We start from the raw sequence: 115,343 nt of genomic DNA, 5'->3' as shown, positions 1-115,343 counted from the left end.
CAGGCTCGCCCCGTCTCCCTTCGCGCCGGCCTGCCCGTGGTCCGTCTGGTGCCGGGCCGGATCCCGCCCTCATTGACCACGAACGCGGTCCGCCGACCGATTACGCTCTACTCCTCGACCGACGGACGCGTGCCCGACTACAACGAGGGCGTCGAATACCGGGGAGTTCCCGGCCTCGATCGCTTGGTCGTCAATCCGCACACGGGGAGCCGGATCCTGGTGTCCGGCAGCAAGGTCCACGTCGTGAACACCGACACCGAGGCAGGCGCCCGCGACGCCCTGCGCGTCGTCAAACAGCTCGTGACCACGGAGTTTGAAGCGGCTGGTGTGGTTACGATCCACGCGTCCGCCTTCGCTGTTGCGGACGGGGCCGTCGCCGTGGCGGGACCTCCTGGCGCCGGGAAAACCTCGACCGTACTCGCCGCCGTTGCGACGGGCGCGCGCATGATCGGCAATGACAAGGTGTATGCGTCGACGGACGCGCACGGCACGCGTATCCGCGGCTGGACCGACCCCATCAGGGTGATCGAGTCCCTGGACGCCCCTAAGAGAACCATCACGCTTGCTGCGTACTTCACCGAGGACCTCGGCCGTCTGGCCGTGGACCCACTGCCGTTGCGCACGGTCGTCGTCGCCGACGTCGGCACAGGGGCAGTGCCCGTCCAGTGCGAAGAACTGGACCCAGCCGTCGGACTGCTGAGCCTGCGCCGCGAGGTCCTGCCGCCCAGGGTCCGCTGGCTGGGGATCGAGCCGCCCGCCGCACAGCGGCTCCCTCTCCCGTCCGCTGACCGCTTCCTGCGCCTCACCTACGGCTACCGTGACGCGGCCCGCGCGATGAAACTGCTCCTGCACCGCATCGACGCGTGATGGAGGGCCGAAGTCACGCGTCCGTGTACCCGCTCTCCTGACCCAGAGGTCCTGCTGCAATGAGCCAACTGCTATTCATCTGAGCGAGTTTGCCTCACAATGGGCGACTCGGGCACCGCCGGTTTGTCCGGTCGCAGCGTCCGTGGCACACCAGAGAGGACCGAACGTGTCGGCAACAGCTCGTCGGGTCATCGCGTGGTCGGTCGGAGCGGTGTGCCTTGCCGTGGTCGTCTGGCTCGTGGTGGCGGCCTCCCTTGATCTAAGGACGGGAGACAGTACAGCAAGTGTTGTTGCGGCCGTTGTGGCGGTGATCGGACTCGCTCTCTCGGTGGTCACCCTCCTCAGGACTCCCGGTGGCACCACCCCAGCTACCCGCAGGTCCGTCCGGGTGCGGGGCCGGGGCGCCGTCGGGGCGGGCGGCGACGTGCGCGACAACGCCTTCGGTCCCGGGGCCAAGGTGACAGGCGCACCCACACCCGCGTCCGTCCGTCCGTCTGGTGCGGCGAGTCCCGACGTCGACGTGCGGGGCCGGGGCTCCGTTGGAGCGGGCGGGGACGTGGCCGGCAACGCCCTGGGCGAGGACAGCGAGAGGTGAGGCTGTGGCGCCGACGCAGGGGCAGGGAGCAACGTCCGGAGGGACCGGCGGCGGAATACGCTCCGAATCCCCCAAACGACCTACCTGCCGCGCCTCAGGCTCTTGAAGCCGAGTCAGTTGAGGACGCTTCGGCGAATCGGTCTGCCGTACGCGTGGGCAGAAGCGCGGTGGGAGCCGGCGGCTCTGTCCTGGGCAACGCCATCGGAGAGGGGAGCAGCGCCACTCTGATTGAGCAGTTGGTGGTCGGCCTGCCCATCGGCCCGCAGCGCCGACGCCGCGGACAGCTCGCGCCCCCGCCGCTTGGAGATACGGCGAAGCGCCCGCAGATCAGCGCCTCGGTGACTAAGGCGTTGCTGAGCCGCGAGCACGAGGGCCGGGCGCCTGTCGTCTTCCTGGAGGGCTACGGCGGGATCGGCAAAACCACCCTGGCCCTCCAGATCTGCGAACTCCCAGACATCGCAGAACAGTTCCCCGGCGGAGTGATCTGGACTGTGGTTGGCCAGTCCCGGACTGGCCCGGACCTGGCCAGCCATCTCGCGGATATCTGCGAGCACTTGTCCGGACACCGGCCCACCACCATCGACCCGCTCCTCGTCGGCGCTCTGCTGGGTGAGATCCTGGACGAGGGCGAGCCTGTCCTGCTGGTGGTGGACGACGTCTGGACGCAGGAGCAGGTGGACGCCTTCCTCGTGGGGGGCACCCGTTCCGCCCGACTGTTCACCGCCCGGAACATGGGTCTCGCGCCCGCTGTCGCCGAGACGGTCGAGGTCGGGCGAATGACCGAGGACGAGGCACGCGTCACCACGTCCGCCGGGCTCCCGGCACTCGACGCGGCCGTCTTGGACAGTCTGCTGCGCTTCGCCAAGGGCTGGCCCGTCCTGCTCGGCCTAATCAACGCCTCGCTGCGCGCCCGCGTCAGGGCCGGCGGTCCACCCGCCGAAGTAGCGGCCTGGGTCGCCCAACTCGTGGCGTCCGGCGGACCGGAGGCCCTCGACGCCACCATGCCGCCCCATATGCGGGCCACCGTCGGGGCGACGGTCAACGCCAGTCTCGACCTGCTCTCCGCCGACGAACGCGAACGCTACTTCGACCTGGCCGTCTTCGACGAGGACGCGGAAGTCCCCGAACGCGTCCTCGCCCTTTTGTGGAGCGTCACCGGAGGACTGGAGCACGGCGAGAGCCGCAGGATGATCTCCCTGCTGTCCTCCCTGCGCTTGGTGTCGGAGCGGTGGTGCGACGGTGAACCCGCGTTCAGCGTTCACGACGTCCTTCGGTCCTATCTGCGCCACCAGACTCCCGAGCATGACCTGGTGAGTCGCAACCAGGCCCTCGTGCAGGCCCTGCGCACACTGCTGCCCGAGGGGCGCGGCGACCACTGGTGGCTACTGCCGCCCCGCGAGACGTTCGTGCTCCAGCATCTGCCGTACCACCTTCAGGCCGCCCTAGCGCATACCGAACTCGCCGCTCTGGCCTGTGACCCGCGGTGGATCGCCGCCCAGATCCTGCACCTGGGTTCGGCCGTGCCCGCCGTCGCCACGCTGTCCGGCATCGACACCACCCGCGCCGCCGCACTCAGGGAAATACTGGACCGCGACGTGGAGATCCTCGTCCCCGAGGTCACGCCGTCGGCCGTCGCCGCGACCCTCGCGAGCCGGCTGGCGGCAAGCCCCGAATTGCGCGACGTAGCCGCACGCTATCTTGACGACCTGCCACGGCCCCTGCTGCGCCCGCACTGGCCGCTGCCCGACACCGACGCCGCTTCCGCCGACGGGCATACAGGCCCCATCGGAGACTGCGCGGTGTCGCCAGGAGGCGACGCCATCGCCACCGCCTCCGACGACCGTCTCGTCATCCTCTGGGATTCGGCCACTCTTCGTGTCCGACACGTCCTGCGGGGCCACAGCGAGCGCGTGCGCGCCTGTGCGTTCAGCCCAGACGGCTCTCTGCTGCTGTCCGCGTCGACTGACGGAACCGTCCGCGTCTGGAGGGTCTCCGACGGGCGTCCGGTCCACGTGTTTGGGGAGCGCGCTGCCCGCGCCCTCGGCTGCGCTTGGTCCTGGGACGGCCAATGGGTGGCCGCCGCCGCGGGAGACGGGACGGTGACCGTGTGGGACGTCGTAACGGGCGAGACGTACCAGCAGATGCTCAGCCCCAGCGGCAACGAGTGGGACTGCACCTTCACGCCGGACGGAACGGGACTGCTCTCGGTAGGGGAGGACGGCGTCCTACGGGCGTGGGACGTCTCCAGCGCCGAAATGCGCTGGAGCAGGGCCATGCACACCGGAAGGATCCGCTGCTGCGCCTTCTCGCCGTCCGGAAGCCTGATCGCCACGGCCGGAAGCGACACAACCGTTCGGCTGTCGCGTGCCGACGGAGAGCCCATGCACGTCCTGCGCGGGCACACGGAGCGGGTCCGCTTCTGCGGGTTTTCGCCCGACGGAGCCGTGCTGGCCACCGCTTCGGAGGACCGAACTATCCGCCTGTGGGACACCACGAGCGGACAATTGCTCCGCGTGCTGCGCGGCCACACCGATTGGGTGGGAGCGGCGGTCTTCCTCACCGACGGTAAGCGTCTCGTCAGCTGCGGAGGAGACACGACCGTGCGCGTCTGGGACCTGGCCGCTGACGCGCCCCCGCAGATCGTCCGTCCCGGACGCCGTGCCGCGGGATGTTGCGCCTTTTCCCCGGACGGACGGCAGATCCTCGCCGGTCACAGCGACGGCCTGGTCCGGCTCCTCGACGTGACGACCGCAGAAGTCCGGTTCGAGGCCGAGGGCCACGATGGCAGGGTCCTGGACTGTGCAGTGACCCCCAACGGCGACGTCGTCACTGCGGGAGGCGACGGCGAACTGGCCCTGTGGGACGTGAACACTGGCGAACCACGGCTCCGCTTCATCCGTCACTCCGGGCGGATCTGGGGCTGTGAGGTCTCCGTGGACGGTGCCCGCATGGCCTCAGCCGGCGAGGATGGCGTGGTCAGGATCCACGACCTGCGCAGCGGAGAGGTCCTCAACGAGCTGGAACATCGGACAGGGCATGCGCTCGGCTGTGCCTTCTCACCCGACGACAGTCTCATAGCCTCCGTCGGCGACGACGGCAAGCTTAGGCTGTGGGATGGCCGCACAGGACAGCTGACGGCGACGCTCAAGACTGGGCGGGAAATCTCGCTGTGGAGCTGCCGCTTCTCACCGAACGGTTCCCATCTCGCCTCGGTGGGATCCCCAGCGACCGCGCTCGCTCTGTGGTCGACCACCGACCGCACGGTCGACACCTACATCCCCATAGGCGGAGACCGGATTACCAGCTGCGCCTTCTCCCCGTCAGGTCGGCAGATTGCGACATGCGGCGACGAAGGCTACCTGGGGGTGTGGGACGTGGCCACGGGCGCGCCCCTCACCGGCATCCGAGTCGCCTTTCCGCTGAACCGGTGTGCGTGGTCCGCGACGGCCTCGGGTTCCGTTCTCGCTGCTGCCGGGAACGGAGGACTGTACGTGTTCGCCTATGAGGAAGAGTGACGTCCCCCTGGCTCGCTCTCTCCCTCAGCCACCGGCCGTCTCGCCGTGCCGCAGGAACCCGTGCCGTGAGTACGACGCCGTCTGAACCAGTTCGGTCGTCAACCGGCCCGGAGTGTGGTTCTCGATAGCGGCGAGGAATTCAACGGAACTCCCGAACAGCCGCGGCCCGATGTCGGGATGACCGAGCAGGGAGACACCAGGCGCCAGGTCGTACATCCTTCCGTTGAACGTCAGCACGTCACCAGATCGGGTGACGTCCAGCGGGCGGGACGACGTCATGCCCCAGCCGTGCGGGACGATCAGGCGGTCCTCGCCGGTGAGCAGAGAAACGGCGTTGCGTCCTCCGGAAGCCGCCTCGAACAGCGCAATCGGCTGCCCCACCGTGCTGAACACGGGTACCTCCTCCCCCGGTTCGCACAGATAGCAGCCGATCGCGGCCGAGGCGGGTGTGGGCATGTAGTAGTGGTGCTTGTGGAGGTCGCCGGTCACGCCGACGCGGCTGTTCAGCAGCAGGTTAGCCAGGAACCGGTGCCGTACGACGTTGAAGCGCAGGAGCATCTGGGCCATGTCCGAGAAGAGCTCCGCCTTGTCGCCCGTTAGGAGCCGCACGGGCCGTTCGCCCTCGAAGACGCGCACCGCGTCCGCGAACCAGTTCCCGGGTGTAGGGCACAACCCGTTGAACTGGTCCTTAAACTCCTTTTCGTTACTGTGCAGCACGAGGGCGTACCGCCCGTCGTCCGCCCTGCGGCATGTCACGATGAAGTGGTTCCCGCGGTCCAGGTTCCACTCGTAGCTGCTGTCCTCGACGATCCGACGCTGTAGGGCTGCGACGGACTCCTTTGTGAAGATCTCCGAGGGATCGCCGTCCAGCCAGAAGATCGACGACGTGTCGATGTTCATCGTCGTGTCCACCGGGACTGCCGGGACCCGGCAGTCCCACTCCACCAAACATCCGGTGGCGAACCCGCCAGCCAGGCGCAGAGCGTCGTACGGGACCCCCAGGTCGGCGGCGGGGCTCACCTGACAGTCGGCCCGAGGGTCCAGTGTGCGCAGGGCCCGGCGCAGAAGTGACTCGGTCTGTCTGAGGTGGGGTAAGAGGAACCTCTGTGCTTGGTCGCCCTCGACGATTGCTTTCAGTACCGAGAACACCTACGCTCCTCTGCCCGGAGATGCGCGCGACGCGCGCGATACGGCTGGCTCACGATACGGAGCTTTGTGACGCACGCTTGCACGATACGGCCCGTTCGCGACACCACGCCGATGTACACCCCACCGATACGGCTGCGAACCGGAAACGGCGCGGATGAGAAGACAGCGACCGTGCCCGGCACCGGGCCGGGACCCCGGTGGAAGTGGCTACGACCGTGCGGCTGCGGCCTCCACCTCGCGCAGGACCTCTTCGGACAGCGACAGCCCTGCGGCTCCCGACCACTGGTCCACCTGGTCGGGACGGCGTGCGCCCACGATGGCCCCGCTCACTCCCGGACGGCTCAGTACCCAGGCGAGGGCGAGCTCGGGGACGCTGCGCCCAGTCCGGGCTGCAATCTCCCGCAGCCTGCCCACCACGGCCAGTTTCCAGGTCAGTTCGGGCTCAGCAAACTTGGCGGACTTCTTACGCCAGTCGCCGGCGGGCAGAGCCTCGACGCGGGTCCGGTCGAAGGCTCCGGTCAACAGCCCTGAGGCCAGCGGCGAGTACGCAATCACGCCGGTGCCGTGCTCCGCGCACCGGTCGAGGAGCGGCAGCGACTTCTGGTCCAGCAGACTCAGCGAGGGCTGCACTGAGTCCACGTGCCGTACACCCTCGCAGAGTTCAAGCTGCTCCTGGTTCACGTTTGACAGGCCGATCCACCGGACCTTGCCCTCGTCCACAAGTTCGGCCAACGTGCCCCAGGAGTCCTCAAGGGCCGTGCCCGTCCGATTGTCCGGCCGGTGAATCTGGTACAGATCGATCCGGTCCAACCCCAGACGCTTCAGACTGGCCTCGCATTCCTGCCGAATGCTGTCCGGTCGCAGGTCGGACACGACCTTGCCGGGATTCTCGGGCTCCCAGACCCGGCCGCATTTGGTGAACACCAACGGCCTTTCTGCTGGTCTAAGCTGCCGCAGGGCCGTCCCCACAACCTCTTCCGAGTGGCCGCATCCGTAGGCGGGAGCGGTGTCCAGCCAGCTGAGCCCTCGGCTCACCGCATGCAGGACGGTCCGGACCGACTCGGCGTCGTCGACCGGCCCCCAGCCGTACTCGTACGGACCGCCGATGGCCCATGTACCGAGTCCCAGCCAGGTGATCTCGGGACCCTCACGTCCCAGTCGCGCGGTGTCGATCCGACCCGGGCCGGCTTGCGGTCGCGCCTTGTCTGGATTCACGGTGATGCATCCTACTTGAGGCGCAACTGACTGTCGACGCACGAGCATTGAGGTGAAGGGGGACGCTCTCGGTGCCTCGGCCGGACTTCCTCAGAGCTGTTCAGACAGCGCACGACGGGTTGCGGACAACGAACAGTCTTAAAGGCCCTCGTAAGCTTTCCGGCTCGTCCGCGCTGGCCGATGTCCACGTGGAGAAGGCACTCGACAGGGCCCGTGCCGAGCGCTGGGCCGAAATCCGCTGACGTGCAAGAGCACCTCTTCTCATACGCCGATGGCGGCCCACAGAGTGGGCCGCCATCGGCGTATGGGCGGTCAGTTCTCGCTGTGCTCGGCGAGGTACTCCATTGTGTCCTGCGCGGTGACGATCTTGACCAGGCGTTCGTACTCCGTGCGGTCCTCGTCGGTCATGATGGCGACGGCGTCGCTGACCACGGAGCCCTTGGGAAGCCTTGCGAAGTACTTCATGAGCAACTCGACGAAGGCGTCCTTCATCGCGTCGAGTTCACGCTCCCATTCGTCCTCAAGCCGCATCTGGGCCTTCGCGGCGGCTATCTCTGCCGGTGTCATGGTGGAGAGCAGCTGGTGCTCGGCGGTGGTGAATGGATGTCCGTCGAGGTGGTAGCAGCGCGACGGGTCCTCGTGACGGGCGAGGTCCAAGTCGGTGATGAGGAGGACGACTTCGGGGCGAACAGAGGAGGAGGGCATGGGCGGTTCCTTGTGTGGTGTCGCGAGTTCGGCTTGTGCTGGTGAGTGCTTCGAGGGCGGATCGGCAGGCGGTGCTCGGGGCATGGAGTGCATTGCCTTGGTCGAAGGAGCGGGTTGAGGAGGGCGGAAAGGCTTCGTGCCAGGGCTGTTGGGTGGAGGCCGGCGGTGGGAGTGCGACGCGCTCGGCCGCTGCTTGATGGGTGCTCGGGGTCACCGTGGCCGGTGCGGGCGGGATGACGGCGGCGCGGATGTCGGGGGTGTCGCGGCGGTGGCTCGCGCCGTGGACGGGACGTGGGCGATGCGGGGGCTGCGGGCTTGTGCGGCCCGTGCTTGGCGGCCGGGCACGTGCCGGTTGCCGAGGCGTTGGATGCGCCAGGTGAGGGTCCTGGCTGGGGACGTGGCGTCGTCCAGCGAGCGCCGCCCTGCTGCGTGGTGGAGGAGTTCGGCCGGGTCGTGCCCGGCTGCCTCGGCGGCGGCGAGGGCGGCGGCCAGGGACTCCCAGGCGGGTTCGGCGAGGATCTGCTTGGCGTAGGCCGGAACCGCGTCGCGGACGTGCTGGACGTACCGGCGGACGGCGCCGGCCGGAGGCTTGTGGGCGGCTATGGTCGCCAGGGGCGCGGGGGCTGTCTGGTCGTAGGCGGCCCGGAGGTGGAGCAGGGCTTGGCGGGCGGCGGCGACCTGCCGGTCGTGGTGCCGCTGCGCGTTGTGGCGCTGGACGGCGGTGACGACGAGGATGGCGGCGTCCAGGAGCATCGCCAGGCCGCTGCCGTCGGCGGGGTGGTGGCGCATCGCCTTGATTGCGCCGCGCAGTGCGCGGGCGTGCTGGTGGTCGACGCGGGCTCGGGTGTGGGCGGCGTGCTCGAAGGCGACGGCGGCCCGGTGGAGTTCGGCCTTCAGGTGGGCGGGGGCGTAGAGGGGCAGGGCGTAGAGGGTTTCGCCGAGGGCGACCAGGTGGGCCTGCGCGACGTCGTCGGGGCTGTGGTCGATGTGGTGGCGGATGTGTTCGGTGGCCATGGCGGCCTGGTGCCACGGGTTGGGGCGGCGCCCGGCCGGTGAGGGTTCGATGGGGGGATCTTCGGCGGCGGCGAGGCGCTGCTGTATCTGGGGGAGGGAGAGGTCGGTGGCGAGGCTGGAGCCGGAGTAGAAGACGGGCTCGCCGTTGTCGTTGGTCTCGCCGGGCAGGGCGACCTTGTAGCCCTGCAGGTCGCCGGAGGGCAGAGTGCGGGTTTCGACCTGGAGGCCGGCGTCGGCGAGCAGGTTGAAGAACTCCTGAAGGTCTTCGGCGCGGGCGAGCGCCGTGCGGACGACGTGGCGAAGTTCCGCCCGTGTGTCCTTGCTGCGGCCGGTGCGCTTGGCCTTCTCCTGCTCGGCGCGGGTGGGGCGTTTGGCGGCCGGAGTGCGGTCGGCGGCCTGGCGTCCGCGGGGGACGCGGGTGAGGCCGAAGTCTTCCTCGAGCCTGGTGAGTTCGGTCATGGCGCGGTGGTAGTCGTTCCAGTTGCGGGGCGGTCGCAGGTCCCCGCGCATCTTGGTGGCGACGATGTGGATGTGGTCGTCCGCGTGGCGCACCGCGATCCAGCGGCAGCCGTCCGGGTCGCCGGTGGGGGCGATGCCGGTCGCGTGCACGATGCGGCGCGCGATGTGTTCCCATTCGGCGTCGGTGAGGATGCGGTCCTCGGGCGCCGCACGCAGCGAGCAGTGCCACACGTGCCCCGCAGGGGCCTGGTCGCCGGCCTGCTTGACGCGCAGGTCGAGAGCCTTGACGAGCTGGTCCATCCGCTCCTCGTGGCCGGGGCTGCCTTCGGGGCCGGGGTCGGGTACGAAGCCGTCCCAGGAGGCGACGATGTGCTGATCGCTGTGCACGGTGGCTTTGCCCCGCCCGAAGAGGTACCTCAGTACGCCGCGGGTGTTGCTGCCCGGTTTGACGATGTTCGCGATCACGCCCGGCCCGCCTTCTGCCCGGCGGCCCGGAAAGCGGCCTCGTCCACGGCCTTCACCGCGTCGCGGGCAGTGGCCAGGAGGCGTTCGGCCCGGTCCAGGACGGCGGCGTCCACAGGGTGTGGATCACCGCCGGAGTTGAGACGGCGCGCTATCTGGTTGGCGTTGGTGCCGATCCGGGCGATCTCGGTGCGCAGGGCGGCGAACTCGTCGATGGCGTCGTCGTAGACGGTGCGCTGGTCGGGCAGGTGCGTCTCGCCGTTGACGAAGGCCATGACGACCGCGCCGACCAGGTGGGCGCCGGCGATGCCCATCGCCTTGGCCCTGGCCACGATCGCGGCCTTCTCGGCGTCGCTGTAACGGGCATCGACACGGGCCTCGCGACGGCCGTCGTCACAGCGTTCGCGGCGGCGCAGGACACGATAGAGCGCGGCTTCGTCGGCAGCGCGTACGACAGGCGTCTGCTGCTCGGCAGCGATGTCTTCGCCCGCCCCCGACTCCTGCTTCGGCGCGCCCTCGCGCCGGAGCTGCTCCTCCGCGACCCCCGGCGCGGAGGAGTCCGCGTTGGACCGGCCGATGGACGGTCCAACGCCCTTGCTTGCTGCGCTGTTCAGGCCGATGGTCATCTCCTGCTGGGGGGTGGCGAGCTCGCGGTGCGGATCGTGCATGGAACGGTTCTCCGAGGGGTGCTGGTGTCGGGTGCTTCGCTTCGCGCGGCCTTGCGTCCCCGTGCTTGTCTGCGCGGGAGCTCGGGGGAGCCGGAAAGGTGGGGCGAAGGTGCGTTTTGCGGGGTCAGGCGGAGCCGACGGGGGCAGTGTCGAGTTCCCTCTGCCGCTGGGAGACGGCTTCGTCGAGCCCGTCGAGCCCGTCGAGAGGCTCGGCCTCGAAGCCGTCGTACGCGGTGGGCTCGGCCTGGCCGGTGCGCTCGGCCTGCAACTGGTCGCGCAGAGCGCGGGCGCGTTTCTGGCCGATCCGTAGCGCGCTGCGCAGACGCTCGGCGGTGAGCCGGTCGTCGCTCCACTCGGCGGTCAGGAGTCGGGCCTCGTCGAGGATTTCGGCGTCGGTGCGGGTGCGGTCGACGGTCGACTTGGCGGTGGCGCGGACCCGACCGGTCGCCCGACGCGGGGCGGCTCCGGTCGGCTCTACGGTGGCGGCCGGCCGGGGCGGTCGGGTGGAGGGGGCCGACTCGTCGGCCTCGGTCGGCCTCGTCACGGGCGCCTCGGCGACCTTCACGGGGGTCGACTCGGTCGGCTTCTCGGGGGCCGATTCGGCCTGGTCAGACCTCGACCGTGTGGCCTGCTCGTCGGCTTGCCGACTCTGCGACTGGACAGAGGCTGCTTCGGCCGAGTCAGCCGACTCGGGGGTGTGGTGCAGCACCTTCGCCACGAGGTCCGACCCGAAGTAGATCGACCCGACCGGGAGCGAGGTCGCCAGCAGCACAAGGGCCCAGTTCGCAGGGTCCCAGTCGGCCAGTCGGCCCCACTGGACCGACTCGGTGTGCAGGGCCGGGATGAGGCCGTGCACGTAGTTCAGCAGGAGGCTGGCGATCGTGTAGGTCGCCAGGACCCGCAGCGCGAACTTCCGGTCGGTACCGGTCAGCACGAGCGTGGCGACCAGTGCGAGGGCCATCAGCCCGTCGATGACGATCGGGTAGAGCAGGGCGGCGGTGGGGTCGGCGCCGATGGCGCGGGCCACGTCGGACAGCGCGTTCCACGAGACCCGGAAGGCCATGAGGACGACGGCCACCAGGCCGGCGACGAGGGTGATGCGTCCGTTGCGGTTCACGCGGCGACCTCCAGCGGGTGCGAGTGCTCGGCGGCCGGGGCGAGCGGGAGCAGGGTGATGCCGGGGCGGCTGCCGCGTATGGCTGCCGGGGTGCTCGGGGCAGGGGGGTGCAAGGGCGTGGGCTCCGGGGTGGGGAGTGAGGCTGCGGGGGTGGGGGTGAGCGGCGTTCACGGAGGGGGCGTTCACGCGGGCCCCCTTCTAAAGGGGGGCCCGCGCGTGATCGCCTGGGCGCGTGTACGGCGTGGACGCTCGCGTGATCGCTCTACCTGCGGTTTCGCGGCGAGCGTGCACGCTGTGAACGGTTCACGGCGGGGTGTTCGCGTGAGGGCCGCGTGTACGGTCGCGTGATCGCTCCGCGCTGGCCGGCAGGGGGCTCAGCCGACGGCGGTGAGGTGGCGGGAGGAGGCGTAGTAGCGGGTCTGCTGCCCGCCTCCGGCTCCTCCGGCGACGCCGTCGGCCCTGGTGGCCAGGCCGCTGTCGACCAGGCGGGACAAGTGGCGCCGTGCCTTTTCGACGTCGGCGCGTTCGGGTTCGCCTCCACCGATGAGGACGGTCGCCAGGTCGCGGGCGGTCATGCCGCCTGGAGCGTTGCGCAGCAGGACGGCGGGGTCCTTGGTCGGGTCGACCGTGGTGGTGCCGCGCTTGTGGTCGTGGGTGACGTCCAGCGGGCCGACCTCACCGGTGGGGGTCTTGAGGTGGTGCAGGGTGACCGCCGGGTCGCCCGCCCGGCCGGTGACGAAGAGGACGCTGCCCGCGCCGGCGGTGATCCAGGTGGAGCCGTAGACCTGGTCCAGGCTGGGGCGCTGGCCGCGCGGGGCGTCGGCGGTGGCCTTGCGCTGGTGGTGCAGCTCCAGGATCTCCACACCGCCTCGCAGGGCGCGCATGCGGGCGTTGTGGAAGGCGACCGCGAGGCTGTCGTCGACCATCGTGCTCACCGCGTCCTTGAGGCTGTCGATCACGATGGTGTCGGCCTGGTGGGCGGCGGCGAGGTCCGCGAGGAGGTCAGGCTCCTTGTCGAGGGTGGCGGGCAGTGGCCCCTCCCAGACTACGAGCCGCTCACGCAGGATCGCCTCGTCGGTGTCGAAGACGCGGCGGGCCATGGCCTTGGCGATCTGCTTGGGCCGGTCCATGGCCAGATAGAGCACCCGCCTGCTGGGGGCGACCGGCATCTCCAGGACCGTCTCCGACAGGCCGAGGCGGGCGAAGATCACCTGGTGTGCCAGAGTGGTCTTGCCGACACCGGGTGCGCCCACGATCATCAGGCTCTCGCCCGGCGCCCAGACGGTCTTGTCCCGGGTGCCCCACAGGGGCTCGGCGTCCGCGCCGGTCTCCTTGACGAAGGACCACCCGTCAACGGCGAAGCGATTCAGCCGGCCCTGGCCCGAGGCGAGTGCCCGCTCGCGCTCGGCCCGCATCTCCGCTTCGACCTCGCTGCGGATCGCCTCGGGGTCGGCGCCCGGCTCCTGGGCGCGCTGGACGGTGTGGATCGCGGAGGCGAGCAGGCGGCGGAGGTTGGCCTTCTCGCGGATGATCTCCGCGTGGTGCTCCGCGCCACCGGTGCCGTAGTGCACGTCGGCGAGTTGATGCAGGTAGGAACGGCCACCGACGCGCTGCAGGTCCCCCTGCTGCTGGAGCAGCTCGGTCAGGACGATCGGGTCGGTCGGCCTGTCCTCGCGGTGCTGGCCAAGCAGAGCACGCCAGATGGTCTCGTGCGCGGGCCGGTAGAAGGCATCCTCTCCCACGATGGGCCGGACCACGTCGATGACGTCGGATTTGTGCATGCAGGCGCCGAGCACCGCGCGCTCGGCGTCCACGTTGTACGGAGGCTCCGCCGCGTCCAGCGTCGGCTCTGGGCCTTCCCAGAAGCGGGATGGCGTATTCGGTTGGGGATCGGCCATACTGGGCATCAGCTCCTCTGCTCGCGGGTCATATGGGACGGCAATCCCGGACTCCGCGGGTTGATCGCTAGGGATGGCGGTTGAGAGGTTTGCGCTTGGGCCCCCGGCATCGCCGGGGGCTTCATTCATGTGACGTGTGGTCGCGCGGGACTCCTCGGGTTGGCGTGGTGGGGACCACCAGCATGCCACATGAATTGCAGATTGCAGAAGTGTTCTGCATCTCGCAGAAGGCGTGCTACTGTTATGGGGTCACTGCGATCGGCAGAAGACTGCTACGAACGGAAGGAGGTGGGCATGGCCGATGAAGGCCCCCAGCAGGGCGTCCTGCTCAGCGGCGAGAGCAACGTCGCGGTGCGCATCAAGCTGGAGCGCGAGGCGCGCGGCTGGAGCACCAACGCCCTGTCCGACCGCCTGAACGAGGCCGGCTTCGAGATGAACCCGTCCGCCGTCTGGCGCATCGAGAACGGGAAACGCCGCATCAACCTCGACGAGGCCATCGGCTTCGCCGAGATCTTCGGCATCGACCTACGCAACCTCGTCGGCCCCCCGCAGCTCGCCGCCCAGACCCGCGCCATGGAACTCATCGACGCCGTCGTAGATGCGTTCCGCGAGACCCAGCGCGCCAACGCCGCCTACACCAAGGCGCGCGACGCCCTCGACGCCTACCTCGCCGAGCACCCGGACATCCGCGAGGAGGCAGACGTAATGGTCTCCAACGCCATGGCCGAGGCGTCCACCAAGCACCTGCTGGAGACATACGGACCGCAGCCTGGCGAGCATCGCGATGCCGATGCCGCAGACGAGTCGTAGCCGCCGGCTCTCACTCCCGCACTGGAACCGCAAACCCCCAGTACGGGCATCTCACCCTCATCCCTAGCGATCGACCGGCAGGCCGGTGTTGCCGCACCACACGTCTGTCAGAAGAGGACTCACCCCTTGCACCAACCCGCAATACCCCCCGCCTCCGCAGCGACTCCGCACACCGAGGCAGCCTTCCCGCGCCTCTACCTCCCCGAGGAAGTCGCCGCCGTCCTCGGCTGCTCCGCCTGGTGGGTGAAGGATCGCGCCCGCCGACGGCTCATCCCGTTCACCCGCGTCGGCCGCGCCTACCGCTTCTCGGATGATCACCTCGCCGAGATCATCCGCATGCACGAAGAGCGCCCGGCCCGGAATCCGCAGCGCCCCAGCGGCATGACTGCGTCTGCTCCGCAGCCTCCGGTGCGTCGGCAGAGCGAGGGGCCTGCCCCCGCACGCAGCCTCAAGGCCCGGCCACCGCGCCGCATGCTCAAGTCCCAGTACGGCACCGCCGCTTAGTACACCCCACACGACAGAAGGGAGGGAACTCAGTGGGGTACGCAGAGAAGCGCGCCAGCTACTGGCGTGGGCGGTACAAGATCGAGGATGGCAAGTACGGCACGGTCTCCGATCCCACGGGTGCCGTGGTCAAGTTCGCCACCAAGCGCGAAGCTAAGCAAGCCGCAGACGCCGAAGAGGTCAACGTCCGGCGCGGCCAGTGGCGCGACCCGGGCCTCGGCCAGGAGACCTTCGGCGAGTACGCAAGCCGCTGGTACGAGGCCCAGGACCTGGCCGCCTCGACCATGCAGAACTACAAGCGCCACATCGAGGAGCACCTGCTCCCCGACTTCGAGGACAAGGCGCTCGCCGGCATCCTGCGCACGGACGTCGCCGCCTGGGAGAAGAAGGAGAAGGCCGTGTACGCGGCCTCCAGCGTCAAGACCTGGCGCTCGACCCTCCACCTGATCTTCGAGGACGCGATCGACGAGGGTCTGATCACCTCCAACCCGGCCGCCAGGCGGCGAGGGCGTGGCAAGCGCGCCGGCCGCTCGCGGGACCGCGGTCCGGAGAAGGTCGTCACCGACGCCCTCGGCATCCTCCTGACCGCCGAGCGAGCGGCCCTGCTGTCTGGCCGCGACGACGAGTTCGTCGCCGTGGTCCTCAAGGGCTACACCGGAAAGCGCTGGGGCGAAATCGTCGGCCTGGAAACGGAGTTCGTTCGGCCCGGCGTGTTCCGTGTCGAGTGGCAGCTGTACGAGTTGGACACCGGTGAGCTGGTGCGCTGTCCGCCGAAGGACGACAGCTACCGCAACATCGACTCGATGGGCTGGCTGTCGTCCCTGGTCTTCGACCACATCGCCCGTACGAAGCCGACGCCGTGTCCCTGTCACGGGAGGACGTACGTCTTCCGGGGCCAGGGGGCAGCGCGTACCGGTGGGCACCAGGGCGCGAAGCTGGTCGACGTCGCGCGGCTGGCGGGCGTCTCCACGGGGACGGCCTCCAACGTCCTCAACCGACCCGACCGGGTCGCCGAGGCCACCCGAGTGCGGGTCGAGAAGGCCATCGCCGACCTCGGATTCGTACGGGGCGGCACAGTGTCGGAGCACGCGGCCCACTGGCGCAGGAACGGCTTCGCCACCTGGCTGTTCACCCCGGCGGCCTCCGGCTGGTACCCGAAGAAGGCACCGCAGGAGGCCCGCCCCGTGCCCATCCTCGGCGAGCGGTGGCCCGGCGTCCCCGCACGAGGGCGGGGCGCCACCGATCGCGCCGATGCCTGCTGGCTCCCGATAGCCAAGGGCCTCACACCCCACGGCCTCCGTCACACCCACCGGACGATGATGGAGGACCTGGGCGCCGAGAAGGTGCTCATGGACGAGCGCATGGGTCACCTCGACGGTTCGGTCTCCGCGCGCTACGCCCACGTCACACCCGGCATGCGAGAACGCCTCAAGCTCGGCCTGACCCAGCAGTGGGAGGCAGCACTCGACGCCCGTTTGGCCCTGTGCCCAAGATCCCCTGTGCGTGTGCTCAACGACCTCCTTCGCACGCGCGCGGCCGCCTTCCGGTAGCCCCACGGTGCCCCACGACACTGTTGTGGGGCACCGTCGTATTCCCCATTCTTAGCGCACTGCGATGTGCTGAAGCGTTTGACCGGTCGAAGCGATAAGGACCGCCTATCGTCGGTCGCGTGAGTGACTTCAGCCCTGGTGCCCCGCTGTGCAAGCTGCTCTTCGGTCGTGCGACGAGCTGTGCATACCCCGATTGCCCAGAGCCCTTGGTCGAGGAGCATCGAGGACTGCTGAGCATCAACGTGGAGGTGGCTCACATCCGCGCGGAGAAGGCTGGAGGGCCGCGGTTCGATATGAACTTTACCGAGGTCAACAGTGAGCCGAACTTGGTGCTTCTGTGTCACAAGCATCACAATTGGGTGGACCGCCACCCGGACGCCTACCCCACCGAAGAACTGCTGACCTGGAAGGAATGTCAGGCTACCCATAGCCGTGGTGGCGGCCTGAGCGCAGACCAACTCGATCAGGTCGTAAAGGCGTTCACGACGCCGCAGGCTGAGGCGGAAGCGGTCGGCATTATCAGCGCCGGAGGCGAGAACATCGTATCCAAGATCGAACACCTCCCGGAGTTGAAGCTGCTGAACGCCGACACTGAAGCGCGCTACCTCGGCGTGCGCATCATCAACGTGGGAGCGATCGGATTCGGGGTCGATGCCGTCGGCTATGAGATCGATATCCACGGGCCAGCCCCGCTGGTCTATGGATTTCCCGCCGAGCACATCCGCCACCGGCCGCCGAGGCGACTGGAGCCGCAGGCGAACACGGTCTGGCTCATCGACCCTGATGTGCTTTGTAACGGAATCCGACTCGTGATGCAGACGGTGAGGGTATACGTCCCTGTGCGGTTCCGTGCGTTCTGCCACCTCGGATCCGGAGGTCGCGTGCTCGGGCCGTGGGTGTCCGCGCTACACCTCCCCATCTGGAAGGACCACATCTCTCAAGAGTGGCTGGACGGCTTCGCGGAGCGAGCGGAGCAGACGCGCGCGAAACTTCGGCCAAAACAGTGATTTCGCAGATCTGTTCCAACCAGAGCTGACCCTCACCACCCGGGACCCCGGTACCGGCAGCAGCAGCCCGGTGAGGGCGGAGTGGCCGAGGCGGTTGGTGTCGAGCAGCAGTTCGATCTTCGGAATCTTGGGTCTGATCCACTTAGCAGATCAGACCCCTGACCTGGCACTTTATTGTCGGGAACGCACGACGTCTTGGTCCGACGAGCGCGAGCGCGGGAACGCCCGCGAGCCGGGGGCGTTGGCTGGTGCGTCGGCGGCAGCAGCCGCCGAGCCAGCGGCGCCCGTTGGCGTACGACCTGTTAGTTCTCCGCACTGCGCTGACTTGCCCCCGGCATTCGGATGTGGCGCCACACATGCGCGTAGCTGCGATGCACCGCGCGCATCCAGGAAGGAACAGAGTTCCAGTCGGCGGCCACCTCGCGCTCGCCCCAAGCCACCTGCATGATCCGGCGATCACCGGCGAAGTCCTCGACAAGATCGCGGCGCAGGAAGAGCAGGTGGCCGCGCCAGGGCTTGTCCGCGCGGAAAACTGCTGAGGCGCGCTGGCCATCCAGGCCCACGAGGTCGACCGTACCGGGCAGTTGGCGCAGACCGAACCTGGCAGCGAACTCGAACGACGGCACGTCGTAGCTCCCGCCGAGACCGATCTCCGAAGTGCTGTCGGGGGCGAACTCCACGGCGACCTGGTCGAGCCCGATGCCGTCGTCCTGCCAGTCGCGGCGCAGCGCGCGGTGCGGGAAGGCGCCTGAGGCATCGTCGTCGAGGGTCAGCTCGAACCGGGGGCTCCACGGCATTTCAGCGGCGAGCACATCGCGGACCATCGGCAGCGGAGGGAAGAAGTGGTTTCCCAGATATTGGCGCTCGCTGGCGAGCTGTTGGGCGGGTTCCGCGTCCTCCGGCTCCAACAGGAGGGTGCGGAAGAATCCGAACACGGTCCGCCCGTCGTGGCCGTGCTTCAGATACCCCTCGACCAGAAGCCAGCCGCCCTTCACGCCGTGGACCTCCTCGGGTGACCACAGCTGGTCCGGGACGGCCACCGTCCCCGAGGTGAGCCACGTCTGGTCGTCGGTCGGTTCCACGGGCGCCCACAGCGGAAGGGGCATGGGCGCCACGGGGGGCCGGTCGGGAAAGGTCGGGTCGATGTCGGGCATCAAGCGTTCTGCGTCGCCGAATGGGGCTGGTGCGCGGCCGACGTCCACGAGGCGGCCGACCATTTCGTGGTAGGCGATCCAGCCGTACTTCTTGCCGTACCGCTCCACCCTCCTTTTGGAGCTGTAAGGCCGCTCGGCGTTCGCGGCAATGGACTGGTCAACGCTGCCGAATTCTTTCTCGCGCCAGCCCAGTTCCCAGACGCGGGCCATGACCTCGGCGCGGGCCCTGCGGTAGTCGGGGTGGGTGAAGTCGTAGTTGTCCCTGCCGTTGATGGCGGCCCCGATGATGTAGTTTTCGAAGTCCATGCCGAAGGTGCGGGCGCACTCCTCGGCGTTGGGGTCGTCGTCCTCCATCACCTCGGCGGGCGCCACGGCAGCGAACCTTGGCGCGAAGGCGTCGACACCCTCCGGGACGGCGGCAGGGTGGAGGGCGCCGGCGAATTCAAAGGTGGCCCGTACGTGGCCGCGCAGTTGCTCGTGTGAGGTGGGTGTGGTTCCGCCGTCGAGGAAGTGGTCGCGCAGTTGCACCAGCCAGTCCCGCAGCGCGCCTTCGAGCGGTCCGCCGGGATCGGGCATCTGGTGGGCGCTGAGGGCGCCGAACGCTGCGGCGACGACCCGTTCGATGACGTAGGGGTCATCGATATCGAGCATCCGGGCGGCGAGGTCGAACAGCCGCTTGGGTTCGGGCCGGCCGTAGCGCTGCATGGCTTTCGTCGCCAGGTCCCGCATGCTCGTGTCCGAGGAAGTCAGCAGCCAGGCGATGGCCAGCGCGTCCAGGTCGTCGCTCTCAGCGCGATCGCTGGTGCCGGACCACCTGTCGATCGCTCGTTCCAGGTCTGCCGTCAGCCGGTCTGGAGCCTGGCCTCGAGCCCATTCGGTCCAGCGCAGGTCACGTTCGGGAAGGGGCAGCTGGCGCAGGACGCGGTCGAGGAATACGGCATTCAGGCGGTGCGGCGCCGACCTGCGGATCTCCCACAGACGGCCGAACGCTGGTCGGCCCTTCCTTCTGCTGGGATGCGCGGTAACGAGCGCGGTTGCGAGCGCGTCGACGGTCTCGTCGTCGAGGAAGTCCGACTCGGTGGTGAGTTCCTGGGCGAGCACCAACGAACGGTGTTCATCGGGGGCGACGCGCCACAGGTGGTGCCGGGTGAAGCGGCGTGGCAGCAGTGAGATGAGACCGATGAGGATGTCCTCGGCGAGGGGGTGCGCTTGGTCGCCCAGGAAGGACTGCCAGAGAGTCGCCTCCGCGAGCTGCTCGTTGACGTCCGCGGGGGGAATGCGCACCAGAATCGCGTCGGCGATCAAGTATCCAGCGAGGCGATCAAAAACGAAGCCGCACTCCGTGTCGTCGGAACCTCTGATCTCTTCGCGGAAGATCACTCCCTCCTCTGCGAGGCGCCGGAACAGGCTTTCGTCCCAGTTCGTCTGGTCAGCGTCGAGGATTCTTCGTGCTTCGTCGAACGGAAGCCGACGGACGCTGTGCGTCCACAGGTGTCTCGCCAGAGCCGTGAGGCGGCGCCGGATCTGGTCCGCCGGCACCGGGATGCGGGCCGGATCCTGGCCCAGCCGCTCGACCACGCCCTTGCGGTACAGCTCGAAGACGCCGATGAGGGACTGAGGCAGCGCTTCCACGCCCACCGGCACTCGGCGAGCGTGGTTCGCGGCCTCGCAGTACATGCGGACGAACAGCGGGTTGTGGAACTCTCCCATCGGCAGCCAGGCGTCGGCCGGATTGATCAGGTAATGACGGAAATACACGCGGAGGATGTCGTCGACTTCCGCGCGCTGCCACTCCAGCTCCAGGAGCACTGTGTCCTGCGGGAGGGCCTGGTCGGCGAGCGCCTCGCGGAGGGTGACGATCACCGCCACGTGAGGGTAGGTGCCCAGGGCCGGTGCCAATCCGGCGAGCAGTGTTCTCCACTGCGAGGGCCGCTCTGCCTCGTTCAGGCCGTCGATGATCAAAGGAATCCGGCAGCCGGCGCGGCTACCAGCTGAGTTGAGCGCTTCCAGGAGGTCCTCGAAGTAGTCGACCTTCAGTCCGGGGATCCGTCGCGCGAGGTCGTCGAGCGTCCCGCGGGCAGGCAGGTTCCCGCCCTGGATGAAGACTCCTGCCGTGGGCTGGTCGTTCGGTGAGGTCATCTGTGCGGCGAGGTGCGTCTTGCCCTGTCCCGCGGCGGCGATGACGGCGAGTAGGGGGGCTTCGATGTCCGCCCGTGTGTCGTGCAACCACTGGACGATGTCGCGGATCTCCGCACCGAGACCGGTGACCAGCAGCGCCTCGGGCAGACCACGCTTCCTCAGTCCGAGTACGAGGCGTTGCAGTGTTCGGGGAGAGGTTGCGGGCAGCCGCTGTTCGGCGAGGCGATCTCGGACCTCCCAGGGCCGGAGGCTCCTCCCTGCGTCAAGGACCTCCCGCAGGTCGTCGACGAACCGCTCCAGGTCGTCGGTAATCTTTACGGCGTCTTGGCGGAAGGTGTTTTCGAGGCCGTCGAGGGCTGCGCGCAGTGCCTGGATCCGGGCTGCGATGTCGTCGGTGCGCTGCTGCAGCCACTCGAACGACGCCGGGCGCAGCAAGGCCCGGTCGATGCGATGCTCCACGTGGTGGGAGGTGTGCAGCCGTGGCGTCCACCGTGCCTCGACGGGTGCAACAGATCGCTTGTGGGCTTGTGCCAGTACGTTTGCGGTGAGGGCAAGTTCACCGAAGAAGGTGGAGCGGAGCTCGTCGTGTCCCGCGAGCTGGTCGTCGTAGTTCTCGGTGGACCAGAGTTTGACGCTGACCCCCTGCTGACCGAGTCCGTTGATCCATTCCTCGTCCCCCTTGGCGGGTCGCTCTGGAAGGCAGAGCACAAAGTCGGTCAGCCCTACGACGTGCTCGATCGCCTTGGAGAGCGAGTCCTCGATCTGCTTGCGCTGGCCTGCGCTGAGCTCATTCTTGCTGTTGAGGATGAACCACTTGCACGACCAACCCCAGACGCGGCCGGGGTCGCCGAGAGCACCGGCGTGATCGACGTGCAGGTAGAATTCGACGCCGGGCTGGTTGCGGCGCTCCCGCATCGTGCCCAGCGCGCCGTAGCGGCGGGAGACGATGGCCCGTGTGAGCGCTTCGAAGTTCCGGTCGGCGGCGCCGGGCAGACGTTCCAGATCAGTCAGATCCACTGTCGCTCCGAGTGCTTGCATCCGACCGAGTGATCGTGTCCTCGTCCCATTCGTGACGGGAGAAGATCTCGACTTTCGCGCCGTAGTGGAGAAGTGCCTTCAGGAATCCCTGGACGTCGGACTCGTCGGTCCAGATCCGGACCATCTCTCCGGTGCGGGTGACGGTGTGGTCAAGGGCGAAGACGTCGACGTCGTACCTCCCCATGTCGTACAACTTCATTTTGGCGAGTGCTTCGCCGAGTTCGCGAGGCATGCGCTCGCCAGGGCTCTGCCAGTCGTCATCGGACCACGCGTCCTCGGCAAGAGCCTTCAGAGCCTCCATGCGCTCCTCCGCTGCCTTGGCACCGGTGACCGTCTGAAATCGGCCGATCAAGACCAGGTCCATCGAGTGCTCCGAGCCGTAGCCGTTCCAGATCCTCATCGTGCCTCCCTCAACGCCTGCACGGCTTTCATGATGGAGCCCCCGACTGACAATCCTGTGGGCGCATAGGCGTGAGGGCGCAGGACGCCTGTCGCGTCGACATGCATGTGCGCGTCGAGGGGGCGCTCGCCTGGGACGGCCTCCACCGTGGGCAGCGTGGCTTCGAGGCCGGTACGGGAAATCGCGAGCCGAACCCCGTTCCTGGCGGCCGCGGCCCACTCGACGAGGCGCTGAGCGTCGGCGTCGCTGATACCGGGAGTTGCCGCGGTTGGCTGCTCCGGAAGAAGCAGGAGTTCGGACGCGCCGACCTCGTCGGCGAACTCTGCGAGGTCATCCAGTTCGCCGACCGTGTCGGCATTGATGACAGCGTTGATGCCGAACGGGGCGAGAGAGCCGAGCAACCCGGCCGCCTGGACCACGGCCGCGAACGGCTGGCCGCGGAGCCGCTCGTAGGTGGCTGCTACCCCGTCGACTGACAGGCGGACGAAGTGCACGGCCCCGCGCAGGGATTCGACGAGTTCGGGTGTGAGCCGGTGCCCATGAGTCGTGAAGGTGACCGCCATAGACGTGGACTGGGCTATGTCCGAACACAACTGGGCGAACCTTCGGTACGCGGTCGGTTCCCCTCCTCCGAAGCCAACCCCGAGGCACCCGGCAGCATCGAGTTCGACCGCCCACGCGACTACACGCTCCCTGTCGAGCGCGGCGGCGTGCTTGGGCGCATAGCAGTAGGCACAGCGGAGTTCGCAGGCGTTGGTCAGCGCGATGGACAGGTACCGCGGAGCACGGGAGAACTGCTCAACGGGAACAGGCACCTCGTCGAGGAGCACGTTCATCCCCGAGTCACGGTCGAACAGGTGAACACCGGCTGCGGACAGGCGAATCTTGCACGTCACCGACAGCATGATGCCACCGCTGCCAGTGATGCCGGGAGGGAGCGTGCAAGGTCGTCGGTGCAGTGCCCGCAGTGGGGCGTCGGGAGCGTTGTAACTGAGCGCGGCACTATGAGGGCGCCACGGCGACGACCAGCATCAAGGTGGAGCGGCTGTAGGAATGACGGCTGGGGTCCCCGATGCGGTTGGCCCCGGGGACCATGCCCTGCGTACTCACCCTTACAGGTCGAACAAACTCTCCTGGAAGTTCTCGACGACATCCCGTCGCGGGTAGAACAGGCCCAGCAGCAGAAAAGTCTTGGGGCGGGCCGCGACGTTTCCGACGAAGCAGTGCACGGCCTTCTCCGGAGAGATCATTCGGTCGAACCAGCGCTCGCGGAGCTTCTCCTCCACGTCGTCCTTCCCATACTGGCGAAGGAACTTGCGGTACGACTCGCCCGCCTCCCAGTCCCTCAGCCCCATGTCGTGACCACCGCACTCCCGATCCGCGCATCGGAAGCTGTACCGGAACTCAAGTGGCACCCACTCCAGTTGGCGAAGGTCCTGCGCGAGTAGATCCAACTGATCAGCCAGGGCCGCCTTTGAAGCTGGCCAGGGCTCAGCAGGAGCGAAGCGGAAGCCGGTGAACTCTTCTGGGCGGAAGACACCAAGCGACGTCCCTCGCCGTTCCTGGTCCCGCTTTATGGAGCACAAGGACGGCGCCACGAGGGGCTGAACATGCGAGAAGCGTTCGCGCCAGCCGTCCGCTGTCCCAAGGCGCTCGATGACCTTGAGGGTCTGCAGGTTGGGGCGCAAGCTCTCGGAACGGCGGTCCCCAGGGTGTCGCTGCACGTCGACCTCGACGATCGAGTACTTGGCGAACTGGCTTTCTTCGTTCAGCAACCGGAACGGAACCGGAAAGAGCCGCACATGCTGGGGCGTTCCCTGGTCGAGCCGTATACCGGCCACGCAGCTCGTCTCGTGGTACTTCGCGGACAGTTCCGGATAGGTCTTGACCGTGATCATGATCCGTGCGCGCTCTCGACTCCCCGATCCCATGGTTGCCCCCTCCATAGATCTCCCGATCTGATGATTGGAGGAGAGGCATGCGATGCGGGCAAGAGCGCGTGCAGGAGCGAGGGGTGAAGTCAGGCCAGGGGAATTACCGGCACGGCGGCTCGATTGCGAACCGTCTCCAGGACGACCTGCCGGTGGCAGCGGCTCTCGTCCTTCTCGAAGCACAACACCGCCACCCGCGACTGCTGGGCATGCTCCGCGAGGCGGTCAAGGTCGGCCTGTGCCTCCTGGGACCGCAGCAGGCCACGGAAGCGCGCGCGTCCCACCTCGACCCGGCCGTCCCAGAAGGGCTCCCGGTTGTCCTTCGGATTGCCCAGGCCACGCAGGTGCGTGTACTTGATACCGGCCTCCGCCAGGGCATCTCCGAGGCGGGTCTTGCTGAAGCCCTTCTTGCGACTGATCGGCGTGAGCCGTACATCCGCCACGACACCGATGTGGCTGTCGACGAGCGCGGCGACGAACGAGTCGATGTCCCGCCCTTCGTATCCGGCGGACCAGAGGCCGGGCGTGACGGCCGGGACCTGGGTCGCCTGGAACAGATCATCGAGAGAGACCGCAAGAGCCTCAGCCACCGAGGCAACGGTCAGGAAACCTGGCTGGATCGCTCCCTCGCTCTCCAGGCGGCCCAGCGTTCCGACGGCGATGCCTGCCTCTTTCGCCAGCCGTTCCCGCGTCCACCCACGGTCTTCCCTTAACGCACGTACCCGCTGGGCGAGCGCACGGGCCCGGTCGTGAGAAGGAGCTGAGAGATGACCAGCCATATGCGGTGTTCCTAACGACCGTTGGGGCGGCCCGCACGGGTGTTCCTGATCAGCTACGAGCCCGGATTCGCGAATGCGCAGGTCATCGGGCGCGTGAGCGCCGCTGTTCCTGCGGCACCGGAGACTGCTCCCGGGAGAAGCCGACCAAGATCTTCTCCCAGATTTCTCCCAAGCGATCTCCAGGAACCAATCAGGGACCCGACCCGCACTGCGGATCAGGCCCCTGACCTGGTACTTCACTGTCGGGGTGGCGGGATTTGAACCCACGACCTCTTCGTCCCGAACGAAGCGCGCTGCCAAGCTGCGCTACACCCCGATTGTCGCTGCTTGTCGCGGCGACGTCGTTTACTTTAGCCCACCGGTGGCCCGAGACGAAATCCGGTTTTCGGGGTGGCGGTCAGGGCGGTCGGGGCGCCCTCGGCGGGGGCGCACCGGGTCGGGGCGGAGGTGGTCGACCACGACGATCAGGAGGGCGGCGGCGCAGAAGGCGAGGCCCAGGAGGAGGGCGTTGCCGAGGACGCCCCTGTAGCCGTGGCGGTCGACGTCCAGGAACGGGTAGAGGTACGGGGCCGGCCAGTCGGTGGTCACCAGGGCCGCACGGCCGAGCGTGGACGCCAGATAGGCCAGCGGGTAGAGCAGCCAGGCCGCCGCGTGGATCAGCCGGGGTGGGGACGGGCGCGTCAGCAACAGCCAGTCCGCCACCACCGCGAGGGGGATCACCGTGTGGAAGGCGACGTCCGTCACGGCGAGCCAGCCTGTGGGCGTGACCAGGGTGCCCGTCGGCGACATGGTCATCGAGAAGGCCGCCGGGCCTTTCGTCAGGAGCAGGTGATACACCGACGCCGTGATCACGGCGTAGAGAACCGTGCCGCCCGTCACCGCGGACGGCAGGGGGCGGCGGGCCGAGACCGCGCGGCGGGCCGAGACCGCGAAGACCAGAGCCACCAGGACCGCGCTCTGGACCGCGAAATGGCTGAACGCCCGTAGCGGGCTGCCCAGCACCATCTCGGTCACCACGGCCGCTGCCGCCGCCAGCGCGACCAGGGCGCGGTAAGTCCCCGCCAGTGGGCGTCGTGCCGGTGCCACCACCGCCGTCGCGGGCACGACGGATGTCACCGGGGCGGGGATGCCCGAGATCGCGGGCAGATCGGGGATGTCCCTGGGTATCGGAGCGGTCATGCGCTCACGCTAAGCCGACCGGACGGAAGGGACTATTTAGGGTGATCCGTACGGGTGGGTGTACAGGGGCGGGGGCCCGTCCACGCCGGGCGCGGCCGACATGCCTCGCCGCGAGGCACGGTCCCAACCCGAGCACTGCCGGCCCCAGCCGCCAGGCATTGTCGAAGGTCCTCGCCACGGCCCAGTCCAGCCAGGCCCCGTCGAGCGGGCCCTGCCTCGATCCAGGCCCAGGCCCTGACCCGCCAGTCCTACGCCTCCTCCCGTCCCACCAGCGTCAGCAGGGAAGCCTCCGGCGGGCACGCGAATCGCACCGGGGTGAAGCGGTTCGTGCCGCAGCCGGCGGAGACGTGCATGTAGGCGGTGCGGCCGTCGGCCGTGTGCGTGGAGAGGCCCTTGACGCGGTCCGTGTCGAGATCGCAGTTGGTGACGAGGGCGCCGTAGAAGGGGACGCAGAGCTGTCCGCCATGGGTGTGGCCGGCGAGGATGAGGGGGTATCCGTCGGCGGTGAAGGCGTCGAGGCTGCGGAGGTAGGGGGCGTGGACGACGCCCAGGGAGAGGTCGGCGAAGTCCGACGGACCGCCGGCCACCCGCGCGTACCGGTCCCGCTTGATGTGCGGGTCGTCCAGTCCGGTCAGCTCGACCGCCATGCCCTCGATCTTCAGAGTGCCGCGGGTGTTGGTGAGGTTGAGCCAGCCGGCCCCGTCGAAGCCGTCCCGCAGGTCCTCCCACGGGTTGTGGATGGCGCCCACCACCGGCTTGTTGCCGTTCAGACCGTGCCGGCCCTGGACCTTCTCCAGGAGGTAACGCGCGGGGTTGCGCAGCTTGGGGCCGTAGTAATCGTTGGAGCCGAAGACGTACGCGCCGGGGAACTCCATCAGCGGGCCCAGCGCGTCCAGCACTTCGGGGACGCCCTCGGGGTCGGAGAGGTTGTCCCCGGTGTTGATCACGAAGTCGGGACGCAGCCCGGCCAGGGAGCGCAGCCAGCGCTGCTTCTTGCGCTGCCCGCTCACCATGTGGATGTCGGACACCTGGAGTATGCGCAGCGGTCGCATGCCCGGTGGCAGCACCGGCACCGTCACCCGCCGCAGCCGGAAGGAGCGGGCCTCGAAACCCGCCGCGTACACCACACCGGCGGCACCGACCGCCGCGATCCCCAGAGGTACTCCGTATCGCGCTCGCATGTGTCCATCGTGTCAGACCCCGCCGAGCCCGAGCGCCCGCCTGTGGACAACCCCCCCCGCTCACCACCGCCGATCGTCACCGGTCGTCAACTCGCCCTGTGGACAACCGACTCCGGCTCCCGCAACCGATTCGCGCACACCAGCGAAATCAAGGCGCGCTCCGCACGCCACACCTGCGACAATCGACGCCATGACCACGCTCAAGTCGAAGCTGCAGGAAGACCTCAACGCCGCCATCAAGGAGCGCGACGAGCTCCGCTCCTCGACGCTCCGGCTGACGCTCACCGCGATCACGAAGGAAGAGGTCGCGGGCAAGGAGAAGCGTGAGCTCTCCGACGACGAGGTGCTCAAGGTGATCACCAAGGAGGCGAAGAAGCGCCGTGAGGCCGCGGAGGCGTTCGCCCAGGGCGGTCGTACCGAGTCGGCCGAGCGGGAGAAGGCGGAGGGCGAGCTCCTCGCCGAGTACCTGCCCAAGCAGCTCTCCGACGAGGAGCTGCGGCAGATCGTCGTGCAGGCCGTCGAGGAGGTGCGGGCCGCCGGTGCCGAGGGGCCGCGCGCGATGGGCCAGGTCATGAAGATCGTCAACCCGAAGGTGGCCGGGCTCGCCGAGGGCGGCCGAGTCGCCGCCATCGTCAAGCAGCAGCTCGCAGGCGGCTGACAGCCCCCGGCTCCGGCAGGCTCCCTGGGCCCCGGTCGGCTCCGACTCCGGCCAGCCACGCTTCTCGGCTCCTGGTCGGCTTCCGACTCCGGCGCGGTCTTCTGGCTCCCGGTCGGCTCCGGCCCCCGGTCAGCCAGGCTTTCCGGCTCCCCGGTCGGCTGCCGGCTCCGGCCAGCCAGGGATCCCCGGCTCCCGGTCGGCTTCCGACTCCGCCCCGCCCTTCCGGCGCCCGCCAAGCTCACCGGCTCCGGCAGCCGTCCGATGCCCGCCCAACGCCACGCGACCCCCGGCTCCCTCCCGGCCCTCCCACTAAGCGGCGGTGGGGGCGCCCCCTCTCCAGGGGCGCCCCCACCGCCGTACCTCTATCTCCCGGCCCGGCTCCACCGGCCGGCCGTCACCGGTCCACGAAGGTCAGCGAACCGCCTCCCGGACCCCGGCCGTGCTCCGGTCCGTCCGGCCGTTCGTCCGTCCGTTCGTCACCCGAACCCGCCGCCGCCGTTGCCGTTCCCGTTGTTCCCGCCGTTCGTCTGGCCCTCGAACCAGTTCTCCGGGATGGTGAAGTCCGGGGTCGGGAAGCTGGTGCCGCCGTCGTTGCCGCCGATGAAGCCGCCGCCGTCGTCACCGTTTCCGTTGTCGTCGCGGTTCCCGTTTCCGTTCCCGTTTCCGTTGTCGTCGTCCCCACGGTCGCGGTCCGGCCGCTCGTCGGGGATGTAGACGCGGTTGAAGTCGGGGCTCGGCTCGCCCGCCAGCGCGCCGGACATCATGTCGCGCCAGATCGGACCGGGAACCCGGCCGCCGAAGACCTTGTCGTGCCATTCGCCGCCGATGGTGATGTTCACCATGCGGCGCTTGTGCGCGGGGTCACCGACCCAGACCGCACCGGCCATGTTCGGGGTGTAGCCCACGAACCAGGCCGCGTAACGGAAGTCCGTCGTACCGGTCTTACCGGCGCTGGGGCGGCTGGGGCCGAGGCCGGCCTCCCGGCCCGTACCGTCCTCGACCACGCCCTCCAGCAGGGTGCTGATCGTGTCGGCGGTCTTCTCCGACATGGCGCGCGAACACGTCGACTTCGGGACCTCCAGCGACTTCGACTTCTCGCCGACCCGCTGGGTGATGGACTCGATGGCGACCGGCGTGCAGTACATGCCGCGGGCGGCGAAGGTGGCGTACCCGTTCGCCATGGTCAGCGGGGACATCTCCTGCGTGCCGAGCGCGATCGACGGAGCCTGGTCCATCTTGCGGCCGTCGGCCCGCTCGACGCCCATCTTCTTGGCCATCTTCGTCACCGGGCAGATGCCGATGTCCGCGATCATCTGCACGAAGTAGGTGTTGACCGACAGTGCGGTCGCCTTCTCCATCGAGTACGGGCCGACCTCGCTCGCGCTCTCGTTCTCGAGCTTCGCGGCGCTGGTGCCGGTGCCGTTGCGCCAGGTGCCGCCGCCGCAGGTGGAGATCGGACTCGGGTACGCCATCCGGTACGGCGCGGGGTAGATCTTCCCCGGGGACATTCCGTCCTCTATGGCCGCCGCGGCGACGATCGGCTTGAACGTCGAACCGGGCTGGTAGCCCGCTCCGCCACCCATCGACTCGTCGACCGAGAGGTTGATCGACGTCTCGTTCTTCTTGGTGTCCAGGCCGTACGGCCTGGACTGGCCCATGGCGAGGATCTTGCCCGTGCCCGGCTCCACGATGGTGGCGGCGGTAGCCACCTCGTCCTTCTGCCGGACGTGGGCCTTGACGGAGGCCTGGACCGACTTCTGGGCCTTCGGGTCCATCGTCGTCCGGATCGTCAGACCGCCCTGGTTCCAGATCTTGACCCGCTCTTCCTTCGTCTTGCCGAAGATCGGGTCGTTCAGGAAGATCTTGCGGACGTAGTCGCAGAAGAAGCCCGCGCCCTTGACGGCGGTGATGCAGCCGTTCTTCGGCTTGCTGATGTCGAGGCCGAGCGGCTTCGCCTTGGCCTTGTCCGCGTCCGCCTGGGAGATGTCGCCGACATCGGCCATGCGCTGCAGCACTGTGTTGCGCCGCTTGGTGGCCTCCTGCGGGTCGTTCACCGGGTCGTACCGGCTGGGCGACTGCACGATGCCGGCGAGGAGTGCGGCCTCCTCGACGTCCAGGTCCTTGGCGGACTTGGAGAAGTACCGTTGGGCAGCGGCCTCGACGCCGTAGGCCTGCTGGCCGAAGAACGTGATGTTCAGGTAGTTCTCGAGGATCTTCTTCTTGCTCAGTTCCTCCTCGACCTGGATCGCCTTCTTCAGCTCGTTGATCTTTCGGCCGAGGGTCTGCTGGGTCGCCTGGGCGACCAGCGTCGGGTCGTCACCGGCCTCCTCCACCGCCACGTTCTTCACCAGCTGCTGAGTCAGCGTGGACGCGCCCTGGGTGACACCGCCGTCCTGCGCGTTCCGGTTGAGCGCGCGCAGGACGCCCTTGAGGTCGATCGCGCCGTGCTGATAGAACCGGGCGTCCTCGATCGCGATGATCGCCTGCTGCATGTACGGCGAGATCTCCTTGAGATCGACCACCGTACGGTCGCGGCTGTACACCGTGGCGATCGAGTCGCCCTTGCTGTCGAGGATCGTGGTGCGCTGGCTCAGCGGCGGCTGCTTGAGGTTGGCGGGGAGTTCGTCGAACCCCTCGACGGAACCCTTGGCCGCGAGCCCCAGGGCGCCGACGGCGGGCAGGGCGATGCCCGCCATGACGGCGCCGGCGAGCACGCTGACACCTAGGAACTTGGCGGCCTGCTGTGTGGGGGACAGACCACCACCCGAGCGCTTGTTTGGCATGAGGGCAGCCTAATCCGTACCGATGACCGTTCCGAAGGAGCAGGTGGGTCCGGAGGGGTACGGGTGCCGGATCGTGACATCCGGGGTCCGGGCCCGCGGCCTGGGGCCCGGGACGCGGTGGGCGTCGGGGCGTGAAGGAAACATGAACGGCTGTCTACGTTCTCATTTTGCCGGACACGTGCGCAGGCCTTGGCCTAAGCTGCTCTCAACTGTCACAGCCGTAGGCCCTTGTATCAAGTACGTCCAGCGAGCCCGAATCGTTCTGACGTTCTTCCGATTTTTTTCCGGTGCCGTGTCCGAATCCACCTCGTGTGTCATTCGGTGTCCGTTGTGACGCATGTCAACTGTCCCGTTCTGGCGGGATAGTCACGTATGTCCTCAGGTCACTCCCGCGGGTGATCTGCCGCTTACGCATAGTCCGTTCGGGCCATTCAAGATTGGGCCCGAAGGGGGTGTTGCGCTGTGCCCACCTTCCGTAACGTCCTCAACTGGCGGCGGTGAATATGCCGCTGCCGCCGTGGGGGAGCCTCGATTCGGGAGAGGACGGCGCCGGTATGGGCTGGGTAACCGACTGGAGTGCGCAGGCTGCCTGCCGCACTACCGATCCGGATGAACTGTTCGTTCAAGGAGCAGCGCAGAACAGGGCCAAGGCGGTGTGCACCGGATGCCCGGTGCGGACGGAGTGCCTGGCGGACGCGTTGGACAACCGCGTCGAGTTCGGCGTGTGGGGAGGAATGACGGAGCGAGAGCGCCGCGCACTGCTGCGTAGGCGACCGACCGTCACGTCGTGGCGCAGGCTGCTGGAGACCGCGCGCACGGAGTACGAGCGTGGCGCGGGCATTCTGCCGCTCGACGATGACGAGATGTACGAGAACTACGCGGCGGTGAGCTGAGGACGAGGCCCCTTCCGGGCCACGTCGGTCGAGGGCGCCCTTGAGGTGTCGGCGCGTCGGGCAGGTGTGCCGGCTCTCGGGTGCCCCGAGACGTGGATCGGCCTTGGGGCCGCGGACGGCTCCTCGGCCTTCCGTCACGTCAGTTCAGCAGGTCGGCCGGTCGGTTGCTGGTGGGCCAGCCGGTCGGTTGTCGATGGGGCGGCCGGTCAGTTGTCGGTGGTGGGCAGCTCCGGTCTTATGGCCGCGAGCCGGTCCCCGATGTCCCGCAGCCCCGCCAGGTCGTGGACATCACCGGGCAGCGCGGCCACCTCGGCCACGGCCACCTCGGGATGCAGCGCGGTGAAGCGGTCACGCGTGCGCTGCTCGCGCGTGAGCAGACGCATCCGCTCGGCGTGCAGCCTGAGCAGGCCCGCCGTGAGTTGTTCCACCGTCAGGTCCGGGGCGGGGGAGCCGTCCTGCGGACCGGTCGTTGCGGAAGATTCTGAACTGGCTGAACTGGCTGAACTGTCGTACGTGTCGGGAGAGTTACGAACTGCTTTCCCGTCCATCTGATCCACAATGCGGGGCTCGTCAAGATTTTCCGCGGCGGCGAGCGCGCGCTCGGCGGACAGCTGAGCCGCGCCGCTGCCATGGACGCGGTTGAGCACCAGACCGGCCAACGGCATGTCCTCGGCCGCCAGCCGCTCCACGAAGTACGCCGCCTCACGCAGCGCGTCCCGCTCCGGCGCCGCCACCACCAGGAAGGCCGTGCCCGGTGCCTGGAGCAGCTTGTACGTGGCGTCCGCGCGGGTACGGAAGCCGCCGAACATGGAGTCCATCGCGGCCACGAACGTCTGGACGTCCTTGAGCAGTTGACCGCCGAGTAGCTTGCCCAGGACGCCTGTCATCATCGACATGCCGACGTTCAGGAACTTCATCCCCGCCCGCCCGCCGACCTTCGCGGGCGCCAGCAGCACCCGGATCAGCTTGCCGTCGAGGAACGAACCCAGCCGCTTCGGCGCGTCCAGGAAGTCCAGCGCCGAGCGGGACGGCGGGGTGTCGACGACGATCAGGTCCCACTCGTCCCGGGCCCGCAACTGGCCCAGCTTCTCCATCGCCATGTACTCCTGCGTGCCCGCGAAGCCCGCCGAGAGCGACTGGTAGAAGGGGTTGTTCAGGATCGCGGAGGCCCGCTCGGGGTCCGCGTGCGCCTCGACGATCTCGTCGAACGTGCGCTTCATGTCGAGCATCATGGCGTGCAGTTCGCCGTCCCCGTCGATGCCCTTCACCCGGCGCGGGGTGTTGTCCAGCGAGTCGATGCCCATGGACTGGGCGAGCCGCCGGGCGGGGTCGATGGTCAGCACGACCACCTTGCGGCCGCGCTCGGCGGCCCGCAGCCCGAGAGCCGCCGCCGTGGTCGTCTTGCCCACACCGCCGGCGCCGCAGCAGACCACGATGCGGGTCCCTGGGTCGTCCAGCAGGGGATCGACGGCCAGGGGCCGGGTCGGGCTGATCACGCGATGCCCGTCCGGCACCTGGGACGGGGCGTGGGCGGGGGCATTTTCGTTGTCCTGGTCGTGCGCCGCGTCGCGCTCGGCGGCCGGGTCCGGAGTCATGAGATCCCTTGCTGACGCAGTTCCGTGGCGAGTTCGTACAGGCCCGCGAGGTCCATTCCTTCGGCGAGCAGCGGCAGTTCGTGCAGCGGCAGGCCCAGTTCGCCGAGGGCACCCCGCTGCTCGTGCTCCAGGGTGTACCGCTCGGCGTACTCCTCGGCCTGCGCGAGCAGCGGCTCCACCAGCCGCTCGGCGTTGCCGCCGCGCCGTGCGCCGCCCAGGCCCGCCGTGGACAGGGACTTGGCGACGGCCGTACGCGGCACCGCGCGCGCGAACTCCAGCTCGCCCGCGTCCAGCACCTCGGGCCGCACCATGTTGACGATGATCCGCCCCACCGGCAGCCTCGCGGCCCGCAGCTCGGCGATGCCGTCCGCCGTCTCCTGGACGGGCATCTCCTCCAGCAGCGTCACCAGGTGCACGGCCGTCTCGGGGGACTTCAGGACCCGCATGACGGCCTGGGCCTGATTGTGTATCGGGCCGATCTTCGCGAGGCCCGCCACCTCGTCGTTGACGTTCAGGAAGCGGGTGATGCGCCCGGTGGGCGGCGCGTCCATCACCACGTAGTCGTACGTGAACCGCCCGCTCTTCTCCTTGCGCCGCACCGCCTCGCAGGCCTTGCCCGTCAGGAGGACGTCCCGGAGGCCTGGCGCGATCGTGGTCGCGAAGTCGATGGCGCCGAGCTTCTTCAGGGCCCGGCCCGCCCCGCCGAGCTTGTAGAACATCTGGAGGTAGTCCAACAGGGCCAGTTCGGGGTCGATGGCCAGTGCGTACACCTCCCCGCCCCCGGGAGCCACCGCGATCTTCCGCTCCTCGTACGGCAGTGCCTCCGCCTCGAAGAGCTGTGCGATGCCCTGTCTGCCCTCGACCTCGACCAGAAGGGTGCGCTTCCCCTCGGTCGCGAGGGCGAGCGCGAGTGCGGCGGCGACCGTGGTCTTTCCGGTCCCGCCCTTGCCGCTGACGACCTGGAGCCTGCTCACGTATTCGAGCCTAACCAGTCCGCGCGCGGCATACGCGGGAGGCTGTGGACAACTTGCGCCTCTCCCGTCCGGCGGCCCCCGCGCGCCCCGTGCCCGGACGGCGGCGGAACCCGTGCCGGGCGGCGGCCGGGCAGCGGATAAAGTCGGCCACATGACCAAGTGGGAATACGCAACCGTGCCGCTGCTCGTCCATGCCACGAAGCAGATTCTGGACACCTGGGGCGAGGACGGCTGGGAGCTCGTCCAGGTCGTGCCCGGGCCGAACAACCCCGAGCAGCTGGTGGCCTACCTGAAGCGGCCCAAGCCGTGAGCGCCGTCGAAGCGAAGCTCGCGGAACTCGGGCTGAGGCTGCCCGAGGTCGTCCCGCCGCTCGCCGCGTACCAGCCGGCCGTGCGCAGCGGGGTGTACGTCTACACCGCCGGGCAGCTGCCCATGGTGGAGGGCAAGCTGCCCGTCACCGGCAAGGTGGGCGCCGAGGTCACCCCCGAGGAGGCCAAGGAGCTCGCCCGTACCTGCGCGCTGAACGCCCTGGCCGCCGTCAAGTCCGTGGCGGGCGACCTGGACCGGGTCGCGCGTGTGGTGAAGGTCGTCGGCTTCGTGGCCTCGGCCTCCGACTTCACGGGCCAGCCCGCCGTACTGAACGGCGCGAGCGAACTCCTGGGCGCCGTCTTCGGCGACAAGGGTGTCCACGCGCGCAGCGCGGTCGGTGTGGCGGTCCTGCCGCTGGACGCGCCGGTCGAGGTGGAGCTCCAGGTGGAGCTGGCCGAGGCCTAGAGCCCGCCGGGTTCGCGGAGGCTCACTCGAACATCAGCCCGTGACGAGTTAGCCTCCGCCCATGGCAAACGGGCAGTGGTATCCCGCCGAGTGGCCGGACCGCATCCGCGCACTCGCGGCCGGCACGCTGACACCGGTGACCCCCCGGCGGGCCGCCACCGTCATGCTGCTCAAGGACACGGCCGACACCCCGGTCGTGCACATGCTGCGCAGACGCGCCTCCATGGCCTTCGCCGGAGGCGCGTACGCGTATCCGGGCGGCGGGGTGGACCCACGCGACGACGACCACCAGATCCGCTGGGCGGGCCCCACGCGTGCGTGGTGGGCGTCCCGCCTCGGCGTCGACGAGACCGACGCCCAGGCGATCGTCTGCGCGGCCGTCCGGGAGACGTACGAGGAGGCCGGCGTCCTGCTCGCCGGGCCGAGCCCCGACACCGTGATCGACGACACCACGGGCGACGACTGGGAGGCGGACCGCGCCGCGGTGGCCGCCCGGGAGCTGTCCTTCGCCGAGTTCCTGGAGCGCCGGGGACTGGTCCTGCGCTCCGATCTCCTCGGCGCCTGGGCGCGCTGGATCACCCCGGAGTTCGAGGTCCGGCGCTACGACACCTGGTTCTTCGTGGCCGCCCTTCCGCAGGGGCAGCGCACCCGCAACGCCTCCACGGAGGCCGACCGCACGGTGTGGATCCGGCCCCGGGACGCGGCGGACGGCTACGACAAGGGCGAGCTCTTGATGATGCCGCCGACCATCGCGACCCTGCGCCGGCTCGCGGAGTACGACTCGGCCGCCGCCGCGCTCGCCGCCGCCCCCGCCCGCGACCTGACACCCGTCCTCGCCCGGGCCCGCCTGGAGAACGACGACGTGATCCTCTCCTGGCCGGGCCACGACGAGTTCACCAAGCGAGTTCCGGCCGCCGGAGACCCGACATGACGGCGACGACAGCCGTTCGGGGAGGGCCGGCAGCCCTTCCAGGCGGGACGGCGGCGCTGGCGGGGCGGGTGGCAGCCCTTGGTCGGGCGGCAGCGTTGCCTGGTCGGGCGGCAGCGTTGCCGGGGCGGGTGGCAGCCTGTCCGCGTCGGGCGGCAGTGCGCGCCGGGCGAGTCGCAGCACGCCCGGGGCAGTCGAGCGGTCGGTCCGAGTCCGTGGCCGCGTGCCTCGTACCGCCGTATGTGGGTCGGGGCGCCGTCCGGGCCCGCTCGCGGCACCGTCGTACTTCTCCCCTCCCGCTGGAAGGCACCTCCGTATGACCGACGCAGCAGCCCTTCCCGGACAGCCCAGGGGCGGTGTCCTGTCCGGCCCCGCCACCGCCCGGGCCGTCAACGTGCTCGCGCCGAACGCCTCCGTGATGACGCTGGACGGCACCAACAGCTGGGTCGTCTCCGAACCGGACTCCGACCTCGCCGTCGTGATCGACCCCGGTCCCCTGGACGACGCTCATCTGCGCAACGTCGTCGCCACGGCGGAGAAGGCCGGCCGTCGTGTCGCGCTGACCCTGCTCACGCACGGGCACCCCGACCACGCGGAGGGCGCCGCCCGCTTCGCCGAGCTGACCGGCACGAACGTACGGGCCCTGGACCCGGCGTTGCGGCTCGGCGACGAAGGACTGGGCGCGGGCGACGTCGTCTCGGTCGGCGGCCTGGAGCTCCGGGTCGTCCCCACCCCCGGCCACACCGCCGACTCGCTCTGCTTCCACATCCCGGCGGACCGGGCCGTCCTGACCGGTGACACCGTCCTGGGCCGCGGCACGACGGTCGTGGCCCACCCCGACGGCCGTCTCGGCGACTATCTCGACTCGCTGCGCCGCCTCAGGTCCCTCACGGTCGACGACGGCGTCCACACCGTCCTCCCCGGTCACGGTCCCGTCCTGGAGGACGCCCAGGGTGCCGTCGAGTTCTATCTGGCCCACCGCGCCCACCGGCTGGCCCAGGTGGAGACGGCCGTCGAGAACGGCTACCGCACTCCCGGCGACGTCGTCGCCCACGTCTACGCGGACGTCGACCGCTCCCTGTGGCCCGCCGCGGAACTTTCGGTACGGGCACAGCTGGAGTACCTGACCGAACACGGCCTGATCTGACCGCTTCGACTCGGTCTGAGGTCGAGCCTGACCGTCTTTGCGCCTGAGTGTCCGTCTCCGGGCTTCCCGGACTCCCGGGGTGGCCACCCGACCTCAAGTCCCTCTCGGGCCCCAGAGGCCCCTTCCAAGCGCGTCCAGGGCGCCACGGAACGATGGGGCCCGCCCCGTGAGCGAGACGAACCCCATCGAAAGACGAACCCGATCGAACGAAAGACGAACCTGATCGAAAGTCGAGCCCCGCGTCAGCGAGAGCGCTTGGCCAGTCGCTCCACGTCCAGCAGGATCACCGCGCGAGCCTCCAGGCGCAGCCATCCGCGCTGCGCGAAGTCCGCCAGCGCCTTGTTCACGGTCTCGCGGGACGCGCCCACGAGCTGCGCCAGCTCCTCCTGCGTGAGGTCGTGCACCACATGGATGCCTTCCTCCGACTGCACGCCGAACCGGCGGGAGAGGTCCAGCAGCGCGCGAGCGACCCGCCCGGGCACGTCCGAGAACACCAGGTCGGACATCTGGTCGTTGGTCTTGCGCAGTCGCCGGGCGACCGCGCGCAGCAGCGCCGCCGCCACCTCGGGCCGCGCGTTCAGCCAGGGCTGGAGGTCGCCGTGGCCGAGGCCCAGCAGCTTGACCTCGGTCAGCGCGGTGGCCGTCGCCGTCCGCGGACCCGGGTCGAACAGCGACAGCTCGCCGATCAGCTCACCGGGGCCGAGCACGGCCAGCATGTTCTCGCGGCCGTCGGGCGAGGCGCGGTGCAGCTTCACCTTGCCCTCGGTGACCACGTAGAGGCGGTCTCCCGGGTCACCCTCGTGGAAGAGAGCGTCACCGCGCGCGAGGGTCACCTCACTCATGGAGGCGCGGAGCTCCGCGGCCTGCTCGTCATCGAGCGCCGCGAAGAGCGGGGCGCGCCGCAGAACGTCGTCCACGAGTTCTCTCCTTGTCGACCTGCTCAGGGGATCTTGCTCCCCGTATTACCAGGGGACCGTGTTCCCCATCTTGCCGGACGGTCCAAACAGTGTGATCTGTCACAAGGATGCCGCACACATGTCCCGGGGTAAGCGTCAGGGGTCCAATTGGGGGCCGATCTTCTGGGCCCGGGGCGGATGTCGGTGCCGGGCTTTAGGCTGGCCGGGTGTCCAAATCGCCGGTGAGAGCGCAGGCCGAGGGGGCTGGACACGTGGTTGTACGGCGCGATTCCGCTGTGGGCGAACAGGGCCCCACGGGAGCGAACAAAACGGCAAAGGCGACGAAGGTGTCCGATCCATCAGCGGCGGAGAACTCCGCCCGAGAGACCACGGCCCCGGCGAGAGCAGCCTCGGCGAGCAAACCCGCCCCGGCGGGCCAACCGGCCCCGGTGAGCAAGCCGGCCCCGGTGAAGAGGGCCACCGCCCGGAAGGCGGCGGCGGTGAAGAAGGCCGCCCCAGCGCAGGGAGCCGTCGCGGCGCAGGGAGCGGCCCCGGCTCGGAGAAAGGCCTCGGCGGCCAAGCCCGAGTCCCGGACCGCCCTCGTCCGCCGTGCCCGCCGCATCAACCGCGAACTCGCCGAGGTGTACCCGTACGCGCACCCCGAGCTGGACTTCGAGAACTCCTTCCAGCTGATCGTGGCGACGGTCCTGTCCGCCCAGACGACCGACCTGCGGGTCAACCAGACGACACCGGCACTGTTCGCGAAGTACCCCACCCCCGAGGACCTGGCCGCGGCCGACCCGCAGGAGGTCGAGGAGATCCTGCGGCCCTGCGGGTTCTTCCGGGCCAAGACGAAGTCGGTGATGGGGCTGTCCAAGGCCCTGGTGGAGAACCACGGCGGTGAGGTCCCCGGCCGTCTCGAAGACCTGGTCAAGCTGCCGGGCGTCGGCCGCAAGACCGCCTTCGTCGTGCTGGGCAACGCGTTCGGCCGCCCCGGCATCACCGTCGACACCCACTTCCAACGGCTCGTACGGCGCTGGCGCTGGACCGACGCGACCGACCCGGACAAGATCGAGGCGGCCATCGGCGCGCTCTTCCCGAAGAGCGAGTGGACGATGCTGTCGCACCACGTGATCTTCCACGGCCGCCGCATCTGCCACGCCCGCAAACCGGCCTGCGGCGCCTGCCCCATCGCTCCGCTCTGCCCGGCGTTCGGTGAGGGGGAGACCGACCCCGAGAAGGCCAGGAAGCTCCTGAAGTACGAGAAGGGCGGCTTCCCCGGTCAGCGCCTCAAGCCCCCGCAGTCCTACCTGGAGGCGGGCGGCATCCCGGCCCCGCCACTCGGAGCCGCCGGATGACGGCCCACATCGAGCGCCCGGCCATGCCCGCCGGTGGCATCATCGGCGCCCACACCACCGGACCCGCCCCCTCGGGCACGCGCGCCGGCGCCCGCACCCCCTGCACCATGCGCGCCGTCCCGCGCCCCCACTCCGGACCGCGCCCTCCCCGCCCCGCCTTCCGCCACCCACAAGTGGGAAATGCGGCCCAAGTGGAACGATCAGCGGTCCTCCGGGCGTTGGGACCGGAAGAACGACGGGGGTGGCTATGACACGCGCGAGCCGGACGGACGGCGGCACGGACACCGACAACGGGCACCAGACGGGGCGGCTCCCCGCGTGGGCCGGGCCCGTCGCCCTGGACAAGGCGGGCCTGCCCTCCTGGCTGGACCCGGTGGTGCGCGCCGCCGAGACGGTCGAGCCGCTGCAGCTCAGCCGCTTCCTCCCGCCGGCGAACGGCTCGGGGCGGCAGTCGGCGGTCCTGATCCTGTTCGGCGACGGCCCGGACGGACCCGAGCTGCTGCTCATGGAGCGCGCCGGTTCGCTCAGATCGCACGCGGGCCAGCCGTCCTTCCCGGGCGGTGCCCTCGACCCCGAGGACGGCGACCCGGGGACCGACGGCCCGCTGCGGGCCGCCCTGCGGGAGGCCGAGGAGGAAACCGGTCTCGACCCCGCCGGCGTCCAGCTCTTCGGTGCGCTGCCCAAGCTCTACATCCCGGTCAGCGGCTTCGTGGTGACCCCCGTCCTGGGCTGGTGGCGCCGCCCCACCCCGGTCCGGGTCGTCGATCCGAACGAGACGGCCCGCGTTTTCACCGTTCCCGTGGCGGATCTCACGGATCCCGCCAACAGAGCCACCGCCGTACACCCCCGTGGCTACGCAGGCCCGGCATTTCTGGTCGAATCAGCCCTGGTGTGGGGTTTCACGGCCGGAGTGATCGACCGTCTGCTGCACTACTCGGGCTGGGAGCGCCCCTGGGACCGCGAGAAGCAGGTCCCGCTCGACTGGCGCTCATGACAGGGTGTCTGCCGTGCTGCGTCTTCTGGGGCCTGTCGCGTCCCCCTGTCGCCGCGCGGCGGACCGGTCCCCCTGGTCGGCCTGTAGTGATCGCGTAGTGACGAGGCGAGGCTTGAAGCGGTGAACGTGCTGGACATCCTGTTGCTGGTCGCCGCCGTCTGGTTCGCGATCGTGGGCTATCGACAGGGCTTCGTCGTCGGCATCCTGTCGGTGATCGGCTTCCTCGGCGGCGGTCTCGCCGCGGTGTACGCCCTGCCCTTCATCTGGGACTGGATGACCGACAACTCCGAGGTCAGCACGGCCGCCGCGGTCGTCGCGGTGGTCATCGTGATCGTCTGCGCCTCCGTCGGCCAGGCCCTGACCACCCACCTCGGCAACAAGCTGCGCCGCTACATCACCTGGTCCCCGGCCCGCGCCCTGGACGCCACCGGCGGCGCCCTCGTCAACGTCGTCGCGATGCTCCTGGTCGCCTGGCTGATCGGTTCCGCACTCGCCGGGACGACCCTGCCCACGCTCGGCAAGGAGGTCCGCAACTCCAAGGTGCTCCAGGGCGTGGCCGGTGCCCTGCCCAACCAGGCGGACACCTGGTTCGCGGACTTCTCCTCCGTCCTCACACAGAACGGCTTCCCGCAGGTCTTCAGCCCGTTCTCGAACGAGCCGATCACCGAGGTCCAGCCCCCCGACCCCGCCCTCGCGAGCAGCCCGGCCGCCCAGCGCGCCAAGCGATCCATCGTCAAGGTCATGGGCACCGCCCAGAGTTGCGGCAAGGTCCTGGAGGGCACCGGCTTCGTCTTCGGCGAGCGCCGGGTGATGACCAACGCGCACGTGGTCGGCGGAGTCGACGAACCCACCGTCCAGATCGGCGGCGAGGGCCGCAAGTACGACGCCAAGGTCGTCCTCTACGACTGGGAGCGCGACATCGCCGTCCTGGACGTGCCCGGCCTCAAGGCGCCCGCGCTGCAGTTCACCACCAAGGACGCCGTCAGCAGCGACGACGCGATCGTCGCGGGCTTCCCGGAGAACGGCGCGTACGACATCCGCCCCGCGCGCGTGCGCGGTCGCATCACGGCCAACGGCGCCGACATCTACAAGCGCGGCACCGTCCACCGTGACGTCTACTCGCTCTACGCGACCGTCCGCCAGGGCAACTCCGGCGGTCCGCTGCTCACGACCGACGGCAAGGTCTACGGCGTGGTCTTCGCGAAGTCCCTCGACGACTCGGAGACGGGCTACGCCCTCACCGCGGACGAGGTGGAGGAGGACATCGCCAAGGGCCGTACGGCCAACCAGCAGGTGGACAGCGACAGCTGCGCGCTCTGAGGCCGGGCGGGGCCGGTGGTGGTGTGAGGTCCTGTGCGGGTCGCCCCGGTCGGGGATCGCCCGTACAGGTCAGGGACGGGGATGGCGCAGGCGGGCCGAGACCCAGCGGGCCCGGCGGCGCAGGATGCGCGGAATGCCCAGTCGGGGATCGGTGCCCTGCAGTTGCGGGCCGCCCCTCTGGTGCGAGCTCAGGCCCGAGGCCGAGCGGCGGTTGCGTGCTGCGTCACTGTAGTCGTGCGTCCAGCCCATACCCCGACGTGTGCCCCCGCCCCAAGGTCGATAACCGCCCCCACGCCCCCCAATTGGCCTATGCGCCGGGCAAGTGGCTGTTCGTGGAACAGATGTTCACGTTCGGGTGTTCACGTTCGGATAACGGGCGACCTGGCCGACTCACCGGTCGGGCTCGGGATCCTTCAGCCAGTTGATGAGCTCGGTCGAGAACGCCACCGGGTCCTCCTCGTGCGGGAAGTGTCCCAGACCGTCGAACAGCCGCCAACGGTAGGGCGCTTCGACGTACTCCCCGGAGCCGGCCGCACTGCGCGTGCGCATCACCGGGTCGAGCGAACCGTGCAGATGGAGGGTGGGCACCCGGACCGGCCGCTTCATCCGGCGGTTGAACTGGATGCCGTCGGGGCGGGCCATGGACCGCACCATCCACCGGTACGGCTCGATCGAGCAGTGCGCGGTCGACGGGATGCACATCGCCCGCTGGTACGCCTCCACGGCCTCGTCGTCGGGCAGCCGCGGCCCCGACCAGTCCCGGATCAGCCGGCCGACCAGGGCGCCGTCGTCGGCGGTGAGCTGCCGCTCGGGGATCCATGGCCGCTGGAAGCCCCAGATGTAGGAGCCCGCGGAGGTCTGCTTGACGTCGGAGAGCATGGCCGAGCGCCAGCGCCGCGGGTGCGGCATCGAGGAGACCGCGAGCCGCCGCACGAGCTTGGGGCGCATCACGGCCGCCGTCCACGCCAGATAGCCGCCCAGGTCGTGGCCGACCAGCGCGGCGTCGGGCTCGCCGAGGGACCGGACGACGCCGGTGATGTCGAGGGCGAGGTTCGCCGGGTCGTAACCCCGGGGGGTGCGGTCGCTGCCGCCGACTCCGCGCAGGTCCATGGCCACGGCCCGGAACCCGGCCTCGGCGAGGGAGACCATCTGGTGCCGCCAGGTCCACCAGAACTGCGGGAAGCCGTGCAGCAGCAGCACCAGCGGTCCGTCGCCCACCTCGGCGATGTGGAAGCGCGCGCCGTTGGCGGCCACGTCCCGGTGGATCAGCTCCTTGGCGCCGGGCACGTCGAGCCGTACGGGAGACGCGGGCTGATTCCAGGGGGCGGCCGGGGCGGTCGCGGGGTCGGTCATGACGACGAGCGTGCCACAGCCTCGACGGCGCCGTCGGCCGGGGCGGTCCGGCGGGGGTGCGGCTTGGCGTTCTGCAGCACGCCTGCCGTCTCCTTCATGGACGCGGCGACCTTCTGCGGGCCCTGGCTCTTCTTGGCCTTCTTGGAGAAGACGACACCGACGAGCCCCAGCACGATCGCGACCACCACGTTCGCCAGGAACGACAGCAGGAAGCAGAGCGCGAGGTTCCAGTCGGTCCAGGTGTGGATGCCGTACGCCAGGGCGAAGCTCAGCATCGGCAGGGAGAAGATCAGTACCGCGCCGGCCGCGGTGAACGCCCCGCCTCCGATCGCGCCTCGCTTGACGTCCTGCCTGAGCTGGGCCTTGGCCAGCGCGATCTCGTCGTGCACCAGCGCGGACATCTCGGCCGTCGCCGAGGCGACCAGCTGGCCGACGCTGCGTTCGGCTCCGACCGGGCTGCCGTCGGGTGCGCTCATCGGGGTCTCCCTCATATGCGTTTGTACGGTCCTGTCAGATCATGCCGGACCGTCGTCGCCGACGCCTGCCCCGCCCGCCACTTCGGCAAGCCTGCGATGTTCCGCGGCCTTGCGTTCGTAGATCTCCGCCATGCGCAGGTGGTACGCAGGGTCGTCCTGTTCGTAGATGTCGGGGATGCCGTCGAGGTCGTCGTCGCGCTCCTCGGCGGCCCACAGTGCCTGGTACTTGGCGTTCCGCAGCTTCAGCAGGACGGTCGCCAGGACCGCCGCGACGAGCGAACCGCTGAGGACGGCGGCCTTGACGCCGTCGGTGAGCACCTGGTCGCCCTCGAAGGCCAGTTCACCGATGAGCAGCGACACGGTGAAGCCGATCCCGGCGAGGGAGGAGACGGCGAAGACGTCCGGCCAGGCCAGGTCGTCGGAGAGCGAGGCCCGGGTGAAGCGGGCGGTCAGCCAGGTCCCGCCGAAGATCCCGACCGCCTTGCCGACCACCAGCCCGAGCACGACCCCGAGCGTCTCCGGCTGCGTGAACACCTTCGCCAGTGCGTCGCCCGACACCGCGACACCCGCGCTGAACAGGGCGAACAGCGGTACCGCCAGACCGGCTGACAGGGGGCGCACCAGATGCTCGATGTGCTCGCCGGGGGAGCGTTCCTCCCCGTCACGCCGGCTGCAGCGCAGCATCAGCCCCATCGCGACCCCGGCGATCGTGGCGTGCACGCCGCTGTTGTACATCAGCGCCCAGACGACGAGCGCGAGCGGAACGTACACGTACCACCCGCGTACGCCCTTCCTCAGCAGCAGCCAGAAGACGGCGAGCGCGGCGACGGCGCCGGCGAGCGCGGCGAAGTTCAGGTCGTCCGTGAAGAACACCGCGATGATCAGGATCGCGAACAGGTCGTCGACGACGGCAAGGGTGAGCAGGAAGGCCCGCAGTGCGTTCGGCAGGGAGGTGCCGATGACGGCGAGCACGGCCAGCGCGAAGGCGATGTCGGTGGCCGTGGGCACCGCCCAGCCGGCCAGCGAGCCGCCGCCGGTGAGGTTGGTGAGCGTGTAGACGAGCGCGGGTACGGCCATGCCGCACAGCGCGGCGATCACGGGCAGCGCGGCGGTCCTCGGGTCCTTGAGGTCACCGGCGACCAGTTCGCGTTTGAGTTCGATGCCGGCGACGAAGAAGAAGATCGCGAGGAGCCCGTCGGCCGCCCAGTGCGCCACGGACAGGTCGAGGCCGAGAGCCTCGGGGCCGAAGTGGAACTGGCTGACGCTCTCGTAGCTGTCGCGCAGCGCGGGGATGTTGACCCAGACCAGCGCGGTGACGGCGGCCAGGAGCAGCAGCACACCGCCGACGGTCTCCGTGCGCAGCGCGTCCGCCACGAAGGTCCGTTCCGGCAGGGAGAGCCGGTCGAGGACCTTGCGGGTGGGGGTGGTACGGGGCGCGGCCACGGTGGGACCTCCGGTCGGTGGGCAGCACGGATCGCTCGCCGACCAGACTTCCCGGCACACCTGTTCTTTAGCTTAGCTAAGGGGCACCCGGCGCGCTTGCGGCCGGGTGCCCCTTGAGGCCGTATGTGACGCGTCAGTCCTCGCTGGGCGCCGCCGGCAGCTTGGCCTGGATGAGGTCCATGACCGTGGAGTCGGTCAGCGTCGTGACGTCGCCGAGCTGGCGGTTCTCCGCCACGTCACGCAGCAGTCGCCGCATGATCTTCCCGGAGCGGGTCTTCGGCAGCTCCTGCACCGGCAGGATCCGCTTCGGCTTGGCGATCGGGCCGAGGGTGGCGCCGACGTGGTTGCGCAGGTCGGCGACGAGGCTCTCGTCCTCGGCGTTCGCCGTGCCGCGCAGGATCACGAACGCCACGATCGCCTGGCCGGTGGTCTCGTCGGCCGCGCCGACCACGGCGGCCTCGGCCACGGACGGGTGCGAGACGAGCGCGGACTCCACCTCGGTCGTCGAGATGTTGTGGCCGGACACGAGCATCACGTCGTCGACGCGGCCGAGGAGCCAGATGTCCCCGTCGTCGTCCTTCTTCGCCCCGTCACCGGCGAAGTACTTGCCCTCGAACCGGGACCAGTACGTGTCGAGGAACCGCTGGTCGTCGCCCCAGATGGTGCGCAGCATGGACGGCCACGGCTCGGTGAGGACGAGATAGCCGCCGCCGCCGTCGGGCACCTCGTTCGCCTCGTCGTCGACGACCGTCGCGGAGATGCCCGGCAGCGGCGTCTGCGCGGATCCCGGCTTGGTCGACGTCACTCCCGGCAGCGGCGAGATCATCATCGCGCCGGTCTCGGTCTGCCACCAGGTGTCCACGATCGGCGTCGCGTCGGCCCCGATGTGCTTGCGGTACCAGATCCACGCCTCGGGGTTGATGGGCTCGCCGACGGAGCCGAGGACGCGCAGCGAGGACAGGTCGAACTTCGCGGGGATGTCGTCGCCCCACTTCATGAACGTACGGATGGCCGTGGGCGCCGTGTAGAGGATCGTCACCCCGTACTTCTGCACGATCTCCCAGAACCGCCCCTGGTGCGGGGTGTCCGGCGTGCCCTCGTACATGACCTGCGTCGCGCCGTTCGCCAGGGGCCCGTAGACGATGTACGAGTGGCCGGTGACCCAGCCGACGTCGGCCGTGCACCAGTACACGTCCGTCTCCGGCTTGAGGTCGAAGACTGCGTGGTGGGTGTACGACGTCTGCGTGAGGTAGCCGCCGGAGGTGTGCAGGATGCCCTTGGGCTTACCCGTCGTGCCGGACGTGTACAGGATGAACAGCGGGTGCTCGGCGCCGAACGGCTGCGGCGTGTGCTCGCTGCTCTGCCGGTCGACGATCTCGTGCCACCACACGTCACGGGAGTCGTTCCACGCGACGTCCTGGCCGGTGCGGCGGACGACGAGGACGTGCTCGACATTGCCGGCCCGGTCGGCAGCGTCGTCCACGGCGGGCTTCAGCGCGGACGGCTTGCCGCGCCGGTAGCCGCCGTCGGCGGTGATGACCACCTTCGCGTCGGCGTCCTGGATACGGGTCGCGAGAGCGTCCGCCGAGAAGCCGCCGAAGACCACGGAGTGCGCGGCGCCGATCCGGGCGCAGGCGAGCATCGCCACGGCCGTCTCCGGGATCATCGGCATATAGACCGCGACCCGGTCGCCCGCCTGGACGCCCAGCTCCAGCAGGGCGTTGGCGGCCCGGCTCACCTCGTCCTTGAGCTCGGCGTAGGTGAGGGCCCGGCTGTCACCCGGTTCGCCCTCGAAGTGGATGGCGACCCGGTCGCCGTTGCCGGCCTCGACATGCCGGTCGACGCAGTTGTACGCGACGTTGAGCTCGCCGTCCTCGAACCACTTGGCGAACGGCGGGTTCGACCAGTTCAGCGTCTGGGTCGGCTCCTTGGCCCAGGTCAGCCGCCGGGCCTGAGCCGCCCAGAAGCCGAGCCTGTCAGCCTTGGCCCGTTCGTACGCCTCGGCCGTGACGTTGGCGTTCTCGGCCAGGTCAGCGGGCGGCGCGAAGCGTCGCTCCTCCTTCAAGAGGTTGGCCAGGCTTTCGTTGCTCACGACATCTCCCTTGCGGTGCTTTGCCGGGGGGCGACCGTTGTGTCCCAGGCCACAGCTCATCAGACCCGGACCCCCGATGACAAGGGCCTTCGTCGGATTGGTTTAGACCTGTGGGCGGGTGGCCCTGCGGCCAGGACGCCACCCGTTCCCACGGACCCCGACGGACATCGGTTCACGCGCGAGTGTCGTACAGGACCGTCCCGTTGGGCTCGGCCGGGTCTGCCGCGCCGGTGACCTGATCGAAGACTCCGCTCTCCGGCGCCGCTTCCGTGAGCAGGTAGGCCTGTGCCTCACCCACGTGGAAGTACATGCCGTGCAGTTCGAGCGCCTCCTCACGCAGGGCGCGGGCGACGGAGTCGTGGGCTCTCAGGTGCTCCAACTGTTGGATGATGTTGGTCAGGCACAGCTGCTCGATGGCGTCGGCGGGTTCGCGGCCCGCGAGCCGGGCCCAGGGGCGGTTCTTGTCGGTCGCGCGCTCCAGGCTGGGCCGGCCGTGCCGCAGCCAGCGCTTGAGCGGGGTCTGGGCGCCGTGCGGATCGGTCTTGAGCAGGGCCTGCATCGCGCCGCAGCCGGAGTGCCCGCAGACCGTGATGGACCGTACCTTCAGCACGTCCACCGCGTACTCGATGGCCGCCGCCACCGAGTCGTCGCCGCTCTCCTCGCCGGGCAGCGGCACGAGGTTGCCGACATTGCGGACGACGAAGAGGTCGCCGGGGCCGCTGGAGGTGATCATCGACGTGACGAGCCGGGAATCCGCACAGGTCAGGAAGAGCTGCGAGGGCTGCTGACCCTCACGCGCCAGCCGGGCCAGCTCCCCGCGGACCAGGGGGGCGGTGTTGCGCTGGAACGCGCTGATGCCGCGCGCCAGTTGATGGCCGTTCGGGCCTTCGGCCGTCTCCTCCCGCGGTGTGCCCTCGGTCGGGGTGGCCGGGGCCTCGCACTGGTGGTTGCGCCAGGGCGTCCAGGGTCGGCAGCGGCAGCCCGCCGTGGTGCTCGCGGGCTCGGCGATCCGGGTGCCGGCGCGGCCGGTGATCTCCACGGAGCCGCCCCGCGCGTGGTGCGCGTGCTGCCAGTCCTGCAGCGACTCGTATGCCGCGTGGTCCATGAACGATCCGTCCAGTTCCACCACGGTGGCGGCGCCCGCGGGGACCTGGTGCAGGGCGCGGCTGAGTCGGGGCACCGCGAGGAACGTCAACTGACCGCGCACATGGACGTGATGGACGCCGTCCCGCCGGTCGTGGGTGATGCGGGTGCGCGTGAGGCGGTGCAGGGCGACGCCGACGGCCACGGCGATACCGAGCGCGACGCCCTCCAGGACACCGAAGACGACGACGCCGAGGGTGGTGACGGCGTAGACCAGCACCTCGCGGTGGCGGGTGACCGTGCGGATGTGGTGCAGGGACACCATCTGGACCCCGACGGCCATCACCAGCGCGGCGAGTGAGGCGAGGGGGATCAGCTCCAGGACGGGCACCAGGAGCAGGGTGGCCGCCATCACCCAGACGCCGTGCAGCATCGTGGAGTTCCGGCTGGTGGCGCCGGCCCGCACATTGGCCGTGCTGCGGACGGCGACGCCGGCGATCGGCAGGCCGCCGAGGACGCCGGAGACGACGTTGGCCGCGCCCTGGCCGCGCAGTTCGCGGTCGAGGTCGGAGCGCCGTACGTCGGTCCGGCCGGCCGCCAGTTTGTCCATCGCGACGGCGCCGAGCAGGGACTGCACGCTGCACACGAGTGTGGTGGTGAGGACGGCCGCGACGAGGCCGAGCACCGGTCCGTCGGGCACGCCGGCCAGGGCGTGGCTGCGCCAGGACGGCAGGTCGACCTTGGGCAGGCTCAGCGTGGCGAGCGCGGCGGCGGCCGTGGCGCCGGCGACGGCGACCAGGGCCGCCGGGATCGTGCGCAGTTGCCGCCCGACTGAGCCGGGGAGCCGGGGCCAGGCGAGCAGCAGGACGAGGGTGAGGACGCTCACGGAGACCGCGGCTGGGTGCAGGTGTGCCAACTGGGCGGGCAGGGCCCCGAGGTTGGCGCTGACGGAGCTCTGCGGGGTGCCGCCGAGCACGATGTGGAGCTGGGCGACCGCGATGGTGACGCCGATGCCGGCGAGCATGCCGTGCACGATCGCGGGGCTGACGGCGAGCGCCGAGCGGGCCACGCGCAGGTGGGCCAGGCCCAGTTGGGCGATGCCCGCGAGGACGGTGATGGCGCAGGTGGTGCGCCAGCCGTACTGGTGGATGAGGTCGGCGGTGACCACCGTGAGACCGGCCGCGGGGCCGCTGACCTGGAGGGGGGATCCGCCGAGGCGTCCGGCCACGAGTCCGCCGACTGCGGCCGCCACGAGGCCGGCCTGGAGCGGTGCGCCCGTGGCGAGGGCGATGCCCAGGGACAGGGGGAGGGCGATCAGGAAGACCGCGATGGAGGCGGACAGATCGGCGGCCGAGACGTGGAACCGACGACGCGGGCCCTCCGGCGGGCTGTGCGGTCGGTGGTCACGCTCCGTCCGGTTCGAGTCTGGGTCGGTGGTGGGGGTGGGAACGCAGGCGGACATGTTCTCCCGTCTCCTCCGGGGCTGCGCGGTCGCGTCGGTTCGCGGCCGTGGGACACGGCGTACAGCGGCGGGATTTCTCAACACTCAGTAAACGAATCGTAATGCAGAGTAAAGGATGCGCAAGAACATAAGCCGCAAATGGGTCATTAGATCACTCATGGGTGTGAATGAAGCATTTCATCGGCTTGTCGTATTAATCGCGATCGGAACTCTGTGTGACCTTGGCCGCTCTGCCCCAGAGCGAAGGAAGGTGGGCGGGACATGGCCGTCACCCAGAGGATCGCCGCCGGAGTCACGCTCGCCGCGACCGTCGCCGCGGCGCTCGCCGGATGCGGGATCGGTGAGCCGACGTCGACCGCCGGTTCCCCCGGTGCGAAGAGAACGGAGCAGGAGGGCCGGCCGGGCGGGCCCACGAAGGGGGGTGCCCCGGCGCCGCCCAAGACCGCGGTCCGGCTGATCGGCGACGGCTCCACCGCGTACACCGGTGCGCAGCCGCACCTGCCCAGGCCGCAGCGGTTGAAGCCCGGTCAGCGGCCCCCGCAGTTCGTCGTCTTCTCCTGGGACGGCGCGGGGGAGGACAGCCAACGGCTCTTCTCGCACTTCCGCAAGGTCGCCCGGGCCAACGACGCGACCATGACGTACTTCCTGAGCGGCGTGTACATGCTGCCGGAGGAGAAGCGGGACCTGTACCGGCCGCCCCAGCACTCACCGGGCCGCTCCGACATCGGGTTCAACGACGTCCGCGGGATCAAGGACACCGTGAACCAGCTGCGCGGCGCGTGGCTGGAGGGCAACGAGATCGGAACCCACTTCAACGGCCACTTCTGCGGTCCCGACGGCGGGGTCGGCGAGTGGTCGGTCGAGGAGTGGAAGAGCGAGGTCGCCCAGGCCAAGTCGTTCGTGAAGGCATGGAAGACCAACACCGGCACGGATCGGGCCGAACCCCTGCCCTTCGACTACGACAAGGAACTGATCGGCGCCCGCACGCCCTGCCTCGAAGGGCAGACCAACTTCATGCGGGCCGCCCGGGAACTGGGCTTCCGTTACGACACCAGCGGCGTCCGGAACCAGGTCTGGCCCGAGAAGAAGGACGGGCTGTGGGACCTGTCGCTGCAACTCGTCCCCGTCCCGGGGCGGAACTTCGAGACCCTGACCATGGACTACAACTTCTACGTCAACCAGTCCGGCGCCCGGGCGGGTGCACCCGGCCGGCGGGAGGAGTGGGGCGACCAGTTCCGGGACGGGCTGCTCGCGGGCTTCGAGCGCGCCTATCGCAGCAACCGCGCGCCCCTGATCATCGGCAACCACTTCGAGTCCTGGAACGGCGGCGTCTACATGCGCGCGGTCGAGGAGACCGTCGAGGCGGTCTGCGGCAAGCCCGAGGTGCGCTGTGTCTCCTTCCGGCAACTCGCCGACTGGCTCGACGCCCAGGACCCGAAGGTCTTGGACAGGCTGCGCGGCCTGGGCGTCGGTCAGTCCCCGAAGGGCGGCTGGACGTCCTTCCTCTCCGCAGGAGCGGCACCGGCCCCGAAGGGGGTTCCGGGAGCACCCGCGGCCAAGCCGTAGCGGGCGTTCACACGGCGGCGGCGACTTGTTCGCCGAGCACGAACCCGGGGTCGATCTGCGCGGTCAGATCGGCCCCGGTCCTCTCGTTGCCCCAACTGGTGGCGTTCTTCAGGTGGAAGTGCTCCATCTGACGGGTGTAGCGCTCCCAGTCACGCTGCTCGTACGTGACGTCGGCCGCTTCGTGCAGGGTGCGCAGGGAGTGGCGGTTGGCCTCCTCCAGATGCTCGAAGCGAGGCGGGCGGCCCTTCTCCAGGGCGCGCACCCAGTCCGAGTGGCCGAAGGCGACCAGCAGGTCGTCCCCTACCTCGGCGCGGAGGAAGTCGAGGTCGTCCTGGCCGTGCACCTTGTTCCCGACGACCTTCAGGGCGACGCCGTAGTCGGCGGCATACTCCTTGTACTGGCGATAGACGGAGACCCCCCTCCGCGTCGGTTCGGCGACGAGGAACGTCATGTCGAAACGGGTGAACATGCCGGACGCGAAGGAGTCCGAACCGGCTGTCATGTCGACCACCACGTACTCGTCGCGGCCGTCCACCAGGTGGTTCAGGAACAGCTCCACCGCTCCCGTCTTGGAGTGGTAGCAGGCGACCCCCAGGTCGGCGTCGGTGAAGGGGCCGGTGACCATCAAGCGGACGGCCCCGCCGTCGAGTTCCACCGGACGGGCGCAGGCGTCGTAGATCGCGTTGGGCTCGCAGATCCGCACCAGGCGCGAGCCGTCGCCCGGCGGGGTCGTCTTGATCATCGTCTCGGCGGAGGTGATCCGCGGGTTGGAGCCCCGCAGATGGTTCTTGATCAGCGCCAGCCGCTCGCCCATCGCGGGCAGTTCGGCGGCCTCCGACTCGTCGAGGCCGAGGGCGGCGCCGAGGTGCTGGTTGATGTCCGCGTCGACGGCTACGACGGGGACCCCCGAGACGGCGAGGTGGCGGATGAACAGGGAGGACAGCGTGGTCTTGCCACTCCCGCCCTTCCCGACGAAAGCAATTTTCATGTTCACCAACGGTAGTGCGGTGGCTGCCCAGGGTGTTCGCGCGGTCGGGAAGACCACTCCTTCGAGGGGTCGGCGGCCGGTGCGCGTAGGGTCGTACTCATGAGTACGACAGGTGCGGCCGCCGATCCGCTCGCGGCCCTGGGAGAGCTTCCCGGTGTGGCCGAATCCGTGGAGTCCGTGCGCAAGTCCGTGGACCGGGTCTACGGCCACCGCGTCATGCGCCGTCGCAGCAACGCGGTCACCTCCGAGGCCGCCCTGCGGGGCGCGCGTGGCTCGGCGGCGCTGTCCGGCGCCGACTGGGCCCTCGAAGAGGTGCGTCGCCGTACGGATTTCAGCGGCCAGGACGGTGACGACGAGGCCCGCGCCGTGGGTGCCGCGCTGCGGCTCACCGCCGAGGCGGGGCAGCTGCTGTCGATCTGGCGGCAGTCGCCCCTGCGGGTGCTGGCCCGGCTGCACCTGGTCGCGGCCGGGAGCGACGACGCGCGCGTGGGGCGCCCACGACAGGACGGCGAGCCCGTCGAGGAGCCCCTGGTCGAGCTGCCCCTGCCGGGACCGGCGGAGGTCGCGGGCCGGCTCGACGGGCTCTCCGAGCTGATCATCCAGGGCAGTTCGGCCCCGGCGCTGGTGACGGCCGCCGTCGTCCACGGCGAACTGCTCGCCCTGCGGCCCTTCGGCTTCCACAACGGCCTCGTCGCGCGTGCGGCCGAGCGGATCGTGCTGATCGGCAGCGGCCTCGACCCCAAGTCGGTCTGCCCGGCGGAGGTCGGCCACGCGGAACTGGGCCGCGCCGCCTATCTGGCCGCCCTCGACGGCTACGCCTCCGGCACCCCGGAGGGCATGGCCGCCTGGATCGCCCACTGCGGCAGGGCGATCGAGTTGGGTGCCAGGGAGTCGACAGCCGTGTGCGAGGCGCTGCAACGCGGGGCGGCGTAGAAAGTCGCGAACAGGCGACTGAGAACCCCCGGAAAAGGGTTGCGGCGGTACGAGAATTCGTACCGCCGCTGGCATGTCCACCTGGTTACCAAGCGTCCTCGATATGTGCCCATCAGGCCGGGAACTCAGCCCGTGACCTGGTGCGGCTGGCCCGTAATCGACGGGTCGACGTCGCGTGGGTGCCTGGTGTTCATGCTCGGTCCGTGGGGCCAAAATGAGTTGTTAAAGGTGATCCTCTCGGACGTCCTTTGGTCTCGCGGGCCTTGAATCCTTTCTACTCCAGGACCCGGGCAAGCGGAACCCCTCGCTGCGCTTCTTTACTTTCAGGTTCAAAGAGGGTGAATCCGCTGCCGTGGGCGCGGAGAGCGGATCAGGCGGTTGCCACGCGGCGTCGGCTCGCGTACCAGACCAGCCCGGCGGTGGCCGCCGCGGCGCCTATGGCGGCCGCCGCGAGAAGGGCGGGCCGCGGCCGTACGGCCAGGCGCTGCTTGAGCCGCACCGGGCGGTGGAAGTCGAGGATGGGCCACCCGCGCGCGAGGGCCTCCTTGCGCAGCGTCCGGTCCGGGTTCACCGCGTGCGGGTGGCCCACGGACTCCAGCATCGGCAGGTCCGTCGCCGAGTCGCTGTAGGCGTAGCAGTGCGCGAGGTCATACTCCTCGGACACGGCCAGCTCCCGGATCGCCTCCGCCTTCGTCGGGCCGTAGGCGTAGTACTCCACCTCGCCGGTGAAGCAGCCGTCGTCGCCGACGACCATACGGGTCGCCACCACCCGGTCCGCGCCGAGGAGCTCGCCGATCGGCTCGACGACCTCGGCGCCCGAAGTGGAGACGATGACGACGTCCCGCCCCGCGACGTGGTGCTCCTCGATGAGGGAGGCGGCCTCGTCGTAGATGATCGGGTCGATCAGGTCGTGCAGGGTCTCGGCGACGATGTCCTTCACCTGTTGGACGTTCCAGCCCCGGCACAGCGCGGACAGATACTTCCGCATCCGTTCCATCTGGTCGTGGTCGGCGCCGCCCGCGAGGAACACGAACTGGGTGTACGCCGTTCGCAGGGCGGCCCTGCGGTTGATCAGGCCGCCTTGGTAGAACGACTTGCTGAACGTGAGCGTGCTCGACTTCGCAATGACCGTCTTGTCCAGGTCAAAGAAGGCCGCTGTGCGGGGCAAGGAGTGGTTTTCCACGGGGCCGAGCATATGCGCCCGCCATTCGGGCTAGTGTGGGGCGCGTGGGTTTGCCTGAGAGGCCTCTCGGGTACACCATGGAAGTCACGGATCGTTCGCGACCGTGCTAACGCGGTCCGGCTCCTCCCCCCCGAGTCGGCCGTGGAGACGACCCCCACTCTCCCCCCCGGTGGGGGTCGTCGCATGTCCGGACGCGTTTCCTCTCTTCTTCCCGGCCCGCGAGGCACTCTGAAGCCCTCGTGGGCTTTCCTCTGCCCCCGACACAGGATCCGTCACTGTCCGTAGTCGTCAGGCTGCGCTGTGGAAGTCGCACACGAGTCGCCTGTTCGGGTGACGGTGATATTCACAAGGGCCGAGTTGTCCACAGTTTTCGATCAAGATCCACATGATTTCCGAGGCCGTCGCACCGTGATTCCAGCGCGTCCCGACGGCGGCGAGTTCGAGGCCGGTTCCGTTTCGCGGATGCGTAGGGCCGGATTCCGTCGACCGCCTCCGCGGCGGCCGATCTCCGGTGCTTCACACAGGAGTTGAACACGTCGTCCGGAACGCCGGGCGACCGCGTTCACGCAGCGAAGGGGGCTGGAGATCGTGGCGGGAGCCATCACCGACGACCGACCGTCCGCCGCCGAGGGGCGGCAGGGCAGGCCGTTGATCGTCACCGAGGACGTGGAACTGCTGGACGACCTGCTGCGCCTGTGCGCGGCCGCGGGAGCCCGGCCGGAGGTCCACCACGGAGTGCCGGAAGGCCGGGGCCGATGGGAGACGGCGCCGCTGGTGCTCGTCGGGAACGACGCGGCACGGCGGCTGCGCGGGGCCGCACGCAGACGAGGAGTGGTGCTTGTCGGCAAGGACCAGGACGACTCCGGGGTCTGGCAGCGGGCCGTGGAGATCGGCGCCGACCACGTGCTCATGCTGCCCGACGGCGAGCAGTGGCTCGTCGACCGCATCGCCGACGTGGCGGAAGGCGTCGGCAGGCCGGCGCTCACCGTCGGCGTCGTCGGAGGCCGGGGCGGCGCCGGGGCGTCCACGCTGGCCTGCGCCCTCGCCGTCACCTCCGCGCGCCAGGGCACCCGCACGCTCCTCGTGGACGCCGATCCGCTCGGCGGGGGCCTGGACGTGCTCCTCGGCGGCGAGAGCGCCGACGGACTGCGCTGGCCGGCCTTCGCCGCCTCGCGCGGACGGGTCGGCGGCGGCGCGCTGGAGGAGTCGCTGCCCGAAGTGCACGCCCTGCGCGTCCTCAGCTGGGACCGGGGCGACGCCGTGGCCATTCCGCCCCAGGCCGTGCGCGCGGTGCTCGCCGCGGGCCGACGGCGCGGCGGTGCGGTCGTCGTCGACCTGCCGCGCCGCATCGACGAAGGTGTCGCCGAAACGCTCGCCCAACTGGACATGGGGCTCCTGGTCGTCCCCGCCGAACTGCGCGCCGTCGCCGCCGCCTCCCGGGTCGCCTCCGCCTTCGGCATGGTCCTGCGCGACCTGCGCGTCGCGGTCCGCGGCCCGTACGCCCCCGGCCTCGACGACCACGAGGTTGCCCGCCTCCTTCGGCTGCCCCTCGCGGGCGAAGTGCCCACCGAGGCCGGGCTGTCCGACGGTGGCAGTCCCCCGGGTGCGCCACGCGGACCGCTCGCGCGCTTCTGCGAGGGCTTCTGGGAGCGCGCGGCGGCCCGAGGTGAGGCGGCGTGAACAGGACGCCGGGCAGCGCGAAGCCATGGGGAGCAGCACGGCGCGGGCGACGCGCGATCGGGGGCGAGGCCGTATGAGCGGGATGCCCGACGACGGTCTGCTGGACGGCGTACGGCAGTGGCTCGTCGAGAGCGGGGCCGAGCCGACGCCCGCGCGCGTGGCGCAGGCGCTGCGCGATCGGGGGCGGGTGCTCGGGGACGCCGAGGTGCTCGGGGCGGCCGAGCGGCTGCGGTCGGAGCTGGTGGGGAGCGGGCCGCTGGAGCCGCTGCTCGCCGATCCCTCGGTCACCGACGTGCTGGTGTCGGCCCCGGACCGGGTCTGGGTGGACCGGGGCGGCGGTCTGGAGCTCACCGGGATCTCCTTCCCGGACGCGGCGGCCGTACGACGCCTCGCGCAGCGCCTGGCGGCCGTCGCCGGACGCCGGCTGGACGACGCCCGACCGTGGGTGGACGCCCGGCTCCCGGACGGCACCCGGCTGCACGCGGTGCTCCCGCCGGTGGCCGTCGGTTCCACCTGTCTGTCCCTGCGGGTCGTCCGGCCGCGCGCCTTCACCCTCGCCGAACTGGTGGCGGCGGGCACAGTGCCGCCCGGCGGCGACCGCGTCCTGCGGGCGCTGATCCGCTCCCGGTTGTCGTACGTCATCAGCGGCGGGACGGGGACCGGGAAGACCACCTTGCTGAGCGCGCTGCTCGGGCTGGTTGACCCCGGCGAGCGGATCGTACTGGCCGAGGACTCGGCGGAGCTGCGGCCCGACCACCCTCATGTGGTGCGGCTGGAGGGGAGACCGGCGAACCAGGAGGGCGTGGGCCTCGTCGAGCTGCGGGACCTGGTGCGACAGGCGCTGCGCATGCGCCCGGACCGGCTGGTGGTCGGCGAGGTGCGGGGGCCGGAGGTGGTGGCCCTGCTGGCCGCCCTGAACACGGGCCACGAGGGCGGCAGCGGAACGCTCCACGCCAATGCCGCGGGGCAGGTGCCGGCCCGTCTGGAGGCCCTCGGCACGGCCGCGGGGTTGGACCGGGCCGCACTGCACAGCCAGCTGGCGGCCGCGTTGTCGGTGGTCCTGCATCTCGTACGGGACCGGGACGGCCGACGGCGGATCGACGAGGTGCACGTGCTGGAGCGGGACGGTTCGGGGCTGGTGGTGACCGTGCCGGCCCTCCGCTGGGGCGAGGCGGCGTTCGTGCACGAGCGGGGCTGGGAGCGGCTGCGGGGTCTGCTTCGGGGCGGGGCGCACGGCCGGGGGGACGAGATCTCCGGCGGGGTGCGAGGCCCGGACGGCGGGCGGGTGGACGAGACCTACGGCCGGGCTGGCGGCCTTCAGGAAGGGAGTGGGCAGCGGTGACAGGGGTCGGGGAGATCTCGGGGGTGGTGGCCGTGATGTGTGCCGGGGCCGCGGCCTGGATGTCGGACGAGGGGCGGGGCGCGGGGGTGCGGCGGGCGCGGTCGTTGTTGCCGGGTGGCGCGGTGGTGGGGCCGCCGCGATGGAAACGGGTCGTCGGCCGGGTGCGGGCGCTGGGGGCCGAGTGGTGGGCGCCGGTGGCCGGGTTGGTGATCGCGGTGCTCGGGGCGTCGGTGCTGCCGGTCGTCGCGGGAGCGGCCGGGGTTCCGTTGCTGAGGCTGGTGCGGCGGGCGGAGGAGGAACGCAGGGTCCGGGAGCGGCGGTGCGACGCCGTGGTCGCGCTGTGCGCGTCGCTCGCGGGGGAGGTGCGGGCCGGGCGACAGCCGGGCGAGGCGTTGACGCTGGCCGCGCGGGACTCCGCCGGACTGGGCGAGTCCCATGCCGTGGTGCTGGCGGTGGCCCGCTTCGGCGGGGACGTGCCGGGTGCCCTGGTGGACGCGGCGCGGCAGCCCGGTGCCGAGGGGTTGTCGGGGCTCGCCGCGTGCTGGCGGGTGGCCGTCGACCGGGGCGCGGGCCTGGCCGCCGGGCTCGACCGGCTGGAGGGCGCTCTGCGCGCCGAGCGTGACCAGCGGGCGGACCTGCGTGCCCAGTTGGCCGGCGCGCGCTCGACGGCTGTGATGCTGGCCGGGCTCCCGGTGCTGGGCCTGCTGCTGGGGACCGCGCTCGGCGCCAATCCCCTGCACGTGGTGCTGCACAGCACGGCGGGGATGGGCTGTCTGCTCGTCGGGGCCGTGCTGGAGGGCGCGGGCCTGTGGTGGGCGCTGCGGATCGTGCGGGGAGCTGAGACGGCGTGAGCGGGGAGCTTGTCCACAGGCTGGGGGTGACCGTCGCCGTGATCGTGGGGCTGTGGTGGCTGGTCCGGGCGCTCGACTCCGCGCGACACCGGCGAAGGCTGCGCGCCCGGCTGACCACGGTGCTCGCTCTGGTGGCCGAGCCGCCCCGGCGGAACCTCTGGACGCAGGGGGCCGTACGGCGATGGCTGCCGGTCGTCGGCGCGGTCTGCGCCGGGTGGGTGCTCGTCGGCGGACTCGTCGGCCTGCTACTGGGGCTGGCTGCCGGGGCCGGGGCCTGGCAGTGGCTGAGGAGGGCGCGGCGCGCGGGCGGCGAACCGGGCGAGGAGCACGACCTCGCCGCGGCGGCACGTCAACTGCCTCTCGCGGCCGACCTGCTGGCCGCCTGCATCACGGCCGGGGCGAGCCCGGTGGCGGCCGCGCAGGCCGTGGGCGAGGCCCTCGGCGGACCGGTGGGCGAACGGCTGGCCAGAGGGGCGGCGGAAGCGCGGCTCGGCGGAGAACCGGCCGAAGCGTGGCGCTCGTTGGCGGCGCTGCCCGGCGCCGGAGCCCTGGCGCGGCTGCTGGAGCGCGCCGACGAGTCAGGGGTACCGGCGGCCTCACCGGTCGCCCGCCTGGCCGCCGAGGCCCGCGCCGAACGGGGCCGCTCGGCGACGGAGCGGGCCCGCCGGGCCGCCGTGATGGTCACCGCACCGGTGGGGCTGTGCTTCCTGCCCGCCTTCATCGCGGTGGGTGTCCTGCCGGTGGTCATCGGGTTGGCGGACGGGCTGTTGGGAGGAGGTGGGCCGTGACGGGGCGGACGCCGGCGGGTGTTGCGCGGGGGCCGCCAGGGCGGACCGGAAGCGGGCGACGACGAACCGCGGTGATCAGCGGACGGACGAGACAGACGAGTGGTCAACGGAACAGAGCCTCACGGGGGTTGAGATGCGCAAGGCAGTACAGGCAGTACAGGCGATGCGGGCTGTGGTAGCAGTGCGGGAAACGGTGCGGGTACGGGTGTTGCCGGCCGTGCTGTGCCGGGTGCGCGCGGCGCGGAGGGACGCGGGGATGGTGACCTCCGAGTACGCGGTGGGGATCATCGCGGCCGTGGCCTTCGCCGCGGTGCTGTACAAGGTGGTGACCAGCGGACAGGTCCAGGCGGAGCTGCAGCAGATCGTCGGGCGGGCCCTCAATGGCGGGGCGTGAGCCGCGTCGGCTTCGCGCGGCACTGGGCGCCGACGGCGGGTTCGTGACGGCGGAGGCGGCCATGGCCCTGCCCGTGATGCTGCTGTTCGCGACTGCGCTCGTGTGGGCCCTGCTAGCCGCCTGCGCACAGATCCAGGTCGTGGACGCCGCCCGGGCCGGGGCGCGGGCGGCGGCCCGGCAGGACCCGCCGGGGGCGGTCGAGGCGGCGGCGCGGAAGACGGCGCCGGACGGGGCGGAGGTGCGCGTGGGCCGCGAGGGTGATCTCGTACGCGTCGTGGTCTCGGCCCGCGCGCCGGGGCCGGACGGACTGGGCCTCGACCTCAGCCACGCGGCCGTGGCTCTCGCGGAGGAGACGGTGGGGGAGGCGGGCGGGTGAGCGCGTTGTCGTGGTTCGGCCGGCGGTTCGGGGGCGTCCGTCCGGTCTCGGAGCGGCGGGCTCGCTCGGACAGAGGGTCCGCGACCGTCTGGGCGGTGGGGGCGATCGCGGTGCTGTGCGCGGTGTTCGGTGGCGTACTCGCCTTCGGCCAGGCCGTGCTGATCCGGCATCAGGCGGAGGGGGCGGCCGACCTCGCGGCCCTCGCGGCGGCAGACCACTGGACCAAGGGCGCCGAGGGGGCCTGCGCGACCGCGGAACGGGTGACGGAGGCCCAGGGCAGCCGACTGGTGCGCTGTGAGCTCCAGGGAGAGATCTCGGACGTCACGGCCGCCTCGGCGATGGGCCCACTCACCGCCGAGTCCAGGGCACGTGCGGGGCCACCGAACGCACTGGACGGTCCCGCGGGTGCGCCCCTCGAGGGGCGCGTGGAGCCGCGCGACCCGCCACACACGACCGGCAGCCGCCGGATCCCGGACACCCCCGAGCTCTGAGGCGCTCAGCACCCCGGGCTTCCTGGATAGGCACCCCCGAGCACTAAGGCACCCGGCCCTCCGGCGGAGACCCCGGCGCGGTGCGCAGCAGCTCGGTCAGGAGGCGTACGGCGCCCCGTTTGTGCAGCGGCTCGTTGCCGTTGCCGCACTTGGGGGACTGGATGCAGGAAGGGCAGCCGGCGTCGCACTCGCAGGAGGCGATGGCCTGGCGGGTGGCGGTGAGCCAGGCACGGGCCGTGTGGAAGGCGCGCTCGGCGAACCCGGCGCCGCCGGGGTGGCCGTCGTAGACGAAGACCGTCGGGAGCAGGGTGTCCGGGTGGAGCGGGACCGAGACACCGCCGATGTCCCAGCGGTCGCAGGTCGCGAAGAGGGGAAGCATGCCGATCGAGGCGTGCTCGGCGGCGTGCAGGGCGCCGCCGAGGATCTCGGGGTTGATCCGGGCCGCGTCGAGCTGGTCCTCGGTGACGGTCCACCAGACGGCGCGGGTGCGCAGCGTACGAGGAGGGAGGTCGAGTCTGGATTCGCCGAGCACCTCGCCGGTGATGAGGCGGCGGCGGAGGAACGAGACGACCTGGTTGGTGACTTCGACGGAGCCGTAGCACAAGCGGCCGTCGCCCCAGGGGACTTCGGTGTCGGTCTCCAGGACGGAAATGGCGGTGGTGTCGCGGGCGACCGTCGAATAGGGCGGGTCGGCTTGTTGGACGAGAGCGACGGAGTCCTCCAGGTCCAGTTCGCGGACCAGGTAGGTGCGGCCCTGGTGCAGATGGACCGCGCCCTCGTGGACGGTGGTGTGGGCGGCGCCCGCGTCGACCGTGCCGAGGAGCCGGCCGGTGCCGGTCTCGACGACCTGGACGGGGCGACCGCCCTGGCCCCGGATGTCGGCCAGGTCGGCGGCGCGTTCGCGGCGGGTCCAGTGCCAGGCCTTGGCCCGGCGGCGGAGCAGTTTCGCCGCCTCCAGCTGCGGCAGGAGGTCCTCGCAGGCGGGGCCGAACAGGACGAGGTCCTCGTCGGTGAGGGGCAGCTCCGCGGCCGCGGCGCAGAGGTGGGGGGCGAGGACGTACGGGTTGTCGGGGTCGAGGACGGTCGATTCCACCGGTCGGTCGAACAGGGCCTCGGGGTGGTGGACCAGGAAGGTGTCCAGCGGGTCGTCGCGGGCGATCAGGACGGCGAGGGCGCCCTGGCCGGAGCGTCCGGCGCGCCCGGCCTGCTGCCACAGGGAGGCGCGGGTGCCGGGGTAGCCGGCGATGAGGACGGCGTCGAGGCCGGAGATGTCGACGCCGAGTTCGAGGGCGGTGGTGGCGGCGAGGCCGAGGAGCTCGCCGGAGTGGAGGGCGCGTTCGAGGGCGCGGCGTTCCTCGGGGAGGTAGCCGCCGCGGTAAGCGGCGACGCGGCGGGAAAGGGAGCGGTCCACCTCGGCGAGGCGTTCCTGGGCGATCACGGAGATCAGCTCCGCGCCGCGCCGGGAGCGGACGAAGGCGACCGAGCGGACGCCCTGGACGGTGAGGTCGGTGAGCAGGTCGGCGGTCTCGGCGGTGGCCGTGCGGCGTACCGGCGCGCCCTTCTCGCCGTGCAGCTCGGTGAGCGGGGGTTCCCAGAGGGCGAACACCAGTTCGCCTCGGGGTGAGGCGTCGTCCGCGACCTCGGTGACCGGGACTCCGGTGAGGCGGTGGGCGGCGACCGAGGGCTCGGCGGCGGTGGCGGAGGCGAGGAGGAAGACGGGCTCGGCGCCGTAGCGGGCGCACAGGCGGCGCAGGCGCCGGAGCACCTGGGCGACATGGGAGCCGAAGACGCCCCGGTAGGTGTGGCACTCGTCGATGACGACGTACTTCAGGGCGCGCAGGAAGGAGGACCAGCGGGGGTGGGAGGGGAGGATGCCCCGGTGCAGCATGTCGGGGTTGGTGAGGACGTAGTTGGCGTACTGGCGGACCCACTCGCGTTCCTCGACGGGGGTGTCGCCGTCGTACACGGCGGGGCGTACGGCGTTTCCGAGAGGTTGTGAAAGTTCCTTCACGGCTCGGCACTGATCCGCCGCGAGGGCCTTGGTGGGGGCCAGGTAGAGCGTGGTCGCGCCACGGCCGTTGGGGGCCTCGGAGCCGTCCAGGAGGCGGGAGAGGACCGGGACGAGGTACGCCAGCGACTTGCCGGAGGCGGTGCCGGTGGCGACCACGACCGATTCGCCGTCCAGCGCGTGCTCGGCGACGCGTGCCTGGTGGGCCCAGGGATGTTCGATTCCGGCGGTCTGTACGGCGGCGACCACTTCCGGCCGGATCCGGTCGGGCCAGACGGCATGGCGACCCGCACGTGGGGGCACATGCTCCGTATGAGTGATGCGCGAAGCCCGGCTCGGCCCCGAGGCGAGCCGGTCCAGGACGGTGCCCGGCGAGGGGCTGGAGGCGGTGTCCGTCGGGGTTCGATCGGATCGGTGATTCTTGGCCATCGGCATCGAGTGTGTCACCGGCGTGACGGACAATGGAGCCAAGGCGTCGTGCACGCCTGCCGGTAAGTGATTGAATGCCATCGCGGCTGGCGAACCGTCCCGGGGGCTTTCAAGCCGAGGTGTCCCGAGGGGCGAACGCTCGATAGCAAGGTGCTGGAGGATCCGTGGACCTGTCCCTGTCGACCCGTACCGTCGGCGATCGTACGGTCGTCGAGGTCGGTGGCGAAATCGACGTTTATACCGCGCCCAAGCTGCGTGAGCAGCTGGTCGAGCTGGTCAACGACGGGAGTTTTCACCTCGTCGTCGACATGGAGGGCGTCGACTTCCTCGACTCCACCGGGCTCGGCGTACTGGTGGGCGGCCTGAAGCGAGTACGGGCCCATGAGGGCTCGCTGCGCCTGGTGTGCAACCAGGAGCGCATTTTGAAGATCTTCCGCATCACCGGTCTGACCAAGGTGTTCCCCATCCACACCTCGGTCGACGAAGCGGTGGCGGCCACTGACTGATCACGTCCGTCCGGGCCCCGTGCCCGGACGGCCACAGACAAGTGAGGAGGACCGGGCCCGTGCGGTCCGGCCTTCCGACAGCACGCCCGTAGTTCCGAGGGGGATGCATGGCCACCGTTGAACTCCGCTTCAGCGCGCTGCCCGAGCACGTCAGGACCGCCCGACTGGTGGCGGCAGCGGTGGCGCGCAGGGCCGGAGTGGACGAGGCCGTCCTCGACGAGGTCAGGCTGGCCGTCGGCGAGGCGTGCACCCGTGCCGTCGGACTGCATCAGAGCAGCGGTATCTCGGCGCCGGTGCGGGTGTTGCTGATCGAGGAGGAGAAGCAGTTCTCCATCGAGGTGGGCGACGAGGCGCCGCACGCCGTCCCCGGTGACCGGTCATCGGGTGCCGGGGAGGCGGACGCCGAAGTCGAGGAGGACGACATGGGGCTCGCGGTCATCAGCGGCCTCGTCGACGACGTGGAGGTGTCCGCCGGCGAGAACGGCGGCCTGATCCGCATGACCTGGCCGACGACGCCGTCGGTCGCGGTCGTGCTCTGACCGTGCATCCTCCCAGTTTCAAGTAGTACCGCGAGGGCCCTGCTGAGCAGGGCCCTTCGTGTTTTTCCGGCAATTTGTTCCGATCATTGTTCATCGGAACACCGGAATTCGTGAAGGGATTCACGATCATTCGCGTGATAATTGATCAAGTGTCAATGCCTTTGAGGCGTTACTTCTTTCGAGTAGCGTGGTCGGGTCCGGATCATTTGCTGAAGAGCATGTGAAGGCCAATTCTGTTTCCCGCGCACTGTTTTGATCAGGTTCACCTCCCTAGAATCCGTCCACATCTTGAGCTCAGCCCAAGCGTCAAGGAGGACGAATGGCGGGGCTTTCTACCCCTCAAAGGTTTGACCACACCGCGAACTTCGCAGCCGCGGTGCTCACCGACGACAACCGGATCATCGTCATGGTGATCGGTGTCGTGGCCCTGGCAGCACTCGTCGTCGCCGGGGTCCTGGTGCGCCAGGTGCTCGCGGCGGGTGAGGGCACCGACAGCATGAAGAAGATCGCGACGGCCATCCAGGAAGGCGCGAACGCCTATCTGGCACGGCAGTTGCGCACGCTCGGCGTATTCGCCGTCGTCGTGTTCTTCCTGCTCATGCTGCTGCCCGCGGACGACTGGAATCAGCGCGCCGGGCGATCGGTGTTCTTCTTGATCGGCGCGGCGTTCTCGGCGGCCACCGGCTATATCGGTATGTGGCTCGCCGTGCGCAGCAATGTGCGCGTCGCCGCGGCGGCCCGGGAAGCTACACCGGCGGAAGGCGAGCCGGAAAAGGATCTCACCGCCGTCTCGCACAAGGCGATGAAGATCGCATTTCGCACCGGCGGCGTCGTCGGCATGTTCACGGTGGGGCTCGGCCTCCTCGGCGCGTCCTGCGTGGTCCTCGTCTACGCGGCCGACGCGCCCAAGGTGCTGGAGGGCTTCGGCCTCGGGGCCGCGCTCATCGCCATGTTCATGAGGGTCGGCGGCGGCATCTTCACCAAGGCCGCCGACGTCGGCGCCGACCTGGTCGGCAAGGTCGAGCAGGGCATTCCGGAGGACGACCCGCGCAATGCCGCGACCATCGCCGACAACGTGGGCGACAACGTCGGCGACTGCGCGGGCATGGCGGCCGACCTCTTCGAGTCGTACGCCGTGACGCTCGTCGCCGCGCTGATCCTCGGCAAGGCCGCGTTCGGCGACTCAGGGCTCGCGTTCCCGCTGATCGTGCCCGCGATCGGCGTACTCACCGCGATGATCGGCATCTTCGCGGTGGCACCCCGTCGCACCGACCGCAGCGGGATGTCCGCCATCAACCGCGGGTTCTTCATCTCCGCGGTGATCTCGCTGGTGCTCGTCGCCATCGCCGTCTACGCCTATCTGCCCTCGTCGTACGCCGACCTCGACGGGGTCACGGACACGGCGATCCAGGGCCATGCCGGCGATCCGCGGGTCCTCGCGGTCGTCGCGGTGGCCATCGGCATCGTGCTGGCCGCGCTGATCCAGCAACTGACCGGCTACTTCACCGAGACCACCCGGCGTCCCGTACGGGACATCGGCAAGAGCTCGCTGACCGGCGCGGCCACCGTCGTCCTCGCCGGTATCTCCATCGGTCTCGAATCGGCCGTCTACACCGCCCTGTTGATCGGCCTCGGTGTGTACGGGGCGTTCCTGCTCGGCGGCACGTCGATCATGCTCGCGCTGTTCGCGGTGGCGCTGGCCGGCACCGGTCTGCTCACCACGGTCGGCGTCATCGTCGCCATGGACACGTTCGGGCCGGTCTCCGACAACGCGCAGGGCATCGCCGAGATGTCCGGCGACGTCGAGGGCGCGGGCGCGCAGGTGCTCACCGACCTGGACGCCGTCGGCAACACCACCAAGGCCATCACCAAGGGCATCGCCATCGCCACGGCCGTCCTCGCGGCCGCCGCGCTCTTCGGCTCGTACCGCGACGCGATCCTCACGGCCGCGAACGACGTCGGCGAGAAGGTCTCCGGCGAAGGCGCGCCCATGAACCTGATGATGGACATCTCGCAGCCCAACAACCTGGTCGGGCTCGTCGCGGGCGCCGCGGTCGTCTTCCTCTTCTCGGGGCTGGCGATCAACGCGGTCGCGCGGTCGGCCGGTTCGGTGGTCTACGAGGTGCGGCGGCAGTTCCGCGAGCACCCCGGCATCATGGACTACAGCGAGAAGCCCGAGTACGGCCGGGTCGTCGACATCTGCACCAAGGACGCCCTGCGAGAGCTGGCCACGCCCGGTCTGCTCGCGGTCATGGCGCCCATCGCGATCGGGTTCACGCTCGGGGTCGGCGCGCTCGGCGCGTATCTCGCCGGCGCGATCGGGACCGGGACGCTGATGGCGGTGTTCCTCGCCAACTCCGGTGGCGCGTGGGACAACGCCAAGAAGCTCGTCGAGGACGGCCATCACGGCGGCAAGGGCAGCGAGGCCCATGCCGCGACCGTCATCGGCGACACGGTCGGCGACCCGTTCAAGGACACGGCGGGGCCGGCCATCAACCCGCTGCTGAAGGTGATGAACCTCGTCGCGCTGCTCATCGCGCCCGCGGTCGTCCAGTTCAGCTACGGCGAGGACAAGAGCGTCGCGCTGCGGGTCGCCATCGCGGTGGCCTCCATCGCCGTCATCGTCGGCGCGGTGTACGTGTCCAAGCGGCGCGGGATCGCGGTGGGTGACGAAGGCAACCCCGAGCGGGTGGCCAAGTCGGCTGATCCAGCGGTGGTTTCGTAGACGGTTTTACGACCGGCTCTGCCAGGGGCCAGCTCAAGGGGCGGGCGGACGGCGCGTGTTGACGCGTCGACCGTCCGCCCCTTGGCCGTGCCGGGGGTGCCCGTGAGCCTTCTCTCTCTTGGTGCAAACGGTTACAAAAGGGTGCAGCAGGGGTGCTCGGCACACAGGTGGCTCCCATTCGGCGTGTATGTTCCGGGGCCGAGAGCCATGGAAGGGACCAATCCGGTGAACAAGAAGCTCGCGGCCGCACTGTCCGGCGGTGCGGTACTGGTACTGGCGCTGTCCGGCTGCAGCGGCGACGACGAGACGAACGACAAGCTGAACTCCTGGGCCAAGGAGGTCTGCGACTCGGTGCAGCCGCAGATCAAGAAGATCGCGGCGGCCAACGCCTCGATCCAGAAGGAGACCTCGGACGACAGCGCGCCGGCGGACGTGCAGAAGGCCGACTCCCAAGGCTTCCAGGACATCTCCGACGCCTACAAGGCGATGGCGACGGCCATTCAGCAGGCCGGGGCGCCGGACGTCGAGGAGGGCGAGAAGAAGCAGAAGGCCGCGGTGGCCGAGCTGAACCAGCTGTCCACGGCGTACGGGGAGCTGAAGAAGAAGTCGGACGCCCTGAACATCAAGGACCAGGCGAAGTTCGCGGACGGGCTCGAAGGAGTCGCGACGGAGCTGGAGAAGCTGAGCAAGACGGGGAGCGACGCGCTGAAGGAGCTGGAGAAGGGGGAGGTCGGGCAGGCGATGGCCGAACAGCAGAGCTGCAAGTCCGCGGGCACGTCCGGGGCGGCGTCGGTGCCGGCTGTGCCGTCTGAGGGCTGACGGTCGCTCTCGGCGGTCGGTGCGGGTATGCCGGGCCGGGGTTGATCGGGCGTCCCTGGTTGCAGGTCGGCGGGTGGGGTGAGCGGGGTTTGACCGGGTGCCCGGCGGTTTGGTTGGGCGGGGGTGAGTTCCGCGGCTCGGCGGTGACGAGGTGCCGCCTGCGCCCACCCTCCCCCACTCTCGGCTTCGCTCGAGCGGGAGGTGCCCCCATCGCTCCAGCGGCACGATTGCCCGCAGCCATGACGTGGCGTCGGGGTGTCGCCCCAGGGGACGATTGCCTGCAGCTCTGACGTGGCGTCGGGGTGTCGCCCCCGCGGCGCGACTGTCCGTAGGTATGACACGGTCGGGGGCCGAGGCCGGGACAGCGACGAAAGTCGCAGTCGGGACGGCGTGGGGGCCACAGGAGAGAACGCGGGGTGTGTGCCGCTGAGGCGGGTCGTGGGGCGCGGTTACGCTGGGCGGTGTGAGTGACTCCAGGCTGTCTTCGTTGCCCTCTGTTGATCGGTCCGATGTCGCCGCTCGGTTGCGGGAGGCCTTGCTCGGGGCCGAGTTCACCGCCGACGGGCTGCTCGAACTGCTCGGTGCGCCCGCGTACGCGGCCCTCGCGCGGAGCGAGGTCGTGCCCGCGCTGAGGGCGACACGGGGGGAGACGGCGCTGGAGGCGCTGGTCCGGCTGTTCCTGTTGCAGGAGCCGGTCGTACGCGCGCGTGTGGAGGGCGTGCTGCCTGTCGACGCGTGCGTCGAGAGCGGCTGGCTCGTCCGCGTCGGTGGCGACGGGGACGAGGTCGCCGCCACCGTCGACGTCCGGCCGTACGGCGGCCCCGGCGGCGAGGACTGGTTCATCGTCTCCGACCTGGGGTGCGCGGTCGGTGGGGCCGGCGGGATCGGGAGCCGGGACGAGGGCGTCGTGCTGGGGGTCGGCGGAGCGTCCACGACGCTGGCCGGGATCACCGTACGGAGGCCCGTCGCCGCCGCCCTCGACCTCGGGACCGGCTCCGGCATCCAGGCCCTGCACGCCGCGCAGCACGCCACGCGCGTGACGGCGACCGATCTCAACCCGCGCGCGCTGCACATCACGGCGCTCACGCTGGCGCTGTCCGGAGCCCGCGCCGCCGAGCTGCGGGAGGGTTCGCTCTTCGAGCCGGTCGGGGCGGACGAGACGTACGACCTCATCGTGTCGAATCCGCCGTTCGTGATCTCGCCCGGTGCCCGGCTGACGTACCGCGACGGCGGGATGGGCGGGGACGACCTGTGCCGCACGCTCGTCTCGCAGGCGGGTGAGCGGCTGAACGAGGGCGGGTACGCGCAGTTCCTCGCCAACTGGCAGCACGTGGAGGGGGAGGACTGGCAGGAGCGGCTCAGGTCGTGGGTGCCGCGCGGCTGCGACGCGTGGATCGTGCAGCGCGAGGTCCAGGACGTCACGCAGTACGCGGAGTTGTGGCTGCGGGATGCGGGCGACCACCGCGGTGACGTGGCCGAGTACCAGGCGCGGTACGACGCGTGGCTCGACGAGTTCGAGGCGCGGAAGGTGAAGGGCGTCGGGTTCGGGTGGATCACGCTGCGGAAGTCGGCCGCGGCGGAGTCGGAGCCCTCGATCACCCTGGAGGAGTGGCCGCATCCGGTCGAACAGCCGCTCGGTGAGGCGGTGCGGCAGCACTTTGCGCGTGTCGACTACCTGCGGGCGAACGACGACGCAGCGCTCCTGGAGGCGCACTTCCGGCTCACCGCCGAGGTCGTCCAGGAGCAGGTCGGGCTGCCCGGCGCCGAGGACCCCGAGCATGTGGTGCTGCGTCAGAACCGTGGGATGCGCCGGGCCACGAAGGTGGACACGGTGGGCGCGGGATTCGCCGGTGTGTGCGACGGCACGCTCAGCGCGGGGCGGATTCTGGACGCCATCGCCCAACTCGTCGGCGAGGACCCGGTGGCCCTGCGTGACCGGACGCCGGTCCAGATCCGCCTCCTCGTCGAACAGGGGTTCCTCGAACCGGCTCGGTGATCCGCCCCGCACCGGTCCCGCACCGGCGCGGGAGCCCGTCCGGGCTCCCGCGCACCCGGTGACGATTTCCGGACCGTCCGATGACGGGACCGGTACCCCGCGCGGCGCCCGTTCCCGTGATGGGCGGGGCTGGTTCGCACCTCTGAGACGCATGTGCCTCCTCTGTCTGGATTGGTCCGTAAAAGGGCTCCTGTCAGTGGTGCGTGCGAAGCTATTTTCAAGAGACGGATTCGACGTGTCCTCGGGGGAGGCACGCGCTGTCTCTGGGGGATCGGGGGATCGCGATGGCGGGTGATACGCCGGAGCAGGGCCGGGGAAGGATCATCAACAACCGGTACCGACTGCTGCGCACCCTGGGCGCGGGCGGTATGGGCCGGGTCTGGCTCGCGTACGACGAGGAGTTGGCCTGCGAGGTCTCCATGAAGGAGATCTCCCTGCCCGATGTCCCGCTGGACGCGACCGAGCCCGCCCAGCGGATCGCCCGGGCCCGCAGCGAGGCCCGGCACGCCGCGCGGCTGCGTGGCCATCCCCACGTGGCCACGGTCCACGACGTGGTGCTCCACGAGGGCCTGCCGTGGATCGTCATGGAGTACGTGCCGGATGCGATCGACCTCCAGGCGGTCGTACGGCAGCGAGGGCCGCTCTCGCCCGAGCAGGTCGCCCGGGTCGGGCTCGCCGTCCTCGACGCGCTCACGGCGGGGCACCGCATCGGCATACTCCACCGGGACGTGAAGCCGGCCAACATCCTGCTCGCGGCCGACGCCTCGGGCGACCTCTACGCGCGTGTGCTGCTCACCGACTACGGCATCGCGCTCCAGCCGGAGTCCCGCGAACCCCGGCTCACCGCCACCGCCGGAATCCTCGGCACGCCCGGGTATCTGGCGCCCGAGCGGGCCCGGGGCGAGCCGCCGACCCCGGCCGCCGACCTGTTCTCGCTCGGCGCCACGCTGTACGCGGCGGTCGAGGGCCGCGGCCCCTTCGACCGGCACGGCGAGTACGCGACGCTGACGGCCCTGCTCGGGGAGGAGCCGGCGCCGCCCGCCCGCGCCGGTGAACTCGCCCCCGTCCTGCACGGGTTGCTCATCAAGGACCCCGTGCGCCGACTCTCGCCGGAGGCCGCGGCGCGCGGCCTGGAGCGAGTGGCCGCCTCGGGCGCCGAGCCGACCCCGCCGGGCTGGGGCGCCACCCCCGCCTCGGCACCCGGCGCCTTCGGACCCGCTCCCCGCACCCCCGGCGCCCCCGGGACGCCGGGGACCCCCGGGACGCCGGGGACCCCCGGGACGCCGGGGACCCCCGCGACCCCCGGCGCTCCCGGCGCGCCTCCGGGGTACGTCGCGAGCGCGCCCCCCGGGTACGTCGCCGCCGGGCAGCACGGCCTCGGGGGCACGCCCGACACGCCTGGCCCACCCCACACGCCGTACACCCCGGGGGTCCCGCACACCCCCGGCACGCCCTCGTCGCCGAACGCCCCGAACACTCCCGCCGGTGGCCCGCCCACGCCGGGCGCGACGCCGGGCGGCCCGTGGCAGCGGGGACAGCAGCCGCGCAGTCCCTACGACAGCTACAACCCGTACGGGGGCCGCCCGTCCACGCCCTACGGGAGCCCGGCGGGCGGCGGGTCCACGCCCTACGCGGGCGCCCCCGGTGGCCCGCCGTCGGCGTACGGAGGCGGAGGCGGAGGTGCTCAGCCACCCGGGTACGGCGGCAGCGTCGGCAACCAGTCGCTGCCGTACGCGGCCAACGCCTCGGCGCCGTACGGCGGTGGCGGCGCCCCGCCTCCGGGGAACGCGGGATTCCCGACCCTCACGGCAGGGAGCCCGCCGCCGCCCGGCGGACCGCGGCGCAGGACGCCCGCGGGGGCGGTCGTCGCGATCGTGGTCGCCGTGCTGCTCGTGGCGGGCGGCGGCACCTGGGCCGCGGTGAACCTGTCGGGCGGCCCGGACCCCAAGCCCTCCGACAGCCCGGGCCCGTTGTCGTCGCCGACGTCGGAGTACCCGTACGGCAAGCAGGCGGCCATCAAGAAGGCGCTGGAAGTGGGGGACTGCGTCAAGGCCGTCTGGACGGGGACGGCGTTCGACTCGGTGCCCGACCTCGGCGTGGTGGACTGCGACGAGGACTGGCCGGACGGTCAGGTCGTGGCGATAGCGACGGCGTCGGACCCCGCCGAGGCCAAGGCCAGCGGAGAGCAGCGCTGCGCCGGCCAGGCCGACGCGCTGGCCGAGGCCCTGCCCGACGCGGGCGTCTACGCGCTGATCCCGACGAAGGAGGGCTTCACCGCGGCCAAGGGCGGTACGGCATGTCTCGTCCTCGGCAAGCACGTCCCGATCGGCGGCGAGGTGGGCCGACTCCGTGACGTGGGCGTGAACCTGTGGCCCACGCAGATGGCCGTCGGTGACTGCTGGGACTATGCCACCAGGGAGGACGAGGGGTATGACGCCCCGCTGACCGACTGTGCCGAAGCGCACACCGACCAGGTCGTCGGATCGGTGCAGGCGCCCGACAACATGACCTTCGCCGGTGCCCTCGCCGAAGGCGGAAAGCTGTGCACCAACAGGTTCGAGTCGAGTTGGGCGCCCGGCGCTGACCTGATCGTGTCGGGATGGGTCTCCGCAGAAGAGGAGTGGAAGAAGGGCTTCAACATAGTGGTGTGCACGGTGCGCAACGCCGACATGTCGCAGACGACCGGCAAGATACCCACGCCCGGCTCGGTCTGAGAGTCCGGACGCCTCACGTTCACCTCGGGTTCGTGCGCCCGCTTCCCGTCCGTGCCAGCCTCCCGTCCCTGGGCAGTCGAGGGGTGGGAGGACGGGACATGGAGAGCGGTCCGGCGATCTTCGTAGGAGTGGTGTTCGCCCTGTTCGGGGGCGGACTGATGCTGTGGACCGTGCACCGGCTGCGCCTCGGCGAGCCGGTCGCGCAGGGGGTGCGTCCCGCGATGTCGGTGACCCTCGCGAGCGTCACTGCGGTCACCGCCCTGGTGCTCGCCACGTGGTGCCTCACCCGCGTCTGAGCGGGCGCGGGGAGCCGGGGCCGGCGGGCGAGCGGGGTAACCGCGATGTGACCCTCCGCATAGGCCCCGAACGGATCGCTGAGGACGCCGGGCGGCAGGAATGGCGGTAGTCGGGTTACCGTTCGAGTGGCCGTTGCGGGCTTTTCCCGTTTGACACGGGGGCGGGATGTACCGTCACACTCCGCAGCGTCAGCATGACCCGACCCCCGGGCCGACCGCCGAGCCCCGTGCGAGGCAACGGCCTCAAGGGGTCGCCCGCCCCGGGACGCAAGCCTGGGGAGACCCAGCGTCGACCGGAGAGAAGAGCGAAGTTGTCCCCGACCAGCGAGACCGCGAAGGGCGGCCGCCGACTCGTCATCGTCGAGTCGCCTGCCAAGGCGAAGACGATCAAGGGCTATCTCGGCCCCGGCTACATCGTCGAGGCGAGCGTGGGGCACATCCGCGACCTTCCCAACGGCGCCGCGGAGGTGCCCGAGCAGTACACCGGCGAGGTGCGTCGCCTCGGCGTCGACGTCGAGCACGACTTCGCGCCCATCTACGTGGTCAACGCGGACAAGAAGGCCCAGGTCAGGAAGCTCAAGGACCTGCTGAAGGAGTCCGACGAACTGTTCCTCGCCACCGATGAGGACCGCGAGGGCGAGGCCATCGCCTGGCACCTCCAGGAGGTGCTCAAGCCCAAGGTCCCGGTCAAGCGGATGGTCTTCCACGAGATCACCAAGGCCGCGATCCAGGCCGCCGTCGCCAACCCGCGCGAGCTGAACCAGCGCCTCGTCGACGCCCAGGAGACCCGCCGCATCCTCGACCGTCTCTACGGCTACGAGGTCTCGCCGGTCCTGTGGAAGAAGGTCATGCCGCGACTGTCGGCGGGCCGCGTCCAGTCCGTCGCGACCCGGCTCGTCGTGGAGCGGGAGCGGGAGCGGATCGCCTTCCGCTCGGCCGAGTACTGGGACCTGACCGGCACCTTCGCGACCGGCCGCGCCGGTGACGCCTCCGACCCGTCGTCGCTGGTCGCCCGCCTGCAGTCCGTGGACGGCCGCCGCGTCGCCCAGGGCCGCGACTTCGACTCGCTCGGCCAGATCAAGGGCGCCAACGTTCTTCACCTGGACGAGGCAGACGCTCGCGCGCTCGCCGCCGCCCTGGAGAACACCCGCTTCTCGGTCCGCTCCGTCGAGTCCAAGCCGTACCGCCGCTCGCCGTATGCCCCCTTCCGTACGACGACGCTCCAGCAGGAGGCCTCGCGCAAGCTCGGCTTCGGGGCGAAGGCGACCATGCAGGTGGCGCAGAAGCTGTACGAGAACGGCTTCATCACCTATATGCGTACGGACTCCACGACGCTCAGCGACACCGCCGTGGCCGCCGCCCGCGCCCAGGTCACCCAGCTGTACGGCGCCGACTACCTGCCGGCGCAGCCGCGTACGTACGCCGGGAAGGTCAAGAACGCGCAGGAGGCCCACGAGGCGATCAGGCCCTCGGGTGATCGTTTCCGCACGCCCGCGGAGACCGGGCTGACCGGCGACCAGTTCAAGCTGTACGAGCTGATCTGGAAGCGGACCGTCGCCTCCCAGATGAAGGACGCCACGGGCAACAGCGTCACCGTCAAGATCGGCGGCACCGCCTCCGACGGCCGGGACGCCGAGTTCAGCGCCTCCGGCAAGACGATCACCTTCCACGGCTTCCTCAAGGCCTACGTCGAGGGCGCCGACGACCCGAACGCCGAGCTCGACGACCGTGAGCGCCGGCTGCCGCAGGTGAACCAGGGCGACCCGCTCTCCGCCGAGGAGATCACGGTCGACGGGCACGCCACCAAGCCCCCGGCCCGCTACACCGAGGCGTCGCTGGTCAAGGAGCTCGAAGAGCGCGAGATCGGCCGCCCGTCGACGTACGCGTCGATCATCGGCACCATCCTCGACCGGGGCTACGTCTTCAAGAAGGGCACGGCCCTCGTGCCGTCCTTCCTGAGCTTCGCCGTGGTCAACCTGCTGGAGAAGCACTTCGGGCGGCTCGTCGACTACGACTTCACCGCCAAGATGGAGGACGACCTCGACCGCATCGCGCGCGGCGAGGCCCAGGCGGTGCCGTGGCTGAAGCGGTTCTACTTCGGCGAGGGCAGCGACGTCAGCGGCACGACGGCGGCCGAGGCCGGCAACGGCGACGGGGACCACCTCGGCGGCCTGAAGGAACTGGTCACCGACCTCGGCGCGATCGACGCCCGTGAGGTCTCCTCCTTCCCCGTCGGCAACGGCATCGTGCTGCGCGTCGGGCGCTACGGCCCGTACATCGAGCGGGGTGAGAAGGACTCCGAGGGGCACCAGCGTGCCGACATCCCCGAGGACCTGGCGCCGGACGAGCTGAGCATCGAGCTGGCTGAGGAACTGCTCGCCAAGCCGAGCGGCGACTTCGAGCTGGGCACCGACCCTGCGACCGGTCACCAGATCGTCGCCAAGGACGGGCGCTACGGGCCGTACGTCACGGAGATTCTCCCCGGGGGCACCCCGAAGACGGGCAAGAACGCGGTCAAGCCGCGCACGGCCTCCCTGTTCAAGTCCATGTCCCTGGACACGGTGACCCTCGACGATGCCCTGAAGCTGATGTCGCTGCCGCGGATCGTCGGCGCCGACGCGGAGGGCCAGGAGATCACCGCGCAGAACGGGCGTTACGGGCCGTATCTGAAGAAGGGCACGGACTCGCGTTCGCTCCAGACCGAGGAGCAGCTCTTCACGATCACCCTCGAAGAGGCGCTGGCCATCTACGCGCAGCCCAAGCAGCGCGGGCGGGCCGCCGCCAAGCCGCCGCTGAAGGAACTGGGCGAGGACCCCGTCAGCGGGAAGCCGGTCGTGGTGAAGGATGGCCGCTTCGGCCCGTACGTCACCGACGGCGAGACCAACGCGACGCTGCGGTCCGGGGACAGCGTGGAGGCGATCACGCCCGAGCGCGGGTTCGAACTGCTGGCGGAGAAGCGGGCGAAGGGGCCCGCCAAGAAGACGGCCAAGAAGGCGCCGGCGAAGAAGACGGCGACGAAGACCGCCGCGAAGAAGGCCACGCCGGCGAAGAAGACCGCTGCCGCGAAGAAGACCGCTGCTTCGAAGACGACTGCTTCGAAGACGGCCGCGGCGAAGAAGGCGGCACCCGCGAAGAAGGTGGCGGCGAAGAAGGCGACGTCGGCCGGGGAGAGCGCCTGACAGCTCGGGGGTGCGGTCGTTCGGCGGCTGCGGGATCGTCGTGGTTGATCGCGCAGTTCCCCGCGCCCCTGGGGTGGCTGCTGTGCGCGGTGGCTGGAATCTTCACCTCGGGTGTGCTGAATCCGCGCGCTTTCCGCGACTTGGTGTCGAAGTGTGTGTGCGCTCGGGCGCTGCTTCTGGGTGTCGGTGCGGGCCGATAGGCTGAAAGCATGATGCGAGCCGAGCAGCCGACGGCCCACAACCCGGCCCCCGACGACGCCCTGGCAGCCGACTCCAGGGAGCGCGCCGTCCGGGCGCTGCTGCGCCGGCCCCAGCTGAAACGGTTGTGGAGCGCACAGCTCGTGGGCGGCGTGGGCGATGTGCTCGCGCTGTTCGTGCTGGTGCTCCTGGCCTTCCAGGCGGCGATCGCCGAGGGCGCCTTCGGCGGCGGGTACCGGGGCGTGGCCCTGACGGTCGCGGTCGTCTTCGGGACGCGCGTCCTCGCGACCCTGCTCTTCGGTGCCGTACTCCTCGGGCCGCTCACCTCCCTGACCTCGCAGGACGGTCCGCTCGACCGCCGCTGGACCATGGTCGGCGCGGACGGGCTGCGGGTCCTGCTGCTGATCGTCGCGCCCCTGTGGATCGACTGGACGCCGGACAACGCGCTCGCGGTGCTGCTGGTCACCGTGTTCGTCGCCGGTGTCGCCGAGCGGTTCTGGACCGTCTGCCGCGAGAGCGCGGCCCCCGCGCTGCTGCCCGCGCCGCCGCTGGAGGGCGCGACCGTACGGCCGCTGCCGGACCACATGGACGCGCTGCGGCGCCTGTCCCTGCGTACCGGATTCGTGGCCGTGCCCCTCGCGGCCGCCGTGCTCGTCGTCGCCTCGCTGCTCAACAACCTGCTGGGCGCGGGTCTCGACTGGTTCGGGCAGCACCAGGCCGCGCTCGCCTCGTACGTCGCCGCCGGGCTCTTCGCCGCCTCGCTGTCGGTCGTGACCTTCCTCGACCTGCCCAAGACGCGTACCCCCCGCGCGCGGTCGCCGCTGGAGGGGCTGCGTCGGCCCAAGACCGGCGCCGGTGTCGACAAGGGCCGCACGGGCGCGATCCCGCTGCTGGTGCCGGCCTGCGGGGCCGTCGCGGGCGCGGTCGCCGCCGCGGTCGCCGTCGCCGTGCTGCACGCCAAGGACCTGGGCGGCGGGCCGGTGATGTACGGGCTGTTCGTCACCGCGCTGACGGGTGGCGTGGTCGTCGGGATCCGTCGGGGCCCGTCCGTGCTGCCCTCGCTGTCCCGGCGCCGGCTGCTCGCTCTCGCGATCGCCTTCACCGGAGTCGCGCTGCTCGCCGCCGGTCTGACGCCGGACGTCACGAGCGCCGTGCTCATCCTGGGGCTCGCCGGTGCCGGTGCGGGAATCGCCGCCAACACCGGGCACACGCTGCTCGATCAGGAGGCCGGGGAATCCCGCCGGGCCCGGACCACCGAGCATCTGCACGCTGTCGTACGCGTGTTCGTGGCGCTGGCGGTGCTCGTCGCTCCGCTGGTCGCGGCCGTCATCGGACCGCACCGGCTGGAGAGCGGCAAGTTCGTCTTCGCGCACGGCGGTGCGGCGTTCACGCTGATGCTGGTGGGGGCGTTGCTGCTGCCGGTCGCCGCGCTGGTGCTCGCCAAGGTCGACGACCGGTCCGGGGTGCCGCTGCGGCAGGACCTGCGGGACGCGTTGCTCAAGGGCGACGACCCGGTGCAGGCGCCTGCGGCCTCCGGGTTCTTCATCGCCCTGGAGGGAGGGGACGGCGCCGGGAAGTCCACCCAGGTCGAGGCGCTCGCCGAGTGGATCCGGGCCAAGGGGCACGAGGTCGTGGTGACGCGCGAGCCGGGGGCGACTCCGGTGGGGAAGCGGCTGCGGTCGATCCTGCTCGATGTGTCGTCGGCCGGTCTGTCCCATCGCGCCGAGGCGCTGCTGTACGCGGCGGACCGTGCCGAGCACGTGGACACCGTGGTGCGGCCCGCGCTGGAGCGGGGCGCGGTGGTCATCTCGGACCGGTACATCGACTCGTCCGTCGCCTATCAGGGGGCCGGGCGGGACCTCTCGCCGACCGAGATCGCCCGGATCTCGCGGTGGGCGACCGACGGACTCGTGCCGCACCTGACGGTGCTGCTGGACGTGTCGCCGGAGGCCGCGCGCGAGCGGTTCACCGAGGCGCCGGACCGGCTGGAGTCCGAGCCGGCCGAGTTCCACGAGCGGGTGCGGGCGGGATTCCTGACGCTGGCCGCCGCCGATGCCGGGCGCTACCTGGTGGTGGACGCCGCGCAGGACCCCGAGGCGGTGACGACCGTGGTCCGGCACCGGCTCGACATGATGCTGCCGCTGTCCGAGGCCGAGGTGAAGGCGCAGGAGGAGGCCCGGCGCAAGGCCGAGGAGGAAGCCCGGCGCAAGGCCGAGGAAGAGGCCGCACGCAAGGCCGAGGAGGAACGGCTGGAGCGCGAGCGCCAGGAGGAGCTCGCGCGGCTGCGGGCCGAGGAGGAGGAGCGCAAGCGGCGCGAGCTGGAAGAGGCTCAGCGGCGCGAGGCGGAGCGGCAGGCGGAGGAGGCCCGGCAGCGGGCCGAGGAAGCGCGTCGCCGAGCCGAGGAGGAGCAGGCGCGGCTCCTCGCGGAGGAGAAGGCGCGAGCCGAGGCGGAGGAACGGCGTCGGGTCGAGGAGGAACGGCGTCGTCAGCAGGCCGCGGAGGAGCAGCGGCTGCGGGCCGAGGCGGAGGCGCGGCGCCTGGAGAAGCAGCGGAAGGCCGAGGAGGCGTTGCTGCGGGCCGAGGAGGCCCGGCGGGTGGCCGCCGCGGCGGAGGCCGAGCGGGCGGCGGCGGTCGCGGCGGAGGCGGAGCGCGCCGCGGCGGAGCGGGCCGAGGCCGACCGGAAGGCTGAGGCGGAGCGGGTCGCGGCCGCGGCGGAGGCTGCGCGCGTTGCGGCTGAGCGGGGGAGTGGGGACGCGGCTGGGTCCGGGTCCGCCGGGTCAGGCTCCGGTGCGGGTGCGGGTGCCGCGTCTGGGGCCGGCGATGACGCGGTGACTGTGGCTACGCCGTTGGTGACGCCGACGAACGCGTCCGGTGGGCCGGTGGATGAGACGGCTGTGCTGCCGCCCGTGCGGGACGCGTCCGGGGCCGACTCCGAGACGACGGCGAAGCTGCCGAAGCCGTCGGTGCCGTCGGCGCCGCCGGTGCCGACTTCGGGGGCTGCCGCGGAGGATGAGACCGCGGTGCTGCCGCCGGTGCCTTCGGGGGCGGCCGACGAGACGGCTGTGCTGCCGCCGGTGCGGGACGACTTGGCGCCGCCGGGATTCTTCCGGGACGAGCGGCCCGCGGCTGGCGGGGCGGACGGGTCGGACGCCGTGGATCGGACGCGGGAGCTGCCGCAGGTCGATGAGCAGGGGGTGCCTCGGCGGCGGCCTCGGTCGGACTGGGCCGAGGAGACGCCGCTGGACGATCTGCCCACGTTGGCGGACGAGTTGCTGGGGTCGCACGACGAGGACGACGCCGATGAGGGACGGGGCTGGCGGCGCCGCCGCTGAGTGGAGCTGAGCTGAGCGGCTGAGCCGCCTGAGCGGCTGAGCTTCGGTGGGGCGCGTGCGGCCGGTACGCGTTCCGCCGGTGGTCGGGTGCGGTCGGGGCCGTGCCGGCGCCTCAGCCCGTCGCTTGGTGCCCTACTGCCCGGGGGTGGATCCTTCGGGTTCTCGGGCCGCTGTATGCGACGGGCTGAGGCACCGGCACGGCCCCTTCCGTGTGTGGGCGGCGGACCGTGGGGGGTGGGTGCGGGTGGCGGTCCGCGTGCAGGGCTGGCTGTCAGTGGGGTCGCGCACAATGGGGCGCGGTGAGGGTTTTGTGTGACGGAGGTGGTGGGGCATGGCTGTGTGGGACGACCTGGTGGGGCAGGAGCGGCTGAGTGCGCAGCTGGACGCTGCCGCTCGGGACGCGGACGGGATCGTCACGGCGGCCGAGAAGGGGATCGCGCCTCCGGAGGCGTCGAAGATGACGCACGCGTGGCTCTTCACGGGGCCGCCGGGGTCGGGGCGGGTGACGGCGGCGCGGGCGTTCGCGGCGGCGTTGCAGTGTGTCAGTCCGGACCGGGCGCTCGGCGGGAGCCCGGGCTGCGGGTTCTGCGACGGATGTCATACGGCGCTGGTGGGGACGCACGCGGATGTGAGCACCGTGGCGGCGGTGGGCACGCAGATCCTGGCCGACGACATGCGGGACACGGTGCGGAAGTCGTTCACGTCGCCGGCGAACGGCCGCTGGCAGGTGATCCTCGTCGAGGACGCCGAGCGGCTGAACGAGAAGTCGGCGAACGCCGTGCTGAAGGCCGTGGAGGAGCCCGCCCCTCGGACGGTGTGGCTGCTGTGCGCGCCGTCGTTGGAGGATGTGCTGCCGACGATCCGATCGCGATGCCGGCACGTCGGGCTGCTCACCCCGTCGGTCGACGCGGTGGCGGACATGCTCGTACGGCGGGAGGGCATCGAGCCGGAGGTCGCGGCGACTGCCGCGCGCGCGACCCAGGGACACATCGAGCGGGCCCGGCGGCTGGCCACCGATCCGCGGGCGCGGGAGAGGCGGGCCGCGGTGCTGAAACTGCCGTTGCGGGTCGAGGACATCGGCGGGTGCCTGAAGGCGGCGCAGGAGCTGGTGGACGCCGCCTCGGAGGAGTCGAAGCAGCTGGCCGAGGAGGTCGACACCAAGGAGACCGAGGAGCTGAAGGCGGCGCTGGGCGCGGTGCAGGGCGGGCGGATGCCGCGCGGTACGGCGGGGGTGATGAAGGACCTGGAGGACAAGCAGAAGCGGCGGCGTACGCGGGCGCAGCGGGACAGCCTGGACCTCGCGCTGACCGAGCTCACCGGGTTCTACCGGGATGTGCTGGCTCTGCAGCTGGGCTCCCGGGTGCCGCTCGCCAATGTCGAGGTGCGGGACAGCCTGGAGCGGTTGGCGCGGGGAGGCACGCCCGAGGCGACGCTGCGGCGCATCGACGCGATCGCGGCGTGCAGAGAGGCGTTGGACCGCAATGTGGCGCCCCTGCTGGCCGTGGAGGCGATGACGATGGGCCTGCGTGCCGGGTGAGGGGCGGCGGCCTATGGGGGTGGGGCGCGGTCTGTTGACCGTGTCACTCGTACGAGGAGCCTTCGTTGCTGTTCGTGATGAATTGAGCGGTTCTGGTTAGGCTCGCGAGATGCACACCAGGCGTACTTCCCGGCCGAACCGGTCCCTGCGGGCCGGCGGCGCGTTGCTCGCGGCCGCCGCGCTGCTCGTCGCGGGCTGCTCCTCCGGTCACTCCAGTGCGGCGGCCACGACCGTCGACGGGGGGCCCGCCCTCGGCCCGCTGCCCCGTACGACTCCGTCGGCGCTGGCCCCGTACTACGAGCAGAAGCTGAGCTGGCGGGGCTGCGACACCCCCGGTTTCCAGTGCGCCACGATGAAGGCGCCCCTCGACTACGCGAACCCGGCTGAGGGCGACGTCAGGCTGGCCGTGTCGCGGCGGAAGGCGACCGGACCGGGGGAGCGGCTCGGTTCGCTGCTGGTCAATCCGGGTGGTCCCGGCGGCTCGGCGGTCGGCTATGTGCAGAGGTACGCGGGCATCGGCTACCCGGCCGAGGTGCGGGCGCGGTACGACATTGTCGCCGTCGATCCGAGGGGCGTGGCCGGCAGCGAGCCGGTCGAATGTCTCACCGGGCGCCAGATGGACACGTACACGCAGACCGATCTCACCCCGGACGACACGGCGGAGAAGGGCCGGCTGGTCGCCGCGTACAAGCGGTTCGCGGAGGGGTGCGGGGAGCGGTCGCCGAAGCTGCTGAGGCACGTCTCCACGGTCGAGGCCGCGCGGGACATGGACATCCTGCGGGCTCTGCTGGGCGACGAGAAGCTGACGTACGTCGGCGCCTCGTACGGCACGTTCCTCGGTGCGACGTACGCGGGGCTCTTCCCGGAGCGGGTCGGCCGGCTGGTGCTGGACGGCGCGTTGGACCCGTCGCTGCCGGCCGGTCGGCTCAATCAGGAGCAGACGGCGGGGTTCGAGACGGCGTTCCAGGCGTTCGCGAAGGACTGCGTGGGGCGCAAGGACTGTGTGCTGGGGCGTACGACCGCGCAGGTCGCCAAGAATCTGAGCGGTCTCTTCGCGCGGCTGGACGAGCGCCCGCTGTCGACCGGTGACGCCGACGGGCGCCGGCTCGGCGAGTCCCTGGCCACGACCGGAGTGATCGCCGCGATGTACGACGAGGGTGCCTGGCCCCAGCTGCGCAGGGCGCTCACCGAGGCGGTCAAGAACGACGACGGCGCCGGCCTGCTCGCACTCTCGGACAGCTACTTCGAACGCGCGCCCGACGGCACCTACTCCAACCTGATGTACGCCAACGCCGCCGTGAACTGCCTGGACCTCCCGGCCGCCTACGACACCCCCGAGGCGGTGGAACGGGCCCTCCCCGAGTTCGAGAAGGCATCCCCGGTGTTCGGCCGGGCTCTGGCGTGGGCCTCCCTGAACTGCGCGTACTGGCCGGTGGGGCCGACGGGCGGGCCGCACCGCATCGAGGCGAAGGGCGCCGCCCCCATCGTCGTCGTCGGCACCACGCGTGACCCCGCCACCCCGTACCGCTGGTCCCAGGCCCTCGCCTCCCAGCTCTCCTCCGCCCGCCTCCTCACCTACGACGGCGACGGCCACACCGCCTACGGCCGCGGCAGCGCGTGCATCGACTCCGCGATCAACACGTACCTGCTCCGCGGCACACCCCCGACCGACGGAAAGCGCTGCTCAGCGTCCTGATCATCGACACCCGGGCCGGTCGGGCCGGGGCGATCCCGGGGTGCTCCGACCCGTGGTTCGGAGCACCCCCGAAACTGTGTAGACTTACCGACGTTGCTGATCGCACCATGGTGCGGACAGCGCGCCGCCTTAGCTCAGATGGCCAGAGCAACGCACTCGTAATGCGTAGGTCTCGGGTTCGAATCCCGAAGGCGGCTCCAAGGGAAACCCCAGGTCAAGCCTCTGACCTGGGGTTTCTTATTTTAGATGACCTTGGAATCTCAGTAAATCGGGCACTGTTCGTCTGTGCATCGTAATGCGTAGGTCGGAGGTTTGGCTCTGTGACGAGATCGACGATCTAAGGCTCTGACCTGGTCTTTTAGTTGCCTCGTGGGGATGGGCCAGGCTTGCGCAAAGGGTCCCGGTGGACAAGCGGTGGACAGCCGTGCGTGACACTCCATCAGGGGCTCCTGCCGCCCTGGGCCGATGAGTGGAATCCACCGGTCTCTGATGGGGTGATAGGCGTGGTGGGGACTGTCCGGTTTAGGCAGAAGTCGTATCCGGCTCCGGGTCTCGCGAAACCATCCCTGCTGTCCCCAAGGTGATGCCGATGTGCTTCGGGGTACGGTCGGCGGTCACGTATTGCGCACCAGGCTGCCTTCGCTGCACGGGTGGTGACCCGGGGCCGTGCTGCGAAGACAGGTTGGAGTACTGATCCGCAGCATCCGGCGTCGGTCCGTTTGATGCCCCCTGCACATGGTTAGATCGCTCGCATGAACCCATTGAGCAAGCGTTCCGAAATGGACCGTGGCGCCCTGCTTGCCGCCTCGGTCACGGTCGTCTTATGGGCTTCGGCCTTTGTGTCCATTCGTGCGTCGGCGGACTATTTCGGACCCGGAGCCCTGGCCCTCGGGCGGCTTGCGACAGGCTCCCTCGCGTTGGTGTGCGTTCTGGTGGTCAAGCGCGGCGGTATACCGCCGCGCAAGGCATGGCCCGGGATCATATGCTCCGGAGTGCTCTGGTTCGGGTGCTACATGGTGGCGTTGAACTGGGGCGAGCAGAAGGTTGACGCCGGCACTGCCGCCATGGTCGTCAACATCGGACCCATGGTGATCGCGCTGTTGGGCGGCTGGTTGCTCAAGGAAGGGTTCCCGCCCCTGCTGCTTGCCGGCATGGGAGTGTCATTCGTGGGCGCGGTCGTGGTGGGCTTCTCCACGTCCGGCGGCGGTTCGTCATCGGTGTTGGGTGTGGGGCTGTGCCTGCTGGCGGCCTTCGCCTACGGGGCGGGCGTGGTGTCGCAGAAGCCCGCGCTGCGGCATGCCACACCGATGCAGGTGACGACGTTCGGCTGCCTCATCGGCACCGTCGCATGTTTGCCGTTCACTGGGCAACTCGTCTCGGATCTGTCCGCAGCACCGCTCTCAGCGGTCCTCAACGTCGTCTATCTGGGCTTGTTCCCAACTGCCCTGGCGTTCAGTACCTGGGCCTACGCGCTGTCGCGGACCACCGCAGGGCGGCTGGGCGCGACCACCTACGCTGTGCCGGCGGTCGTCATTCTCATTTCTTGGATCGCCTTGGAGGAAGTGCCCGGCTGGGTCACGCTCCTGGGTGGCGCCGTCTGCCTGGGCGGCGTGGCCGTCTCACGGCTGCGCCCCGGCCGCGCTTCTCAGGCGCCGCCGTCTGCCCCGCCGGCGCGGGACGGCACTCCGGCTTCCTCGGCGGAGCCGACGCGCTGACCTGAGCGCAGCGCACCCTGAGTGTCAGCGGAGGACATGGACGGTCCTCGCCCCCGCCTCCCCGCATATGTACGAGCGCCCCCGGAGTTCCCTTGCCCTCCGGGGGCGTGCTTGCCTTGTGGTGCTGACCGCAGGGTCCTCACAGCACGAGCGTGGTCTCGTCCCTGCCCAGCAGATAGCCGAGCTGCAGCCGCGTGTTCGCCCCCGACTGCTGCTTCATCACCGCGATATGCCCCTGCAACGAGCGTTCGCTGATGCCGAGGCGGCGCGCGATCCGCTTGTCCGAGTAGCCGCCGATGAGGAGTCTGCTGATCGACTCGCGCAGCGACGGGACGACGTCCTCGGCCGCCCTCGCGGCGTGCAGGGGGACGAACGGGAAGGACTTCGCGCGGTCCCAGGAGCGTTCGAAGGTGTCCTTGAGGAAGCGTACGATCGCTGGTTCCCTGATTGCCAGTCCCATGGTTCGACTCTCGTTGGCGGAAATAAATGCCACTGAGTCGTCGATGATGATGAGACGGTCGAAGAATTCTGCCAGGGTCCGTACTCTTACTCCGTATTCGGTGACCGTCCGCACGTAGTTCTTCGTCGCCTCATCGAAACGCGTAGTGTGCTGATAGAGCGTACGCATCGTGACCCCGGTCTCGATGTGATGGCGTACAGACTCCAGGGCGTTTTCCAGAACCTGGCCCGGGCGGGGGCCATCGGGTTGCGCGGTCAGTATTTCCTGCTGTGCGCTGTTGAGTGCGTCGCCGATGGCTGAGTTGATCGCGTCAAACCCGTGTAGGTATTCGATGCGGGGTTCTTCGGAAATTGACGCACTCATTGACTTCTTCGTTCTGTTGATGTCAACGAGGTGGCCAGAGGTTAGTCGAGAAAGAGTGTCCAACTGTTCGGCAATGGATCGCAGTGCGCCCTCCGGCCCCTCCTGTCGCGTAGCCGCTTCGCTCTCGAATCGCTCCGGTGTCTCCTTATTTGGCTGCTCGATTGATGCCATGACGGCACTCACCCCCCGCATGTCCGTTATGGATGGATTTTTCTTAAATGGGTCCCTCGGCTTTCGGTGGTGCAGAAACCTGAGCCATCCTAAATCTGCAATCCGGGCTCGAGGCAAGGAAGATTGAAGCCAGGTGATCAGTTCGAGCCGTGGTCACCTCAGCGGTTGGTGTTGGGCGCGCCGCCTTGCCATCCTCCAGACAATCTCCTCGATCCCTGCGTGCACGTTTGGTTAGAGAGGCATGGGCACATGTTGTCGAGTTCTTTACCCTCCCGTATGCCCGGACGGTCTTCGTTCGTAGTCTGCGTCGGATTCGCTGTTGCCACCGGTGTTCTGGTGGCAGCAGTGAGGGTCTGCGCCCTCCTGAGCCTGGACTCCCCCCACCTGGCCGGCGCTGTCACGTTCGCCGACGTCGGCTGGAATGTGACCGGTCCGCAGCCGGCTGCCTGACCGCTCCAAGATGCGAGAGATCGGTACATTCCTGTGAATCATTCTCCGTGGTTTCTGCGTGCCTCGGCAGTGTCGGAGTGCGCTGCCCGCATCTACTGCTTCCCCCACGCGGGAGGAAACCCGCGCTCGTTCGTCGGCTGGCAGAGGTGCATGGGAGACGACGCCGAGATTGTCGCCGTCTGCCCTCCGGGCCGTGGCCCCCGATACCAAGAACCCTCTGCCACTGACGTGATGGAGCTCGCCGACGGTGCGGCCGCCGCCATCGTCGCCACCGCTGACCGGCCCTTCGTCCTCTTCGGACACAGCTTCGGCGCGGTCCTGGCCTTCGAGGTCGCACGCCGTCTCGGTGGCCTGCCCGACTGCCGCCACCTGGTCGCCTCCGGCTGCTCGGCGCCCGCGCTGCTGCCCAGCAGGCGCGTGGTGGAGACCGCGCGCCTGGAGGGCCGTGCGTTCACCGAGGCCGTGGGCTTCTTCGGCGGGCTGCCGCCCGAAGTGGTCGCCGACGAGGCATTGCAGGAGCTGTTGCTGCCGAATCTGAAGGCCGACTTCCGCATGGTCGCCCAGTACGTCTACCGGCCGGGCACTCCGCTGTCCGTGCCCGTCACCCTCATCAACGGAGCCGACGATCCGCACGTCAAAGAGGCAGGGCTCGAACCCTGGGCGCGCGAATGCGCCGACGAGCCGGCCCGGCACTGGGCTGTCGGCGGCCACTTCTACTTCGACGGCGAGCCCAGTGCCGTCACCGATGTCTTCCGGTCGCTCCTCAGCGCCGATCGTGGCGCGAATCCGCCTGGCAGCACGCATGTTGAGGTTATCTGAGCAGTGCCTCACACCCGCCTCACGAGCACCGCAGAGGGAATACGACCATGAGCCAGTCCGCCACCGACCAGTACCGACGGGCCGTCACCTTCCACAAGCTCCATCAGGGCCCCCACCCCTTCGTCGTCCCCAACCCGTGGGACGCGGGCACCGCACATGTCCTGACCGGGCTCGGTTTCTCCGCGCTCGCCACCACCGGCGCGGGCCTGGCCCACGGTCGCGGCCTGCCCGACGGCTCTCTCACTCGTGAGCACGTCCTCGACAACGCCAGGTCGATCGTCGCCGCCACCACCCTGCCGGTGACCGCGGACCTGGAGAGCGGATTCGGTGACACGCCGGAGGAGGTCGCCGAGACCATCCGGCGCGCCGCCGCTGCGGGCCTGGTCGGCGGCTCGATCGAGGACTCCACCGGCCGCGCCGACGACCCCGTACGCCCTCTGGCGGAGGCCGTCGAGCGCGTGGCCGCAGCCGTTTCCGCCGCCAGGGAGTTCGACTTCCCCTTCACCGTGACCGCGCGGGCCGAGAACTTCTTCCAGGGCAGGCCTGACCTGCCGGACACCATCCGCCGACTGAAGGCGTACGAGGAGGCCGGCGCCGATGTGCTCTACGCGCCCGCGCTGCCGGACGCCGACGCGATCCGCGCGGTGTGCTCCTCCGTCGGACGCCCGGTCAACGTGCTGATGGGTTCGCCTGCACTGCCCCTGACCGTGGCCGAGCTGGGCGCCCTGGGTGTGCGACGGATCAGCGTCGGCTCGGCGCTGTCCCGGGCCGCGCTCGGTGCGGTCGTCCGCGCGGCGAAGGAGATCCGTGACTTCGGCACCTTCGGGTTCGGGGCCGGAGCCGTCCCGTACCCCGATGCCAACGCGATGATGGCGCCGGCCCGACCGGCCGACCCGGAGAGTGATACCGCACCGTGAATGTCGCACAGGTACATCTGTCCGCTCCCCGCTACGTCCTCGGCGAAACCGAGGCCGACCACACATCGGTCAAGGACCTGCCCCGCAAGGCCCGGGAGTTCGGCATGCCTCCCAGGGCATCGCTGTGGGGCTGGGGCAGCGTCAGGCGCACGGACGAGAGCCTGGAGACCCTTGCCGTGCGCAGCGGTCTGGCGGCGCTGAACGCCGCCGGGACCGCCCCCGCGTCCATCGACTGCCTCGTGCTGTGCTCCACCCGTTTCCCCGGTGGCCCGCGTACCCATGGAAAGTTCGTCGAGACCGTGATGTCAGGGCTCGGCCTGGACAACGCCGCGTTCACCGGCATCACCCTCAACCGCTGCACCAACCTCCTGGTGGGCTTGCGCACCGCACAGGCGCTCGTGGCCGCCGGACACCACCGCACGGTGCTGGTCGTCACCACCGACCGGGTCTCCGACGAATCGGTGCGGATGGAGAACTTCGCCCTGTTCAGCGACGGCGCCGCCGCCGCCCTGGTGAGCGACGTTCCCCAGGGCCAGGACGGCTACGAGATCGTGGCCGGGGCATCCGCGCAGGACCCCCGGGCCCTGGAGTGGACCAACGAGATCAGCTCGGACCTCGCCCGCGCGGTCAACGAACGCATCCTCGACGCCGCCGACATGAAGATCGGCGACATCGACGGTGTCCTGCACCTCAACCTCTACAAGCCCATCGTCGTGCTCAAGGAACGTCAGGCCGGGTTCACCAAAGAGCAGTTGTTCCTGGACAACATCCCCCGCATCGGCCACTGCTTCGCCGCCGATCCGCTCATCAACCTCGCGGACCGGGCCACGGCCGGGCAACTGCGGGACGACGGCCACTACCTGCTGGCGGCAAGCGTGCCCGGCGTCCGGGTCGGCGTGCTGCTGCGCAAGCTGCCCACCGCGCCGGCATCCGAGGTGGCGGCAACCGAAACCCGGGAGCTTCGATGAACGTACACACCGGATTCCGCCTTCCCGACCTGACCACCTCGCTGCCCCGTGCCCCTTTCCACTTCAGCCCGAAAGCCGCCGAGGAGGCCGCCGCGGTCATCGCCGGGGAGCCCGCCGATATCTTCCGGCAGTTACTGGGTGACCAGGAGAGCGAGACCACGCTGCTCGTCTCCCGCCGCATCCTGGAGGCGTTCCTCACCGCAGCGCATTCGGAGTCGTCGGCGCAGCCCCGCACGGACGCCGACGCCATCGCCGTGTGGCTGGAGCGGACCCGCACCGAGCTCGCGCCGTACCTCATCGCGCTGCGCGAGGCCGCCCCCGAGACGCGCGAGCTCGTACTGCGCCAGCGCGCCCCTCTCGCACTGCTGGGCGGCTGCTGGCTCGACACCGTCTCGCAGGCCGCCACCCAGCCGTCCGTCATCGTCAACCGCCTGTTCGGCCAGCACTTCCTCCTGCAGGGTGAAGGCATCCCGCAGCGTGGGCAGCAGGCTCGTCGCCGACGTGCCTTGACCGAACTGGGCGTCCACCTGCCCGAGATCGAGGCCGCGGACTTCCTCCGGCAGGCCTCGGCCCGCCCGCTGACCGTCCTGCACGCCTCCTTCCACCTCGCCCTCTCCCGGCTGCCGGCCTCCTTCCTGCCGGAAGTGGTCGGCGTGCACTACGCCATGGCCGCGCTGGGCATCGACGACCTGCTCCTGGGCACCGAGCCGCACCTGCCGGAGGCGGAGGCCCGTACCGTCCTCGCCGACTACCTCTCGCTCACCGACCAGTCACCGACCGGGGACGCGGACCGCCGCCGCACGCTCGCCGCGATCGCCCTCGTCCTGAGGCTGGAGCGGGAGCACACCGCCCTGCTCACCGAACTGGCCGCTTGGCACGAGGGACTCTCCCTGGACGCCAGGGTCGCGCAGATCGTGGCCCGCCACGCGCCGTTCGCCGGCCGCCAGCACCGCAGCGTCCGCATGGGCGACCGGCTGCTGTCCGACTGGCTCGGCTCCGAACCCGTCGACCTGGCCGCGTTCATCGCCGAATTCCGAGCCTCGCGGCAGCTGAGGCCCGGCCGTGACGGAACCTGCCGGTTCCTGAAGTCCATCAAGTTCGGCGGCCCGATGTTCGGCATCTTCGACGAGCGCGAGGCGGCCACCTTCACGGCATGGGCGCACGCCGTCGAAGCCGGCGAACCCGCCGATCTCGACTTCGCCGCCAACACCGCGGGAGACGACCGGGCCGACGCCTGGGCCGAGGCCCTGCGCCGCACCGCACCTGAGGACGTCGTCATCGCCGACGCCGAAAGCGGGCTGGACGACCGGCGGTTGTTCCACCGCGTCGTCAACGTCGAGCAGTACCCCCACATCCTGGCCACCGCCCGGGACCGGGCCGAGGCGGGCCTCACCGACGCGGAAATCCTCTTCACGCACGGCGCCGGCGGACGACTCACCAACGCCGAGTACTTCGACTACACGCCCGAGGGGCTCATGGAGCGCGTCGAGCGCGTCTACTGGGACAAGCTCGTCGACCCCTACCAGCCGCTCACCGAGATCCCCGACCGCGACGAGGTCATCTTCGAGCAGACAACCTTCGCACTCGGCAGCCTCATCGACGGCAGCTGGGCGCACCGCATCGGCAACCTCGGTCGCAACCACCGGCAGAGCGACGCCATGCTGTTCGGGATCTACGCCGACGAAATGGGCCGCGGCGACGTCACCAAGAACCACATCACGCTCATCCACCAGGTTCTCGCCAGCATGGACATCCACCTGCCGCACATCCGGCAGCCGGAATTCCTCGAACAGGGAGACCTCCCCGACCACCTCTACGGGTTCTCCATCCATCAGGTCTGCCTGTCGCTCTTCCCCGACACGTTCTACAACGAGATCCTCGGCTACAACCTGGGTATCGAGATGTTCGGCCTTGGGGAAATGCGGCTCCACGAGATACAGAAGCTGCGCCGCCACAAGTTCGACGTCTCCTACGAGGAGGCGCATCTGTCGATCGACAACTTCTCCGCCGGACACGCCCGGCAGTCGGCCGACATCATCGTCTCCTACCTCGACGACGTGCGGCGCCACTCCGGCGACGCGGCCGTCCAGCAGGAATGGCGCCGCATCTGGCGCGGCTACGCCTCCTTCGCCTACTTCGTCGAACATCAGCTGGTCAAGCAGGTACGGGCACAGGAGCGGACGCCGGCCGCTTCCGCACCCGCCCCGCCCGACGACGTCGACCTGCTCATCTGATCCTCCGTGCACAACCACCGCCCCTCCACCCCTCTTTCCAACACGGAGAATCACCTTGGACCCGACCACGAGCTTCGACCCGGAAATCCTCAACCTTCCCCTCTACGACGATCGGCACCGTCGCCTCGCCGACGCCATCGGCACCTGGTGCGACGACCGCACCGCACTGTGGGACGAAGTCCGAGCGGAGGACCCGGACAAGGCCGGCCTGCGCCTCGTACGGCGGCTGGGGGAGGACGGCTGGCTCGCCTTCCTGGACCCCGGCTCCGATCCTGAGGAGCGACCGGGTGACCACCGCACCCTCTGCCTCATGCGCGAGGCGCTCGCGTACGCCGAGGACCTGGCCGACTTCGCCTTCTCGATCCAGGCACTGGCCGCGACCCCCTTGATCCGCTTCGGAAGTCAAGACCAGAAGCTCCGCTACCTGCCGCGCATGGCGCAGGGCTCGCTCGTCGGCGCCTTCGCGGTCTCGGAGGAACAGGCGGGCTCCGACGTAGCCGCCGTCGGTCTCGCCGCCGAGCGCACCGACGACGGTGGCTACGTCCTCAACGGGCACAAGGCGTGGATCGCCAACGGCACCATCGCCGACTTGTACGTCGTCATAGCCCGAACCGGCGAAGGCCCCGGCCCGCTGGGACTGACGGCCTTCCTGGTCCCCGCCGGCACCCCCGGTTTACGGATCAGTGGCCGGCCGGCCCCGGTCGCCCCCCGCTCGTTCGCCCACCTCGCCTTCGAGGACTGCCGGGTGCCACGAGAGGCCGTGCTGGGCATGCCCGGGAGGGGCTTCGTCATCGCCATGGACCTGCTCGAACGCTTCCGGATGACCGTGGGCGCGGCGGCGCTCGGTTTCGCTCGCCGTGCCGCCGACACCGCTCTGGCGCGTGCCCGCACCCGACAGGTCGGCGGGGCCCTGCTCATCGACCACCAACTGACGAAGGCGTCCCTGGCCGACATGGACGTCCAGCTGAACGCGGCTGCCCTGCTGGTGGCCCGCGCCGCCTGGGAGGCCGACCGCGGCAGCCCCCGCTTCGCCCGCCACTCCAGCATCGCCAAGCTCCACGCCACCGAGGAGGCCCAGCGCATCGTCGACACCGCGGTGCAACTGCTCGGCGCGTCGGGCGTCGTCAAGGACAGCGTCACGGAGCGCCTGTACCGGCAGATTCGATCTCTGCGGATCTATGAGGGCACCTCGGAAATCATGCGGCTGACGATCGCGGGAACCCTCGACACCCGTCGTGCCGACCGTGCCGCCCGCGACCTCTGACCACCCCAGTTCCCCCATTCCGTCAACAAGGAGTTCCCGGGTGACCACCCCGATCGAAGCGGTCCGGCAGCCGGACCCGTACCCCTACTACGCGACGCTGGTGGCCGAGCGTCCGCTGGCGTTCGACGAGGCCGTGGGCGCCTGGGTGGCGTGCGACGCCGCGGCGGTACGAGCCGTACTGACCGCCACCGCCCTGCGGGTGCGTCCGCCCGCCGAGCCGGTGCCCGCCGGAATCGCCGGGACCCCCGCCGGCGACGTCTTCGGCGACCTGGTGCGGATGACCGACGGCGGATCGCAGCACCGCCTGAAGGCCGTGGTCGTCGACGCTCTGGGGTGCGTCGACACGGTGCGCGCCGCCGGCCTGGCCGCCGAACGGACCCGTGACGTTCTCGCGGCGGGTGGGCGGCCGTCCTTCGAGGAGCTGATGTTCGGCGTGCCCGCCCGGGTCGTGGCGGCGCTCTGCGGGCTCGACCGGGGAGCGGACGCCGAGGCCGCCCGGCTCATCGGCGACTTCGTCCAGTGCATCCCCGCCTCCGCCACCCCCGAGCAGCAGAAGGCCGCGGCGCTCGCGGCCAGCCGGCTCCAGGAACTGCTGGGTCCCGGCCTGGAGCGGGGGGAGGACGGCACCGACCTGCTTGCCGAACTCGTGCGGGCCGCGCGCCGCGCCTCCTGGTCCCGCACCGCTCCGCTGCTGGCCAACGCGGTGGGCTTCCTGTCCCAGACCTACGACGCCACGGCCGGGCTGATCGGCAACACCCTGGTGGCGTTGGCTCGCGGTGCGCGCACGCCCTCCGGCCCCGCCGACGCCGAGGCGCTCGTCCGTGAGGTCGTACGCCACGACGCGCCGATCCAGAACACCCGCCGCTTCGCCGCCGAGCCGTTCCGCCACGACGGGGTCGAGATCGCTCCGGGCGAGCCGGTGCTGGTGGTCCTCGCCGCCGCCAACCGCGACCCGGCCGCCAACCCCGATCCGCACGCCTTCCGGCCCGGCCGCCAGGACCCCTCGGTCTTCACCTTCGGCGCTGGGGCCCACCGCTGCCCGGGAGAGACTCTGGCCGTCACCGTCGCGGTCGCGGTCGTCCGTGAACTGCTCGCGGCGGGCTTCGACCCGGCGGAGCTGCCGGGCCAGGTGACGTACCGACCGCTGGCCAACGCCCGCATCCCCGTGCTCTAGCCGTTCATACGACCCACCCACAGCCATCCGTCGAAGAGAGAGTGCGAATCTGATGTCGGACAGGCCACGCCTGTGGATGCGGCACGAGTCCCGTAACAGTGAGCGCCGGGCGCCGCTCGTCCCCGAGGACGCCGCGCGGCTCGTCGCCGAGGGTGTCGGGATCACCGTCGAGGAGGCGCCGCAGCGCTCCTTCCCCCTCGCGGACTACGTCGCCGCCGGCTGCCGTACCGCCCCGGCCGGCAGCTGGACCGAAGCCCCTCGGGACCACTACGTCCTGGGCCTGAAGGAACTGCCGGACGCGCCCAACCACCTGGTGCACCGTCACATCTACTTCGGCCACGCCTACAAGGGCCAGACCGGCGCCCGGGAGCTGCTCGGCCGGTTCACGTCCGGCGGCGGAGCCCTGCTGGACCTCGAATACCTGACGGACGACGACGGCCGGCGTGTGGCCGCCTTCGGCTACTGGGCCGGCTACGTCGGCGCGGCCCTGGCCGTGCTCCACCACCGCGGCCTGCTCCGGGCCCCGCTGCACCCGCTGGACCGGTCCGCACTGGACGGTCGGCTTGCCGCCGGGGAACCACCGGCGGACGAGAGGGCCCTGGTGATCGGTGCGCTCGGCCGCAGCGGCCGCGGCGCCTGCGATGCCCTGGAGAAGGCGGGCATCACCCCCACCCGCTGGGACGTGGCTGAGACCCGCGCCCTGGACCGGAGGGCACTGCTCGACCACGACGTCCTTGTCAACACCGTGCTCACCACACGGCCCGTACCGCCCTTTCTCACCTCTGAGGACCTCGACGCCCCCGGGCGGCGCCTCTCCCTCATCGCGGATGTCACCTGCGACGTCACCTCCGAGTGCAACGTCCTGCCGGTCTACGACGAGATCACCGACTGGGAGCACCCGGTCCGGCGGTTGCGCGAGGGCGATCGGCCGGCCGACCTCATCGCCATCGACAACCTGCCCTCGCTGCTGCCCGTCGAGTCCAGCCGTGCTTTTTCAGCGGAGTTGTACCCCCAGCTGCTGCGACTGAACGACGCCGACACGGCCTGGGAGCGCGCGCTGCTGGCCTTCGGGACCACCGCCACCACCGTCCTCAAAGGAAGCACCCATGCCCGTTAGCCGAAACACCACCGAGGCGGCTGCGCCCGCCCCCACGAGCGGCACTGTCCACTGGATCGGCACCGGCCTGTCCACCGGCTCGTCCGGCCTCGGCCTGTTGTGCGACCGGGCTGAGCGCGTGGTGCTGTGGGACCGCACCGCCGAACGCGCCGCCGACCGTCTGACCGCACTCGGCCTGGCCGGCCGCGCCGAGGTCCGCGCGCTCTCGGACGACGCCCTCCAAGACGCGGTCGGCGCCGGCGACGTGGTCGTCTCCATGCTGCCCGCCGCCGAGCACCCTCGCCTGTTGCGCCTGGCACTCGACCGCCGGGCCCACTTCGCCTGCACCAGCTACGTCTCCGACGCCCTCGCCGAACAGGCCGCGGCCGCGGCGGACGCGGGCGTTGTGGTGCTCGCTGAGGCCGGACTCGATCCGGGCATCGACCACCTGATGGCCCACCGGCTCGTCGAACGCGCCCGCGAGGCGGTCGGCGACACGGCCGAATCAGTCGACTTCACCTCCTACTGCGGTGGCATTCCCGCCGTTCCCAATGACTTCCGCTACCGCTTCAGCTGGGCGCCCTACGGTGTCCTGGCCGCCCTCGGTTCCCCGGCCCGCACCATCGACGAGGGCGCGGAGCGCACAGTGGTCCTTCCTTGGGAGGCCTCCCGCACGCACCGCCTCGGTGGCGAGGTTTTTGAGGTCTATCCCAATCGCGACAGCCTGCCGTTCGTGTCGCAGTACGGTGTCCCGGAGGGCTGGCGACTGCGCACCTTCGTCCGCGGCACCCTGCGCAACGAGGGCTGGCGGAAGGCCTGGAGCGATGTCTTCACCACTGTGAGCACGGGTGACCAGGAGGAGATCCGTTCCCTGGCCAAGGACCTGGCCGCCCGCTACCCCACCACCGACGCCGACCGCGACCGCGTCGTGCTGTCCGTCGCGCTCGACGTCCGTGCCACCGGCGGCGCGCGCTGGCAAGGGTCCTACCTGCTGGACCTGACCGGCGACGAGACCGAGAGCGCCATGGCCCGCTGTGTGTCTCTGCCGCTCGTCATCGGCATCACGCGAATGTTTGCCGGGGCGCTGCCCGCCGGCTTGAACCGCGCCGCGGAGTCCGCTGACGAGACCGCCCGCTGGATGGAACTCCTGGACGCGGCCGGGCTGCACAGCACATTCGTCGACAGCGTCCCTGCCTCCCGAGGAGAGAAGGCATGACTGCCACCGTACGACCCGAGGCCGTCGTCCTCACCGGCGCGTTCTGGGTTGTCTGCCGCAACCCGCGCTACCTGCACGAGATATCCGATCGAGGCCTGAAAGTCCTGCTCATCACGCCTGAGAACTGTCGCAGGCATGCCCAGCAGTGCATGAAGGACCCGGAGCACCCAGCGTCGCTCATCGACGACATCGCCTTTGTCGACGGCTCGCTCGACCAGGAGGGCTCGTTCGTCCCCGGCGTCATCGCCCGCTCCCGCACCTGGCGGCACAGATACTCGATCGTCGGCGCGTACGCGGTCGGCGAGACGCTGGTGGAGCCGACCGGGCTGCTCGGTGACGCCCTCGGTCTCCGTGGCCCCGGTCTACGCGCGACACGCGTGTGCCGTAGCAAGTATCTCCAGCGCTGGTACCTGGATGAGTTCAGCCCCGCCTCCCTGGTGATCCCGCCCGGCGAGCGCGAGGACGTCGACCTCGGCTCGCTGCCGTATCCGGCGGTGGCCAAGCCCGCGACCCGGCACTCCAGTTCAGGCGTGGCGACCGTGGCCGACGCCTCCGAACTGCGGGAACTACTTGCGGAGTACCCCGAGTACGAGACCGTTCTGGTCGAGCAGAAGACCGAAGGTCAGGAGTACTCGGTCGAAAGTCTTGTGCAGGACGGCACAGTCATCTTCGCGTCCGTCACCCGCAAGGAGACCACTGAATCTGCCGCCCGCACCTTCGTAGAGCTCTCCCACTCGGTGCCCAACTCCCACACGGGGGCCGATGAGATGCTTCTGACGGCCAACCAGCGGCTGCTGGAGGCCCTGGAATTCCGCGACGGCATCGCCCACGCGGAATGGCGCACGGGCACCGATGGCCAGCCGTATCTGATGGAGATCGCGGCCCGCACCCCGGGCGACGGCCTGCTCGCGCTCTATCAACTCGCAACCGGGGCCCCCTTGGAGCCCGAAATCATCCGGATCGCGCTGGGCGAGCCCGCCGCCTACCCGGCGCCGCGCCGCTGGGCCCGCCAGGTCTACCTGGACCACGAGCCCGGCATCCTGGAGGACGTCAGCGTCGACTGGCCGGGTGTGGCGCCTGTATGGGTCGGTGACGGCGGGATGTGGCCCGAGATCGTCCCAGGCGGACCGGACGCCCCGCCCACGTTGCGAGCGGTTCTGGTGCTCAAGGAGAAGGGGGCCACGCTCTCCCCGCTGGCCAGCTCCGACGACCGGGCGGTGACCTTCCTCATCGACGCCCCCAGCCCCCGGCAGCTCGACGAGCTGGAAGCCCAGGTGCGCGCTGCGGTGAACGTGGCGATACGGACGGTGGACGGGCATGACAGCTGATCAGGTAGCCCAGGGCGAGGCGGTGACCGACGGACCGGCCACCGTATGGGCCACGTTCCGGGAGGCACCGCTCTCGGTGAAGACAGTGCTCGCCGGGGTCCTCGTCAACCGCCTCAGCGGCTTCCTCAACGTCTTCCTGGTGCTGTTCCTGACGGCCAGGGGCTACTCTGCGGGCAGCACTGTCCTTGCTCTCGGCGTGTACGGTGGCGGTGCCGTCGTCGGATCGCTGATCGGCGGCACCCTCGCGGACCGGATGGGCGTCCGCAACGCCACGGTCGTTTCGATGGGCAGCACCAGCGTCCTGACGGCGGCTCTGCTCTATCTGCCCGGCCTGCCGTTGCTGTTGTCGGCCATCGCACTGGTCAGCCTTGGAGCCCAGCTCTTCCGGCCCGCGTCGGCGATGCTGCTGGCGGAGCTGACTCCCGCGAACCGGCAGGTCATGATCTTCGCGATGTACCGGTTCGGGCTCAATGTGGGGGCGACGGCCGCGCCCCTCCTCGGCTACGCCCTGTACAACGCCGGAGGGCACCAGTACACCCTGCTCTTCTGGGGCGAGGCGCTGATTGCCACGCTCTACGCGGTTCTCGCCTGGACGACGCTGCCTGCCCGTACCGCAGACGGGAAGACCAAGAAGGAGGCGGAGGAGGGGAAGCGGTCGGGTGGCGGCTATGCGGCCGTGGTCCGTGACCGGCGGTTCGTGCTGTACCTGATCGCGGCCTTCTGCCACGCCGCTGTCTACATGCAGTACACGTCCACACTGCCGCTCTACATGAAGGACGCCGGCATGGCGCTCTTCTGGTACACCTTCGCCGTATCGCTCAACGGCTTCATCGTCATCGTCTTCGAACTGCTGGTCACCAAACTCGCCCAGGCATGGCCACTGAAGGTGACGGTCGGCCTGGGGTTCGCCCTGGTGGGCGTTGGGGTGGCGGTATACGGCCTGCCGATCGGGCCCGCGGCCGTCGTCATCGGCACCCTCGTCTGGTCCATCGGCGAGATACTGGGCGGCCCGTCGGTGTTCGCCCATCCGGCGAGCGCGGGCCCGGAGAACCTGAGATCCCGCTACATCGGAAGCTTCCAGTTCATGTTCGGCCTCGGCACCGCCGTCGGTCCGATGATCGGCAGCTGGCTCTTTCTGCAACTGGGCGGCGGCCTGGTCTGGCCCGTTGTGGCCCTCGGCTCCCTCGTTGCCACTGTCTGTGGCCTGGCCGCCGTGCGCAAGCCTCAGCCGCCACTGCCGCCCGACGGGCGGAAGCAGACCCCGGTCCTGGCTGAGACACCGACGGCCTGATCGCCGGACCGCCCCCTACGACACCCCCACCGCCAGGCATCTTGTTCCGCACCGTCAACGGCAACCAGGCATGCCGTTTTCCGTGCAATTCATCATGTTTTCACATCCCATATCCGGCATGTCCTCAGTTGCATGCCGCCGGCACCAGTCCGAAGGAGAGATCCGACCATGGGGCACGAGAAAACCACGCCTGACTCCACGCACTACCGTTGCGTGGGGGTTGGTGTGGGACCCGCCAACCTGAGCCTCGCATCACTGCTGCACAGCCGTACGGAGGTGCGCAACCTCTTCATCGACCGCAAGGAGTCCTTCGGCTGGCACGACGGCCAGCAGATACCCGGCACGACCCTGCAGGTCTCCATGTTCAAGGACCTGGTCTCGCTCTCCGACCCCAAGTCCCCGTTCTCCTTCCTGGCCTATCTGCACGACCAGGGGCGGGTGTACCACTTCCTCAACGCCCAGTTCGACGACGTGCCGCGCCTGGAGTTCCGCAACTACCTGGCCTGGGCGAGCCGGCGTAACGAGAACATCGTCTTCGGTGAGACGGTCGAGGAGGTCGGCTTCGACGGTGTCTTCACCGTCCGCACCGACCACCGCACCGTCACCGCCGACAACGTCGTCGTCGGTGTGGGCAACCAGCCCTGGGTGCCGGAGCAGGGCCGCAGCCACCTCGGCGCCACCCAGTTCCACGTCAACGACTTCGTGACCTCGGCCCGGAACCTGGGGGGCAAGCGGGTCGTGGTGGTCGGCGGCGGTCAGTCCGGCGCCGAGGCCTTCTCGGACCTGATCTCCCGCTCCGGCGCCGAACTGCCGCGGCGGGTCTCATGGATATCGCGGCGTCGCAACTACTTCCCCATCGACGACTCGCCGTTCACCAACGACTACTACATGCCCGACCACTCCGACTACTTCTACAGCCTCGGCACAGAGGTCCGCGCCGCGTTCAACGCCCAGCACATCCTCACCAGCGACGGCATCTCCGAGTCCACGCTGCGCGACATCTACCAGCGCATATACGTCCACCGCTTCGTGGAGGGCAACCCCGACCTGGTCGGGCTGCATCCCAACCGCGAGGTCGTCGGAGTCGAGGTCGGCTCGGCGGGCGGCTGGGACATCACCGTCCGGCACAACGACGAGCCCGGAGCCCGGGAGCACTTCGAGGCGGACGTCGTCGTATGGGCCACCGGATTCCGGCCCGCAGCCACGGACTTCCTCGCTCCGATCGCCCACCGCCTCGAACGCGACGGCGACGAGCTGCGCATCGACGAGGACTACGCGGTGTGCTGGGACGGCCCGGCCGACCGCAACGTCTTCGTGCAGAACGCCGCCCGCGGCCAGCGCGGCCTCGCCGACCCCAACCTGAGCCTCAACGCCTGGCGCAGCCAGCGCATCGCCGACCGGCTGTCAGGGGCGCGCAGCGACGAGCAGCTGGCGTCCTTCATCGAATGGTCGACCAAGACCGGCACCAAGATGCCGTGGGGGGCATGATGACTACGCGGAACACCGACCATGACTACGCGGTGGTCGGCGGCGGAGTGCTCGGCTGCCTGATCACGCGGGAGATCCTCACCCGCGATCCGCACGCCTCCGTGGCCCTGCTGGAGCGGGACGCCATCGGCAGCGGCGCCACCCGCCGCTCGGCCGGCCTGCACTTCCCGCGCGGCTCCACACCACGCGTCCGCCGCATGGCCTCGTACAGTCAGCAGTGGTACGCCGCGCTCAAGGGCGCCCGCCCGGAACTGCCCGTGCACAGCCTGCGGATGACGGTCGTCGCCTCCACCACGGAGGAGACCCGGCTGCGCGGCACCTATCTGCCCGAGGCGAAACTGCGGCCTACGGCGGCACTCCCGGCGGGCGTCGCGGCGCTGCCCGACGGCATGAGCGCCTGGGAGGGCGATGGCTGCCAGTACGCGGACGTCCACGCCCTCAGCCACTTCCTGGCCCGCGAGTTGCGCCCGCACGCCAAGTTCCGCGAAGGGGCTCAGGTCACCGGCGTGGCCCCTGTGGCGGACGGGGTGCGTCTGGAGCTCGGCACCGGTGACGCGCTCACCGCCGGGCATGTGGTCCTCGCCCCCGGCCCATGGCTGGCTGCCCCTGCCTGGAAGGAACTCGTCGCCCCGCTCGGCGCCCGGGTGAAGAAGGTCGTGGCCCTGCACATCGAGATTCCGCCGACCGCCGACGACGAGGCCATCGTCTTCGAGGACGAGGACGCCTTCCTGCTGCCCTACCACGAGCGCGGCCACTGGCTGTTCAGCTACACCTGCCAGGAGTGGGACGTCGACCCCGACACGGTGCCGGCGAGCTTGTCGCCGACCGATCGGGGGGCGGCCCTCGCCACACTGCGCCAGTACGCCCCCCACCTGGTGGAGCACTGCACCTCCGGCCGCGTCTTCTGCGACGCGTACGGGCCCGACTTCGAGCCGCTGGTCCGCGCGCTCACCGATGACGGGCGCGTGGTCTTCGCGGGCGCCGCCAACGGCTCCGGCTACCGGCTGGGCCCCGCCATCGCGGCGGAGACCGCCGATCTGCTCCCCCTTCCGTCCCAGCGAAAGGACGCGACGTGATCATCAACACCTACGACGACACCGCACTCTCCAAGGCGTTCGGCATCGACATGAGCAGCATCGAAGGCCTCGGCACGGGCGTCGGCTGGGGACGTGTCGCCCCCGGCCGGGCCTCCGACAGCCATCAGCACGACGAGACCGAGTTCTTCGTGATCGTCGCGGGCCGTGGCGAGTTCATCGTCGACGGGCGGCGGCACCCGGCCGCTCCCGGCACGGTGGCGCTCTTCGAGCCCTTCGAGTCCCACGTCCTGGAGAACACCGGCGACGAAGATCTCGTCTTCCTCACCCAGTACTGGCGCGACGCCGGACGCGCTCTGGCCTCCGCGCGGAACACCGAACGCAAGACCTTCGGCGAGCGGCCGGTCTTCGTCTTCTCCACCCCGCCCACCCCCAACGGCGATCTCCACCTCGGCCATCTCTCCGGGCCCTACCTCGGTGCCGACGTCTTTGTCCGGCACCAGCGGATGAACGGCACCAACGCCTGGCATCTGACCGGCAGCGACGACTACCAGAGCTACGTGCCGGCCGCCGCCCGCGCCGAGGGCCGTGAACCCGCCGAGACCGCGGCCCACTACAGCGCCGAGATAGCCGCGACCCTCGAGCTGATGGACATCACCCCCGATCAGTACACCGTCACCAATGACGACCCCGCCTACCGAGGCGGCCTGCAGGACTTCTTCTCCCATGTCGTCGCCTCCGGTACGGTCGAGGTCACGGAGGCCGACGCGCTCTTCGACGCGGAGAACGGCCAGTACCTCTACGAGGTCGACGTCAAGGGCGGCTGCCCGGGCTGCGGTTCGGGCACCAGCGGCAACATCTGCGAAGAGTGCGGCGAGCCCAACACCGTCACGGATCTTGTCGAGCCCGCCTCCACGCACTCGGCCGCGGCCCCCCGCCGCGGCCCGATGGCTCGGTGGATCCTGCCCCTGCACACCTTCCAGGGCGACATCGCCGCCCACCACCACCTCGGCCGGGTCCCGGCACGACTGCGGGAACTCGCCGACCGGCTCTTCAACCGCCCGAGCCTGGACATCCCCCTCACCCACCCCTCCTCCTGGGGCGTCCCCCCGGCTGGGAACGACGTGGACGGCCAGGTCATCTGGGTGTGGCCCGAGATGTCGTACGGCTTTCTGCACGGCATCCAGGCCCTGGGCGCTCGCCTGGGCGAGAACTGGCGGGCAGCCGAGCCCAGCCAGGACTGGAAGATCGTCCACTTCTTCGGCTACGACAACAGCTTCTACCACTCGGTGCTCTACCCGGCCCTGTACCGGCTCGCGTTCCCGGGCTGGACACCGGACATCGACTACCACGTCAACGAGTTCTACCTGCTCGAAGGCAGCAAGTTCTCCACCAGCCGGCGCCACGCCATCTGGGGCAAGGAGATCCTCGGCCCCGATTCCGTCGACTCCGTCCGCTACTTCCTCGCAGCCACCCGCCCCGAGGGGACGCGCACCAACTTCCAGCGCGCGGCCTACGAGTCGGCTCTGACCGACACCCTCATCGGCACCTGGCAGACCTGGCTGAACGACCTCGGCGCCCGGATCGCCAAACGCTACGAAGGCACAGCCCCGGACGCCGGCAACTGGACACCCGAACACTCCGCCTTCCTCGCCCGTCTCGGCGCCCGACTCGCCGCGGTCACCGGCGCGCTGGGCTCCGACGGCTTCTCCCTGAACCAGGCCGCCGCCGAACTCGACGGCATCGTCACCGACACCCTGCGCTTCTCGCGCCAGGAGTCGCTCCTCGCCGAGACCGCGGGCTGGGGGAACGAGACCCGTACCGCCATCGCCCTGGAACTGGCCGCCGCCCGCCTCCTCGCCCACGCCGCCGCCCCCGTCATGCCGCGCTTCGCCGCACACCTGGCCGACATGCTCGGCATGCCCGAGCCGACCACCTGGCCGCGCACCGTCGAGCTCGTCGCCCCCGACAGCGAGATCCGCCTCGCGGACGCCGTCTTCTTCCGCCCGACGCGAATCCCGGCGGCTCCCTCCCCGACACACATAGGCCCGCAGCTGGAGCCGTGGCTGAGCGGCCTCGTGCGGACCGTGCTCCAACTCCCCGACGACAAGGTGGTCAGCGACCACGACCTCAGCCAGTTGAACACCAGCTCTCTACAGGCCGTCACCCTCCAGTACCAGATCCTCGAAACCCTCGACGTGGACGTCAGCGTCGAGGAGCTCCTGGGCAGCCAGGACATCAACTCCCTCGCCACGATCATCGAGGAGCGCGCCGAGCCGGCGGCCCTGGCCGCACTCGCGGAGGCGAAGGTTCGATGAGCTATCGCGAGGTGTTGCGCGAGATCGAAAGCCGCGGCCTGTCAGTCTCCCTCTCCGGCAACGACCTGCGGCTTCAGGGCGGCCGCGAGCGCATGGACCCCAAGTTCATCGCCCGCATCAAGAGCGTGAAGAACGAGCTGATCGCCCACCTCACCGAGGAGGAGCGACACGGCCCAGGCTTCCCGCTCACTACCCTCCAGCGCGCCTATCTGCTCGGTCGCGGCGGCATCTTCGAGATCGGTGATGTGGCCAGCCACGTCTATCACGAGATCGAGGGCGTGTGGGACGTCGATCGCCTGGAGTCCGCACTGGAAGCAGTCGTGGACGCGCACAGCGCGCTGCGTTCCCGCTTCGTCGGCGACGACCGTCAGATCACCGAGTTCCGTCAGTACCGGCCCCGGATCCCCCGCCTCGACCTGAGCCGGGAGAGCCCCGAGGAACAGCACCGCATCCGCCGCGAACTGCGCGAGCAACGCTCCCATCGGGTGCTCGCCGCCGACCAGGTGCCTCTGATCGCCGCTGATGTGACCATCCTCGCCGAAGACCGCATGGTCCTCCATGTCAGCCACGACGGGCTGGTCATGGACGGCATCAGCATGTTCCTTTTCTTCCATGCCTGGTGGCAGCATTACCGCGACGGCACCGACGAAGGCGCGCCCCAGGAGCTGCCGTACGCGGAGTACGTCGCGGCGCTGGAGTCCGCCCGCGACCGGGCCCCGGCCCGCCGCTCGCGGGAATACTGGCTTGCGCGGGTCGACGACCTCGCCCCGCACCCGGACCTGCCCTTGCGCACCAGCCCGGCAGCGGTGACCGACACCCGCTTCTCCCAGCGGCAGGTGCGCCTGGGCGAACGGGCGTGGACCGCGCTGAAGGAGCGGGCCGCCCACGCCCGGCTCACCCCCTCGGCGCTGCTGCTCGCCGCCTACGCCGAGACGCTGGCAACCTGGGGCGGCGGCCCGCGGTTCACCCTCAACACCACGGTGGCCAACCGCCCGCCCATGCACCCCCGGGTCTTCCAGGCCATAGGCAACTTCTCCGACACCATGCTCGTCGAGATCGAGGTCGACAGGGCCCGCAGCTTCGAGGAGCGGGCCCGCGCCCTGCAGACCAGGCTGTGGCGCGACCTGGACCACCGGCACTTCTCCGGCAGCGACGTCATGCAGGAACTGGCACGCCGACGTGGCGGCGTGGCCGGCGCCCGGATGCCGTTCACGTTCAACAGCGCGATCGGTCATGTGGGCGGCGACATCGACGGCTCCGCGCTGGAGCTGTTCGGGCCGGAGGTGTTCACCGTCAGCCAGACCCCCCAGGTGTGGCTCAACGCCTTCGCGATGGAGCAGCACGGCGGGCTCGTCGTCCAACTTGACGGCGTCGACGAGCTTTTCCCCAAGGGCCTGCTCGACGATCTCGCCCACGGCTACCGCACCCTCCTCGACACGCTCGTCGACGAGGCCGCCTGGCAACGCCACACGTTCGACCTGCTGCCCGAGGCCCAGCGCGAACGGCGCCGCGAGGCCAACGACACCGCCGTGCCCCTGCCCGAGACCATGCTGGGCGACGCTTTCCGCGCCCATGCCGAACGCACCCCGGACGCGCCCGCCGTCATCACCTCGGGACGCCAGGTCAGCTACGGCGAACTGCTGCGCCGGGCCGCCGCCGCGGCGGCCCGGCTGCGCGCGGGGAATGTCGGCCGCAACGAGTTGGTCGGCCTGGTGATGAGCCGCGGGCCCGAGCAGATCGTCGGCATCATCGCCACCGCGTTGGCTGGCGCCGCCTATCTGCCTGTCGACGCCGCACTGCCCGCCGAGCGGCAGAACTACATGCTGCGCGACGGCCGGGTCCGCCATGTGCTCACCAACACCGGCTGGCAGGATCCCGATGGCGAACGGCAGGTCCTGCACCTCGACATCACCGACGCCGAGCAGGCGGCGGACCTGCCCGTCCCGCTGCCGGGCTCCTGCCCCGACGACCTCGCCTATGTGCTCTACACCTCCGGCACCACGGGTGAGCCCAAGGGCGTCATGGTCAGCCACCGCAACGTCGCCAACGTCGTCGCCGACTGCCACAAGCGGTTCGGCATCGCCCCCAGGGACCGGTTCTTCGCCATCAGCGCGTTCAACTTCGACCTGTCGGTGTGGGACGTCTTCGGCGCGCTGTCGGCCGGCGCGGCCCTGGTGATGCCCGACCGGGACCGGGCCGTCGACCCCGCCCACTGGCTGGAGCTGTGCGAGAGCGCCGGGGTGACCGTGTGGAACTCGGTGCCCGCCATCGTCTCCCTGCTGCACGACCAGGCGGTCGCCGACGGCACCGTGCCGCCCGCACTGCGCCTGGTCATGATGAGCGGCGACCGTATCCCACCGGCCCTGCCCGCCGCGCTGCGCCAGCTGAAGCCCGACGTGGACGTCATCTCGCTCGGCGGCCCCACCGAGACGACGATCTGGAACATCCTGCACCCCGTCGGCCCCGACGAGGACGGCAGCGAGTCCATCCCGTACGGCCGCCCGAACGCCAACAACCGCGCCTATGTGCTCGACCGGGACGGGCTGGACTGTCCCGACTGGGTGACCGGCGAGATCTGCGCGGCGGGCACCGGCCTGGCCCGGGGCTACTGGGGCGACGAGGCGCGCACCGCCGAGCGGTTCTTCCACGACGGTCGTCGCGGCGAACGCCTCTACCGCACCGGCGACCTGGGCCGCTATCTGCCGGACGGCGACATCGCGATCCTCGGCCGCACCGATTTCCAGATCAAGGTCAACGGCTACCGCATCGAGGCCGGCGAGGTCGAGACGCGGCTGGCCGCCATCGACGCCGTGGCACTGGCCGTCGTCGCCGGACGCCCCGGTGCCCAGGGCGACCGCCTGGTGGCCCATCTGGTGCCGGCCGGTGAGCGACGGCCAGGCCTGGCCGAACTGCGCGACGCCCTGCGCCGCGACCTGCCCGACTACATGGTCCCCACCGCCGTGATCTGGCGCGAGGAACTGCCGCTGACCAAGAACGGCAAGGTCGACCGGGGCAAGCTCGCTGATGTCCCCGTCGAGGACACGGTGCGCACCGCCGACGGGCCGGGCAGCGGCGGCGAACCCGCGACGGACACCGAGAAGGCCCTCGTCGAGATCTGGTCCCAGGTCCTGCGCGGCGCGCGGGTCGGCGTCCACGACAGCCTGGGCGCCCTCGGCGGCGACTCCATCGCCGCGGCCCGGATCCTCACTGCCGTGCGCAAGCGGTTCGGCATCACCATCCCGCTCGACATGTTCGCAGACCTGGACACCGTCAGGGCCATGGCTACCGCCCTCACCTCGCGAGCGGGGGAACAGTGACCGACCACTCGACGCTCAACCTCATCGTCTCCACCTCGCCGATCCGCGGACGCATCTCCTTCGCCCGGCTCGACGGCACCCGCACCATCGGCCTGCCGGAGCTGTACGAGATGTCCGGTCGGCTGGCCAGGCGGCTCCGGGAGCGTGGCATCGGACCGGGCGACCGGATCGGCATCCTGGCTGCCAACAGCCTGGAATGGGTGCTGCTCGACCTTGCGGCACTGCGCCTGAAGGCTGAGACCGCAGGCTTCGAACCCGGCAAGTTCGACCCCGACGACCAGCTCACTGAGCGCTACGGCGTCACGCTGCTGTTCACCGACCGGCAGACGAACGCCCCCGGGACCCTGCCGATCAGCGAGGTCCGCGCCCTCGCCGAGGAGCCGGACGACCCCGGCGCGGAGCCCCTTCCCCTCGTCACCTGGGCACCGCGCGAGGTGACGACCATCAAGTTCACCTCGGGCAGCACCGGTACGCCCAAGGGGCTGGGCGCGACCGCCGGAAGCATCGACAGCTCACTGGCCTCGGTGCAGGAGATCTTCGAGCACAAGCCGGGCGACGACCTGTTCGTCTTCCTGCCGCTGTCCCTGCTCCAGCAGCGCTACTGGATCTACTCCGCGCTCGCCCACGGCCACGACGTCACCATAAGCACCTACGAGGCGGCCTTCGCGGCGCTGCGCCGCGCCCGGCCCACCGTCGTCATGGGCGTACCCGCCTTCTACGAGACGGCCAAACGGCAGATCGAGACACGGCTGCGCCGCCCGGGCGTCACAGAGTCCCTCCAGCAGGCCGCCCAGCGCGTGTTCGGCGACCGTGTCCGCTATCTGTGGACCGGTTCCGCGCCCGCCGCGCAGACGATGCTGCGCTTCTTCACCGAGGCCGGGCTGCCGATCTACGAGGGCTACGGGCTCAACGAGACCTGCATCGTCACCAAGAACCACCCCGAGGCCAGCCGCGAGGGCAGTGTCGGCAAGGTGCTGCGCGGCAAGGAAGTGCTGATCGACGAGGACGGCGTCATCAGCGTGCGCAGCGACCACCCCGTGGGTTACGCCTACGCCTACGCCGGCCCCGGCGACTCCGAGCGGGTCTTCGGCCCCGACGGCACCGTACGCACCGGCGACCTCGGGTACCTCGACAAGGACGGCTTCCTCTTCATCCGCGGCCGGGCCGACGACGTCATCGTCCTCGACAACGGCAAGAAGGTCATCGTCCGGCCGATCGAGGAGAGCATGCGCACCAGCCCGGCCATCGCCGAGTGTGTGCTGTTCTGCCCCGCGCAGACCGACCTCATCGCCGTCGTCTCCCCAGCCGAGGTGCCCCCCGACCGAGAGGCCATCGCCGCCCAACTCGCCCTGACCAACGCCTCGTTGACCAAGGACGAACAGATCAGCAGGGTGGTCGTCAGCGAGATGCCGTTCAGCATTGAGGGCGGCCTGCTCACCTCCCAGTACAAGCCGAAACGCCAGCAGATCTTCGAGGCCCACCGGGCCGAGATCCACGACAGCAAGGAAGGCATCCATGCGGCCTGACATCGAAAGCGCGGCCAGGGACAACCTCTCCGCGGTGCTCAACCCGCCCGTCAGCCCCGACGGCCTCGACCTCGACGCGGACATGGCCGGCACCTACGGCCTGACCTCCCTCAACAAGGTCCTCTTCCTGACCGAGGTGTGCGAGGCGACCGACGTCGACCTCGCCAACTTCACCGAACACGATCTCGCCGAGATGCGCACCCTGCGCAGCGTCGCCGAGGCTCTGACCCGACACACGAACAAGGTGGCCTGACCGTGACCTGGACACAGAACGCGGCAGCGGTCCTGGAGAACGAGCATGTCCAGCTGCGACCGGTCGTCGAGGCCGACCGCGAGAACGTACGGGCCGTGGCCATGGACCCCGACATCTGGCGCTACTTCGTCTCCGCCGTGGAGACCGACGCCGACTTCACGAAGTTCTTCGACGCCTGCCTCGCCGACCAGGCGGCCGGCCGCCGCGTCGTCTACGTCATCACCGACCGGGCGAGCGGCCGCGTCGCGGGCAGCATGAGCTACGGCAACATGGCCGAGGCCGACGCCCGCCTGGAGATCGGCTGGTCCTGGCTGGGCCGTGATTTCCGGGGCCAGGGCATCAACCGCTGGGCCAAATACCTGCTGCTGGAACACGCCTTCGACACGCTCGGTGCCGAGCGGGTCGAGTTCAAGACCGACATCCTCAACACCCAGGCCCGTCGCGGCCTGCGCAACATCGGGGCCGTCGAGGAAGGCACCCTGCGCAGCTTCAACTACATGCCCGGGGGGCGCCGCCGCGACGCGATCTTCTACAGCGTGCTGCGCGCCGAATGGCCGCGCGTCAAACAGGAGCTCGCCACCAAGCCGAAGGTCTCCCAGCTGGACGCCGTCGGATGACCGTGGGCGGGGGCATCCCCTTCATCCGCGCGTCCGGTGACCCCTTCACTGTCGGACGCGCTCATGGCGAGGCCCTCGCCGGTCCGCTTCGCGCGTTCCTCGACGACTCGCTCTGCCGCCTGAACAAGGTCATGCCGGAGCCGGTCACCCAGGACGGACTGCTGCCGTCGATCGCCGCCTACCGGGCGGCGGTCGCGGCGGCCCTGCCGGACCAGGCGGAGGAGGTCGCGGGCCTCGCCTCCGGCGCCGGGATCACCGAGGACGAGGCCTGGCTGCTCCAGCTGCGCCGGGAGATCATGGGCTACCGCAAGGTGCCGACGGCGGGCGACTGCACGACGTACGCCCGCACTGCCCGTAGCTCTCCGGTGCTCGCGCAGACCATCGACCTCAACGGCGATCTGGACGACTACATCGGAGTCCTGGAGATCGCCTGCGGTGACTCGCCCCGCCGCTCGCTCGTCCTCAGCTTCGGTGGCCTGCTCGGGTATCTGGGCCTCAACAGCGACGGCCTCGCGGTCGGCCTCAACCTGGTCCTGGGCGGCGAGTGGCGCCCAGGAGTGCCGCCCTACCTTGCGATCCGCCATCTCCTGGACACGGCACGGGACGTCACCGAGGCCCTGGAGATCCTGCGCACCCTGCCACTCGCCAGCTCCCGCACGCTCGTGCTGTGCGACCGGGAACGCGCAGTCTGCGTGGAGGTCCTCGGGGATGAGCTCAGGACCATCGAGGACGCGGAGGTGGCGCACACGAACCACTTCCTGCATCCCGATTTCGTACCGGGTGACGAGATCAACGTCTTCGCCCGCAATTCGTCGGTCCGCAGGTTGAAGGCAGCCGCCACCGGACTCGGCGAACTGCCCCCCGGGGCCGGCCCGGAGGAGCACTTCGCGCTGTTGTCCCAGTCTCCGATCCGTGTACCGGACCGGGGAGACATCCGCGCCGAACGCACCGTCGCCGCCGTCGTTCTGCTGCCCGACCGCGGTGAGTTGCACGTACGCCCCGGCGACCCGGCACTGTCACGGACACAGGTTTTCAGCCTGTAGGCAGGGGGGGCACGTGCATACATGGCTGGTGGACCTGGACGCGAACGAACCGGTCTGGGCAAGTGAGGGCGCCCTGACGGAGGCGGAGCGGCGGCGCGGTGCCCATTTCGCGGACACGCTCCTGGCACGCCGTTACCTGCGTTCCCGGCTGGCCGTGCGCCATCTACTGGGGGAGCGGCTGCGCGTTCCGCCGGCTGAGTTACGCATCGCGTATCTGCCGGGCGGTAAGCCGTATCTGCCGGACCACGCGGGGCTGCACATCAGCTGGTCGCGTTCGGAGGGCCTGCTGCTGCTCGGGGCGTCCGGCAGCGGGCCCATCGGCGTGGACATCGAGTGGCAGCGGCCGGTGCCGACTCCACTGGACGTCCTCGCCACCGTCTACCCCGATCTTCCGGCCGCCGCCGGCCCCGAGTCGTTCCTCCCCGCGTGGACGCTCCTGGAGGCGGCGGTCAAGGCGACTGGCCGCGGCCTGCTCCGCGGCGCACGAGATGTTGATCTTCTGTTCGCGGCCACTGGTGAGGTCGCCCTGCGCGGCATCCGCGGCCAAGGACCGGACGCCTGGTCCGGCCGTACGAATGTGCTGCCCGCGCGGGGCGGCGCACCCGCGGCTGTCGTAGCCGTCGTCGTCCAGGGCGAGGTGGCCAGGATGATCACGCCTTGCGGTGGGATGGACCGGCACGACGCAGCTGTGTGCGGTCATCATGGAGGTGGACATACACCGCCCGGATGCGATCGTTTGCGATGCACGAGGAACTTTGTAGAGATTGCATAAGTGTCCTTGGTGGTACGCCTTGGCCCCGGAAGGAGCTGCGTCTACAGCCCCACGATCGCTTCATGGACATCCTCTTGGCGGCTCTGCCGGTGGACAGCCGGTGGACAGACGCCTTGGGGCGGCGCATCACGGGGTAGCACGGGTCAACCTGTAGCACGTGCTCTGATCAGGAAAAACGTCACCACGCAGCACGACGAGGCATCAGGCAACACGATCGCTCATGGTCTCGTAATGCGTAGGTCTCGGGTTCGAATCCCGAGGGCGGCTCCGGCAAAGGCCAGGTCACATAGCTCGTGACCTGGCCTTTTGTGTTGCTCGGGGCGTGACGCGTCATACGGCCGGGAATGCCGCGAGGTGGCTTGCGTGAGCGACCTCCGGCGCGGCAACGCCGGAGGCTCGGGAAACCCGGCCGCCCGCATCCAGCGAAAGGGAAACCGCAGGTCAGGTAATTGGGCTGCGGTTTCTTGTTGCGCTGTGGGGGTGGGGAGGGCGGGCTTGTGGGGCGTGGTGCGGGTGTCGTAGGGATCGGTAGGCGGCGATCATGCCCCCCGGGGGGGTGGGTCAGCGGCCTACCTCGTGGTGGTGGCCTGTGGGGCCTGGGAGGGGTTTCAGGTCGACCTGGATGCGGTGGGTGGTGTCGTGGCTGACCGTGCCGCCCAGGCGGGCCTCGACGACGCCGAGGCGGAGGCCCGCGCCGCCCTCGCCGGAGCGGTGGAACTGGACCGCGAACTCCAGGCTGACCTGCTCCACGCTGAACCGCCAGTCGCTCGCCGCGCCCTCCGCCTGGGCCCGGGCCAGTTCCGCGCGGACCGTGCCGATGGCCTCCGCCAGGCCGACCGGTTCGGTATCGCTCATGTCAACACCCCGTCGGATTCCGTTGATTGACCGAATCGATTGACCGATCCAAGTTGGTTCACAAGTCTAGGGACGCACCATGCCCCGCGCGTAGTGTGAGGTGGCATGGGGGAATTGCGTGCGGACTGGAGACTCCGGCTGCGGCGCGGGAATGCGCGGGGCCCCATCTGCGGCGCCGGGGTGCTCGTCGATCAGAACACCGTGTTGACCTGCGCGCATGTGGTGCGCGATCCGGATGCCGTGATGTGGGTGGAGTTCGGGGAGAACAGTGAGATCGAGGCGGTGTCCGCGCGTGTGCCGCCCGGCGGATGGCTCGCCGAGGGGGAGGGCGGTGAGGACGTCGCCGTACTGCGGTTGGACGCTCCCCGACCCCAGGCGCGGCCCGCCCGGCTGGAGACCGCGTTGTGGGGCGGGATGGAGGTCTCCGCCACCGGGTACGCGGAGGGCTTCGACGACGGGATGAGTCTGTGGGGGCGGATCGGCGGGGTCAGCGGTGAGCGCGTGCAGCTCGACGCCGTGACCAAGGCCGAGGTCGTGCGGCGGGGGTTCAGCGGGGCCGCCGTGTGCACCCGGCCCGGGGAAGGGGGGCCCGCGCGGGTCGTCGGGCTCGTCGTCAGTTGGCGGGGAGACATGGGCGAGTTGTTGCCGGAGAACAACCGGCTTGCGTTCTCGTATCTGATTCCCGTCGCGCGTATCGCCGAACTGTCCCCGTTGGTCGCCGAGTTGAGCACGCCGTATGCCTGGGACCATGGTTTCGAGGAGAGGCTGGCGCGGTGGTTCGGTGACGAGTACGCCGACGAGGAGCCGGTGAAGGTCACCGTGGTCCCTCCGGGGAGCGGGAAGGAACGGTCCCTGCGGCATCTCGTGCATCGGGCCGACCTCGTCCACCGGGGTGGCGTGTCCAGTCGGCCCGACCTCGCCGATCACGCACTGGGGCACATCGCCTTTCCGCCCGGGCAGTATCTGGCCTACTGGGACTGGCTCCTCGGGACCCGGCCGCGCCCGTCCGGGCCGGCGCCCGGCCCTGCGGGCGGGCAGCGGGTCACCGTCTTGGTCGACGGGCTCGACGAGGAGGCCGAGCCGGGGCCGTTGATCGCCCTCCTCGCCCGATTACGGACCCTTGGCTTCCGGCTGCTTCTGGTCTTCCGGCACGAGGGAGGCACCGGCTGGAACGCCGCCCGCGACGAACTTCTCGCGCCCGCGCTGCTCACCCACGCGGACACGTTGCTCGCCCGGCTGGAGCGGGCCGAGTTCAGCCGCGTGGTTCGGCACGGTGTGGTCGACAGTGCGTCGCTGGGCTCCCTCACCGAGACCGCCGAACGGCGCCGGGGCGAGTTTCGGCTGATCGACGGCGGTGGTGGGGCCGGATGGGGTGGTTGGGGTGGTGCGGGCGGCGGCACCGGTGGGGGCGCGGATCCGCAGCAGCGGCTGGCCCGGCTGCGGGAGTTGGTTCGCACCCTCCGCGCCGATCTGCGGCGCATCGGAGAGCGGGCACCCGGAGGTCTGACATGAGGTCCGGAGGTCTGGCATGAGGCCCGGCGGTCGGGTCGGGCCGGGGAGTGGGGACCGGGCGAAGGGTGCCTCGGGGGCAGGTGGCCATGAAGAAAGGGGGTCGGGGAGGGACGGTCCCGGGGAAGGTGGCCGAGGAGTCGATGGCCGTGGGGCGCCCAGGTGTCCGCATCGGCGGTTCAGTGGGGCTCCCTGTGGTGGGGTCCTGTTGCCCACCCGGCATTGTGCCGTGTGTGGTCGTGCTGAGGACGGGCCCCGGCTGCCCGCCCTGCCCGGCGAGGCCCGGGAGTTCGGGCCCGCCGAGCTGCTCGCGCTGCCCGAGCGCGCCTCGCGGCCCGCCCAGGAGCGCCTCATCCACCCCGAGGCGCCGCTGCGCGTCCGTATGGTCTGTTCGTCCGGCGAGTGCGGCATCACCTTCGCGCCGCCCTACACCGTGGGCCCGGTGCCGGTCGAGGGGTACTGTCCGGCCTGCGGCGAGCCCTACTCGTACCGGCCCGAACTCGCCGAGGGCGACGTGCTGCGCGACCAGTACCGGATCATGGGGCCCATCGCGCACGGCGGCCAGGGCTGGGTCTACCTCGCCGAGGACACGCACCTCGGTGACGTCGTCGCCGTGAAAGGGCTGCTCAACCGGTACGAGCAGGACGGGGCCCGGCTCGCCGACGTCGAACGCCGCAACCTCGTCGCCATCCGCCACCCCCGTATCGTCCAGATCCGCGACTTCGTCGCCCGGCGCGACGACTCCGGGCGGGTCACCGGCGGGTACATCGTCATGGACGACGTCGGCGACGGCACCCTCGACAAGGTGGTCAAGGAGACCCGACGCGGGGAGTCCGTCCTCGACATCGAGCACGTGGCCGCGTACGGCTGCCAGATCCTCGAAGCACTCGTGCATCTGCACATGAGTGGCGAAAGAGGCTTCGTGTACGGGGACATGAAGCCCTCGAACGTCGTGCACCACGGGGACGGTGTCAAGGTCATCGATCTCGGCGGGATGCGTGAGCGGGGACAGAGTCAGCCGCCCGCCCATGTCACCCCCGACTACATGGCGCCCGAGACCGCGTCCTCGCCCATGCCCACCACCGCCCACGACCTGCACACCGTCGGGGTCACCCTGCGGGAACTCGCCGGCTGGGCCGTCGACGAGGTGCCCGGCCTCGGCACCGCCTCCTTCCACGAGGTCGTCGACCGCGCCACCCGCACCGATCCGGGGCTCCGCTTCGCCGACGCCCGCGAGATGGCCGGCCAACTGCGGGGCGCGCTGCGGGAGATCCGCGCCCTGCGCGGCAAGAGCGACCCGCCCGAACCCTCCGACTACTTCTGGCCGTCCCCCCAACTGCTCGGCGCTCGGCTCGGCACCGTGCCCGGCATCGAGCACTGGCTCGACCGACCCCGCCGCGACCGGTACGACCCGCCCCTCGCCCCCGCCCTCGACCTCGGCGCGCCCACCCTCACCGAGATCGCCCGTCGGCTGCCGGTGCCCAGGCGCTACCCGGGCGACCCGCAGACCACGCGGTTCGAGGTGAGCAGCGGCTACGACCCCGGCCGGCTCCTCGACCAGGAGGAGGGCAAGCCGCCCTCGGTCGAGATCCGCCTGCACAACGTACGGGTCCTGCTGGGCAGGAACACCCGGGACGACCTGGAGCGCGCACAGGAGGAGCTGGACACCGCCGACTCCATCCCCGGGCCGCCCGCCGTGCGCCGGTGGCGCCTGGAGTGGCACCGCGCGCTGGTCGCGCTGCGCCGCGCCGACCTCGACGGCGACCCGCGCCGGGTCGCCGAGGCCAAGGGCCACTTCGCCGCCGTCCGCCTCGAACTGCCCGGCGAGTACGCGCCCAAGCTGGCCCTCGCCTACTGCGGCGAACGGCTCGGCGACGACACGGCCGGGCCCACGGCCAAGGAGCTGTACGAGGCCGTGTTCGCCCGCAACCCCGCGCACGGGGGCGCGGCCCTGGGGCTCGCCCGGCTCGCGCTCCGCGCGGGCGACCGCCGGGCCGCCCTCGACGTCCTCGGCCGGGTCCGTCCCGGCACTCTGGACCACACCGTCACCCGGATCGCCTCCCTGCGCATCCGCGCGGCCCGGCTGCCCCGCGACGACGATCCGCTGCCCGCGCCCAGCGAGGTCGACGCGGCGCTGGCCGAACTGAGCGACCTCGTCCTCCGGGAACCGGGCGCCGGCGGGCCGAGCCTGTCCGAGGACGAGGCGTTGCGCCTCAGCACCGAACTGCACGAGTGGAAGCTGGACGCGCTCCACAGCCGTGGCGACCGGCCCGGCCCCGGGGGAGCGGGCGGCGGGCGGCTCGATCCCGGCAGTCTGCGGCGGCTGAGCCCGCAGGAGCGGGAGCTGCGCGCACGGATCGAGTCCCACTACCGCCAACTCGCCGCCCGGCACGGGGAGACGACCGCCGCGCACGAACACCTCGTGGACCTCCTCCAGGCGGTACGGCCACAGACCGTGGTCTGACTGGGGGAGGAGGGAGAGGGACTAGTTGCCTGAGGGGCTGGAGGGGCTGGAGGGGCTGGCGGGCAGTGGCCATGAGGTGCGTACGGCGACGAACGGGGAAGGAACGGTGACGCACAACATGAGCGGGCGCGTGGGCGGGCACATGAGCCGGTGCGTGGGCGGGCACATGGGGCGGTACGTGAGCGGGCACATGGGCCAGGGCGTGAGCGGGCGGACGGGCTGCGGGCGTGGGGGCGGACGTATGGAGCGTCGTACGGGCGGGCAGGGGGACGGGCTCGTGGGCGGGCGTACACGCGGTGGTGCGGAAGCGCGTGCGGACGGGCGTGCGGACGGGCGTACGGGTGGCCACGCGCGGTCGGCGCGGCCGGAGATCCGCGTGCGGGTCGACCTCGACGGCGATGTGCGGCCGCATCGCAGCGCGAAGATCGAGGCGCATCTGCGGGTGGACGTGACCGCAGGGGACGCCCCCGCCGAGCTGTCCGCGATCGAGCTCGCTGTGATCATCGCGGTCGATGTCGCCGAACCTCTCCGGGCGGTCGTCCGGCACGCC

General features: G+C 70.4%; 88 protein-coding genes, 2 tRNA genes and 1 pseudogene (2 of these 91 cut by a window edge). 60 read left to right on the top strand and 31 right to left on the bottom strand.

Translation table 11 applies throughout. The features are described 5' to 3' along the window. The 3 genes from P8T65_RS19965 to P8T65_RS19955 all read left to right on the top strand — a co-directional run. Positions 1-867, top strand: the 3' portion of a protein-coding gene (locus P8T65_RS19965) for a hypothetical protein (protein WP_316726635.1). Its footprint begins 138 nt before the window's first position; 867 of the gene's 1,005 nt are visible here — the last part of the coding sequence; the start codon falls outside the window, past its left edge; its stop codon occupies positions 865-867. Positions 868-1,174: 307 nt separating this feature from the next. After that, positions 1,175-1,462 (top strand): hypothetical protein, encoded by a 288-nt coding sequence (locus P8T65_RS19960; RefSeq protein WP_316726634.1) that lies wholly within the window; start codon positions 1,175-1,177, stop codon positions 1,460-1,462. Positions 1,463-1,614: 152 nt separating this feature from the next. Further along, a complete protein-coding gene (locus tag P8T65_RS19955) occupies positions 1,615-4,977 on the top strand; it encodes an NB-ARC domain-containing protein (protein ID WP_316726633.1) in 3,363 nt (1,120 codons plus the stop codon). Between the two features lie 24 nt (positions 4,978-5,001). Here P8T65_RS19955 and P8T65_RS19950 read toward each other — a convergent pair whose 3' ends face one another. The 7 genes from P8T65_RS19950 to P8T65_RS19920 all read right to left on the bottom strand — a co-directional run bounded on the left by P8T65_RS19950 (position 5,002) and on the right by P8T65_RS19920 (position 13,664). Continuing rightward, the gene (locus P8T65_RS19950; protein WP_316726632.1) at positions 5,002-5,877 is read right to left on the bottom strand and encodes a hypothetical protein; all 876 of its coding nucleotides are present in this window, start codon (positions 5,875-5,877) and stop codon (positions 5,002-5,004) included. Positions 5,878-6,333: 456 nt separating this feature from the next. Then, positions 6,334-7,341, bottom strand: a complete 1,008-nt coding sequence (locus P8T65_RS19945) for an aldo/keto reductase (RefSeq protein ID WP_316726631.1) — start codon at positions 7,339-7,341, stop codon at positions 6,334-6,336. A 312-nt stretch (positions 7,342-7,653) separates the two neighbouring features. Next, positions 7,654-8,046 carry a hypothetical protein gene (locus P8T65_RS19940; RefSeq protein WP_316726630.1) on the bottom strand — a complete coding sequence of 131 codons (393 nt, stop codon included), beginning with the start codon at positions 8,044-8,046 and terminating at the stop codon, positions 7,654-7,656. Positions 8,047-8,256: 210 nt separating this feature from the next. After that, positions 8,257-9,984 (bottom strand): relaxase/mobilization nuclease domain-containing protein, encoded by a 1,728-nt coding sequence (locus P8T65_RS19935; RefSeq protein ID WP_316726629.1) that lies wholly within the window; start codon positions 9,982-9,984, stop codon positions 8,257-8,259. After that, positions 9,981-10,649 (bottom strand): plasmid mobilization relaxosome protein MobC, encoded by a 669-nt coding sequence (gene mobC / locus P8T65_RS19930; protein WP_316726628.1) that lies wholly within the window; start codon positions 10,647-10,649, stop codon positions 9,981-9,983. The genes P8T65_RS19935 and mobC overlap by 4 nt, the downstream gene beginning before the upstream one ends. A gap of 124 nt (positions 10,650-10,773) precedes the next feature. Next, on the bottom strand, positions 10,774-11,766 hold the full coding sequence (locus P8T65_RS19925; protein WP_316726627.1) for a DUF2637 domain-containing protein: 993 nt from the start codon (positions 11,764-11,766) through the stop codon (positions 10,774-10,776). Positions 11,767-12,140: 374 nt separating this feature from the next. Next, positions 12,141-13,664: a DnaB-like helicase N-terminal domain-containing protein gene (locus tag P8T65_RS19920; RefSeq protein ID WP_316726626.1), complete on the bottom strand. Its 1,524-nt coding sequence runs from the start codon at positions 13,662-13,664 to the stop codon at positions 12,141-12,143. Positions 13,665-13,958: 294 nt separating this feature from the next. Between P8T65_RS19920 and P8T65_RS19915 the strand changes: the two genes are divergently transcribed. The 4 genes from P8T65_RS19915 (at position 13,959) to P8T65_RS19900 (ending at position 17,535) form a co-directional block, all read left to right on the top strand. After that, positions 13,959-14,474 (top strand): helix-turn-helix transcriptional regulator, encoded by a 516-nt coding sequence (locus P8T65_RS19915; protein ID WP_316726625.1) that lies wholly within the window; start codon positions 13,959-13,961, stop codon positions 14,472-14,474. A 126-nt stretch (positions 14,475-14,600) separates the two neighbouring features. After that, positions 14,601-14,978 (top strand): helix-turn-helix domain-containing protein, encoded by a 378-nt coding sequence (locus P8T65_RS19910; protein WP_316726624.1) that lies wholly within the window; start codon positions 14,601-14,603, stop codon positions 14,976-14,978. 32 nt (positions 14,979-15,010) lie between these two features. Beyond that, entirely contained in the window at positions 15,011-16,528 is a 1,518-nt protein-coding gene (locus P8T65_RS19905) for a LacI family DNA-binding transcriptional regulator (RefSeq protein ID WP_316726623.1), read from the top strand. Between the two features lie 119 nt (positions 16,529-16,647). Beyond that, the gene (locus tag P8T65_RS19900) at positions 16,648-17,535 is read left to right on the top strand and encodes an HNH endonuclease signature motif containing protein (protein ID WP_316726622.1); all 888 of its coding nucleotides are present in this window, start codon (positions 16,648-16,650) and stop codon (positions 17,533-17,535) included. A gap of 9 nt (positions 17,536-17,544) precedes the next feature. Here P8T65_RS19900 and P8T65_RS47295 read toward each other — a convergent pair. From P8T65_RS47295 to P8T65_RS19860, 9 genes and pseudogenes are all read right to left on the bottom strand, one after another. After that, positions 17,545-17,649: pseudogene (locus tag P8T65_RS47295) on the bottom strand (short-chain dehydrogenase); the annotation flags it as partial. A gap of 188 nt (positions 17,650-17,837) precedes the next feature. After that, positions 17,838-21,845: a hypothetical protein gene (locus tag P8T65_RS19895; protein WP_316726621.1), complete on the bottom strand. Its 4,008-nt coding sequence runs from the start codon at positions 21,843-21,845 to the stop codon at positions 17,838-17,840. After that, positions 21,832-22,266 carry a DUF6375 family protein gene (locus P8T65_RS19890; RefSeq protein WP_129841550.1) on the bottom strand — a complete coding sequence of 145 codons (435 nt, stop codon included), beginning with the start codon at positions 22,264-22,266 and terminating at the stop codon, positions 21,832-21,834. Before P8T65_RS19890 ends, P8T65_RS19895 begins: the two co-directional genes overlap by 14 nt. Then, complete coding sequence (locus P8T65_RS19885) at positions 22,263-23,102, bottom strand: radical SAM protein (protein WP_316726620.1); 840 nt, start codon at positions 23,100-23,102, stop codon at positions 22,263-22,265. The genes P8T65_RS19890 and P8T65_RS19885 overlap by 4 nt, the downstream gene beginning before the upstream one ends. A 276-nt stretch (positions 23,103-23,378) precedes the next feature. Then, positions 23,379-24,164, bottom strand: coding sequence for a hypothetical protein (locus tag P8T65_RS19880; RefSeq protein ID WP_316726619.1), 786 nt, complete (start codon positions 24,162-24,164; stop codon positions 23,379-23,381). A gap of 122 nt (positions 24,165-24,286) precedes the next feature. Beyond that, complete coding sequence (locus tag P8T65_RS19875; RefSeq protein WP_316726618.1) at positions 24,287-24,976, bottom strand: DUF488 family protein; 690 nt, start codon at positions 24,974-24,976, stop codon at positions 24,287-24,289. Positions 24,977-25,218: 242 nt separating this feature from the next. Next, positions 25,219-25,292: transfer RNA gene (locus P8T65_RS19870), tRNA-Pro, on the bottom strand. A 29-nt stretch (positions 25,293-25,321) separates the two neighbouring features. Next, entirely contained in the window at positions 25,322-26,155 is an 834-nt protein-coding gene (locus tag P8T65_RS19865; RefSeq protein ID WP_316726617.1) for a Pr6Pr family membrane protein, read from the bottom strand. Positions 26,156-26,403: 248 nt separating this feature from the next. Next, the gene (locus tag P8T65_RS19860) at positions 26,404-27,336 is read right to left on the bottom strand and encodes a metallophosphoesterase (RefSeq protein ID WP_316726616.1); all 933 of its coding nucleotides are present in this window, start codon (positions 27,334-27,336) and stop codon (positions 26,404-26,406) included. Between the two features lie 190 nt (positions 27,337-27,526). Here P8T65_RS19860 and P8T65_RS19855 point away from each other — a divergent pair, with 190 nt between their 5' ends. Further along, complete coding sequence (locus tag P8T65_RS19855; RefSeq protein ID WP_033524585.1) at positions 27,527-27,994, top strand: GatB/YqeY domain-containing protein; 468 nt, start codon at positions 27,527-27,529, stop codon at positions 27,992-27,994. Between the two features lie 476 nt (positions 27,995-28,470). Here P8T65_RS19855 and P8T65_RS19850 read toward each other — a convergent pair whose 3' ends face one another. Beyond that, positions 28,471-30,777, bottom strand: coding sequence for a transglycosylase domain-containing protein (locus P8T65_RS19850; RefSeq protein ID WP_316726615.1), 2,307 nt, complete (start codon positions 30,775-30,777; stop codon positions 28,471-28,473). Between the two features lie 554 nt (positions 30,778-31,331). On the opposite strand from P8T65_RS19850, the gene wblA reads away from it, so the two are divergent. Next, the gene (wblA, locus tag P8T65_RS19845) at positions 31,332-31,670 is read left to right on the top strand and encodes a transcriptional regulator WblA (protein WP_033524587.1); all 339 of its coding nucleotides are present in this window, start codon (positions 31,332-31,334) and stop codon (positions 31,668-31,670) included. A gap of 206 nt (positions 31,671-31,876) precedes the next feature. Here the strand turns inward: wblA and P8T65_RS19840 are convergent, their stop codons facing one another. Both P8T65_RS19840 and P8T65_RS19835 read right to left on the bottom strand, forming a co-directional pair. After that, positions 31,877-33,265 (bottom strand): ArsA family ATPase, encoded by a 1,389-nt coding sequence (locus P8T65_RS19840; protein WP_316726614.1) that lies wholly within the window; start codon positions 33,263-33,265, stop codon positions 31,877-31,879. Beyond that, positions 33,262-34,239, bottom strand: a complete 978-nt coding sequence (locus P8T65_RS19835) for an ArsA family ATPase (protein WP_184905354.1) — start codon at positions 34,237-34,239, stop codon at positions 33,262-33,264. The genes P8T65_RS19840 and P8T65_RS19835 overlap by 4 nt, the downstream gene beginning before the upstream one ends. 151 nt (positions 34,240-34,390) lie before the next feature. Here P8T65_RS19835 and P8T65_RS19830 point away from each other — a divergent pair, with 151 nt between their 5' ends. The 4 genes from P8T65_RS19830 (at position 34,391) to P8T65_RS19815 (ending at position 37,088) form a co-directional block, all read left to right on the top strand. Then, complete coding sequence (locus P8T65_RS19830; RefSeq protein WP_086785308.1) at positions 34,391-34,549, top strand: DUF4177 domain-containing protein; 159 nt, start codon at positions 34,391-34,393, stop codon at positions 34,547-34,549. Further along, positions 34,546-35,013 (top strand): RidA family protein, encoded by a 468-nt coding sequence (locus tag P8T65_RS19825; RefSeq protein WP_184905352.1) that lies wholly within the window; start codon positions 34,546-34,548, stop codon positions 35,011-35,013. The genes P8T65_RS19830 and P8T65_RS19825 overlap by 4 nt, the downstream gene beginning before the upstream one ends. Positions 35,014-35,074: 61 nt before the next feature. Continuing rightward, positions 35,075-35,944: an NUDIX hydrolase gene (locus P8T65_RS19820; RefSeq protein ID WP_316726612.1), complete on the top strand. Its 870-nt coding sequence runs from the start codon at positions 35,075-35,077 to the stop codon at positions 35,942-35,944. A 313-nt stretch (positions 35,945-36,257) separates the two neighbouring features. Next, positions 36,258-37,088 carry an MBL fold metallo-hydrolase gene (locus tag P8T65_RS19815; RefSeq protein ID WP_316726611.1) on the top strand — a complete coding sequence of 277 codons (831 nt, stop codon included), beginning with the start codon at positions 36,258-36,260 and terminating at the stop codon, positions 37,086-37,088. A 242-nt stretch (positions 37,089-37,330) separates the two neighbouring features. Here P8T65_RS19815 and P8T65_RS19810 read toward each other — a convergent pair whose 3' ends face one another. Further along, positions 37,331-38,005: a Crp/Fnr family transcriptional regulator gene (locus P8T65_RS19810; protein WP_005476003.1), complete on the bottom strand. Its 675-nt coding sequence runs from the start codon at positions 38,003-38,005 to the stop codon at positions 37,331-37,333. Positions 38,006-38,256: 251 nt separating this feature from the next. Between P8T65_RS19810 and nth the strand changes: the two genes are divergently transcribed. From nth to P8T65_RS19795, 3 genes are all read left to right on the top strand, one after another. Then, the gene (nth, locus tag P8T65_RS19805; RefSeq protein ID WP_399099379.1) at positions 38,257-39,342 is read left to right on the top strand and encodes an endonuclease III; all 1,086 of its coding nucleotides are present in this window, start codon (positions 38,257-38,259) and stop codon (positions 39,340-39,342) included. 247 nt (positions 39,343-39,589) lie between these two features. After that, positions 39,590-40,336 carry a CoA pyrophosphatase gene (locus P8T65_RS19800; RefSeq protein WP_316726608.1) on the top strand — a complete coding sequence of 249 codons (747 nt, stop codon included), beginning with the start codon at positions 39,590-39,592 and terminating at the stop codon, positions 40,334-40,336. 120 nt (positions 40,337-40,456) lie between these two features. After that, the gene (locus P8T65_RS19795; RefSeq protein WP_316726607.1) at positions 40,457-41,656 is read left to right on the top strand and encodes a MarP family serine protease; all 1,200 of its coding nucleotides are present in this window, start codon (positions 40,457-40,459) and stop codon (positions 41,654-41,656) included. Between the two features lie 69 nt (positions 41,657-41,725). Here the strand turns inward: P8T65_RS19795 and P8T65_RS19790 are convergent, their stop codons facing one another. From P8T65_RS19790 to P8T65_RS19765, 6 genes are all read right to left on the bottom strand, one after another. Continuing rightward, on the bottom strand, positions 41,726-41,905 hold the full coding sequence (locus tag P8T65_RS19790) for a hypothetical protein (protein WP_078853953.1): 180 nt from the start codon (positions 41,903-41,905) through the stop codon (positions 41,726-41,728). A gap of 141 nt (positions 41,906-42,046) precedes the next feature. Further along, positions 42,047-43,009 (bottom strand): alpha/beta hydrolase, encoded by a 963-nt coding sequence (locus P8T65_RS19785; protein ID WP_316726606.1) that lies wholly within the window; start codon positions 43,007-43,009, stop codon positions 42,047-42,049. Continuing rightward, positions 43,006-43,485, bottom strand: coding sequence for a phage holin family protein (locus P8T65_RS19780; protein WP_316726605.1), 480 nt, complete (start codon positions 43,483-43,485; stop codon positions 43,006-43,008). Before P8T65_RS19780 ends, P8T65_RS19785 begins: the two co-directional genes overlap by 4 nt. Positions 43,486-43,524: 39 nt before the next feature. After that, the gene (gene nhaA, locus P8T65_RS19775; protein WP_316726604.1) at positions 43,525-44,928 is read right to left on the bottom strand and encodes a Na+/H+ antiporter NhaA; all 1,404 of its coding nucleotides are present in this window, start codon (positions 44,926-44,928) and stop codon (positions 43,525-43,527) included. 133 nt (positions 44,929-45,061) lie between these two features. After that, complete coding sequence (gene acs, locus P8T65_RS19770; protein ID WP_316726603.1) at positions 45,062-47,020, bottom strand: acetate--CoA ligase; 1,959 nt, start codon at positions 47,018-47,020, stop codon at positions 45,062-45,064. Positions 47,021-47,192: 172 nt separating this feature from the next. Beyond that, a complete protein-coding gene (locus P8T65_RS19765) occupies positions 47,193-49,565 on the bottom strand; it encodes a SulP family inorganic anion transporter (RefSeq protein ID WP_316726602.1) in 2,373 nt (790 codons plus the stop codon). A 261-nt stretch (positions 49,566-49,826) separates the two neighbouring features. Between P8T65_RS19765 and P8T65_RS19760 the strand changes: the two genes are divergently transcribed. Further along, the gene (locus tag P8T65_RS19760; protein ID WP_316726601.1) at positions 49,827-51,131 is read left to right on the top strand and encodes a hypothetical protein; all 1,305 of its coding nucleotides are present in this window, start codon (positions 49,827-49,829) and stop codon (positions 51,129-51,131) included. Positions 51,132-51,138: 7 nt separating this feature from the next. Here the strand turns inward: P8T65_RS19760 and P8T65_RS19755 are convergent, their stop codons facing one another. Then, the gene (locus P8T65_RS19755) at positions 51,139-52,119 is read right to left on the bottom strand and encodes an ATP-binding protein (protein ID WP_316726600.1); all 981 of its coding nucleotides are present in this window, start codon (positions 52,117-52,119) and stop codon (positions 51,139-51,141) included. 99 nt (positions 52,120-52,218) lie between these two features. On the opposite strand from P8T65_RS19755, the gene P8T65_RS19750 reads away from it, so the two are divergent. After that, positions 52,219-53,052, top strand: coding sequence for an oxidoreductase (locus P8T65_RS19750; protein WP_184905327.1), 834 nt, complete (start codon positions 52,219-52,221; stop codon positions 53,050-53,052). Between the two features lie 370 nt (positions 53,053-53,422). On the opposite strand, the gene P8T65_RS19745 is transcribed toward P8T65_RS19750, so the two are convergent. Then, complete coding sequence (locus tag P8T65_RS19745; protein ID WP_316726599.1) at positions 53,423-54,247, bottom strand: HAD-IB family hydrolase; 825 nt, start codon at positions 54,245-54,247, stop codon at positions 53,423-53,425. Positions 54,248-54,823: 576 nt separating this feature from the next. Here P8T65_RS19745 and ssd point away from each other — a divergent pair. From ssd to P8T65_RS19710, 7 genes are all read left to right on the top strand, one after another. Further along, the gene (gene ssd / locus P8T65_RS19740) at positions 54,824-55,915 is read left to right on the top strand and encodes a septum site-determining protein Ssd (protein WP_316726598.1); all 1,092 of its coding nucleotides are present in this window, start codon (positions 54,824-54,826) and stop codon (positions 55,913-55,915) included. Between the two features lie 73 nt (positions 55,916-55,988). Further along, entirely contained in the window at positions 55,989-57,257 is a 1,269-nt protein-coding gene (locus P8T65_RS19735) for a TadA family conjugal transfer-associated ATPase (RefSeq protein WP_316726597.1), read from the top strand. 35 nt (positions 57,258-57,292) lie between these two features. Further along, positions 57,293-58,108 (top strand): type II secretion system F family protein, encoded by an 816-nt coding sequence (locus P8T65_RS19730; RefSeq protein ID WP_316731644.1) that lies wholly within the window; start codon positions 57,293-57,295, stop codon positions 58,106-58,108. Then, complete coding sequence (locus P8T65_RS19725; RefSeq protein ID WP_316726596.1) at positions 58,105-58,896, top strand: type II secretion system F family protein; 792 nt, start codon at positions 58,105-58,107, stop codon at positions 58,894-58,896. The genes P8T65_RS19730 and P8T65_RS19725 overlap by 4 nt, the downstream gene beginning before the upstream one ends. Positions 58,897-59,059: 163 nt before the next feature. Next, entirely contained in the window at positions 59,060-59,290 is a 231-nt protein-coding gene (locus tag P8T65_RS19720) for a DUF4244 domain-containing protein (protein ID WP_399103165.1), read from the top strand. Continuing rightward, on the top strand, positions 59,277-59,666 hold the full coding sequence (locus P8T65_RS19715) for a TadE family type IV pilus minor pilin (RefSeq protein ID WP_184905216.1): 390 nt from the start codon (positions 59,277-59,279) through the stop codon (positions 59,664-59,666). Before P8T65_RS19720 ends, P8T65_RS19715 begins: the two co-directional genes overlap by 14 nt. Further along, positions 59,663-60,157 carry an Rv3654c family TadE-like protein gene (locus P8T65_RS19710; RefSeq protein ID WP_399099366.1) on the top strand — a complete coding sequence of 165 codons (495 nt, stop codon included), beginning with the start codon at positions 59,663-59,665 and terminating at the stop codon, positions 60,155-60,157. Before P8T65_RS19715 ends, P8T65_RS19710 begins: the two co-directional genes overlap by 4 nt. 43 nt (positions 60,158-60,200) lie before the next feature. On the opposite strand, the gene P8T65_RS19705 is transcribed toward P8T65_RS19710, so the two are convergent. Further along, positions 60,201-62,675, bottom strand: a complete 2,475-nt coding sequence (locus P8T65_RS19705) for a DEAD/DEAH box helicase (protein WP_316726594.1) — start codon at positions 62,673-62,675, stop codon at positions 60,201-60,203. An 83-nt stretch (positions 62,676-62,758) separates the two neighbouring features. On the opposite strand from P8T65_RS19705, the gene bldG reads away from it, so the two are divergent. The 13 genes from bldG (at position 62,759) to P8T65_RS19640 (ending at position 83,846) form a co-directional block, all read left to right on the top strand. Further along, positions 62,759-63,100, top strand: coding sequence for an anti-sigma factor antagonist BldG (bldG, locus tag P8T65_RS19700; RefSeq protein WP_005475923.1), 342 nt, complete (start codon positions 62,759-62,761; stop codon positions 63,098-63,100). Between the two features lie 107 nt (positions 63,101-63,207). Then, complete coding sequence (locus P8T65_RS19695; protein WP_316726593.1) at positions 63,208-63,639, top strand: ATP-binding protein; 432 nt, start codon at positions 63,208-63,210, stop codon at positions 63,637-63,639. 319 nt (positions 63,640-63,958) lie between these two features. After that, complete coding sequence (locus P8T65_RS19690) at positions 63,959-66,364, top strand: sodium-translocating pyrophosphatase (RefSeq protein WP_316726592.1); 2,406 nt, start codon at positions 63,959-63,961, stop codon at positions 66,362-66,364. A gap of 207 nt (positions 66,365-66,571) precedes the next feature. After that, entirely contained in the window at positions 66,572-67,183 is a 612-nt protein-coding gene (locus tag P8T65_RS19685) for a small secreted protein (RefSeq protein ID WP_316726591.1), read from the top strand. Between the two features lie 463 nt (positions 67,184-67,646). Next, positions 67,647-69,179: a methyltransferase gene (locus P8T65_RS19680; RefSeq protein ID WP_316726590.1), complete on the top strand. Its 1,533-nt coding sequence runs from the start codon at positions 67,647-67,649 to the stop codon at positions 69,177-69,179. Positions 69,180-69,463: 284 nt separating this feature from the next. Continuing rightward, the gene (locus P8T65_RS19675) at positions 69,464-71,893 is read left to right on the top strand and encodes a protein kinase domain-containing protein (RefSeq protein WP_316726589.1); all 2,430 of its coding nucleotides are present in this window, start codon (positions 69,464-69,466) and stop codon (positions 71,891-71,893) included. A 98-nt stretch (positions 71,894-71,991) separates the two neighbouring features. Then, positions 71,992-72,189, top strand: coding sequence for a hypothetical protein (locus P8T65_RS19670; RefSeq protein ID WP_316726588.1), 198 nt, complete (start codon positions 71,992-71,994; stop codon positions 72,187-72,189). Between the two features lie 311 nt (positions 72,190-72,500). Beyond that, entirely contained in the window at positions 72,501-75,368 is a 2,868-nt protein-coding gene (gene topA / locus P8T65_RS19665; RefSeq protein WP_316726587.1) for a type I DNA topoisomerase, read from the top strand. Positions 75,369-75,577: 209 nt separating this feature from the next. Beyond that, a complete protein-coding gene (tmk, locus tag P8T65_RS19660; RefSeq protein ID WP_316726586.1) occupies positions 75,578-78,898 on the top strand; it encodes a dTMP kinase in 3,321 nt (1,106 codons plus the stop codon). A gap of 331 nt (positions 78,899-79,229) precedes the next feature. Beyond that, positions 79,230-80,435, top strand: a complete 1,206-nt coding sequence (locus tag P8T65_RS19655) for a DNA polymerase III subunit delta' (protein ID WP_316726585.1) — start codon at positions 79,230-79,232, stop codon at positions 80,433-80,435. A 109-nt stretch (positions 80,436-80,544) separates the two neighbouring features. Beyond that, the gene (locus P8T65_RS19650) at positions 80,545-82,131 is read left to right on the top strand and encodes an alpha/beta hydrolase (protein WP_316726584.1); all 1,587 of its coding nucleotides are present in this window, start codon (positions 80,545-80,547) and stop codon (positions 82,129-82,131) included. 123 nt (positions 82,132-82,254) lie between these two features. Then, positions 82,255-82,331 (top strand) — tRNA-Thr (locus P8T65_RS19645). 552 nt (positions 82,332-82,883) lie between these two features. After that, positions 82,884-83,846, top strand: a complete 963-nt coding sequence (locus P8T65_RS19640) for a DMT family transporter (protein WP_316726583.1) — start codon at positions 82,884-82,886, stop codon at positions 83,844-83,846. A 139-nt stretch (positions 83,847-83,985) separates the two neighbouring features. On the opposite strand, the gene P8T65_RS19635 is transcribed toward P8T65_RS19640, so the two are convergent. After that, positions 83,986-84,840 (bottom strand): TrmB family transcriptional regulator sugar-binding domain-containing protein, encoded by an 855-nt coding sequence (locus P8T65_RS19635; protein ID WP_316726582.1) that lies wholly within the window; start codon positions 84,838-84,840, stop codon positions 83,986-83,988. A gap of 483 nt (positions 84,841-85,323) precedes the next feature. Here P8T65_RS19635 and P8T65_RS19630 point away from each other — a divergent pair, with 483 nt between their 5' ends. The 19 genes from P8T65_RS19630 (at position 85,324) to P8T65_RS19540 (ending at position 109,965) form a co-directional block, all read left to right on the top strand. Beyond that, the gene (locus P8T65_RS19630; protein WP_316726581.1) at positions 85,324-86,109 is read left to right on the top strand and encodes an alpha/beta fold hydrolase; all 786 of its coding nucleotides are present in this window, start codon (positions 85,324-85,326) and stop codon (positions 86,107-86,109) included. A 47-nt stretch (positions 86,110-86,156) separates the two neighbouring features. Beyond that, entirely contained in the window at positions 86,157-87,026 is an 870-nt protein-coding gene (locus P8T65_RS19625) for an isocitrate lyase/phosphoenolpyruvate mutase family protein (protein WP_316726580.1), read from the top strand. Further along, a complete protein-coding gene (locus P8T65_RS19620; protein ID WP_316726579.1) occupies positions 87,023-87,994 on the top strand; it encodes a 3-oxoacyl-ACP synthase in 972 nt (323 codons plus the stop codon). Before P8T65_RS19625 ends, P8T65_RS19620 begins: the two co-directional genes overlap by 4 nt. Then, complete coding sequence (locus P8T65_RS19615) at positions 87,991-90,228, top strand: iron-containing redox enzyme family protein (protein ID WP_316726578.1); 2,238 nt, start codon at positions 87,991-87,993, stop codon at positions 90,226-90,228. Before P8T65_RS19620 ends, P8T65_RS19615 begins: the two co-directional genes overlap by 4 nt. Before the next feature lie 55 nt (positions 90,229-90,283). Further along, a complete protein-coding gene (locus P8T65_RS19610; RefSeq protein ID WP_316726577.1) occupies positions 90,284-91,492 on the top strand; it encodes an acyl-CoA dehydrogenase family protein in 1,209 nt (402 codons plus the stop codon). Between the two features lie 40 nt (positions 91,493-91,532). Then, complete coding sequence (locus P8T65_RS19605; protein WP_316726576.1) at positions 91,533-92,666, top strand: cytochrome P450; 1,134 nt, start codon at positions 91,533-91,535, stop codon at positions 92,664-92,666. 52 nt (positions 92,667-92,718) lie between these two features. Further along, positions 92,719-93,783 carry a saccharopine dehydrogenase gene (locus P8T65_RS19600; RefSeq protein ID WP_316726575.1) on the top strand — a complete coding sequence of 355 codons (1,065 nt, stop codon included), beginning with the start codon at positions 92,719-92,721 and terminating at the stop codon, positions 93,781-93,783. Then, a complete protein-coding gene (locus tag P8T65_RS19595) occupies positions 93,773-94,978 on the top strand; it encodes a saccharopine dehydrogenase C-terminal domain-containing protein (RefSeq protein ID WP_316726574.1) in 1,206 nt (401 codons plus the stop codon). The genes P8T65_RS19600 and P8T65_RS19595 overlap by 11 nt, the downstream gene beginning before the upstream one ends. Further along, on the top strand, positions 94,975-96,306 hold the full coding sequence (locus P8T65_RS19590; protein WP_316726573.1) for an ATP-grasp domain-containing protein: 1,332 nt from the start codon (positions 94,975-94,977) through the stop codon (positions 96,304-96,306). Before P8T65_RS19595 ends, P8T65_RS19590 begins: the two co-directional genes overlap by 4 nt. After that, complete coding sequence (locus P8T65_RS19585; protein WP_316726572.1) at positions 96,296-97,597, top strand: MFS transporter; 1,302 nt, start codon at positions 96,296-96,298, stop codon at positions 97,595-97,597. Before P8T65_RS19590 ends, P8T65_RS19585 begins: the two co-directional genes overlap by 11 nt. A 168-nt stretch (positions 97,598-97,765) precedes the next feature. Then, a complete protein-coding gene (locus P8T65_RS19580; protein WP_316726571.1) occupies positions 97,766-99,085 on the top strand; it encodes a SidA/IucD/PvdA family monooxygenase in 1,320 nt (439 codons plus the stop codon). Next, a complete protein-coding gene (locus tag P8T65_RS19575) occupies positions 99,082-100,161 on the top strand; it encodes an FAD-dependent oxidoreductase (protein WP_316726570.1) in 1,080 nt (359 codons plus the stop codon). The genes P8T65_RS19580 and P8T65_RS19575 overlap by 4 nt, the downstream gene beginning before the upstream one ends. Continuing rightward, positions 100,158-102,437, top strand: coding sequence for a class I tRNA ligase family protein (locus P8T65_RS19570; RefSeq protein WP_316726569.1), 2,280 nt, complete (start codon positions 100,158-100,160; stop codon positions 102,435-102,437). The genes P8T65_RS19575 and P8T65_RS19570 overlap by 4 nt, the downstream gene beginning before the upstream one ends. Beyond that, positions 102,434-105,754: an amino acid adenylation domain-containing protein gene (locus P8T65_RS19565; protein ID WP_316726568.1), complete on the top strand. Its 3,321-nt coding sequence runs from the start codon at positions 102,434-102,436 to the stop codon at positions 105,752-105,754. The genes P8T65_RS19570 and P8T65_RS19565 overlap by 4 nt, the downstream gene beginning before the upstream one ends. Further along, positions 105,751-107,280: an AMP-binding protein gene (locus P8T65_RS19560; protein ID WP_316726567.1), complete on the top strand. Its 1,530-nt coding sequence runs from the start codon at positions 105,751-105,753 to the stop codon at positions 107,278-107,280. The genes P8T65_RS19565 and P8T65_RS19560 overlap by 4 nt, the downstream gene beginning before the upstream one ends. Further along, positions 107,270-107,533: an acyl carrier protein gene (locus P8T65_RS19555; protein ID WP_316726566.1), complete on the top strand. Its 264-nt coding sequence runs from the start codon at positions 107,270-107,272 to the stop codon at positions 107,531-107,533. The genes P8T65_RS19560 and P8T65_RS19555 overlap by 11 nt, the downstream gene beginning before the upstream one ends. 2 nt (positions 107,534-107,535) lie before the next feature. After that, positions 107,536-108,150 (top strand): GNAT family N-acetyltransferase, encoded by a 615-nt coding sequence (locus P8T65_RS19550; RefSeq protein ID WP_316726565.1) that lies wholly within the window; start codon positions 107,536-107,538, stop codon positions 108,148-108,150. After that, positions 108,147-109,193, top strand: a complete 1,047-nt coding sequence (locus P8T65_RS19545) for a C45 family peptidase (protein ID WP_316726564.1) — start codon at positions 108,147-108,149, stop codon at positions 109,191-109,193. Before P8T65_RS19550 ends, P8T65_RS19545 begins: the two co-directional genes overlap by 4 nt. A gap of 13 nt (positions 109,194-109,206) precedes the next feature. Further along, positions 109,207-109,965, top strand: a complete 759-nt coding sequence (locus P8T65_RS19540) for a 4'-phosphopantetheinyl transferase superfamily protein (RefSeq protein WP_316726563.1) — start codon at positions 109,207-109,209, stop codon at positions 109,963-109,965. A gap of 561 nt (positions 109,966-110,526) precedes the next feature. Here the strand turns inward: P8T65_RS19540 and P8T65_RS19535 are convergent. Beyond that, positions 110,527-110,820 (bottom strand): trypco2 family protein, encoded by a 294-nt coding sequence (locus tag P8T65_RS19535; RefSeq protein ID WP_230215657.1) that lies wholly within the window; start codon positions 110,818-110,820, stop codon positions 110,527-110,529. A gap of 105 nt (positions 110,821-110,925) precedes the next feature. Here P8T65_RS19535 and P8T65_RS19530 point away from each other — a divergent pair, with 105 nt between their 5' ends. From P8T65_RS19530 to P8T65_RS19520, 3 genes are all read left to right on the top strand, one after another. Beyond that, positions 110,926-112,332: a serine protease gene (locus P8T65_RS19530; protein ID WP_316726562.1), complete on the top strand. Its 1,407-nt coding sequence runs from the start codon at positions 110,926-110,928 to the stop codon at positions 112,330-112,332. 379 nt (positions 112,333-112,711) lie between these two features. Then, entirely contained in the window at positions 112,712-114,793 is a 2,082-nt protein-coding gene (locus P8T65_RS19525) for a tetratricopeptide repeat protein (RefSeq protein ID WP_316731642.1), read from the top strand. A 25-nt stretch (positions 114,794-114,818) separates the two neighbouring features. Further along, positions 114,819-115,343 carry the 5' portion of a hypothetical protein gene (locus tag P8T65_RS19520; RefSeq protein WP_316726561.1) on the top strand. It continues 1,182 nt past the right edge of the window, so only the first 525 of its 1,707 coding nucleotides appear in the window; it begins with the start codon at positions 114,819-114,821; the stop codon falls past the right edge of the window.

The organism is Streptomyces sp. 11x1, from assembly GCF_032598905.1.
Taxonomy (GTDB): Bacteria; Actinomycetota; Actinomycetes; order Streptomycetales; family Streptomycetaceae; genus Streptomyces.
Note: the sequence above shows the minus strand (reverse complement) of the source record. Positions and strands in the feature narration are given on the sequence as shown.

Bases quoted from the DNA above. Each gene is read 5' to 3' on its own strand.
- P8T65_RS19875 (WP_316726618.1), bottom strand. From the start codon at position 24,976: ATGGCTGGTCATCTCTCAGCTCCTTCTCACGACCGGGCCCGTGCGCTC.
- P8T65_RS19535 (WP_230215657.1), bottom strand. From the start codon at position 110,820: ATGAGCGATACCGAACCGGTCGGCCTGGCGGAGGCCATCGGCACGGTC.
- P8T65_RS19830 (WP_086785308.1), top strand. From the start codon at position 34,391: ATGACCAAGTGGGAATACGCAACCGTGCCGCTGCTCGTCCATGCCACG.
- P8T65_RS19640 (WP_316726583.1), top strand. From the start codon at position 82,884: ATGAACCCATTGAGCAAGCGTTCCGAAATGGACCGTGGCGCCCTGCTT.
- P8T65_RS19690 (WP_316726592.1), top strand. From the start codon at position 63,959: ATGGCGGGGCTTTCTACCCCTCAAAGGTTTGACCACACCGCGAACTTC.
- P8T65_RS19720 (WP_399103165.1), top strand. From the start codon at position 59,060: ATGCGGGCTGTGGTAGCAGTGCGGGAAACGGTGCGGGTACGGGTGTTG.
- P8T65_RS19915 (WP_316726625.1), top strand. From the start codon at position 13,959: ATGGCCGATGAAGGCCCCCAGCAGGGCGTCCTGCTCAGCGGCGAGAGC.
- P8T65_RS19800 (WP_316726608.1), top strand. From the start codon at position 39,590: ATGACACGCGCGAGCCGGACGGACGGCGGCACGGACACCGACAACGGG.
- P8T65_RS19530 (WP_316726562.1), top strand. From the start codon at position 110,926: ATGGGGGAATTGCGTGCGGACTGGAGACTCCGGCTGCGGCGCGGGAAT.
- P8T65_RS19635 (WP_316726582.1), bottom strand. From the start codon at position 84,840: ATGGCATCAATCGAGCAGCCAAATAAGGAGACACCGGAGCGATTCGAG.
- P8T65_RS19920 (WP_316726626.1), bottom strand. From the start codon at position 13,664: ATGGCCGATCCCCAACCGAATACGCCATCCCGCTTCTGGGAAGGCCCA.
- P8T65_RS19565 (WP_316726568.1), top strand. From the start codon at position 102,434: ATGAGCTATCGCGAGGTGTTGCGCGAGATCGAAAGCCGCGGCCTGTCA.
- P8T65_RS19815 (WP_316726611.1), top strand. From the start codon at position 36,258: ATGACCGACGCAGCAGCCCTTCCCGGACAGCCCAGGGGCGGTGTCCTG.
- P8T65_RS19575 (WP_316726570.1), top strand. From the start codon at position 99,082: ATGATGACTACGCGGAACACCGACCATGACTACGCGGTGGTCGGCGGC.
- P8T65_RS19650 (WP_316726584.1), top strand. From the start codon at position 80,545: ATGCACACCAGGCGTACTTCCCGGCCGAACCGGTCCCTGCGGGCCGGC.
- mobC (WP_316726628.1), bottom strand. From the start codon at position 10,649: ATGCACGATCCGCACCGCGAGCTCGCCACCCCCCAGCAGGAGATGACC.
- P8T65_RS19525 (WP_316731642.1), top strand. From the start codon at position 112,712: ATGGTCTGTTCGTCCGGCGAGTGCGGCATCACCTTCGCGCCGCCCTAC.
- P8T65_RS19670 (WP_316726588.1), top strand. From the start codon at position 71,992: ATGGAGAGCGGTCCGGCGATCTTCGTAGGAGTGGTGTTCGCCCTGTTC.
- P8T65_RS19850 (WP_316726615.1), bottom strand. From the start codon at position 30,777: ATGCCAAACAAGCGCTCGGGTGGTGGTCTGTCCCCCACACAGCAGGCC.
- P8T65_RS19750 (WP_184905327.1), top strand. From the start codon at position 52,219: ATGAGTACGACAGGTGCGGCCGCCGATCCGCTCGCGGCCCTGGGAGAG.
- P8T65_RS19730 (WP_316731644.1), top strand. From the start codon at position 57,293: ATGTGTGCCGGGGCCGCGGCCTGGATGTCGGACGAGGGGCGGGGCGCG.
- P8T65_RS19755 (WP_316726600.1), bottom strand. From the start codon at position 52,119: ATGAAAATTGCTTTCGTCGGGAAGGGCGGGAGTGGCAAGACCACGCTG.
- P8T65_RS19785 (WP_316726606.1), bottom strand. From the start codon at position 43,009: ATGACCGACCCCGCGACCGCCCCGGCCGCCCCCTGGAATCAGCCCGCG.
- P8T65_RS19860 (WP_316726616.1), bottom strand. From the start codon at position 27,336: ATGCGAGCGCGATACGGAGTACCTCTGGGGATCGCGGCGGTCGGTGCC.
- P8T65_RS19820 (WP_316726612.1), top strand. From the start codon at position 35,075: ATGGCAAACGGGCAGTGGTATCCCGCCGAGTGGCCGGACCGCATCCGC.
- P8T65_RS19950 (WP_316726632.1), bottom strand. From the start codon at position 5,877: ATGAACATCGACACGTCGTCGATCTTCTGGCTGGACGGCGATCCCTCG.
- P8T65_RS19675 (WP_316726589.1), top strand. From the start codon at position 69,464: ATGGCGGGTGATACGCCGGAGCAGGGCCGGGGAAGGATCATCAACAAC.
- P8T65_RS19715 (WP_184905216.1), top strand. From the start codon at position 59,277: ATGGCGGGGCGTGAGCCGCGTCGGCTTCGCGCGGCACTGGGCGCCGAC.
- tmk (WP_316726586.1), top strand. From the start codon at position 75,578: ATGATGCGAGCCGAGCAGCCGACGGCCCACAACCCGGCCCCCGACGAC.
- P8T65_RS19840 (WP_316726614.1), bottom strand. From the start codon at position 33,265: ATGACTCCGGACCCGGCCGCCGAGCGCGACGCGGCGCACGACCAGGAC.
- P8T65_RS19940 (WP_316726630.1), bottom strand. From the start codon at position 8,046: ATGCCCTCCTCCTCTGTTCGCCCCGAAGTCGTCCTCCTCATCACCGAC.
- P8T65_RS19600 (WP_316726575.1), top strand. From the start codon at position 92,719: ATGTCGGACAGGCCACGCCTGTGGATGCGGCACGAGTCCCGTAACAGT.
- P8T65_RS19580 (WP_316726571.1), top strand. From the start codon at position 97,766: ATGGGGCACGAGAAAACCACGCCTGACTCCACGCACTACCGTTGCGTG.
- P8T65_RS19590 (WP_316726573.1), top strand. From the start codon at position 94,975: ATGACTGCCACCGTACGACCCGAGGCCGTCGTCCTCACCGGCGCGTTC.
- P8T65_RS19595 (WP_316726574.1), top strand. From the start codon at position 93,773: ATGCCCGTTAGCCGAAACACCACCGAGGCGGCTGCGCCCGCCCCCACG.
- P8T65_RS19695 (WP_316726593.1), top strand. From the start codon at position 63,208: ATGGCCACCGTTGAACTCCGCTTCAGCGCGCTGCCCGAGCACGTCAGG.
- P8T65_RS19705 (WP_316726594.1), bottom strand. From the start codon at position 62,675: ATGGCATTCAATCACTTACCGGCAGGCGTGCACGACGCCTTGGCTCCA.
- P8T65_RS19745 (WP_316726599.1), bottom strand. From the start codon at position 54,247: ATGCTCGGCCCCGTGGAAAACCACTCCTTGCCCCGCACAGCGGCCTTC.
- P8T65_RS19890 (WP_129841550.1), bottom strand. From the start codon at position 22,266: ATGAGGATCTGGAACGGCTACGGCTCGGAGCACTCGATGGACCTGGTC.
- P8T65_RS19855 (WP_033524585.1), top strand. From the start codon at position 27,527: ATGACCACGCTCAAGTCGAAGCTGCAGGAAGACCTCAACGCCGCCATC.
- P8T65_RS19555 (WP_316726566.1), top strand. From the start codon at position 107,270: ATGCGGCCTGACATCGAAAGCGCGGCCAGGGACAACCTCTCCGCGGTG.
- wblA (WP_033524587.1), top strand. From the start codon at position 31,332: ATGGGCTGGGTAACCGACTGGAGTGCGCAGGCTGCCTGCCGCACTACC.
- P8T65_RS19735 (WP_316726597.1), top strand. From the start codon at position 55,989: ATGAGCGGGATGCCCGACGACGGTCTGCTGGACGGCGTACGGCAGTGG.
- P8T65_RS19865 (WP_316726617.1), bottom strand. From the start codon at position 26,155: ATGACCGCTCCGATACCCAGGGACATCCCCGATCTGCCCGCGATCTCG.
- P8T65_RS19545 (WP_316726564.1), top strand. From the start codon at position 108,147: ATGACCGTGGGCGGGGGCATCCCCTTCATCCGCGCGTCCGGTGACCCC.
- P8T65_RS19765 (WP_316726602.1), bottom strand. From the start codon at position 49,565: ATGTCCGCCTGCGTTCCCACCCCCACCACCGACCCAGACTCGAACCGG.
- P8T65_RS19780 (WP_316726605.1), bottom strand. From the start codon at position 43,485: ATGAGCGCACCCGACGGCAGCCCGGTCGGAGCCGAACGCAGCGTCGGC.
- P8T65_RS19685 (WP_316726591.1), top strand. From the start codon at position 66,572: ATGGAAGGGACCAATCCGGTGAACAAGAAGCTCGCGGCCGCACTGTCC.
- P8T65_RS19615 (WP_316726578.1), top strand. From the start codon at position 87,991: ATGAACGTACACACCGGATTCCGCCTTCCCGACCTGACCACCTCGCTG.
- P8T65_RS19790 (WP_078853953.1), bottom strand. From the start codon at position 41,905: ATGGGCTGGACGCACGACTACAGTGACGCAGCACGCAACCGCCGCTCG.
- P8T65_RS19655 (WP_316726585.1), top strand. From the start codon at position 79,230: ATGGCTGTGTGGGACGACCTGGTGGGGCAGGAGCGGCTGAGTGCGCAG.
- P8T65_RS19585 (WP_316726572.1), top strand. From the start codon at position 96,296: ATGACAGCTGATCAGGTAGCCCAGGGCGAGGCGGTGACCGACGGACCG.
- P8T65_RS19880 (WP_316726619.1), bottom strand. From the start codon at position 24,164: ATGATCACGGTCAAGACCTATCCGGAACTGTCCGCGAAGTACCACGAG.
- P8T65_RS19885 (WP_316726620.1), bottom strand. From the start codon at position 23,102: ATGAACGTGCTCCTCGACGAGGTGCCTGTTCCCGTTGAGCAGTTCTCC.
- P8T65_RS19760 (WP_316726601.1), top strand. From the start codon at position 49,827: ATGGCCGTCACCCAGAGGATCGCCGCCGGAGTCACGCTCGCCGCGACC.
- P8T65_RS19625 (WP_316726580.1), top strand. From the start codon at position 86,157: ATGAGCCAGTCCGCCACCGACCAGTACCGACGGGCCGTCACCTTCCAC.